The organism is Streptomyces sp. NPDC031554 (assembly GCF_055580685.1).
On sequence record NZ_JBVIKX010000003.1, the window covers coordinates 464,697 to 578,998 of the forward strand.

Genomic DNA, 114,302 nt, shown 5'->3' on the forward strand with positions numbered 1-114,302 from the left:
TCCTCGTCGGCGATGGCGTTCCACGCGTCCAGCGCCGGAAGTCCGGCCAGCAGGCGCATGGTGCGGCGATAGGCGCCGACCGTGTCGTGCGCCGCCTGACGGCACGTGTCCTCGTCGGCGCCGGCCTCCCGGCCCGCGAGGACCAGGGACACGGCCAGCCGCTTGAGGTCCCACTCCCAGGGACCGTCGACCGTCTCGTCGAAGTCGTTCAGGTCGATGACCAGGCCGCCGCGGGCGTCGCCGTACAGCCCGAAGTTGGCCGCGTGCGCGTCGCCGCAGATCTGCGCCGTGACACGGGTCATCGGGGTGCGGGCCAGGTCATGGGCCATGAGGCCCGCCGAACCCCGCAGGAACGCGAACGGTGTGGCGGCCATCCGCCCCACCCGGATCGGGGTGAGTTCGGGGAGGCGGCCCCGGCTGGACTCCTCGACCGCGGTCACCGCGTCGGGGCGGGAGGGGTCCAGGTCGAACCCGGCGTGTGCCGCGCGCGGCACCTGGTGGCGCAGGGCCTTGCCCTCCCGCTTCGGCGAACCCGAGGAAGGCCACTCGGCGAAGCCCCGCGTCCTGGGGAACCGCGGCCCCTCGCCCCGGGCCGCCCGCACGCCCTCGCCCCCGTCCGTGCGCCCGCTCGCACCTGCCCCGGCACCGACCTCTGTCACCACGACCGCCTCCCCCGCACCCGGACGAACATCAACTCGTGCAGACCGTACCGCCGACGGCCGAAACCCGTCAGACCCTGTGGACAACCATCCGACCAGCCCCACCCGCGGAAGACGCCGGCAGCCTCACCCGTGCGAGGCGCCCCGCGACCGCGACCGTCCACCCGGTTCGCGCCCGCCCCCTCGCGCCGCCCGGCCCCTTCCACCCTCGTGAGATACCTCACGCGCCCGAGCCGCGTCCCCGCACCCGGACACCCGCACCACCCACGCGTGCAGGTGTGCAGGCGTCAGGCCCCTTGTCCGTGCGCCCCCGCACCCACGCCCGCCCCCCGCACCTGGCGCACATCCCGCACGCCTCCAGGTCTCCTGGCCGTCGGCATCCGAACACGCGAAAGCCCCGCAGATCCGAAGATCTGCGGGGCTTTCAGCCGTGCGCGAGGGGGGAGTTGAACCCCCACGCCCTTGCGGGCACTGGAACCTGAATCCAGCGCGTCTGCCTATTCCGCCACCCGCGCATTGGGTGTGTCATCTGGTTGTTGACCTTGCGGCCCGGCGCCTTCCGACATGCAGAACATTAGCACGTGCGCCAGGGTGCGTTCACATCCCTTCTCCCGGGGCAGAGGACACCGCGAGAGGCCCGCGGCAACCTCCGTACGTCTCGGCGACGACCGGTTCACGTATCAACCTCGTACCTATGGCGGTCGTCTCCCCGGTAGGCGGGTGAGCTCCACAGTCAGGTGCGGGACACTGGTCCTCGGCCGCCTCTACGATCCTGGGCAGAAGGACGAGTGAGGGACGCCCGAACGACGCCGTCGACACCGGTCGGCGGGGCCGACAGGGGGAACCGGCCGATCCACCCGCGCGTGGATACGATCAGTAAGCAGTACCGGGATCGGCAAGCGGTACCGGGCAGGCAGCGGAACACGGGACGCAGGTCACGACGGAGGAGGTGCCCCATGGGAGTCCTGAAGAAATTCGAGCAGCGTCTCGAGGGTCTGGTCAACGGCACCTTCGCCAAGGTGTTCAAGTCCGAGGTGCAGCCCGTGGAGATCGCGGGAGCGCTCCAGCGGGAGTGCGACAACAACGCGACCATCTGGAACCGCGACCGGACCGTCGTGCCCAACGACTTCATCGTGGAGCTGAGCACGCCGGACCACGAGCGGCTCAGCCCCTACTCCGGCCAGCTCGGCGACGAACTGGCCGGCATGGTCCGTGACTACGCGAAGCAGCAGCGCTACACCTTCATGGGGCCGATCAAGGTCAACCTGGAGAAGGCCGACGATCTCGACACCGGTCTGTACCGCGTGCGGAGCCGCACCCTCGCCTCCTCCACCAGCGGCCCGCAGGCGCCCGAGCGCGCGTCCGGCGGCCGCCCCGGCGGATACGGCCACCCGCCCGCGGCCGGCGGTGCGGCGGCCGCGCCCCCCATGCCCTCCGCGCCCCCGCCCGGTGCGCCCGGCGGCCGCCCCGGCGGATACGGTCATCCGCCCGCGGCCGGCGGTCAGCGCCCGGCGGGCGGCGGACCGGCAGGTGCCCCGGCGCCCGGTTCCCGGACCCGCCACTGGATCGAGATCAACGGCACCCGCCACCAGATCTCCCGCGCGACGCTCGTGCTGGGCCGCAGCACCGAGGCCGACGTGCGGATCGACGACCCCGGCGTCTCCCGCCGGCACTGCGAGATCCGGACCGGAACGCCCTCGACGATCCAGGATCTCGGGTCCACCAACGGCATCGTGGTGGACGGGCAGCACACCACCCGCGCTACGCTCCGCGACGGCTCGCGGATCGTCGTGGGCAGCACCACCATCATTTACCGGCAAGCCGAAGGGTGAAGCGGGGGCAATGTCAGAGCTGACCCTCACGGTCATGCGGCTGGGTTTCCTGGCCGTACTGTGGCTGTTCGTGATCGTGGCCGTGCAGGTCATCCGCAGCGACCTGTTCGGTACGCGTGTCACCCAGCGCGGTGCGCGCCGGGAAGCGGCCCGGCCTCAGCAGGCCCAGCGCCAGGCGCCTCCGCAGCAGCGCCAGCAGCCCGCGACGGGGGGCGGACGCAGGGGGCGCAACGCCCCCACGAAGCTGGTCGTGTCCGAGGGCACCCTCACCGGCACGACGGTCGCGCTCCAGGGCCAGACCATCACCCTGGGCCGCGCGCACGACAGCACCATCGTGCTGGACGACGACTACGCCTCCAGCCGCCATGCCAGGATCTACCCGGACCGCGACGGCCAGTGGATCGTCGAGGACCTGGGCTCCACCAACGGCACGTACCTCGACCGAACGCGGCTGACGACTCCCACACCGATCCAGCTGGGCGCGCCGATCCGTATCGGCAAGACCGTCATCGAGCTGCGGAAGTAGTGCTACATCATGAGTGAGCGCGAGCGGAGCGAGCACGCCAGGTGGGCCGGCATCCAGGGCCCCGGCGCGCTCCCGACCGGAGGGTGGGCAGTGTGGCTCGACACGACCGGCTGTACCCGGGGCCGACGGGCGAGGTGGGCATGAGTCTGTCACTGCGCTTCGCCGCCGGATCGCACAAGGGCATGATCCGGGAGGGCAACGAGGACTCCGGATACGCCGGTCCGCGCCTGCTCGCCATCGCCGACGGCATGGGCGGCGCCGCCGCCGGTGAGGTCGCCTCCTCCGAGGCCATCTCCACCATCGTCGCCCTCGACGACGACGTGCCCGGCTCCGACGTCCTCACCTCGCTCGGCACGGCCGTGCAGCGCGCCAACGACCAGCTGCGCTCACTGGTCGAGGAGGACCCCCAGCTCGAGGGCATGGGGACGACGCTGACCGCGTTGCTGTGGACGGGCCAGCGGCTGGGGCTCGTGCACGTCGGCGACTCGCGCGCCTACCTGCTGCGGGACGGCGTGCTGAGCCAGATCACGCAGGACCACACCTGGGTGCAGCGCCTCGTCGACGAGGGGCGGATCACCGAGGAGGAGGCCACCACCCACCCGCAGCGCTCGCTGCTGATGCGGGCGCTGGGCAGCGGTGAGCACGTGGAGCCCGACCTGTCGATCCGTGAGGTCCGGGCCGGCGACCGCTACCTGATCTGCTCCGACGGCTTGTCCGGCGTCGTCTCGCACCAGACTCTCGAGGACACCCTCGCCAGCTACCAGGGCCCGCAGGAGACCGTGCAGGAGCTGATCCAGCTCGCGCTGCGCGGTGGCGGCCCCGACAACATCACCGTGATCGTCGCCGACGTGCTGGACCTGGACACCGGCGACACCCTCGCCGGGCAGCTGTCCGACACCCCGGTCGTGGTCGGCGCCGTCGCCGAGAACCAGAGCCAGCCGAACGACAACGGCATCATGCAGACCCCGGCCGGCCGCGCCTCCGGCCTCGGGCGGCAGGGCCGCGGCCAGGGCGGCGGCGAGTTCGGTCCGCCCGGCTCCGGCGACGTCACCGGTTTCATCCCCACCGACGGCTTCGGCGACTACACCGACGACGACTTCGTCAAGCCCCGCAAGGGCCGCCGGTGGCTGAAGAGGTCCCTGTACAGCGGTCTCGCCCTCGCCGTCGTCGGCGGCGGGCTGTACGCCGGCTGGCGCTGGACCCAGACCCAGTACTACGTCGGCACCAAGGGCGAGCACGTCGCGCTGTACCAGGGCATCAGCCAGGACCTGGCCTGGGTCTCGCTCTCGAAGGTCGAGAAGGACCACCCCGAGATCGAACTCAAGTACCTGCCGCAGTACCAGCAGAAGCTGGTCGAGGCGACGATCGCCGAGGGCAGCCGGACCACCGCCCAGAAGAAGATCGACGAACTGGCCGTGCAGGCGTCCGCGTGCCGCAAGCAGGCGGAGGCGACGACCGCGGCCACCGGCACGGCCGGATCCACGGCCGGATCCACAGCCGGTGAGGGCGAGACCGGCGGCACCGCGGGAACCACTCCCGTCTCCCTCACGTCCAAGGCGTCGCCGAGCCCGAACCCGTCGGAATCGGTGCCGTCCCCGTCCACGTCTCCGTCCACATCAGCGACCGCCACTCCCGGCCCCGGCCCCACCCTCTCGGAGGATGAGAAGAAGGTCGTCTCGCTGTGCGGTAAGCAGTAGGCAAGCCGTGAGAGGCCCCGTCACACCATGAGCAGTGCAACCAACACGCCGACGCACCACACGTCCACGATCGGCTCGATCGGCACACCGAGCCGGCGCAACACCGAGCTGGCGCTCCTGGTGTTCGCCGTCCTCATCCCGGTCTTCGCCTACGCCAACGTGGGACTGGCGCTCAACGAACAGGTGCCGTCCGGCCTGCTCAGCTACGGCCTGGGCCTCGGCCTGCTGGCCGGCGTCGCCCACGTGGTCGTCCGCAAGTTCGCGCCGTACGCAGACCCGTTGATGCTGCCGCTGGCGACGCTGCTGAACGGCCTCGGGCTCGTGGCGATCTGGCGGCTGGACCAGTCCAAGCTGCTCCAGTCCATCGAGCAGGCCGGCAACGCGGCGCCCCGGCAGCTGCTGTACACGGCGATGGGCATCGCCTTCTTCGTCGTGGTGCTGATCTTCCTCAAGGACCACCGCGTCCTCCAGCGCTACACCTACATCTCCATGATGGGCGCGCTGCTCCTGCTGCTGTTGCCGCTGGTGCCGGGCCTGGGCAAGAACATCTACGGCGCCAAGATCTGGATCCAGGTCGGCAGTTTCAGCATCCAGCCCGGTGAGTTCGCCAAGATCGTCCTGGCCGTGTTCTTCGCCGGCTACCTGATGGTCAAGCGCGACGCCCTCGCACTCGCCAGCCGCCGTTTCATGGGCCTGTACCTGCCGCGTGGCCGCGACCTCGGTCCGATCCTGGTCGTCTGGTTCATCTCGATCCTCATCCTGGTCTTCGAGACGGACCTCGGCACCTCGCTGCTGTTCTTCGGAATGTTCATCATCATGCTGTACGTCGCCACCGAGCGGACCAGCTGGATCGTCTTCGGTCTGCTGATGTCGGCGGGCGGCGCGGTCGGCGTGGCCAGCTTCGAGCCGCACGTCCAGCAGCGCGTCCAGGCCTGGCTCGACCCGATGAAGGAGTACCTGCTCTCGCGGCAGGGCCAGGCGGGCCACTCCGAGCAGGCGATGCAGGCCCTGTGGGCCTTCGGCTCCGGCGGCACCCTCGGCACCGGCTGGGGTCAGGGCCACTCCGAGCTGATCCGGTTCGCCGCCAACTCCGACTTCATCCTCGCCACCTTCGGCGAGGAGCTGGGCCTGGCCGGCCTCATGGCACTCCTGCTGCTGTACGGCCTGATCGTGGAGCGCGGCGTGCGCACCGCCCTCGCCGCCCGCGACCCGTTCGGCAAGCTGCTCGCCATCGGCCTGTCGGGCGCCTTCGCCCTCCAGGTCTTCGTGGTGGCCGGTGGCGTCATGGGCCTCATCCCGCTGACCGGTATGACGATGCCGTTCCTGGCCTACGGCGGTTCCTCCGTCATCGCCAACTGGGCGCTGATCGGCATCCTGATCAGGATCAGCGACACCGCGCGCCGCCCGGCCCCGGCCCCCGCCTCCAACCCCGACGCCGAGATGACCCAGGTGGTCCGCCCGTCATGAACAAGCCCCTGCGCCGGATCGCGATCTTCTGCGGACTCCTGATCCTCACCTTGCTGCTGCGCGACAACTACCTCCAGTACGCCAAGGCCGACAGCCTGGCCTCCGACGACGACAACCGTCGTGTCAACATCGCCCGCTACGCCACCCCGCGCGGCGACATCATCGTGGACGGCAAGGCCATCACCGGCTCCGTCGAGACCACGAGCGGCGACTACAAGTACAAGCGCACCTGGACCAACGGCGCCATGTGGGCGCCGGTCACCGGGTACTCCTCGCAGGCCTTCGGCGCCAACCAGCTGGAGAAGCTCGAGGACGGCATCCTCACCGGCAACGACGACCGGCTCTTCTTCCGCAACACGCTCGACATGCTCACGGGCAAGAAGAAGGAGGGCGGCAGCGTCGTCACCACCCTCAACGCCGCCGCGCAGAAGGCCGCCTACAAGGGGCTGGGCGACAAGAAGGGCGCCGTCGCCGCGATCGACCCGGCGACCGGCAAGATCCTCGCGCTGGTCTCGACGCCGTCGTACGACCCGTCGAAGTTCGCCGGGGCCTCCGACAAGGACGCCGAGGCGTGGAGCGCGGTCCAGAAGAAGAACAACGCCGACGACCCGATGCTGAACCGGGCGCTGCGCGAGACCTACCCGCCGGGCTCCACCTTCAAGGTCGTCACCGCGGCCGCGGCGCTGGAGAACGGCTTGGTCTCCGGCATCGACGACGCCACCAAGACGCCGGACCCGTACCAGCTGCCGGGCACCACCACCGACCTCACCAACGAGCACGGTGAGTGCGAGAACGCCAGCCTGCGGTACGCGCTCATGGTGTCCTGCAACACCGTCTTCGCGAAGCTGTCCGACAGCGTCGGCAACGAGAAGATGATCGAGCAGGCGCAGAAGTTCGGCTACAACAACAAGGAGCTGGACACCCCGGTCCGCGCCTCCGAGAGCGTCTACCCCGAGGACAACGACCCGCAGAACGCCATGGACGGCATCGGTCAGGCCTCCAACCGCGCCACCCCGCTCCAGATGGCCATGGTCGCCTCGGCCGTCGCCAACGACGGCAAGCTGATGAAGCCGTACATGGTCGACCAGCTCAAGGCGGCGAACCTCGACACCATCGAGACGACCGAGCCGGAGGAGCTGTCCCAGGCGGTGTCCTCGGAGACCGCGCAGAAGCTCCAGGAGATGATGGAGACGGTCGTCGACAACCCGCAGGGCACCGGCGGCAAGGCGAAGATCGACGGCGTCACCGTGGGCGGCAAGACCGGTACCGCCCAGCACGGCCTGAACAACAGCGAGAAGCCGTACGCCTGGTTCATCTCCTACGCGAAGCTGTCCGACGGCAGCTCGCCGGTCGCCGTCGCGGTCGTCGTCGAGGACGGCGCCGCCAACCGCGGTGACATCACCGGTGGCGGTCTCGCCGGCCCGATCGCGCGGGACGTGATGAAGGCAGTCATCGACAGCAAGAAGTGACCCCCATCACGTCGCCCACACATCGGTGCACGTTGCGATACCGGTCCGGTATCGGGTGACGGGCTTGGCCAGGTGACACAGCGCCGTCCGGGTACGGTATGCCCGGACGGCAGCCACCGACCGCACACGTGTGCCGGTCGGGACCGACGGAGAGGGCTGGTAGGTAGCTATGGAAGAGCCGCGTCGCCTCGGCGGCCGGTACGAGCTGGGCCACGTGCTCGGCCGTGGTGGCATGGCCGAGGTCTACCTCGCACATGACATCCGCCTCGGCCGCACCGTGGCGGTGAAGACGCTGCGCGTGGACCTCGCGCGCGACCCTTCCTTCCAGGCCCGGTTCCGCCGGGAGGCCCAGTCGGCCGCCTCGCTCAACCACCCTGCGATCGTCGCGGTCTACGACACGGGCGAGGACTACATCGACGGGGTCTCGATCCCGTACATCGTCATGGAGTACGTCGACGGCTCCACGCTCCGCGAACTGCTCCACTCCGGCCGCAAGCTGCTGCCGGAGCGGACGCTGGAGATGACCATCGGCATCCTCCAGGCCCTGGAGTACTCGCACCGCGCCGGCATCGTGCACCGCGACATCAAGCCGGCGAACGTCATGCTGACGCGCAACGGCCAGGTCAAGGTCATGGACTTCGGCATCGCCCGCGCGATGGGCGACTCCGGCATGACGATGACGCAGACCTCGGCCGTGATCGGCACCGCCCAGTACCTCTCCCCGGAGCAGGCCAAGGGCGAGCAGGTCGACGCCCGCTCCGACCTGTACTCCACGGGCTGCCTGCTGTACGAACTGCTCACCGTGCGGCCGCCGTTCGTCGGCGACTCCCCGGTCGCGGTCGCCTACCAGCACGTGCGCGAGGAGCCCCAGGCGCCCAGCGTCTTCGACCCCGAGATCACGCCCGAGATGGACGCGATCGTGCTGAAGGCCCTCGTCAAGGACCCCGACTACCGCTACCAGTCCGCCGACGAGATGCGCGCCGACATCGAGGCCTGCCTCGACGGCCAGCCCGTCGCGGCCACGGCGGCCATGGGCTCGGTCGGCTACGGCGGCTACCCGAACGACCAGCCGACCACCGCGCTGCGCTCCGCGGACGGCGGCGCCACCTCGATGATGCCCCCGGTGAACCCGGACGACGGCGGCTTCGGCTACGACGACCGCCCCGACCGGCGTCGCCAGAAGAAGTCCAACACCTCGACGATCCTGCTGGTCGTCGCCGCCGTCCTGGTCCTGGTCGGCGCGATCCTGATCGGCAAGTGGGCGTTCAGCGGCAACGGCAACGGCAACGACACGGTGACCGTGCCCACCCTCGTCGGGAAGACCCAGGCCGAGGCCACCCAGCAGTTGGCCAACGTCGACCTCAAGGTCGGAACCGTCACGCAGAAGCCCTGCGAGAACCAGGCCAAGGGCAACATCTGCGAACAGGACCCCGCCCCCAAGGCCGAGGTCGACAAGCAGTCCACCGTCAACCTGGTGGTGTCCACGGGCGCACCGAAGGTTGCCGTGCCCAGTGTCCTCGGCAAGAGCCTCGAGGACGCCAAGAAGGTCCTCGAGGGCGACCAGTACGAGCTGGTCGTGGAGACCAAGGACGAGATCTCCTCGGAGGAGCCCGGCACCGTCCTGGGCCAGGACCCGAAGCTGGGTTCCGAGGTGGAGAAGGGCTCCAAGGTCACCCTCACCATCGCCAAGGCGGAGGACAAGGCGACCGTGCCCGACGTCCTCAACCAGAGCTGTGACCAGGCCAAGGCCCAGATGCAGGCCAACAACCTGGTCGGCAACTGCACCGAGGTCGAGACCCAGGACCAGAACCTGGTCGGCAAGGTCATCTCGACCACGCCGCAGGCCAACTCCAAGGCCACCAAGGGCTCCCAGGTCCAGATCCAGATCGGCAAGGCGCCCGAGAACCAGCAGACCCAGGTGCCCGGCAACCTCCAGGGCATGAAGCTGAAGGACGCCAAGAAGGCGCTCCAGGACGCGGGCCTGAACGTCGGCAACGTCACCGTCGACGACGACAACGCCACCGTCATCAACTCCGACCCGGCCCCGGGCAGCACGGTGAACAAGGGCCAGACGGTCAACCTGATCACCATCGGCGGCGGCGGTGGCGGGAACAACGGAGGCAACAACGGAGGCACCGTCTTCTTCGGCGGGACCTCCGGATAACCGCCGCGCCCCTCCACCGCACGAAGGCCTCGGGCCCTGCCGGACGATCACCCGTCCGGCAGGGCCCGAGGCCTTCTCCCCGTCCGGCGGGGCCGGAGCGGAACCCTCAGCGCAGCTCCTTCGGCGGCGTCCGCCGGGCGTCCACCTTCTCCACACGGTCCAGTTCGCCCCACACCACGTACCGGTAGCGGCTCGTGTAGACCGGGGTGCAGGTGGTCAGGGTGATGTACTTGCCGGCCTTCTTCCGGCCGGACTCCTCCGGGACCGCGCCGAGGACCTCGACGTTGTACTTCGAGGTCTCGGGGAGGACGGCGTACACCTTGTAGACGTACCAGTCGTCCTTGGTCTCGAAGACGATCGGATCGCCCTCCTCGAGCCGGTCGATGTTGTGGAACTTGGCGCCGTGGCCGTCACGGTGGGCGGCGAGGGCGAAGTTGCCGTCCTTGCCGCTGGTGGGCAGCGTGGCCTTGACGGGGTCGACGTAGTAGCCGGCCACGCCGTCGTTGAGGATCTCCGACGTGGTGCCCTTCTCGACCAGGACCTCGCCGTCGCCCATGGCGGGCACGTGCAGGAAGCCGATGCCCTCCTTGGTGTCGAGCGCGCCCGGGCCGGCCTCCTGCGCCCAGGTGTCGCGGACCTTGTCGCCCTGCCGGCCGGCCTTGCGGTCGGCGACCACGTTGGTCCACCACAGCGAGTAGACGACGAACAGGCCGAGCACCAGCCCGGCCGTGATGAGGAGTTCACCGAAGACGCCGACCGCCTGCGCGATCCGTCCGCCGCGCCGCCGCGGGGGCGGGGCGGCGGTGTCCCGTGTGCCGCTGTGCTCCTGGTGCCCGGTGTGCTCGGTGTCGCCGGTGGTCGCTGACACGTTCAATCTGCCCCTACTCGACTGCACGCCTACTCGACGAGCGCATCCGGCTTGCCCTTGCTGCGCGGCCGTTCCTCGACCATCTTGCCCCAGACGATCAGCCGGTACTTGCTGGTGAACTCCGGTGTGCACGTCGTCAGCGTGATGTACCGGCCCGGCCCGGTGAACCCGGATCCCGGCGGCACGGGCTGGAGGACGCTCACGTTGCTCGGCGAGGTCACCGGGAGCATCGAGGCCATCTTGTAGACGTAGTACTCGTCCTGCGTCTCGACGACGATCGGGTCGCCGGGCTGGAGCCTGTTGATGTAGCGGAACGGCTCGCCGTGCGTGTTGCGGTGGCCGGCGAGGCCGAAGTTGCCGGCCTTCGCGTCGGGCATGGCCGTCTTCAGCGCGTCCTCGCCGTAGTGCCCGACCATGCCCTTGTCGAGCACCTTCTTGTTGCTGATGCCCTCGGCGATCGGCACCACCACGTCCAGCTTCGGGATGTGCAGGATGGCGAAGCCCTGCCCCGGCGAGAAGGTGCCGGGGTTGCGCCTGCCGCTCGCCCAGTCGTCCTGGAGGCTGCTGGCCTCCTTGTCCGCCTGCGCGTGCGCCCGGACGTTCGTCCACCACAGCTGGTAGGTGACGAAGAGGAGCATCAGCACACCGGTGGTGATGAACACCTCGCCGAGCGCCCGGCTGGCGACGACCGCCGCACCCGGCTTGCGGGCCCGCGCCTGCCGGCGGGCCTCCACCCGTGACAGGGGCCGCGCCGCCGCCCCCGAGGGGCCTCCGGGGCCGCCGGGGCCTCCTCCCTGACCGTCGGGGTCGCCAGAGCCCCCGTGACGCCCGTGACGGCCCTTGGCGGCCTTCCTGCGGGCCGCCCGGCCCCCCGCCGGGGTTCCCGCGGCAGGAGGCGCCGCCGGGGCCCCGTGAGCGAAGGAGGAGCCGCCGCCGAACGCGGACCCGGGCGACTGCGGGATCCGCAGCGCCACGGTCTCCTCGTCGACGGGGGGCTCGTACGGCGTGCCGCCGTACAGGTCCTCGCGCTCGGGGCGCACCGCGGTCACGCCGTGGCCCTGCCCACCACCGGGGCGAGCCCCGCCGACCTCGCCACGGCACCCTGGTCGCCGCACTCCACCAGCCAGTTGGCCAGCATCAGGTGCCCGTGCTCGGTGAGGACCGATTCCGGGTGGAACTGCACTCCCTCGACGGGCAGTTCACGGTGGCGCAGTCCCATGACGATGCCGTCCGGGGTGCGGGCCGTGACCTCCAGCTCGGCCGGCACCGTCGCGGGTTCGGCCGCGAGCGAGTGGTAGCGGGTCGCCGTGAAGGGCGAGGGCAGACCCGCGAAGACGCCCTTGCCGCCGTGCTCCACCGGCGAGGTCTTGCCGTGCAGCAGCTCCGGCGCCCGGTCCACCACACCGCCGTACGCCACCTGCATCGACTGCATGCCCAGACAGACGCCGAAGACGGGCACGCCGGTGCTCGCGCAGTGGCGGACCATGTCCACGCAGACGCCGGCCTCCTCCGGGGTGCCGGGGCCCGGCGACAGCAGGACACCGTCGAAGCCGTCCTGCGCGTGCGCCGTGGACACCTCGTCGTTGCGCAGGACCTCGCACTCGGCACCCAGCTGGTACAGGTACTGGACCAGGTTGAAGACGAAGCTGTCGTAGTTGTCGACGACGAGAATGCGCGCGCTCACTGGTTGTCCACCGTCACATCGTTGAAGGGAAGCAGCGGTTCGGCCCACGGAAAGACGTATTGGAAGAGGACGTACACCGCGGCCAGAACCAGCACGATCGAGATCAGCGCCTTCACCAACGCGTTTCCCGGCAGATGCCGCCAGATCCAGCCGTACATGCCGTCCCTTCCGTCGCACCACGGCACCAGACTCACGCCGTACGTCACCAGACTAGCGGCGCAGGGCTTCCGGTCCGCCTGTCTCCACGGGCTGTGTGGAGTCCAGGTGTGCCCAGACGATCAGCCGGTGACTGTGTCCCCACTCGGGGTCGCACGTCGTCAGCGTCAGATAGCGTCCGGGACGCCCGTACCCCGACTTACGTGGCACGGGGTCGATCACCTCGACGTCCGAGGGCACTGTTTTGTACGGCCCCCGGTCGATCCGGTAGGTGAACCAGGTCGTGCCGTCCGTCAGCACCACCGCGTCCCCGCGCCGCAGCCGCGGGAAGTCCTTGAAGGGGTCGCCGTAGGTGCGCCGGTGACCTGCGACGGAGAAGTTCCCGGTCTGCCCGAGCCGTGCGGTGCCGGCGTAGTGGCCGAGCCCCTTCTTCAGGGTGCCGCTGTCCGTCCCTTCGAGCACCGGCTTGTTCCACGTGAAACCGAGCCGGGGGATGTACATGATCGCGAAAGGTGCCCCGTTCGTGTAAGGCGTCGGCGACGCCACGGTCTCGAAGGGGTGAGGTGCGGAGCCGCGGGGCGCGGAGGTGCGGGGCGCGGCAGTCGCGTCCCGCGCCCACTGCCGCCGGAGGCTGTCGATCTGGTCGTCCATGACGTGGTCGGCCCGCACGCCGGTCCAGAAGAGCACGTGGACGACGAGGAGGACGATCAGGACGCCGACGGTGAGGAACAGTTCGCTGACGGTTCGGACGATCACGCGCACCGGTGGCTCCCGGGAGGCGGTTGGTCCGGCTACTGCACCGGCTTCGCGTAGTGCAGGTCCACTGTGCCCGAGTAGCCGGGCAGCGTCACCGTGCCGTCCTCGGTGACGTTCCAGCCGAGCCCGTAGACGTTGACGTACACCATGTAGTTCTGGATCGCCTGGGAGTTCGCGAGCGCCTGCTGGAGCTTCTCCGGGTCCCCGACCGCCTGGATCTTGTACGGCGGGGAGTAGACGCGGCCCTGGAGGATCAGGGTGTTGCCCACGCAGCGCACCGCGCTGGTGGAGATCAGCCGCTGGTCCATGACCTTGATGCCCTCGGCACCGCCCTGCCACAGGGCGTTCACCACGGCCTGGAGGTCCTGCTGGTGGATGACCAGGTAGTCGGGCTGGGGCTCCGGATAGCCGGGGAGCTTGGCGGTGGCGTTCGGCGGGGCGTCGTCGAGCGTGACCGTGACCGCCCGGCCCTTGACCTTCTGGGTGCCCGCCGCGTCCTCGAGCCGGGCCAGTTTCTCGTCCTCGGCCAGGGTGCTGCCGTCGTCGGCCTCGGCCAGTGATTCGACCTCGTCGCGCAGGGACGCGTTGGACTCGTCCAGCTCGCCGTTCTTGTGACTGCGCTCCTGGATGAGGTCGGACAGCTTCAGCAGCGAGGCGTCCGTACGGATGTCGGTGCCCTTGGCGGTGTCGAAGCTGGTGAAGAAGATGAGACCCGCGAGCGCGAAGACACCGGCGGTGAGCACCCGGACCGGCCGCAGGCGCGGACGGCGGCCGGGAGCGGAACCCGTTGAACCCGTCCCGGGGAAGTCGGCAGAATTGCTCAACGTACCCTTATCTCCTTCGGCGCCGTAGAAGCACTACGCTAACGGACGCCCGGGGGAGCGGTCAGTGTCCCCTTGTACGCCGACCCGAGCCCGACCCAGTACCCTGCGCGGCCACGCAGCGCATCGACAGGAGAGACCCTCGTGCCGAAGTCACGTATCCGCAAGAAGGCCGACTACACGCCGCCGCCCGCGAAGCAGGCGACCGCCCTCAAGCTCAACAGCCGTGCCTGGGTCGCGCCGGTGATGCTGGCCATGTTCCTCATCGGCCTCGCCTGGATCGTCGTGTTCTACGTGACCGACGGATCGTTGCCCATCGACGCCCTGGGCAACTGGAACATCGTGGTCGGCTTCGGCTTCATCGCCGCCGGCTTCGGTGTCTCCACCCAGTGGAAGTAGCCACCGGAGCACCTCTGCCCAGGGGTATCCACGGAGTTATCCACAGCCGTTGTCCACAGTGGGGAAAAAGAACGACCATCTGTGGATAACCCCTCTGGGCGTTGACGCCGGTATGAAGAACGACCGGTAACCGAAAACTTGTTCGCCCCCTGTCCGACCTGCGGAAACGCCGGTCATCGACAGGGGGCGCACTGGTGTCCGCACCGTGTGCACAAGATCGGGCACACACTGTGGACAACGAGGACTCAAGGCCTGCTCAGGTGAGCTGAGCGGTCCTCAGGAGCGTGACGACCACGATCACGGCCAGCACCAGGGCACAGGTTCCGTACTGCACGAGGGAGCGGCGGTCGCGCGGGGCGTGGACCATGGCGAACCCGATGACCACACCCGCCACCAGGCCGCCGATGTGGGCCTGCCAGGCGATGTTGCTCCACCCGAAGGTGAAGATCAGGTTGATCACCAGCAGGGCGATGATCGGTCGCATGTCGTGCCGCATGCGGCGCATCAGCACCGCGGTGGCACCGAAAAGCCCGAAGACCGCACCGGAGGCACCGAGCGAACCGCTGCCCGGTGAGGCCAGCAGATAGGTCAGGGCACTGCCCGCGAGTCCGGAGAGCAGGTAGAGAGCCAGGTAACGGGCACGCCCCAAGGCCTCCTCCAACGGGCCGCCGAGCCACCACAGACTCAGCATGTTGAAGGCGATGTGCCAGATGGCCTCGTGCGTGAACATCGAGGTGAAGAGCCGGTACCACTCCCCCTCGGCGACCCCCTCGGTGGCACCGAACGGCGCCGGGGGCCACTGGCCGACGAGCACCAGGTCGTTCAGCAACGACGACCGCACCTGGACGGCGAGGAAGACCGCCACGTTGATCCCGATCAGGATCTTCGTGAGCAGTCGCGGGTCGGCCGCCACGCTCCCGCCCGCCAGGGTGCGCGGCCGGTTCGCGTCCGGCGCGTGTCCCGTGCCGGAGCCGTTGCGCACGCACTCCGGGCACTGGAAGCCGACGGAGGCGCTCACCATGCACTCGGGGCAGATCGGGCGCTCACAGCGCGTGCAGCGCACGCCGGTCTCACGGTCCGCATGCCGGTAACAGACCGGCAGACCGCTCTGCGCGTCGTCCGGCCTGCTGCCTGACGCCTGGTCCATGGGCTCCCCCGATGTCGTCGCGAACAAGGCTGTGCCCCGACCGTCCCTACGGACGAGCGGGGCGAATGGTTCCCACGGGGCACCGGGCACCGGCCTGCCCGGTGCCCCGCGCTCAAGCCGGGATCAGGACTGTCGCTCCTCGACGACGACCGACTCGATGACGACGTCCTTCAGCGGGCGGTCGGTGCGCGGGTTGGTCTGGGCACCCGCGATCGCGTCGACGACCTTCCGGCTCGCCGGGTCGGTGACCTCGCCGAAGATGCTGTGCTTGCGGGTCAGCCAGGCCGTCGGGGAGACGGTGATGAAGAACTGCGAGCCGTTGGTGCCCGGGCCGGCGTTGGCCATCGCCAGCAGATACGGCCGGTCGAAGCGCAGGTCCGGGTGGAACTCGTCCTCGAACTGGTAGCCGGGCCCACCGGTGCCGTTGCCCAGCGGGTCACCGCCCTGGATCATGAATCCGCTGATCACCCGGTGGAAGACCGTGCCGTCGTAGAGCTTGGCCGAGGACTTCTCGCCGGTGGCGGGGTGGGTCCACTCCCGGCCCCCCGTGGCGAGGTCGACGAAGTTCCTGACCGTCTTGGGCGCATGGTTCGGGAAGAGCCGGACCTCGATGTCGCCGTGGTTGGTCTTCAGGGTGGCGTAGAGCTGCTCGGCCACGGTCTGCCTTCCGTCGTCTTCGTGTGACCCACCGATCCTCGCACGCCTGCGGCGGTCCGGCGCCCGCCCACCGTCCCGTGCACGGGGCACGAGAACCGTCCGCTTCCCACAAGGAAAAACGCCGAACCCGTCCGGGACAGGGGCGAACCATGCCGATCCGTGGCATTGTCGACGAAGAGTTCCCATTACCCCGTATTCATCCGCTCTTGGATCAGATGAAGACAACTCGGACGTCCGGCACCCGTATGCCCGTCCGCGCATGCCTCAGAGGCCGCCGACAGGCATGATCCGTAAAAGGGTGGAAAGTCGAATTACCGTACGCCACCGAGGAGGAGGAACCCGTGACCCGCATCGACAGCGTGCGCGCCGCGACCGGTTCGGCGAAGGACAGCGTGCTGCACGCCGCGGAAGTGGTGGCGCCCTACGCCGACACGGCCAAGGAGAGGGCCGCGCTCTACGCGCACGAGGCCCGCGTACGGCTCGCGCCCAAAGTGTCGCAGGCCGCCGAACAGGCCCGCGTCCAGTACGACGCCCTTGTGGCGCCCCGCTTGGAGCAGGCGTTGGCGCACGTCCCGCCGAAGGTCGACCACGCCGCTCATGAAGCGGCTCTCCGTACGCGCCTGGCCGCCCGGCAGGCCGCCGTCTACTCCCGGCCGAAGATCGAACAGGCGGTGGCCGCGGCCGGGCCCGTGAAGAACGAGGCCGCCGCCCGTAGCGTCGCCGCGCTGGCCGCCCTGCGCGGTCAGGTGACCCCGAGGGACATCGAGAAGCTGGTGCGCAAGCACCGCCGCCGGACCAGGGCGGGCAAGCTCGCCAAGGCACTGGCGGTGGCCGGGGTCGTGGCCGGAGGCGCCTTCGCCGTCTGGAAGTGGTGGGACAAGCAGGCCAACCCCGACTGGCTGGTCGAGCCCCCGGCCGCCACCGAGGTGCCCGCCGCGGGCGGCCTGACCTCGGTGGACGGCAGCGGTGCCTCGGCCCTCGACCCCGAGGTACAGGCGAAGCAGGACGAGGAGACCTCCCGCCGCGAGGACCGCGGCTGAGACCGGACTCCTCAACGCTCGGCTCACCGCTCACGTTTCACGTGAAACACCTCCTCCCGCCCAGCCCGTCGAGACCCGGGCGGGCCGGGTGGACATCGCACGCCGAAGAGCCCCTCCGGCCGGTATTCACCGGCCGGAGGGGCTCTTCGTGACGCCGGCGTCCTTCTGCCGGCGCCGGTCCCGTCGGAGAGCCGTTCCCCGTCGCGCCCTCGGCCCCTATCATCGCGGCGCAGCCCTCGGCGACACGCCGACCCCGAGAGGAGCGGCCATGCCCGTGAGCGAAGCGAACGCGGGGAGACCCGGCGGCGAGGGCGGTGCCACGGCGGCGCCGTGGGCGGAGTTCGGGCAGCGGTTGAAGCACCTCCGCCGGCGGAGGGGGCTGACCCAGCAGCAGCTCGGTCAGCGGGTCGGCTACCACCACAGTCTGATCAGCCGGTGGGAGAGCGGTACCCGCGAGCCCGCGCCCGGCGCGGTGGACAGTCTGGAACGGATCCTCGACGCGGACGGTGTGCTGTCGGCGCTCGTCGCGCCGCCCCCGGCCCCCCTGGAGCAGGTGCGGCAGGAACGTCTGGGCGTCGGTTTCTTCCCGCCCCTGCCGGGCGGCGCGTGGCAGGGGCCGGTCCCGGCGGCCCTGGGAGACGACTGGCCGGGCCGGCTGTCCCCGGGCGCGTGCCCGCTGCACGGGGAGGACAACTGTGAGGCACCGGCCCTCACCGATCTGCCGGCGCTGCTGGACCGTATGCGGACAGCCTGCGGAGTCGCCGTACCGGACGCGGCGGAGCCCGCGGTGGTCCACGCCCTGGTCGCCCTGCTGGGCGCGTGCGAACGGGTCGCCGTGCACACGACCTCGACCGCGTTGCTCGGCACGGTCGAGCACGTCCTGGCCGGTCTCGCCACCTGGGCCGGGGGGCTCGACGCGGCGGGTCGGTCCCCGGCCGTCCAGCTCCGGCTCGCCGCCCGCTTCGCCCAGCTCGCCGGGCGGCTGCGGATGCACCGGGGACAGGGCGCGCTGGCGATGGCATGGGTCGGTCACGGGTTGCGCTGGGCGGGAGCGGGCGGCGACCTCGAAGTGCGGACGACGCTGATGACCGATCTGTGCACGCTGGCCAGGCTCGACGGCGACGGCGCCTCCTCGCTGTCGTACGCGCGGGCCATCGGCGCGCTCGACGGACGGCGCGGCTGGATCACGACGTTGTCGCACATGTACCAGGCCCGCGGCCATGCGGTGCTCGGTGACGGGGCGGAGAGCAGACGGCAGGTGGACCTGAGCCGCAAAGGCCTGGAGCGGCTGGACGGGCGGGATCTCGAAGAGGCGCCCTGGCTGGCGGCCGGGCAGGGACAGTTGCGGATAGAGGCCTCGATCGCCGGCGGGCTGCGGGACCTGGCCGCGGTCACGGGTGACCGGGCGGCCGCCCGCAGCGCGGCCCGCTCCGCCGAACGGGCGCTGGGACAACTGCCGGACGGAATGCTGCCGACACGGCTGCTGCTGACCGTGCGGCTCGCGGACTGCCATGTCTGCGTGGGTGATCTGGACACCGCGCTGGAGCTGGCGGGGACGGTGGCGGAGCAGGCGGCGTCGGCCCGGAGGCGGACGATCTCGCAGGAACTGGAAGGGCTGGGGGCCCGGCTCTCCGCGACCTGGGGCGGGTTGCGCGAGGTGCGTGAGTTCGAGGAACGGCTGAGGGCCGCCGTGAAGGCGCCCCGGGCCTGAGCCCGGCGTGCCGGCGCCGCGCGTCCGAGACGTCGCGCGTCTGAGGCGCCATGGGCTTGAAGTGCCGTACGCCTGAAGTGCCGTACGCCTGAAGCGTCCACGGCCTGAAGCGTTCCGGCTCCGGGACATCATGCGTCCGAGACCGAGGCCGACGTCACACGCCCGAGACCGGCGTCGCGCGGCCGGGGCGTCGCGCGGCCGGGCGTGCCCGTGGTGCGGAGCCGGCCCGGCAGGGGGACCACGACCGCCGCAGAGCCGCGCCGCAGGAGTGCGCGGTCATCGTTCGGCGTTTGCCGCTCTTTGACAAGGGGCCCTCCGGCGGGCGAACTCCGTTGACCGTGCGGCCGGGTGGTGTGAGTGTTCTGCCGCCCAGGCATGGACATGACTACCCACCGCCTCTTCCGAGGGCGCTGCCCACGCCCTCCACCGCTGTGTCCGGTGTCACCAAGTGGTGTTCACGGCCTGGGCGTTCCTCGGCCACCGCCGCCGGAACCAGCACGCCTCCCCACATGACCCCCGCAAGGAGCACCGGTGAACCGAAGACTTGCCGTGGCAGGCCTCTCCCTGGCCATGGCCCTGGGAACGGTGGCCCTGCCCACCGCATCCGCCGCTCACGCGGAACCCCCCTCCCGGGCCGCCGGGAAGCCGGGACCCAAACCCGTCGACCGTGCGATAGCCGCCGCGGACAAGGCCACCACCAGCGGGTTCGACGCCCTGGCCAAGGGGCCCGACGAGCGCTACGACCGCCGCATGGTGACGCCCTGGCTCAAGGGGCTGTACTCAGTGGCGTACGAGCGGACCTACCGCGGTCTGCCCGTCGTCGGCGGCGACGCCGTCGTCCTCGCGGACGGCGAGGGCAAGGTCCGCGCCGCGCACAACGCCTCCGACGTCAGGATCTCGACCGGCACCCGGGCCGAGGTCGGCGCGGCCGCCGCGGCGCGGACCAGCCGGGCGAGGCTGGCGAAGGCCGACCGGACCGAGTCCCAGCGCCTCGTGATCAAGGTCCAGGACGACAGGGCGCGACTCGCCTGGGAGACCGTCGTCACCGGCTCCACGGCCGCCCCCGACGCGCACGAGAGCCGGCTCCACGTCTTCGTCGACGCCCGCACCGGCAAGGTCCTCGACGCGTACGACGACGTGCGCGAGGGCAACGGCACCAGCGAGTGGAACGGCCCCAGCCCGCTGCCGATCACCACCGGCCGGTCGGGGAGCAGCTACCAGCTCAGCGACCCGACCCGGCCCGGACTGAGCTGCGCCGACCACAGCACCGGCACGGTGTTCAGCGGCCCCGACGACAACTGGGGCACCGGCAGCGCGAGCAGCAAGGAGACCGGCTGCGTCGACGCCCTGTACGGCGCGCAGAAGCAGTGGGACATGCTCGGCGCCTGGCTCGGCCGCAACGGCCACGACGGCAACGGCGGCAGCTGGCCGACCAGGGTCGGCCTGAACGACGTCAACGCCACCTGGAACGGCACCAGGGTCACCATCGGCCACAACCAGGCGAACAAGTGGATCGCCTCCATGGACGTCGTCGCCCACGAGTACGGACACGGCATCGACCAGAACACACCGGGCGGCGCCGACAACGAGAACGGCCTCGGCGAGGCCACCGGCGACATCTTCGGCGCGCTGACCGAGGCCTACGCCGACCAGCCCGCGCCCTACGACACCCCGGGCGACTACGAGGTCGGCGAGATGATCGACCTCGTCGGCAGCGGCCCGATCCGCTCCATGTACGACCCGTCCAAGATCGGCGACCCCAACTGCTACTCGTCGTCGATCCCGACCACCGAGGTGCACGCCGCCGCCGGCCCGCTGAACCACTGGTTCTACCTGCTGGCCGAGGGCAGCAACCCCGGAGGCGGCAAGCCGGCCAGCCCCACCTGCAACAACACCACGCTCACCGGCGTCGGCGTCCAGAACGCCGGAAAGATCTTCTACGGCGGCATGCTGCTGAAGACCAGCGGCATGACCCACAAGCGCTACCGCACCGCGACCCTCACCGCGGCCAAGAACCTCGACGCGACCTGCGCTCTGTTCAACAGGACCAAGGCCGCCTGGGACGCGGTCAGCGTGCCCGCGCAGTCGGCCGACCCCACGTGCACCGGCGCGCCGGTCTCCGACTACTCCCTGGCCGTCGGACCCTCCTCGGCCACCGTCCAGCCGGGCGGCTCGGCCACGGCGACCCTCTCCACGACCGTGACCAGCGGCAGCGGCCAGTCCGTCGCCCTGTCGGCGACCGGAGCGCCGGCCGGCGTCTCCGTCTCCTTCAGCCCCTCGTCGGTGACCTCGGGCGACAGCGCCACCATGACGGTGTCCACCACCTCCTCCACGGCACCCGGGACGTACACCCTCACGGTCCGGGGTGACGGCGCCCAGAGCGACCACACCGCGCAGTACACCCTGACCGTCGGCGGGAGCACCCCCGGCACCGGCGCCCCCGACATCGACGTCGCCAAGGTCAAGGCGCACCTGACGGAGTTCCAGGCGATCGCGGACCGCAACGGCGGCACCCGCAGGGCCACCGGCGCCGGTTACACCCAGTCGCTCGCCTACGTGAAGGGCAAGCTCCAGGCGGCCGGCTACACCGTCACCGAGCAGGCCTGCACCTCCGGCTGCACGAGCGGCGCGGGCACGAACCTGATCGCGGAATGGCCCAAGGGCGACGCGACCCGGGTCTACCTGTTCGGCGCCCACCTGGACAGCGTCTCCGCGGGACCCGGCATCAACGACAACGGCTCGGGATCCGCGGCACTGCTGGAGACCGCGCTGACGCTCGCGCAGCAGAACCCCACCATGCTCAACCGGGTCCGGTTCGGCTGGTGGACGGACGAGGAGCAGGGTCTCAACGGCTCCGACTTCTACGCCAGGACCCTGACCGCCACCCAGAGGTCGCAGATCAAGGCGTACTACAACTTCGACATGATCGCCTCGACCAACGGCGGTTACTTCATCAACCACATCACCTCGGCCGCCGCCGCGCCGATGAAGGCGTACTGGGACTCCCTGAACCTGGCCCCCGAGGAGAACACCGAGGGCGCGGGCCGCAGCGACGACTACTCCTTCGAGCAGTACGGCATCGCGACCTCCGGCTACGCGATGGGCGCGAGCGCCACCAAGACCTCGGCGCAGGCCGCCAAGTGGGGCGGCACCGCGGGACGTTCGTACGACCCGTGCTACCACTCGTCCTGCGACACCACCGCCAACGTCAACGACACCGGCCTCGACCGCGCGTCCGACGGCATCGCCCACACCCTGTGGAAGCAGGCGGTCGGCACCGGAACACCGGTCGACGACTTCTCCCTCTCGGCAGCCCCCTCCTCGGGCACGGTGAACCCGGGCGCCTCCGCCACGGCCACCGTCGCCACCGGCACCACCGGCGGCTCGGCGCAGACGGTCCGGCTGTCCGCGACGAACGCCCCCGCGGGCGTCACCGTGAGCTTCGCGCCGTCGTCCGTCACCTCCGGCGGCAGCTCGGTCATGACCGTCGCCACGACGGCGTCCACCGCACCCGGCGTGTACACGCTCACCATCACCGGCACCGGGTCCTCGGCCACCCACACGACGACGTACACGCTGACCGTCAACGGCTCCGGTTCGTGCGACACCGGCCAGAGAATCGTCAACGGCGGGTTCGAGAGCGGCACGTCACCGTGGACGGGCGACACCGGCACCATCGGCGCCCAGAGCGGCCAGTCGGCGCGCACCGGCACCCGGTTCGCGTGGCTCGGCGGCTACGGCAGCAGCAGGACCGAGACGATCAACCAGTCGGTGACCGTCCCGAAGGGCTGCACCAGGGCCACGCTCACCTACCACCTGCACATCGACACCGACGAGGCGGGTTCCACCGCCTACGACGTCCTCCGGGTACAGGTGAACGGCACCACGCTCGCCACCAGGTCCAACGTGAACGCCGCGAGCGGCTACCTCCAGCAGTCCGTCGACCTCAGCTCCTACGCCGGGCAGCAGGTCACGGTGACCTTCACGGCCTCCGAGGACTCGTCCCTGCAGACCAGCTTCGTCATCGACGACGTGACGCTCCAGGGAAGCTGACGGCCCGGCCCGGCCCGGCCCGGGTGCGGAGCCCGGTCCGGCCCGGGCGCGGAGCCCGGTCCGGGCGGCGGGCGCCGCCCTCGATCCGGGCCCGTGCGTGACAGCGGCTCCCAGGACCTGCTCGAGGTCCTGGGAGCCGCCGCCGTACAGAAGAGGGGCGCCGACGCCGGCCCGGCCGCGGGAGCCGGGAGGGGGCCCACCGCCGCTCACGCGGCCCCGCCGCCCGGCCGGCCGCGGTGCGCGCACCGGTACACGGCGTATTCGCGAAAATGCCCTCCGACCTCGTGTTTCCACAGGTCGGAAGGCATGTCACGCGTGGAGCCTAGGGGAGTCGAACCCCTGACATCTGCCATGCAAAGACAGCGCTCTACCAACTGAGCTAAGGCCCCTCATGGGAAAGCATCCGGCCGGAGGAGACGATCCCGGCGGGCGCCGACGACCAGAGTACCGGGTCACCCCCCGTATCCCGCAAAAAGATTGGGGGTCCCCGCGGATGACCACTCTCCGTAAGATGCTCGGCGTGGTTCGCGACAGCGAACCGCGGTTTCTTGGGGAAGCGATGGGGAGACGCACATGGACGCCGCACAGCAGGAAGCCACCGCGAGAGCGCGGGAACTGCAGCGGAACTGGTACGGGGAGCCGCTGGGGGCGCTCTTCCGCAAGCTCATAGACGACCTCGGCCTCAACCAGGCTCGTCTCGCGGGGGTGCTGGGGCTGTCGGCACCGATGCTGTCCCAGCTGATGAGCGGGCAGCGGGCGAAGATCGGCAACCCGGCGGTCGTACAGCGGGTGCAGCTGTTGCAGGAACTGGCCGCCCAGGTCGCGGACGGCAGCGTCAGCGCCGCCGAGGCGACCGAGCGCATGGACGAGATCAAGCGGTCGCAGGGAGGATCGGTGCTCAGCAACACCACGCAGACCACGAGCGGTTCGGGGGCACCCACGGTCAAGCGGGTCGTCCGCGAGATCCAGTCGCTGCTGCGCTCGGTGGCCGCCGCCGGCGACATCATCGACGCGGCCGACACCCTCGCCCCGACCCACCCGGAACTGGCAGAGTTCCTCAAGGTCTACGGCGCCGGCCGCACCTCCGACGCCGTGGCGCACTACCAGTCCCACCAGAGCTGAGCACCGGGCCCGGTGACCGAAGGGGGTTCGGCGACCGGGCCGAGGGCACAGCGCAGGACCGCGAGGAGCGCGCGAGCGGCGCTCTTCGCCGGGGGACGACGCGAGCCGGATCGTGACGGGCCACGGGGGTCGTATCACTCATCACCGGGGTAGCGAGGGGACAGCAGGGGGAATCCCGACGGGGGAGGAGCGACGCACCACCATGGGTGAGGTCTTCGCCGCACGGTACGAACTCGCCGACCCGATCGGCCGCGGAGGGGTCGGCGCCGTCTGGCGCGCCTGGGACCACCGCCGCCGCCGCTACGTCGCCGCGAAGGTGCTCCAGCAGAGCGACGCCCACGCGCTGCTCCGCTTCGTCCGCGAGCAGGCGCTGCGCATCGACCACCCCCACGTCCTCGCCCCCGCCAGCTGGGCCGCGGACGACGACAAGGTCCTGTTCACCATGGACCTGGTCACCGGCGGTTCCCTGGTCCACCTCGTGGGCGACTACGGCCCGCTGCCTCCCCCGTTCGTCTGCACCCTCCTCGACCAGCTGCTGTCCGGACTCTCCGCGGTCCACGCGGAGGGCGTCGTCCACCGTGACATCAAGCCCGCCAACATCCTGCTGGAGGCCACCGGCACGGCCCGCCCACGACTGCGGCTGTCCGACTTCGGCATCGCGATGCGGCTGGGCGAACCACGTCTGACCGACACCGACCTCGTGGTGGGGACGCCCGGCTACCTCGCCCCCGAACAGATGATGGGTGCCGAACCCGACTTCCCCGCCGACCTCTTCGCCGTCGGCCTCGTCGCCCTGTACCTCCTGGAGGGCGCCAGGCCGGACGCCAAGGCCCTCCTGCAGTACTTCGCCGAGCACGGAACCCCGGGCGCCCCCAAGGGGGTCCCCGAACCGCTGTGGCAGGTCGTGGCCACGCTGCTGCAGCCCGACCCCGAGGCCCGTTTCCGCACCGCGACGGGAGCGCGCAAGGCACTGGCCGCGGCCGCCGAACTGCTTCCCGGGCCCGGTCCGGACGACGAAAAGATCGAGATCTTCGACCAACTCGGCCCGCTGCCCCAGGGTTTCGGACCCCTGGGCCCCTTGGGGCCGGCGCCGGGAGCGGCGGGGGCCTCCTCGTCCTTCGGACGGACGCCCGCACGGCCGGGCGCCTCAGGATCCTCTTCCGGGGGACCGGGCCAAGATCCTCTGCCGGCGTGGCCGGGCACGGGTTCCGTGACCTCCGGGCCCCCCGCCCCACCCGCCGGCCCGCTCGCCGCACCGCCCACCACCGGCGCGACCGTCCTCCCGCCCCCCGGCCCACCCTCCGCGCAGCCCCCGATGCCACCGGGACGGCCCCCCGTGCCGCAGGCCGGACCGGGGCCGGCCGCGGGCGTCGTGGCGCACGGGACCGGCGCGGCCGACGCCGTACCGCCCGGCCCGGCCCGGCCGGACGTCGACGGCTTCCGCCCGTCGGCTCCCCCGCACCCGTCCACGGCCTCCGGACCGTCCCTCCCCGGGGGTGCCCACGACGCCCCCACCTTCGTCCTGCCGCCCCGTCCCCCGTCCGCCCTGCGGGTCGACACCTCGACCGCCTCCTACACCGCTCAGGACCCCCGGGTTCCGCCTCCCGCGGCCCCGGCTCCGGAGCCCGGCCGCCGCCACGGTCACCGCCGGGCGAGAGCGGCCCGGCGGCCCGGGCCGCCCGCCAAGGTCGCGCTGCCCCTCCTGCTGCTGGCCCTGGCCTGCTACGCCGTCGGGTTCTGGGCGCTGGCCCGGATCTGAGCGGAGGCGCGGCGCCTGGCCGTCACCGTCCACACGCCGAGCACCAGCAGCAGCGCGCTGCCGGTACCGATGCCGCCCACGGCGACCGCCGCCATCGCGCCGTCGCCCCCGGCACCGCCACCGCCGTCGGCCGTGCCCCCGGCCGGGGTGCCCTGTCCGCTCCGTGCCCCGGTGCCGAAGACACCGTCCGGCACCGAGCGGCCCTCGTACCCCGGCCCGGCCTGTGCGGTCCCGACGACCCGGACGCGCAGCCTCACCCCGTAGGGCCCCTCGCCGAAGCGTTCGGCGACGTGCGCCGAGAGGTGCACGGCGAGGTAGTGGAAGCCCGCGAACCGCAGGCTCTGGGACGGATCCGTGGGGGCGTACCGGTTGACGTGGCGGACCGGCGGCAGCGGGGGCAGGGAGACCGACTTCCCGGTGCCTCCGTAGCCGACGCTCGCACCGGCGATCTCGGCGCGCACCGGGTTGTGGGCCGTCAGGTCGAGGGCGGGGACCACGAATCCGGAGTCCGCGCCCGCGCCGTCCAGGTCGACGGTGGCGTACAGCTGCTGTCCCCAGTCGACGGGCACCTTGTAGTAGAGGGTCTGGCCGGGGACGATCTCGTCCCGCCAGACGCCCTGTTCCACGGCGGTCGCGCCGGAGAAGCCGTCGCCGCCCGGCCGGTCGACGGGTTCCTCGTCGAGGGGTGCGGGCGTGGCGGAGTCCCACACCTCGGGCACGCTCGTCGCACCGCCGTCGTCGGCCGCCGGCGGCTCGGACACGGGCACCAGTTCCAGCTCCCAGGGCCGCTCGCCCCCGGTGCCGGTCCCGGTGGGCTCGACCACGAGGAAGTAGGTGCCGGCCTCCTGGCACAGGCCCTTGCCCACCAGGATCTCGCGCGCTCCCCAGGCGGTGACCGGATGCGGGTCCCCGGAGGCGCCCACGGTCGCGGTGTCGTAGGAGCAGCTGCTGCCGTCGGCGTTCTGCACGGAGACCCTGACGCCGTCGCCGCCGGAGAGCGCGGCGCCCGCGCGCGGGACGGCCGTGACGGAGACGTACGCGTTCGAGGCGTCGTCGAGTTCCAGCCGGTAGTAGGCCTTCTCAGGGCCCTCGAGGGCACTGCGGTAGGTGGTGCCCGGCTCCAGGCGCACGGCGTCGGCGGTGTCCCCGGCGGCGGTGACGGAGCGGGCGCTCCGGTCGAACCCGTAGGCGGGTGCGTCCGCCGCGCCCGCGGCCCGCGCCACGGCCCCCGGCAGCCCGGCCGAAGCCGTGCAGAGCACCGCCGCCACGGCCACGACCCGTCCGACGACCGTGCGCGCCGTGGCCCCGCGCGGTGCGGCACCGCGCGCCGTGGCCTCGCGCGGTGCGGCCCCGCGCGGTGCGGTCGTCCACCCCGTACGCCGGCCCATCACACGCCCCCTCGACCTCGCCGGCAGCGGTCCCGTCCGGACCCGGCCGTGGGCCATCCTGCCCTGCCGGCCCGGACACCGTCCCCGCATCCCGCACGAACGTCCGAAACGGCCGTCCCGCCGCCTCTACCCGGGGCCGGCCTCCCCCGCAACACAAAACCCCGACCGCACGGGGCGGTCGGGGCCTGATCAGTATTCGGTGTCGGTACTCACGAACCCGTGGGCACGGAGTCGGTCGCCTCCGTCCACAGATCCTGCTCGGCGCGATCCGCCTGGATCTGGCGGTACACGAGGAGCCCGCCGATGGCGGCCAGTGCGACCAGGAGAAGCTTCTTCACCGCGCGACCTCGTCTTTCCTTGACGTAGGGGACCTCTGGCGCCCGACTATACACACCGGCCGATACCGATCGGTGACCTGCGTCGGCCCTCCAACTCCCGCCCTCGACGGCCCTGTAGGCAGGGTCACGACAGCGGATCACGCCCTCGGGCCGGAGAGTGATCACGTCCGCACGGAGGGTCACTTCGCCCATCTTCGGCGGGTTATCGACCCCCTTGCGCCCATCCGGGTGGTGTTCATCGGAACAACACCACGCCACGGGCGTCGGTCCACCACTTCGCGCCTCGCATACACATCATGAGGAAAGTACGCAAATCGCCCGACCCGAAAGTGAGGGGCCATGACCGACAACCGGATCACGAAGCTCTGGACCGCCTTCATCACCGCCTTCCTCGCGCTGTGCACCGCGCTCGGACTCGTCACGACCAGCGCCACGGCGGCGGTAGCGCAGAGCGAGCCGATGCGCAACAGCGGCGAAAGCAGCAGCACCGTACCCGCGAACGTGCCGGCGGCGACCCCCAGGACGTCCTGGCTGCCGACCCGGTCCCTGCCTCCCACGATGAAGCAGCGCATCCACGCCGAGGCCCACGGAAAGTCCCCCAACTGCCGCCGGAGCCCGCTTCCCGAGACGGAACCGGACGACCTCACGACCCCGTGCGACACAGTGACCGACCTCACCACCGAGCTCACGGCACCGGCCCTCCGGTCCTGACGCCCCGGCACGACGTGCCACACCCGGCCACGACCACGATCACGACGTAACGGCGAACTTGCGTACAGCCGCACGATGCAGGCCCGGCAGCTCCCCAGGAGCAACCGGGCCTTCGCCATGCCCACACCGAGTGGACCGGGCTCCGGGCTCCGGGCTCCGGGCGAGTCTCACGGCCCGGCAGCCCTCGCCCCGGGCCCGCACAGGCACACAGACATACAGACGCGCAGAAAGCCCTCGACCTGAACGGTGGGGTCTTCGCGCCGATGGGGCCGATCAGGATGTGAACCCGTGGCCTCGCCCTTGCCGGGCCGATCACGGGAACACACCGACACCGCTCGTCCCGCGCCACGCCGGCAAGGGCGGTGCACAGGGATACGGCGTCAACCGGTCCCGCATGCCCTCGTCGGCGTCGGACACCGGTGTCGGCCGGTGATGACGGAAAACCCCCGGACCGATGGTCCGGGGGTTTTCCGAATGGTGGGGCTAACAGGATTTGAACCTGTGGCCTCATCCTTATCAGGTCGATCACGGGGGTCTGTCGACATAAACCAACGGCCCCTAGGCCTCGGTCGAGCGTCCACTGAGGTCCGGCGCCGACCGCTGCTGTTCGTGCTCGTTGGTGTCAGCCGCTGGTGTCAGGCGCCGCACGTGGTCTTGACAAAGGCTGCCCCACCATCAGGAGCTCGGCCCGTCCCACGATGCCCTGCCACATCTTCTTCCGCCCGCCGGCGAGCCTCGGACGGCCCAGGGACGGCCCAACGACTCAGTACCGGAAGCGTGCGGTATCGCCGTCGATCCTCAGCAGGAAGTCTCTGATGACCTCACCCCCGCTTTCGGGCACCAACTCAAGGCCAAGCGCATAGATGGCCTCGTCAGCCGCGATGGCCGCGTCCTCGTCCTTCCGCTTCCATGCGGTCCGGGATGCGTCAATGAACGGCTTGAGGGCTGGCCAGCCAGTTGAGGGCTCGAACCGGCAGTCGGTCCAGAACATGTCGACGGCTTCGAGTGTGAGGACGCCGATGGCCTGATGGCCTCGACGCAACTGCCAGACCTGATCTTCCACCACAACCCCCTTCATGTAGCACCGTATCGCGGCCGGGCCTCGCAGAGCACGGATCCGATACCGCCCTGAACTGCCGTTTCCGACAGGAACCCACGACCTTCCCCAGCTCCCATCCCGTCCGCCGTCGACCCACACACCGTGGAGCGGGCGTGGTTCAGGGGCGTCAAGGTGGAGCGCGCCACTGTACGAACGACCTTGACGCCCCTGGGCCGCGTCTGCTCGGCTCTGCCTGGGTCGGCGGTGGACGGGATGGGAGCTCCCCGCGCACGCCCCAACGTGCCCGCGGTCGGCGACGGCGCCCCCTCCATCCCGGTGCCGGCCGATCCCCCGCCGGAGGCATCGTCTTGACCGTGGACGTTCTGTGCGGTGATCGCCTCATGGCCTTCGGCCCTATCCACACTGGGCGCGCGTCGGCGCAGCGCGGGCGGAGCGGGCCGGAGGCAGGAGCGTCGCCCGCGGCGGAGCCGGGAGCGCGCCCGGCGGAGCGGAGCGCAGCCGGGGCTTGATGAGGTAGAGAAACCTGTAACAGCTCAGGCGACAGGCCGGTCAGAGGCGAGTAGCCGACTGGTGAAGCCCTCGCGGCAAAGGCGCTCGTAGGCCTGGCGCACATCGTCGGGTACAAGCTGGCTGATCATGAAGCCCTGCTCCGGGTAGATGAGCAAGCGCTGGAGGGCGCCCACCAGCATGTCGATAACCAGGCGGGCATCCTGGATCGAGTCGGCGTACTCGGCGAGCGTCATCGGAGTGGAAGCGCTGACGACCTCGACTTCGGGCCACAGCTTGCGTGCTGTCGCGTAGGCCCGGCGTTCTTCGTACGGCTTGCTGATCAGGAGTACGGAGGTCACGTCCACCCCGGCGTCTTCCAGCACGTCTCTGGAGAAGCGGATGTTCTCTCCGGTGTTGCGGGCCCGCGGTTCCACGAGTACGTCCGAGCTGGGGACGCCGAGTTCGAGCGCCCGCTCGCGGTAGTGGACGGCTTCACCTCTCGGCATGCGTTCCCGCGTCGTGGGGCTGGTGGCTCCCGTAAAGAGGAGCAGCGGAGCCATGCCGCGCTTGTACAGGTCCACCGCCGTGTCGGCCACCCCCAGATCGTGGCTGCCCAGGCCGATAGCGACTGAGCACGGCCGCAGGGAGTGACCCATCTGGTGGTAGTCCCACAGCTTCCGCGCGTCGGCCCAGGCCTGTGCCGAGATCATGGCTGCGTCTCCTCCCCCTTCGCCGAGTCCGGGACCTTGAAGTCGTACTCCCAGGCGAACCGCGATGCCGCGTGCACACCGATGGCGAACTCAACTACCGTGCCCGCGGCCGTGTAGGTCGTTCGATGCAACTCGACGACGGGTTCACCCGGCGGCAGCTGGAGGAGACTCGCCTCGTCGGCCGTGGGGACACGGGCGAACAGCACTTCCTTCATGTGGTCGATCTCGTAACCCGCGTCGAACAGCACCCGGAACCCGCCGCCTCGGCCGGCCGGACCCGGAGTCGGGTCCACCAGTCGAGTGCCCTCGACGTGCTCGGGCCGGTAGTAGCTGGTCAGGGTGTGCGTCGGCTGGTTGCCCTCTTTCACGAGTCGCGCTCGCGCGTACACCTCTGCCCCTTCTGAGAGACCATGCGCGGCCGCGACTGCTGGTGGGGCTTCCACGAGACTGATCGTCTGGGTCTGCTCGTTGCGGCGGTAGCTGCGCCCGGAAGCGACGCGGTCCGCGATGAACGCGACTTCGTCGCCGTCGCGCCACTTGACCTTGTCGTACCGCGCGATACCGAGTCGTTTGAGAGGGACTTGCTGCCGCACGACCGTGCCGTGTCCGCGCGACGAGGTGACCAGGCCTTCGGCCTCAAGTGCCTTGTAAGCCTGATGGACGGTGGATTTGGAGCCTTCACCGGCTGCCACAAGCTCCCTGATCTGCGGAAGCTGCTCGCCTGGCTCGTACTCGCCCCGCCTGATCTGCTCAGCCAGCTTGTCTGCCAGCTCCCGCCACTTAGGCGCCATCGCGCGTCACCTTCCTAACGGAGACAAGTCAAGCACAGTCCCAGGACTGTTGACAGTCCCAGGACTGCGATGCACTATTGCGCTTAGCCGCTCGCAGTCCCAGGACAGCGAGCCTCTGAGGGCCTTCTTTGGGCTGCTCTACGTCAACGCAGGGAGTATCAGATGCCGTCGTTCAAGATCGACCTTTCGACCGCTGTGGTGTTCGTGGCGACCGCGCCGGAACCGAAGATGGCGAACAAGAAGACCGGTGAGCGGGCCATCGACCGGGACACCGGTGCCGGCCTGTCGACGGTGGGCCTGCTGGTCTCGGACGAGGGGGAGGGCAACCTCTACCAGGTGACCGTTCCGGAGACGGGCTACCCGGAGGGTCTGATGCCGGGCATGCCGGTGCAGGTGGTCGGCCTGAAGGCCCGGGACTGGGAGAACACGTTCAACGGCGAGAAGCGGCACGGGATCTCGTTCCGCGCGGTCGCGATCACCCCGGCGGCCTGACCATGGCCGACCTGACGATGTGGCTGGAGGCCACAGGAGCGTTAGCGGGGGCCGGTGGTCTCGGCTACGCGAAGGTGCGTGCCCCGCGCGTGTACTGGTCGCTGGTCGGGCTGCCGGTCACCTGGGGGCGGTTCGCCTTCTCGTACCGGTCGACGATGGACGTGTGCGGGCTGACGGTGCAGCCGTCGGGTCTGCGGGCATTCATGACCCGCAACGTCGCCCGCCGTGAGGTGCAGCCGGTCCCGCCGAAGATCCGCCGGGTGCGGCCCACCTCGACCGGGCTGCGGGTGACCCTGCGGCTCCCGGCCGGCCTGGAGCCCGCCGACCTGATGGCCTCCTCGGAGCGGCTGCGTCACGCCTGGGGCGTGCACTCGGTGACCGTGGTGGAGACCCGGCCCGGTTTCGTCGAACTGCGGATGACCGGCTACGACGTGCTGCGCCGGGTCCGCATGCCGCGCACCGCCCGACCCCGGGACATGGTGGTGCCGGTGGCGCTGCGGGAGGATGCGACCGCGTTCGAGCGGGACTACCGCAACGCCCCGATGGCCCTCACGCTCGGCGCGAACCAGTCGGGCAAGTCCATGTATCTGCGCAACCTGATCAAGGGTCTGGCGCAACTGCCGGTCGCGCTGGTGGGCGTCGACTGCAAGCGCGGGGTGGAGCAGTCCGCCTTCGCGCCCCGCTTGTCGGCCCTGGCCACCACCCCGGACGAGGCCGCCTCCCTCTTCGGCGTCCTGGTCGCGGAGATGGAGGACCGCTTCGACCTCCTCGCCCGCCACGGCGCCTCGGATCTGTGGGAGCTGCCCGAGCCGGTGCGGCCGGTGCCGGTGGTGGTCCTGGTCGACGAGATCGCGGAACTCTTCCTGATCTCCTCACGCAAGGACGAGGAGCGCCGCGAGCGGATCGTCACCGCGTTGATCCGCCTGGCGCAGATGGCGCGTGCGGCCGGCATCTACCTGGAGATCTGCGGGCAGCGCTTCGGCTCCGACCTCGGCAAGGGCGCCACCATGCTGCGGGCCCAGCTCACCGGCCGGGTCGTGCACCGAGTCAACGACAAACAGACCGCCGAGATGGGCCTGGGCGACGTGGCCCCGGACGCGGTCCCGGCCGCCAGCCTGATCCCGATGGAACGCCCCGGAACCGCGGTCGCGGCGGACGCCTCCGGCGGCTGGTCGAAGATCCGCACCCCGCAGATCTCGAAAGCGGACGTGGTGGCGGTCTGCCAGGAGTTCGCCCACCTGGTCCCGGCCCTGCCGTTCCTCGATCCGTTCCGGCCCTTCGTCCCGGCGAAGGCGCCGACGGCCGGTCCGTCGCTGGTCAAGCCCCGCCCGGTCACCGAGTAACACCCCCTCACCCACGGTCGGCGCGACCGCCCTTCGCGCCAGGTCCCTACCCCGTCATGCCCCGACTCCTTCGAAGGGAGGTGCCGCACGTGTCCCGCTCGATCCGCCCGGATGCGGTCCTGGTCCAAGCCGTCATCGCTGGTGCGCTGTCCTTCGCCCACCTGCACGACCTGGCCGAAGCCGCCGGACAGTCCGGCTGGAAAGCCTGGGCCTACCCGATCTCCGTGGACCTGCTGTTGGTCGCCGCCTGGCGCCGACTGCGTACCGTCCGCCGGGACCGCTCCGCCTGGACCTGGTTCGTCATCGCCCTGGTCGCCTCGCTCGGCGCGAACGTCGCCACCGCCGGCCTCCTCGACCTCGGCCACGTCCCGGCCTGGCTGCGCATCCTCGTCGCCGGATGGCCCGCCCTGGCCTTCCTCGGCGGAACCCTCCTGGTCCACACCCCCGCGGCCCCTGACGCACACCCCCAGCCCGTGGACGAGACGCCCGCGCCGGAAGTCGAAACGCACCGCACCGACACCCCCGCCCCGGCCCCATCCGTAGACGTGGACGTGCCGGAACTCGACCCCGCCCCCGCACGGCCCGCCCCCGCCGCTCCGACGGTCCCGACCGCGCTGCTGGACCACGCCCGCAAGCTCGCCGACACCCACCGGGCGACGACCGGCGCCCCCATGCCGGCCGAAGTCCTCGCGGCCCGGCTCGGCCTGCCCGACCCGATGACCGACGCCATCGCCGCACAACTCCAGCTCACCTGACCAGGAAGGACAGACAGCCATGACCGCTCGCCGCCGCTTCCGCGACCGCATCCGCATCGGCCCCGTCGAGGTCGCCACCTCCTACGACGGCCGCGGCCGCGACACCCACACCGCCGCCTGCACCTCCCCCCGCTGCGGCTTCAGCGCCGACTACTCCAGCCGCGCCGCCGCCGAACTCGCCGCCCGCACCCACCGCTGCAAGGCCTAGGAGAACCGTCGTGGACGTTCCGCTCTGGCTCGCCCTGCTCGCCGTCGGCGCGCTCGGCATCAAGCTCGCCCGCCCGCCGTGGTGGCTCATCGCCGTGCTCCTCCTGGGCGGCTACCTCGTCGCCGACAGCTTCCTCGCCCCCGCCGTCAGCACCGTCGTCAAGTAGCAGAAGGGACCCACCCCATGCTCACCCCGAAGTACCCGCGCCCCGACACGGCGCCGCCCCCGGCGGCCACCGCCCCGACCGTCCACACCCCGACGCCCATCGAGCCCGTCCCGGCCCCGGTCGTCCCCGCAGCGGCCCCGGCCTCGCACCGGCCGGTCGTCCAGCTCACCCCCGGCAGCGCGCTCGCCCTCGCCGCCGGCGGAGGCGCCGTCGTCCTCGTCGTCGGCGCGGTCCTGGTCTCGCTCCTGCTGGCCGTCGCCATCACCGGCGTCTCCGTCGCCGTGGTCGCCGTCGTGCTGCGCCTGCTCGTCAACGACCTGCACAAGGGCCGGTGAGCCGTGGACACCGTGATCGCCGCCGCGTTACCCGCGCTCGGCTGGGCCGTCCACGGCGGTCTCCTCGCCCGCCGCCTGACCGCCGCCCGCCGCGACCCCCTGACCGGCCTGCACACCCGCGCCGGATGGACCACCCGCGCCGAACACCTCCTCACCCGCCACCCGGCCGCGCTGGTCCTCCTGGTCGACCTGGACGACTTCAAGGCCGTCAACGACACCCACGGCCACGCCGCCGGAGACGCGGTCCTCACCGCGACCGCCCGCCGTCTGCGCGACTGGTGCGCACGCCACGGCATCGCCGCCCGCCTCGGCGGAGACGAGTTCGCCGCCATCGTCACCGACCCAGGCCACACCCCCGGCCTCGCCGCCCTGCGCACCGCACTGGCCCGGCCCGTCCCGCACGACGGCAGCCTCCTGCCGGTCTCCGCCTCGGTCGGCGCCTGCCACCGCACCGACCTGCCAGTGCCCACCCTCACCGACGCCCTGACCGCCGCCGACGCCGCGATGTACGCGGTCAAGGGCCACGGCCGCCGCAACACCCACCACTGACCTCAGGAAGGAAGAAGGATCCATGGGCCTCTTCAGCCGCAAGAACAACGACCCGGAACCCGCCCGCAACGACCGCATGGCCGAACTGGGCCGTGACTACGCCATCGCCCGCCGCCACCGCGACACCCGGGCCATGAACCGCATCATGCGCGAGATCGGCACCGACAAGGACGTCACCGACCTCCGCGACTTCCGCGCCGGCCAGGACTCCTACGACGCCATCCCGCCGATCCCCCGCGGACGCAACCGCCGCCGGTAACCGGCCCCCGGAGCGGCCTCGGTCGCCAAACTTCCGCCGCTCCGGGCGCCTTCCCACCTTCCAGACCCAACGGACCCGAAAGGGAAGCCCCATCATGCCCCAGCACACCTCACGCCGGCTGATCTGCCGCCACTGCGACGGCTTCGCCGCCGTCGCCATCACCACCGACACCCGCCACGCCGACGGCACCCGCGCCACCCTCCGCCTCCCCTGCCCGACCTGCAAGGGCACCGGACACGTCCTCCCCGCCGCCCCCGTCCGCGCCGGGAGGTGACCACATGAAGTCCCTGACCACCTCGGCGCATCTCGAACCCGACACCACCAGCAGCGTGACCGTGTTCGGCTCCACCGACGGCGGCGGCCGCTTCGTCAGCCTCCGTATCGGCGGCGGCGACGTCGACCTCGCGCTCATCGCCCACCCGGGCACCGCCGACGCCCTGCGCGCCCTGGCCCGCGCCGCCGATGAGGCCGCCTCGGCTCTCGACCAGATGACCGAACCCCCGTCGGACGGTGCCGCGTGACCGATGCCGCCACCGCGGCGGGCCTGGACCCGGCCACCCTCGCCGACGTGCTGAGGCTGGCCGGGTCCTACGGCTTCGACCGCCTCCAGGAGCAGCTCCGCCGCACCGGAGGCTGCGCCGCCCCCATCCACCTGCACGGCTCCACCGTCACCCGCGACCGTGCCACCGGCCACGTCCTGCACCACTACTCCACCGACACCGAACCCGGCGGACGGCTCCGGATCGCCTGCGGCAACCGCCGTGCCTCCCGCTGCCCCGCCTGCGCCTGGACCTACGCCGGGGACACCTATCACCTCATCCGCGCCGGCCTCGTCGGCGACCCGGCCAAGGGCACCCCGCCGACCATCCGCGACCACCCCCGCGTCTTCGCCACCCTCACCGCCCCCTCCTTCGGCCCGGTCCACAACCGCCCCGGCACCCGCCCCTGCCGCTGCGGCACCCGCCACGCCGAGGACGCACCCGAACTCGGCACCCCCCTCGACCCCGAGTCGTACGACTACGCGGGCGCGGTGCTGTGGAACAACCATGCCCCCGACCTGTGGCGGTACTTCACGATCTACCTGCGCCGTGAGATCGCCCGCCGCGCCGGGCTCACGCAGAAGGACGCCCACGAACAGTCCCGCGTCTCCTTCGGCAAGGTCGCCGAGTACCAGAAGCGCGGCGCCGTGCACTTCCATGCCGTGATCCGCTTCGACGGACCCGACGGCCCGGACTCCCCGCCCCCGGCCTGGGCCACCCTCGACCTCCTCACCGACGCCATCCACGCCGCCGCCGCCCGCGTCGCCGTCGACGTGCCCCCGGCCGGCAACCAGCCCGCCCGCACCCTGCGCTGGGGCACCCAGCTCGACGTGCGCACCATCCGCGCCTTCGGTGACGGCGAGGAGATCACCGAACAGGCCGTCGCCTCCTACCTCGCCAAGTACGCCACCAAAGCCGCCGAGACCACCGGCACCGTGGACCGCCGCATCGGCAACAAAGAGGCCCTCGCCCTCCTCGACGTCCCCGACCACCCGGCCCGCCTCATCGCGGCCTGCCTCGACCTCCACCCGCTCTACCCCGACCGCAAGCTCCGCGACTGGGCCCACATGCTCGGCTTCCGCGGCCACTTCTCCACCAAGTCCCGCCGCTACTCCACCACCCTCGGCGCGCTGCGCCAGACCCGCGCCGACTACCGCGCCCGCCAGCAACGCGAAGCCCTCGGCCTGCCCGACCCCGACGACCCGGAGGCCACCACCCTGACCCTCGCCCACTGGACCTACGCCGGCCACGGCCACACCCCCGGCGAATCCTGGCTCGCCGCCAACATCCGCCGCGACATCCAACACAACCGCGAAGCAGCACGCGAAGAACTACCCGCCCTGCTCGACCTGGAAGGAGCCACTGCATGACCACCGCCGCACCCGAGCTGCTGACCGTGCCGGAGGTCATGGCACGGCTCAAAGTCGGCCGGACGAAGGTCTACGACCTGATCCGTACTCACCGCCTGGTCTCCATCAAGGTCGACGGGTGCCGGCGCATCCCGAGCGACGCGGTCCGCGACTTCATCACCAGCCGGATCGGGGAGGCTGCCTGATGGCCAAGCGTCGACCCAATGGCGGGGGCACCATCACCAAGCGCAAGGACGGCCGCTATCAGGGGGCCGCGTACGTCACCGACACGGACGGCAATCGCGTCCGGAAGTACGTCTACGGCGCCACCTGGGACGAGGCGAACGAGAAGCTCGGCAAGCTCCAGGACCAGGAGCGCAACGGCATCCCCGTGCCGTCCCGGTCCTGGACGCTCGGCGAGTGGCTGGCCTACTGGCTGGAGCACATCGTCGCCCCGGAACGCGAGCACAACACGTACGTCAAGTACGAGTCCAAGGTGCGGCTCTACCTGTTGCCTCACCTCGGGAAGAAGCCACTGGTCAAGCTCACCCCCGCGCAGATCCGCGCCTTCATGGCCACGCTGACGCGGGAGAAGGTCGGCGCCTCGGCCCGCTTCGAGGTGCTCCGCGTCCTCCGTAACGCGCTCAACCGGGCCATGCGCGAGGAGCTGGTCACGCGCAACGTCGCGCTGCTGGTCGACATGCCCAAGGTGACCAAGGACAAGGGCACGGCGTGGAACGCGCGGGAGGCGATCGCGTTCCTTCGCTCGGTCCGCGCTCACCGCCTCTACGCGGCCTGCGTCCTGGTCCTGGTCCTCGGCCTCCGCCGCAGCGAGGTGCTCGGGCTGCGCTGGCAGGACATCGACTTCGAGGCCGGCCGTTTCGTCCCGGTCAAGCAGGTGCAGCGGGTCAAGGGCGTGGGCCTGGTCCTCAAGGACCTCAAGACGGAGTCCTCACAGGCTGTGCTCCCGCTCCCGGAGTTCTGCGCCCGTGTCCTCGAGGAGCGCCGGGAGCTCCAGGAGCTGGAACGGAAGATCGCCGGTGAGCGCTGGGCACAGGAGCCGGGCCAGGACCTGATCTTCTCCTCCGAGCACGGCGGGATGATCGACCCGGTGGGCTTCTCCCGCACCTTCGACCGGCTCGTCAAGCGCGCCGGCGTCCGCCGGATCACGGTCCGCCTCGCCCGGCACACCTGCGGAACCCTGCTGGCCTTCCTGAAGGTGCACCCGAAGGTCGCCCAGGCGATCCTCCGGCACAGCCAGATCAGCATGACCATGGACGTCTACACGCACGTCGTCGGCGACAGTGAGCGGGAAGCGGTCGGCATGCTCGCCGAGCTTCTGGAAGATCCACTCATCGGCTGATGTCAGCCGTGGATGTCAAAGACCCCCAGCCGGTATCGACTGGGGGTCTTCTCGCTGGTGGGGCTAACAGGATTTGAACCTGTGGCCTCATCCTTATCAGGGATGCGCTCTAACCAACTGAGCTATAGCCCCGCCGCGCTTTGCGGTGTGTGTCCCGCGCGCTGACTCCTGAAGATTAGCGCACGACGCGGGCAGTCCCAAAATCGGTTGTCGCAGGAGGTGCGGCAGAGGTGGGGGACGGCCGGTGCGGTCGCGTCACTCGTCTTCGGCGAGGGTCAGCTCGACGCCGCCCACGAAGCCCGCGGAGAGGTTGTAGATGAACGCGCCGAGTGTCGCGAGAGCCGTCGCGAGAACGACGTCGATGACCGCGATGATCGCCGTGAACAGCAGCACGTTGGGCAGGGAGAGGAAGGACTGGAGGTCGAAGCCGTTCGACTCGTTGGAGCCGGTCGCCTCGGAGATCGTGCCGCCGACCGTCGAGAAGACGCCCATCGCGTCCATGACCATCCACAGCACGGCGGCCGCGATGATCGTGCAGATGCCCAGCGCGATCGAGAGCAGGAAGCTGACCTTCATCACCGACCACGGGTCGGCCTTCGCCACGCGCAGCCGGGCCTTGCGCACCCGGGGCGTGGTCCGGGCACCGGTGCGCGGCCGGCGGACCGCGCCGGCCGGGGCCGGGGTCGAATAGGCCTGCGGCGGGTGGTAGGGCCCGGAGGGCTGCTGCCCCTGGCGTTCGCCGGGCAGCGGGGAGGCCTGCTGGGCCTCACCGGCCTGGCCCGCTCCGGCGTCGTACTGCCGGGTCTGCGAGCCTCGGGTGTCCGTCACAGTTCCCCCCTGGGATCCATGCGTGTCGGGCGAGTGCGAGTCCTTCGCGGGCGACGTGATCGCCTGGAGGTTGGTCGTGTGCGGATCCGTCGCCTGCGCGTCGGCCGCCAGGGCGTCGGTTCCCCGCCCGTCGGCGGACCGCACGCCCTTGCCCACCGCGACGGAGCCACGGCCGCCGTCCGTTTCCGTACCGGCAGGGGTGCCGGCCGAAGGGCCGGCAGAGGTGCCGGCCGATGTTCCGACCGGACCGGCGCCCGTGGCTCCGCTCACGATGACTCACTCCTCGTGCTACTCGGTCGAGGGCGCCTCACCCTCGTCCGTGCCGCTGGTCGCGGCGTCCTCGGCGACGTCGTCCACGGCGATGTCGCCGTCGACCTCCTCCGCCTCGCGCCCCGCCTCGGCGTTACGTGCGATGCCGACCACGGCATCGCGCTTGCCCAGATTGATCAGTTGAACGCCCATGGTGTCACGGCCCGTCTCCCTGACCTCGTTGACTCGCGTACGAATCACACCGCCGGACAGCGAGATGGCGAGGATCTCGTCGGTCTCCTCGACGATCAGCGCGCCCACGAGGGAGCCGCGGTCCTCGACGATCTTGGCGGCCTTGATGCCGAGGCCGCCGCGACCCTGGACGCGGTACTCGTCGACGTTGGTGCGCTTCGCGTACCCGCCGTCTGTGGCAGTGAACACGAACGTACCGGGTCGAACAACATTCATCGAGAGCAGCTCGTCGCTCGCACGGAAACTCATGCCCTTGACGCCCGAGGTGGCGCGGCCCATCGGGCGCAGAGTGTCGTCCGAGGCGGTGAACCTGATCGATTGGGCCTTCTTGCTGATCAACAGCAGATCATCATCGGCCGAGACGAGTTCGGCTCCGATCAGTTCGTCGTCGGATCCGTCCTCCCGCTCCCGCAGGTTGATCGCGATGACACCGCCGGAACGCGGCGAATCGTAATCCTTCAGAGGCGTCTTCTTGACCAGACCGCCCTTGGTGGCCAGGACCAGGTACGGCGCCGCCTCGTAGTCGCGGATCGCGAGGATCTCGGCGATCGCCTCGTCCGGCTGGAAGGCCAGCAGGTTCGCCACGTGCTGTCCACGCGCGTCACGCCCGGCGTCCGGCAGCTCGTACGCCTTCGCCCGGTAGACGCGGCCCTTGTTGGTGAAGAACAGCAGCCAGTGGTGCGTGGTGGAGACGAAGAAGTGGTCGACGATGTCGTCCTCCTTCAGCTTCGCTCCCCGCACGCCCTTGCCGCCGCGCTTCTGCGCCCGGTAGTCGTCGGTCTTGGTCCGCTTGACGTAACCACCGCGCGTGACGGTGACGACGATGTCCTCCTCGGCGATGAGGTCCTCGATGGACATGTCACCGTCGTAGGGGATCAGCTGGGTCTTGCGGTCGTCGCCGTACTTCTCGACGATCGCTGCCAGCTCGGCGCTGACGATGCCGCGCTGGCGGACCGGCGAGGAGAGGATCTCGTTGTACTCCGTGATCCTCGCCTGCAGCTCGTCGTGCTCCTGGACGATCTTCTGGCGCTCCAGGGCGGCCAGCCGGCGCAGCTGCATCTCGAGGATGGCGTTCGCCTGGATGTCGTCGATCTCCAGCAGGTCCCGCAGGCCCGTGCGCGCGATGTCGACGGTGTCGCTGCGCCGGATCAGCGCGATGACCTCGTCGATGGCGTCCAGGGCCTTCAGCAGGCCGCGCAGGATGTGCGCCCGCTCCTCGGCCTTGCGCAGCCGGAACTTCGTCCGGCGGACGACGACCTCGATCTGGTGCGTCACCCAGTGGCGGATGAACGCGTCCAGGGAGAGGGTGCGCGGGACGCCGTCGACCAGGGCCAGCATGTTGGCGCCGAAGTTGGTCTGCAGGTCCGTGTGCTTGTAGAGGTTGTTCAGGACGACCTTGGCGACCGCGTCCCGCTTGAGGACGATCACCAGGCGCTGGCCGGTGCGCGAGGACGTCTCGTCACGGACGTCCGCGATGCCGCCGATCTTGCCGTCCTTCACCAGGTCGGCGATCTTCTGCGCGAGGTTGTCCGGGTTGACCTGGTAGGGCAGCTCCGTGACCACCAGGCACTGGCGGTTCTGGATCTCCTCGACCTCGACGACCGCGCGCATGGTGATGGAGCCACGGCCCGTGCGGTACGCCTCCTCGATGCCCTTGCGGCCCACCACGAGGGCGCCGGTCGGGAAGTCGGGGCCCTTGATGCGCTCGATCAGCGCGTCCAGGAGCTCCTCGTGCGAGGCCTCCGGGTTCTCCAGGTACCACTGGGCGCCGGCCGCGACCTCGCGCAGGTTGTGCGCGGGGATGTTGGTCGCCATGCCGACCGCGATACCGGCCGAACCGTTGATCAGCAGGTTCGGGAAACGGGCCGGCAGGACGGTCGGCTCCTGGGAGCGGCCGTCGTAGTTGTCCGTGAAGTCGACGGTCTCCTCGTCGATGTCGCGGACCATCTCCATCGACAGCGGCGCCATCTTGCACTCGGTGTAGCGCATGGCCGCCGCCGGGTCGTTGCCCGGCGAGCCGAAGTTGCCGTTGGAGTCCACGAGCGGCATGCGCATCGACCACGGCTGCGCGAGACGGACCAGCGCGTCGTAGATCGAGGAGTCGCCGTGCGGGTGGTAGTTGCCCATGACGTCGCCGACGACGCGGGCGCACTTGTAGAAGCCGCGCTCGGGACGGTAACCGCCGTCGTACATGGCGTACAGGACGCGGCGGTGCACGGGCTTGAGGCCGTCCCGCACGTCCGGCAGCGCACGCGAGACGATGACGGACATCGCGTAGTCGAGGTAGGAGCGCTGCATCTCCGTCTCGAGCCCGACGGGCTCGACGCGCATGGCGATGTCGCCGCCCTCTTCAGGGGTGACGGGAGTGTTCTCGTCGGTCATTGCTGGTGGTGATCCTTCCCTGTCCGGTCAGCTGAGACCGACTCAGATGTCGAGGAAGCGGACGTCCTTGGCGTTGCGCTGGATGAAGGCGCGGCGCGCCTCGACGTCCTCGCCCATGAGGACCGAGAACAGGTCGTCGGCCTGGGCGGCGTCGTCGAGGGTGACCTGGCCGAGGACGCGGTGCTCCTGGTCCATCGTGGTGACGCGCAGTTCCTCGGCGTTCATCTCGCCCAGGCCCTTGAACCGCTGGATGGAGTCCTCGCGCACCCGCTTGCCGCGCTGGCGGCCCATCTCGATCAGCGCGTCCCGCTCGCGGTCGGAGTACGCGTACTCCACGTCGTCCCGACCCCACTTGATCTTGTAGAGCGGAGGACGGGAGAGGTACACGTGCCCGGCCTCCACCAGCGGCCGCATGAAGCGGAACAGGAAGGTCAGCAGCAGGGTGCTGATGTGCTGGCCGTCGACGTCGGCGTCCGCCATCAGGATGATCTTGTGATAGCGCAGCTTCTCGATGTCGAAGTCCTCGTGCACACCCGTGCCGAAGGCGGAGATCAGCGCCTGGATCTCCTGGTTCTGCAGGATCTTGTCGATCCTGGCCTTCTCGACGTTGAGGATCTTGCCGCGGATCGGGAGGATCGCCTGGTACTGCGGGTTGCGGCCGGACTTGGCCGAGCCGCCGGCGGAGTCACCCTCGACGATGAAGATCTCGCACTTGGTGGGGTCGTTCGACTGGCAGTCGGAGAGCTTGCCCGGCAGTGACGCCGACTCCAGCAGACCCTTGCGGCGCGTGAGGTCGCGGGCCTTGCGGGCCGCCACGCGCGCGGTGGCCGCCTGGATACCCTTGCGGATGATGTCCGCCGCCTCGACCGGGTTGCGGTCCAGCCAGTCGTTGAGGTGCTCGTAGACCGCCTTCTGGACGAAGGTCTTCGCCTCCGTGTTGCCCAGCTTGGTCTTGGTCTGGCCCTCGAACTGGGGCTCGCTCAGCTTCACCGAGATGATCGCGGTCAGACCCTCGCGGATGTCGTCGCCCGTGAGGTTGTCGTCCTTCTCCCGCAGCAGCTTCTTGTCGCGCGCGTACTTGTTGATCAGCGAGGTCAGCGCCGCACGGAAGCCCTCCTCGTGCGTACCGCCCTCGTGGGTGTGGATGATGTTGGCGAAGGAGTACACGCCCTCGCTGTAGCCGCTGTTCCACTGCAGCGCGACCTCGAGGGACAGGTTCTTGTCCCTGTCCTCGGCCTCGAGGTCGATGATGGTGGGGTGGACCGCCTCCCCCTTGCGGGAGTTGAGGTACTTCACGAAGTCGACGATGCCGCCCTCGTAGTGGTACGTGACGGCCTTGACCTCGTCCTTCACGTCGGCGCCCGCCTCGTCGGCACCGGTCACGGCCTTCGCCGACTCGCGCTCGTCAGTGAGTTTGATCGTCAAACCCTTGTTGAGGAACGCCATCTCCTGGAAGCGCCGCGACAGCGTCTCGAAGGAGTACTCGGTGGTCTCGAAGATGTCGCCGTCGGCCCAGAAGGTGACCGAGGTGCCGGTCTCCTCGGTGGCCTCGTGCCGGGCGAGCGGAGCCGTCGGGACGCCCATCTTGTAGTCCTGCGTCCAGCGGTGTCCGTCGGTCCGCACCTCGACGGAGACCTTGGACGACAGGGCGTTCACGACGGAGACACCGACGCCGTGCAGACCGCCGGAGACCGCGTAGCCGCCGCCGCCGAACTTGCCGCCCGCGTGCAGCACGGTCAGCACGACCTCGACGGCGGGCTTCCCCTCGGAGGGGACGATGCCCACCGGGATGCCGCGGCCGTTGTCGACGACGCGCACGCCGCCGTCGGCCAGGATCGTCACGTCGATGGTGTCCGCGTGCCCGGCCAGCGCCTCGTCGACGGAGTTGTCGACGACCTCCTGCACCAGGTGGTGCAGACCGCGCTCGCCGGTCGAGCCGATGTACATGCCGGGCCGCTTGCGGACCGCGTCCAGGCCCTCGAGGACGGTGATGGCGCTGGCGTCGTAGGAGGCCGTGACCTCGCCGTTCGAGGCGTCGGCCCCGCTCGTGACGCCGGCGTCGATGGACGGGATGTTCTCGTTGGGGTTGCCGGAATCGGCCACGAAGCGCCCTTTCTGGCACAGCACGAGCCGGGCTCGTCGGCGGGTTGCCGGAGCGGCTGCGGCATGTTGCGTTGGTAAGCCTTGATCAGCGTTGCTCAGCGTTTCCCGGGCGGTCCCCACGTTCGGGGCGGGATTGGCTTCCATTCTACCGGTAGCGCCGACAGTGATGGGGGTTTGCCGGTACCTGAGTCCGCATGTGCCGCCCTCAACCGGTCTCCACCGGGTCCCCATATGCGGAGCGGGCCTCCAAGAGGCTCACGGAGGCACTCAGCGCTTCCGGGTGTCAACCCTTGGCTACCGACGAGTCAGGTCCGGTCCCGCCGCCTCGTCCGCACCTCGCACGGCCTCTCAGCAGGCGGGTTGCGGCCCCTCCCGAACCACCCGGGAACGGGCCCGGCCCCCTCACGGCCCGCGCGCAGCGGTGCTGAGCCGCACGGCCCGCACACGAGGACGGCCGGGACGGTACGACAGCACCGCCCCGGCCGCAGTACGTGACAGATGTCACCCGTAGGTGTCGCCGGGCCCCTTGCTGCCCGGGGCCCGCAGGGGGCCGTAACGGCGGGCGGGGCCCGCCGGACCCTGCACCCGGATCTGCCGCACCCTGCCGTGGCCGAGGTCCTCGTTGAGCCGGGCGACCAGCGTCGGGGCGAGCAGCCGCAGGTTCGTCGCCCAGGCCGTGGAGTCGCAGCGCACGAACAGCACCCGCTCGTCCTCGTCGTACCTCTCCGGCTCACAGTGCTTGGCGACGTCCTCGCCGACGATCCGCGGCCAGCGCCCCATCACCCCGCCCACCGCGGCCGGCGCCTCCCAGCCGCGCTCGGTGAGGAGCCGGTTGATCGCCGCACCGAGCGCCATCGGATCGCGGCCGTCCGCCCGCGCGCCGGAACGCAGACCACCGCCGCGCCGCGCCTGCTTCTTCTGCTGCACCGCGTCCCCGCGCGCGCGTGCCTGCGCGCGCGCCGCCCTCAGCGCCACACGCGCGAGATCGACGCCTGAGGGCTCGGGCGCCTTCTCCGGCTCCTGCGGCGTCATACGCGCTCCACCGTCCCCTGCGCCACGGCGTACCGCGCGCCCGCGAGCACCTGCGGCACGTCGTCGTCCACGGCGGCCGTGACCAGCACCTGCTCACCCGGCGCGACCATCTCCGCCAGCCGTTCCCGCCGCCGGGCGTCCAGCTCGGCGAAGACGTCGTCGAGGATCAGCACCGGCTCGTTGCCCTCGGCCCGCAGCAGCTCGTAGGAGGCCAGCCGCAGGGCCAGCGCACAGGACCAGGACTCGCCGTGGGAGGCGTACCCCTTGGCGGGCAGCCGGCCGAGTTTGAGCAGCACGTCGTCGCGGTGCGGACCCGCGAGGGTCACGCCCCGTTCGATCTCCTGCTTGCGGACCTCGGCGAGCGCCCCCGTCAGCTGCTCGTAGAGGTCCTCGCGCGTGTGCGCCTCGCCCGGCGCCGACGCCTTGTACTCCAGCGCGACCGGGCCGCCGCCGGGAGCGAGCTGCTCGTACGCCTTGTCGGCGAGCGGTTCGATCGCGGCCAGCAGGTCGAGACGGGCGGCCAGCAGCTCGGCTCCCACCCGCGCGAGATGCTGGTCCCACACGTCGAGCGTGGACAGGTCCATGGTCCGGCCGCCGTGCCGACGGGCCAGCGCGGCTGACTTCAGCAGGGTGTTGCGCTGCCTGAGCACCCGCTCGTAGTCGGAGCGCACCCCGGCCATCCGCGGGGAACGCGCGGTGACCAGCTCGTCGAGGAACCGGCGCCGCTCCCCGGGATCGCCCTTCACCAGGGCCAGGTCCTCGGGCGCGAACAGCACGGTCCGCACGATCCCCAGTACGTCACGCGGTCTGACCTGCGAGGACCGGTTGATGCGGGCGCGGTTGGCCTTGCCGGGGTTCAGCTCCAGCTCGACGAGCTGCTGCCGCTCGCCCTGCCGGACCTGCGCCCGTACGACGGCGCGGTCGGCGCCCATGCGGACCAGGGGCGCGTCGGAGGCGACCCGGTGGCTGCCCAGGGTGGCGAGATAGCCCACGGCCTCGACGAGGTTCGTCTTGCCCTGCCCGTTGGGTCCGACGAAAGCGGTGACGCCCGGGTCGAGCGGGACTTCGACCCGGGCGTACGAGCGGAAGTCGGCCAGCGACAGATGCGTGACGTGCATGGTCGTTTCGCCGACCTCCCCGGCGTGACGGACCGCCGAGACGATCCTGCGACGGACCGCCGAAACGGCCCTGTGGACTACTTCTTCTCTACCGCGTGGCCGCCGAACTGGTTGCGCAGGGCGGCGATCATCTTCATCTGGGGCGAGTCCTCCTGGCGGGAGGCGAACCGCGCGAACAGCGAGGCCGTGATGGCCGGGAGCGGCACCGCGTTGTCGATGGCGGCCTCCACGGTCCAGCGACCCTCGCCGGAGTCCTGGGCGTAGCCGCGCAGCTTGTCCAGGTGCTCGTCCTCGTCGAGGGCGTTGACCGCCAGGTCGAGCAGCCAGGAGCGGATGACGGTGCCCTCCTGCCAGGAGCGGAAGACCTCGCGGACGTCGGTGACCGAGTCGACCTTCTCCAGCAGCTCCCAGCCCTCGGCGTAGGCCTGCATCATGGCGTACTCGATGCCGTTGTGGACCATCTTCGCGAAGTGCCCGGCGCCGACCTTGCCGGCGTGCACCGCGCCGAAGTCTCCCTCGGGCTTGAGCGCGTCGAAGACCGGCTGCACCTTGGCGACGTTCTCCGGGTCACCGCCGTACATCAGTGCGTAGCCGTTCTCCAGGCCCCACACCCCGCCGGAGACGCCGCAGTCGACGAAACCGATGCCCTTGGCGCCCAGTTCCGCGGCGTGCTTCTCGTCGTCCGTCCAGCGGGAGTTGCCGCCGTCCACGACGACGTCACCCGGCTCCAGCAGTTCGGCCAGCTCGTCGACGGTCGACTGGGTGGCGGCACCGGCCGGGACCATCACCCAGACGACCCGCGGGCCCTTCAGGCCGTCCACAAGCTCGGAGAGGCTGTGGACATCCGCGAGATCCGGGTTGCGGTCGTATCCGACGACGGTGTGGCCTGCGCGGCGGATCCGCTCGCGCATGTTGCCGCCCATCTTGCCGAGGCCGACGAGACCGAGCTCCATCAGTTGTTCCTTAGGTCGCTGTGTGGCGTGTGGGGCACCTTCGCACCCCTGTCCGAGCCTAGTCCCGGACCGTCACGCACACCTGTGGGCCCACGCGCTCAGACGTACTGCCCAGCGACGCGCTCACCTGCGGCTTCGTCCACAGGCCGGGACACGTCCTCCACGGCCTGTGGACAGGTCCGGACGACTCAGCCGCTGAGGCGGACCGGCATGATCAGGTACTTGTAGGCCTCGTCCGCCTCGGCGTCCACCGCCGGCCTGCCGCTGAGCAGCGCGGGCTTGGTGGACGTCGTGAAGGACAGCTGAGCCACCGGGGAGTCGATGGCGCTGAGGCCGTCCAGCAGGAAGGTCGGGTTGAAGGCGATCGAGATGTCGTCGCCGTCGAGCTGGGCGTCGACCCTCTCCACAGCCTGTGCGTCGTCGCTGGAACCGGCCTCGAGGATGAGCACGCCCTGCTCGAAGCTGAGCCGCACCGGCGTGTTGCGCTCGGCGACCAGGGCCACGCGCTTGACGGCCTCCACGAAGGGGGCGGTCTCGATCACCGCGACGGAGTTGAACTCCGTCGGGAACAGGGTGCGGTACTTCGGGAGGTCGCCCTCCAGGAGCCGGGTCGTCGTGCGGCGGCCGGCGCCCTCGAAGCCGATCAGGCCCTCGCCCGCGCCCGAGCCGGACAGCGCGATGGTGACGCTGTCTCCGCTGGTGAGCGCCTTGGCGGTGTCCAGGAGTGTCTTGGCGGGCACCAGGGCGACCGCGGACGCGTCCGGATTTTCCGGCTTCCACAGGAACTCGCGGACCGCGAAGCGGTAGCGGTCGGTGGAGGCCAGCGTCACGGTGTCGCCCTCGATCTCGATGCGCACACCGGTCAGGACGGGCAGGGTGTCGTCACGGCCGGCCGCGATGGCGACCTGGGCGGCGGCGGAGGCGAAGACCTCGCCGGGGACCGTGCCCGTCGCGTTCGGCATCTGGGGCAGCGACGGGTACTCCTCCACAGGCAGTGTGTGGAGCGTGAACCGTGAGGAGCCGCAGACCACCGTGGCCCGTACACCGTCTGTGGAAATCTCCACGGGGCGGTTGGGGAGCGCCCGGCAGATGTCCGCGAGCAGCCGGCCGGAGACGAGGACGGTGCCCTCCTCCTCCACCTCGGTCTCCACCGACACGCGCGCCGAGACCTCGTAGTCGAAGCTGGAGAGGCTGAGGGCTCCGTCCTCGGCCTTCAGCAGGAGGCCGGCGAGGACAGGCGCCGGCGGACGGGCCGGGAGGCTGCGCGCCGCCCAGGCCACTGCCTCCGCGAGTACGTCGCGTTCCACCCGGATCTTCACTCTTGCCGCCTCCTGCTGTTGCCGGCGCTTCTCGCCCTGCCTGGCCTTCGTCGTCTGTCTCGGTGTCGTCGGCCCCGGTGAGGGGAAGGACCACCGGGGACCAGTCTGACGCACCGCACTGACAGTAGGTGCCCGTCGGGGTCAAGTCGTGACGAGGGGCAGCCGGGGCCCGGACGACGAGTTGTGCACAGCACCCCCTTCGAACCGGATTTCTCGCTCTCTCTGGTTGGGAGTAGTAGTAGGGGCTGTGGATACCGTGGATAACCCTGTTTCCGCAGCTCAGAGGCGAGATTTTGTCCACTGACCCTGGGGACGGAGGCGGTGGACAACCGGGGCCTTCTGTGGAGAACAGAAAGTTCTGCACACCCCGTGCACAGGGAGGGGCGACTTCTCCCCAGGACCGTCCCCAGGTTTACCCGGCTTTCCCACAGCCCAATCCGGTGCCCTCATGTGACGCCTTTCACTCCTGCCGGTGAAGAGGTGCGCCGAGTTGCCGAACAGTGGACAGACGTGTGGAGAAACCGGTGATAGCTGGGGACAACCGCCCGGATCCTGTGGGTCGTCCGTGGACAACTCCATGCACAGGCTGTGGGTCGACTCGCTGTCCACAGCCTGTGGAAATCTTTTGTCCACCAATCCACAGGCGGATGACCTGCCTCGATTCTCTTTCACCCAGGCCGCCTGTGGACAAGATCTGGACAACTCGGCAGTCCCCAGGATGTGGACGGCAGAAAGTCACCGAATCTGTGGAGAGTGGCCGTGACCCGGCCAGTAATCGAACAGCGGATGACCAGGCGCCGGCCCGCGGCATGAAGAAGGGCGCCCCGGGAACAGCTCCCAGGACGCCCTCGACAGGCCCGCGCGGCTCCGTCAGCCCGCCTTGATGCGGTTGGTCAGCTCGGTCACCTGGTTGTAGATGGAGCGCCGCTCGGCCATCAGATTGCGGATCTTGCGGTCCGCGTGCATGACCGTCGTGTGGTCGCGGCCGCCGAACAGGGCGCCGATCTTCGGCAGCGAGAGGTCCGTCAGCTCGCGGCACAGGTACATGGCGATCTGCCGGGCCGTCACCAGCGCGCGGCCGCGGGAGGTGCCGCACAGGTCCTCGACCGTGAGGCCGAAGTAGTCCGCGGTCGCGCCCATGATGGCCGTCGAGGTGATCTCGGGCGCCGAGTCGTCGCCGCCGGGCATCAGGTCCTTCAGGACGATCTCCGTCAGGCCCAGGTCCACCGGCTGCCGGTTGAGCGACGCGAACGCCGTCACCCGGATCAGCGCGCCCTCCAGCTCACGGATGTTGCGCGAGATGCGGGACGCGATGAACTCCAGCACCTCCGGCGGGGCGTTGAGCTGCTCCTGCACCGCCTTCTTGCGCAGGATCGCGATCCGCGTCTCCAGCTCGGGCGGCTGGACGTCCGTGATCAGGCCCCACTCGAAGCGGTTCCGCAGCCGGTCCTCCAGCGTCACCAGCTGCTTGGGCGGCCGGTCGGAGGACAGCACGATCTGCTTGTTGGCGTTGTGGAGCGTGTTGAAGGTGTGGAAGAACTCCTCCTGCGTCGACTCCTTGTCCGCCAGGAACTGGATGTCGTCGACGAGCAGGATGTCCATCTCGCGGTACCGCTTGCGGAAGCTGTCGCCCTTGCCGTCGCGGATGGAGTTGATGAACTCGTTGGTGAACTCCTCCGAGCTGACGTACCGCACCCGCGTGCCCGGATAGAGGCTGCGCGCGTAGTGCCCGATGGCGTGCAGCAGGTGCGTCTTGCCGAGGCCCGACTCCCCGTAGATGAACAGCGGGTTGTACGCCTTCGCGGGCGCCTCGGCCACGGCGACCGCGGCCGCGTGCGCGAAACGGTTCGAGGCGCCGATGACGAACGTGTCGAAGAGGTACTTCGGGTTCAGCCGGGCGGTCGGCTCACCGGGCCCGCTCGCCGGCGCCGGCTTCCCGCCCAGCGGCCCGGGCGTGCCCGACTGCCCGTGACCGGCACGCCCGCGATGCGTGTGACCGCCCCCGGAGGGGGACTCCGGCATCTCCCGCCGGGCGGGGTCGCGCTGGTCGTACTCGGGGCGCGACTGCTGGTACTCGGAGCGCTTCTGGTCGTAGGGCGAGCGGTCGTAGGACGGCCGCTCCATGGCCTGCGGCCGGTAGTCCTGCGAGGGGGGCGGGCCGTAGGAGTCCTGGTCCTGCGGCCCGTACGCGTCCTGGGACGACGGCCCGTAGGAGTCCTGAGGAGGCGTGCCGTAGGAGTCCTGGCCGGAGGAGCCGCCGTAGGAGTTCTGGGACGGCGACGCGTAGGGGTCGCGCTCGGGGAACCCGAGGCGCTGCTGCTGCCAGCCGTACTCGTCCTGCCCCGGCCGGGGCCAGGCGCCGGGCTCGGGCCGCTGGTACTCCGAGGGGTAGGCCGGTCGCGCGGTGGGCAGCGGGTCCTGGCGCGCGCCCTGGTCACCCCCGCCCGGGGGCTGCTCGGCACGGTGCCGGCCGTAGCCCTGGTACGGGTTGTCGCGCGGGCCGTCGTACGGGTCCGGCTGCTCCTCGGGTTCGTCGTAGCGCGACGGCGTCGACGGGACGGGGGGTTCCCCCGCGGAGTCGTCGACGGTGATCGCGATCCGGATCGGCCGGCCGCACTCACGGCTCAGCGTCTCGCTGACGACCGGGGCGAGGCGGCCCTCCAGCACGCCCTTCGCGAATTCGTTCGGGACGGCGAGCAGGGCGGTGTCCGCGACCAGGGCGAGCGGCTGGCAGCGCCTGATCCAGTGCTCGTCCTTGACCTCGACACCCTGGCCACGGCCCTCACCGAGGAGCTGCTCCAGTACGCGTGGCCACACTGCGGCAAGATCGGCAGGTACGTCAGCCACAGGGCACGCTCTCTCGTGGGTCCCACGTTCGTGTGATGGTGGGACGGTTGGTGATTCGCATCGGGCGGGAGCAGGGACAAAGGAACGAATCGGAGTTCAGCCACGGTAGTCAGGCCGACGGCTACGGTTCAAGTTGTTGTCCCCAGCCTGTGGACAGTGTCCCCCGACGGGGGTCGGTTTGACCGGATGGCGCAGCCGCGCGTACCGTGACCAGGTCGAGTTGTCGATGGCTGCTGCCGCCTGCCTCCGATGGGCACAGATCGCGTCAGGTGATCGGGAAGCGGTGCACTCGGGCGTTGACCGCGAGCTACCTCGTGGGCGCACGGTGACAGCCAGGACGGCACCCCGCCGCCACCGATTGATTTCTGGAGCCCCCGAGTGAGCAAGCGCACCTTCCAGCCGAACAACCGTCGTCGCGCCAAGACCCACGGCTTCCGCCTGCGGATGCGCACCCGTGCCGGTCGCGCGATTCTCGCGAACCGCCGCAGCAAGGGTCGCGCCAACCTGTCCGCCTGAGCCTGATCAGGTCATGACGTCGTGCTGCCTACCGAGCATCGGCTGAGGCGGCGCGAGGACTTCGCGGCCGCGGTACGACGGGGTCGTCGGGCAGGACGCCCGACCCTCGTCGTCCACCTACGAAGCGGTGCAACGGACCCGCACGCGCCTGGGGAGAGCGCTCCCCCGACGCGTGCGGGTTTCGTCGTGAGCAAGGCCGTGGGCGGAGCGGTCGTGCGCAACGCGGTGAAGCGCAGACTGCGCCATCTGATGCGCGACCGAGTCACCCTTCTTCCCCCCGGTAGCCTGGTAGTCGTACGGGCGCTGCCCGGTGCGGGTGACGCCGGCCACGCACAGCTGGCCCAAGACCTCGATGCCGCCCTTCAACGGCTACTGGGAGGGGGCGCGCGATGAAGTACCCGCTGCTGGCCTTGATCAAGCTCTACCAGTGGACGATCAGTCCGCTGCTCGGGCCGGTGTGCAAGTACTACCCGTCGTGCTCCCACTACGGCTACACGGCCATCGACCGACACGGTGCGATCAAGGGAACGGCCCTCACCGCCTGGCGCATCCTGCGATGCAATCCATGGTCGCTCGGCGGCGTGGACCATGTCCCGCCGCGCAAGCGTCCGCGGTGGCACGAGATGCTGCGCAACACATGGCGCGCACGCAAGGGCGGGCCCTCCGCCGCCGAAACGGCCACCGGAGAGAATCCTTCTTCGAGCCCGGCCGCAGAGACCCCGTCCCATGCCCAAGGAGCATGATTAGTGGACACGATTGCCAGCCTCTTCAGTTTCATCACCACACCCGTCTCCTGGGTCATCGTCCAGTTCCACAAGGTGTACGGCGCCCTCTTCGGCCCTGACACCGGGTGGGCCTGGGGCTTGTCCATCGTGTCCCTGGTGATCCTCATCCGGATCTGTCTGATCCCGCTCTTCGTGAAGCAGATCAAGGCGACGCGGGCGATGCAGACCCTGCAGCCCGAGATGAAGAAGATCCAGGAGCGCTACAAGAACGACAAGCAGCGCCAGTCCGAAGAGATGATGAAGCTGTACAAGGAGACGGGCACCAACCCGCTCTCCTCGTGCCTTCCCATCCTGGCGCAGTCCCCGTTCTTCTTCGCCCTCTACCACGTGCTCAACGGCATCGCCAACGGTGACACCATCGGTGTGATCAACGAGAGCCTGCTGCAGAGCGCGCAGAAGGCGCACATCTTCGGCGCCCCGCTGGCCGCGAAGTTCACCGACAGCGCCGCGGACGTCACCGCGCTCGACGCCTCGCTCGCCAGCGTCCGCATCGTCACCGCGATCATGATCGTCCTGATGTCGGCCTCGCAGTTCTTCACGCAGCGCCAGCTGATGACGAAGAACGTCGACACCACGGTGAAGACGCCGTTCATGCAGCAGCAGAAGATGCTGATGTACGTCTTCCCGGTCATGTTCGCCGTCTTCGGCATCAACTTCCCGGTCGGTGTCCTCGTCTACTGGCTGACCACCAACGTGTGGACCATGGGCCAGCAGATGTTCGTCATCCGCAACAACCCGACCCCCGGCTCCAAGGCTCAGGGCGCCTACCTGGAGCGTCTGCACAAGCAGGTCATGCACCACGGCAAGACGCGCAGCCGCGGCCAGAAGGCCATCGTCAAGGCGATCGTGGCCAAGGGCCGTGACCGCAACGACTACGAGCGCAAGTTCATCAACGGCCTGAACAAGGCGGGCTTCGCGGCCCAGCCCGACGGCACCGTCGCGAAGGGGGAGGCTCAGACCGCCACCCTCACCGAGGACGGCGAGGCCACGACGGCCACGGCCCGGCGTCAGCAGCCCAAGCGTCAGACCAAGGCCCAGCGTCAGTCCGGAGCCACGAAGCCGGCCGGTGAGCCCACCTCGCTGACGAAGTCCGACGAGCCCCAGGACGCCAAGCCCGCCGGCGGCCCGAAGCCGAAGACCGGCTCCAGTGGCCGCAGCAGGGCCCAGTCCGGGCAGCGCAAGGGCGGCCCGCAGCGCCCCAAGTCCCCGTCCAAGAAGTAAGAAGGAGCCCATCCCGTGACGGAAGGCACCATCTCCGCCGCCGCCGAGGGCGCAGACACCCTCACCCGCCTGGAGCAGGAGGGCGAGATCGCGGCGGACTACCTCGAGGGTCTGCTGGACATCGCCGACCTCGACGGCGACATCGACATGGATGTCGAGGCCGACCGCGCTTCGGTGTCGATCATCAGTGACACGAGCGGTCGAGACCTGTACAAGCTCGTCGGCCGGGACGGCGAGGTGCTGGAGGCGCTGCAGGAGCTGACGCGTCTTGCCGTGCACCGGGAGACCGGCGACCGCAGCCGGCTGATGCTGGACATCGCCGGCTACCGGGCCAAGAAGCGCACCGAGCTTTCCGAGCTGGGCGCCAAGGCCGCGGCCGACGCGAGGAACAGCGGTGAGCCGGTCAAGCTGAACCCGATGACGCCCTTCGAGCGCAAGGTCGTCCACGACGCGGTCAAGGCGGCTGGTCTGCGCAGCGAGTCCGAGGGCGAGGAGCCGCAGCGCTTCGTCGTCGTGCTGCCCAACTGATTCAGTACGCACGTATCACCGGCCCCGTCTGTCGCGCAGGCGGGGCCGGTCTTTGTCAGCCTGGTGATTCTGGTGGTCGGCGCGGAACGCGTCGATGCGGTACGGAAGGACGGTCCCCGTGACGGAGGCAGCGGAGCTCCCCCCTGCGCCCGAGCAAGCACGCGAGGTATTCGGTGATCGCTTCGCGGATGCGGTCCGGTACGCCGAGCTCCTGGCAGAGGCAGGTGTGCAGCGCGGGCTCATCGGCCCACGAGAAGTGCCCCGACTGTGGGAGAGGCACATCCTGAACTGCGCGGTCCTCTCCGAGGCCGTGCCCGAGGAGGTGACGATCTGCGACGTCGGATCCGGTGCCGGCCTGCCCGGTATCCCTCTGGCCCTCGTTCGGGAGGACCTGAAGATCACCTTGCTGGAGCCGCTCCTGCGACGCACCAATTTCCTGACCGAGGTCGTCGAGCTTCTCGGCCTGGATCATGTGACCGTCGTACGCGGCCGGGCCGAAGAGGTCATGGGCAAGCTGACGCCGGTCCACGTCGTGACCGCCCGCGCCGTCGCTCCCCTGGACCGTCTGGCCGCTTGGGGCATCCCTTTGCTGCGTCCCTACGGAGAGATGCTCGCGCTGAAGGGTGACACCGCCGAGGAGGAGCTGAAGAGCGCCGCCACCGCGCTGAGCAAACTCGGCGCGGTGGACACGTCCATCCTCCACGTCGGGGAAGGAGTGGTCGATCCCCTCTCCACGGTCGTGCGGGTCGAGGTCGGGGAGAGCCCCGGCGGTGTGAGGTTCGCCGCGAAGCGCGCCAAGGCGGCCCGGACGGGTCGCACACGTCGTCGTCGCTGACCCCGCCCGAAGAACAGTCGTACTCCACACAAGCTGCCTAATCTACGCATGACGGAGTGTCGCGGCATTCCGGTCGCGAGCGCTGTGCATCGTGTTTCACGTGAAACGTCGCTCATTGCTGCACGGCATCATCAGCCGCGAACGCGCTACGGCCGAACCTCGCGACCGGAAGCCTCTCGGCTCACTCGCCAGTGGGGCGGAGTTGTCCACAGAGGTGGATTTCTCCACAGAAGACCAGGCCTCACTGGTTCGCGACCCCGAAGGCATGGGAGGCTCTGTGCATTGCGAGCCTGAAGTCGAGGAGAGTGAATCCTTGCGGTCCGACGCCAACATCGCGGGACCGATGACCGATCCGGTCCCCGGTCCCCGTACCGAGTCGATGGGGGAGGATGTTTCACGTGAAACACCGCCTCCCATGGACGACACTCCGATCGGTCGTGCTGCCCAACTGGCGGTAGAGGCTCTCGGCCGTGCTGGCGAAGGCCTGCCACGGCCCGAGCAGACCCGCATCATCGTTGTGGCGAACCAGAAGGGCGGCGTGGGCAAGACGACGACGACCGTCAATCTTGCCGCTTCGCTTGCCCTGCACGGCGGCCGTGTTCTGGTGATCGACCTCGACCCGCAGGGCAATGCTTCCACTGCTCTCGGGATCGACCATCACGCCGAGGTCCCTTCCATCTACGACGTGCTGGTCGAGAGCCGTCCTCTGTCGGAAGTGGTCCAGCCGGTCCCCGATGTCGAAGGCCTCTTCTGTGCTCCCGCCACGATCGATCTCGCCGGTGCAGAGATCGAACTCGTGTCGCTGGTGGCGCGGGAAAGCCGACTTGAGCGAGCCATCCAGGCGTATGAGCAGCCGCTGGACTATGTCCTCATCGACTGCCCGCCTTCGCTCGGCCTTCTGACGGTCAACGCGCTGGTCGCCGGTCAGGAGGTTCTCATCCCGATCCAGTGCGAGTACTACGCGCTGGAGGGACTGGGCCAGCTGCTGCGCAACGTCGACCTGGTGCGAGGCCATCTCAACCCCACCCTCCATGTGTCGACCATCCTGCTCACCATGTACGACGGCCGGACGCGCCTCGCGTCACAGGTCGCCGAAGAGGTGCGCACCCACTTCGGCGAGGAGGTGCTGCGGACGAGCATTCCCCGCTCGGTCCGTATCTCCGAAGCGCCGAGCTACGGCCAGACGGTACTGACCTACGATCCTGGATCGAGCGGTGCCCTGTCCTACCTTGAAGCAGCCCGAGAGATCGCGTTGAGGGGCGTCGGTGTCAGCTATGACGGCACACACGCCCATATCGGCGCTCAGAACAATCCGACCATGGAGGGGACGCAGTGAGTGATCGACGAAGGGGCCTGGGCCGTGGTCTCGGCGCGCTGATCCCTCCTGCCCCGACGGAGAGGACCCCGGCGCAGACCGCGGTGGGCGGGGGAACTTCCCCGTCCTCCTCCGGTGTCCCGGCCCTGGTGGCCGATCGTGGGGTGGCCGCGGCGAAGGTGGCCACGCTGCCGCCTGTTTCACGTGAAACCGATGAGTCCTCGGGAAACGGCGCGACGGATGTACCGGCGCCGCCCCTGGGTGCCCACTTCGCGGAACTCCCCCTCGACTTCATCACCCCGAACCCGCGCCAGCCGCGTGAGGTTTTCGACGAGGACGCGCTTCACGAGCTGATCACGTCCATCCAGGAGGTCGGTCTCCTCCAACCGGTCGTCGTACGGCAGACCGGCCCCTCGCGCTATGAATTGATCATGGGCGAGCGGCGCTGGCGTGCCTGCCGTGAGGCGGGCCTGGAGGCGATCCCCGCGATCGTCCGAGCCACGGACGACGAGAAGCTCCTTCTGGACGCACTGCTGGAGAACCTCCACCGGGCTCAGCTGAACCCGCTGGAGGAGGCTGCCGCCTACGATCAGCTGCTGAAGGACTTCAACTGCACCCACGATCAGCTGGCGGACCGGATCGGGCGCTCACGTCCCCAGGTCTCCAACACGCTGCGGCTGCTGAAGCTCTCCCCGGCAGTCCAGCGCCGGGTGGCAGCCGGTGTGCTCTCGGCCGGCCATGCGCGGGCACTGCTCTCCGTCGACGACTCCGAGGAGCAGGACCGTCTGGCCCACCGGATCGTGGCGGAGGGGCTGTCCGTGCGGGCGGTCGAGGAGATCGTGACTCTCATGGGATCACGCCCCCAAGCCCCGCAGCGATCCAAGGGGCCCCGCGCCGGAGGCCGGGTGTCGCCGGCGCTCTCCGACCTCGCCACCCGGCTCTCGGATCGCTTCGAGACGCGGGTCAAGGTCGACCTGGGGCAGAAGAAGGGCAAGATCACCGTCGAGTTCGCCTCCATGGAAGACCTCGAGCGGATTCTCGACAGTCTGGCTCCCGGTGAAGGAGCTGCCCTTCAGAAGGGCCTCGTGGAGGGTGAGTCCAAGGAAACGGACGACTGACCCCCTCCCGGGCAGGGTTGTCCCATCCGCCGACCGCCAAGAGCGAGCCGCCTCCATTGCCTGCCGGAGCACGGCTCGCTCTTTGCCTTCACGCGGTACTGAGGGAATCGCCTCGTGGATACGATGCGAGAAGGTGGGGCGTCACCACCGGATGACACCTTCGAGCGACAGGCGGGGCCGTACAAGGGATGGACCGGGCCGGACTGATGGGCGTAGCCGCGGGTATCGGTGCGGACAACGGGTTCGTCGGCAGCCTGCTCGAGGAACGGAGCGCTCTGACAGCCGCTCGCGGTGCCGCGGGCGACGGAAGCGAGGATCAGCCTTCATGGGGCGTCGGCTCGTACCGCTCACACTGGACAACCTTCAGGATCTCCCCCAGCGCTGCCGCTCGTGTGTCTTCTGGGAACTGGACCCCGTCAGTGGCGAGGCAGCGTCAAAGACAGGGACGACTGCGGTGGAGAAAGAGGCCTGGATCTCCGCCGTACTGCTCGACTGGGGCTCCTGCGGCCGGGTCGTGTACGTCGATGACGTCCCCGTGGGCCACGTGCTCTACGCCCCGCCCGCCTACGTGCCCCGCTCGGCGGCGTTCCCCACGAGTCCTGCCTCCCCGGACGCGGTGCAGTTGATGACCGCATTCATCATGCCGGGCTATCAGGGCCAGGGGCTCGGCCGGGTGATGGTCCAGACGGTCGCCAAGGATCTGCTGCGCCGGGGCTTCAAAGCGATCGAGGCGTTCGGTGACGCCCGCTGGAAGGAACCGGCCTGCCTTCTCCCGGCCGATCACCTGCTTGCGGTGGGCTTCAAGACGGTCCGGCCGCATCCTTCCCACCCACGGCTGAGGCTGGAACTGCGTACCACCCTTTCCTGGAAGGAAGACGTGGAGATGGCGCTCGACCGGCTCCTGGGCGCTGTGCAGAAGGAGCCGGTGCTACGACCGTTGTGATCAGCTCTTCGGACGAGCGAAGGGGCCGGCCCTTCCGGGTCGGCCCCTTCATGTTTCACGTGAAACATCCGTCGCCTGCGCGACGGTCAGGACATCACTCGGCGATGAAGTCCTCGAGGTCACGGACGAGCGCGGCCTTGGGCTTGGCACCGACGATGGTCTTGGCGACCTCGCCGTTCTGGTAGACGTTCAGGGTCGGGATGGACATCACGCCGTACTTGGCGGCCGTACCCGGGTTCTCGTCGATGTTGAGCTTGACGACCTCGATCTTGTCGCCGTACTCGGCCGCGATCGCTTCGAGGGACGGAGCAATCTGACGGCACGGGCCGCACCAGGCAGCCCAGAAGTCCACCAGGACGGGCTTGTCGCTCTTCAGGACGTCCTGCTCGAAGGAGTCGTCGGTTACGTGCTTGAGGTCGGCCACGGCGGGCTCCTTTAAATGGTGTGTGCGGTGGGGAGGGAGGAAGTCAGACGGCGGTCTTCTCGGGCTCGGCCTGCTCTTCGTCCGCGAGGGCGGCGAGATAGCGCTCGGCGTCGAGAGCGGCGGAGCAGCCGGTGCCGGCCGCGGTGATCGCCTGACGGTAGGTGTGGTCGACGACGTCGCCGGCGGCGAAGACGCCCGTCACGTTCGTCCGGGTGGACGGGGCGGCGACCTTCAGGTAGCCCTCCTCGTCCAGGTCGAGCTGGCCCTTGAAGAGTTCGGTGCGCGGGTCGTGGCCGATCGCGATGAACAGACCCGTCACCGGAAGGTCGGAGAGTTCACCGGTCTTGAGGTTGCGCAGCTTCAGGCCGGCCAGCTTCGGGTCGCCCTGGATCTCGGCGACCTCGCTGTCCCAGACGAACGTGATCTTCGGGTCGGCGAAGGCACGCTCCTGCATCGCCTTGGAAGCCCGCAGGGTGTCACGGCGGTGGACGATCGTCACGGACTTGGCGAAGCGCGAGAGGAAGGTGGCCTCCTCCATGGCGGTGTCACCGCCGCCGATCACGGCGATGTCCTGGTCCTTGAAGAAGAAGCCGTCGCACGTGGCGCACCACGAGACACCGCGGCCGGAGAGGGCGTCCTCGTTGGGCAGGCCGAGCTTGCGGTGCTGGGATCCGGTGGTGACGATGACGGCCTTGGCCCGGTGGACGGTGCCGGCCGTGTCGGTCACGGTCTTGATCTCACCGGTGAGGTCGACGGAGACGACGTCGTCGGGGATCAGTTCGGCACCGAAACGCTCGGCCTGAGCGCGCATGTTGTCCATGAGCTCGGGGCCCATGATGCCGTCCTGGAAGCCGGGGAAGTTCTCCACCTCGGTGGTGTTCATCAGGGCGCCGCCCGCGGTGACGGCTCCCTCGAACACCAGCGGCTTCAGCGAAGCGCGGGCGGTGTAGAGCGCCGCCGTGTAGCCGGCGGGCCCGGAGCCGATGATGATCACGTTTCGGACGTCGCTCACGGCTTGATTCCTCGTCTCTGGTCTGTGTCGATCGACCGGGGGAGCTTCTGGGAACTCTCACCCCACCCAACGGATCCTAAGGGGCGTGCATTCCCGGTGTGTCCGGGCACACCAAGGGGCCGACACCGTACGGGATACCACGTACGGCGGAGACGATGCCGGAGGCGTCAACGGCGAGTGTAGGAGTCCTTCAGGAGGATCTCCGCCGTGCCGGACGACGGCCTCCTGACGCAGGTCGCATCCATGAGGTAGGCGGTGACCCGCGTGCTGTCGGAACTGTCGGGGAGGACGACCAGGAGAGCTTCTCTCCCCTGATAGGTCCCCTTCTCCACGGCCAGGGCCGTGTCCTTTCGGTGCATGCCCTTCTGGACACAGCCGGGCACCGTGGGCTGTTGGAAGACGCGGGGACTGTTGGTCCCGGACTCTCCCTGCATGCCCAGCGTCTGTGGACTGGAGGTGGGGGAAGCGGCGAGCAGATCGACGACCTGCTGCTCCAGCCCGCTCTCCGAAAACGTGTCCGCCACGGTGGCTCGCCGGTCGGGCGACGAGGTGCCCGGCCCCTCGTCGCCGGTCAGTGACGACACCAGGATGGACCCTAGGCCCAGCGCGGTGACGGTGAAGACGGTTCCCAGAACGGCCATCCTGCGGCGTCCGCCCCGGCGGCGGTTCTTCCGACCGGGGCCGCCGGCAGCAGGACGAGCACGCCCTGCGGGCCGCGACTTCGCCGCCGGTGTTTCACGTGAAACATGTGTACCAGTGCCGCTCACCCCGGGAACGACAGCTCCCGCCGGATCCATGTTTTCCGGAGTTGTGGCGCCGATCAGAGCTTCGGCGGCGAGTGCGGCATCGATGCGCCGGGCGATGTCGTCCGGCATCCGTGTCGGCTCGGGCAGCCTCCCCAGGAGGCCCCTGATCTCCTCCAGTGACGCGTGGACGTCCGCGCAGAGCGCGCAGGTGTCTAGATGTCGGCGTACCTCCGCGCTGCGGGAGGGAGCGAGCACCCCTTCGGTGAGCTCGGAGATCTCCGCTACGTCCGGGTGTCCGGCCGTGTCCGCCGTCGATGTCACGTTCGTCCACCTCCACCCTTCACCACAGCTGAATCGCCGGGTTCGACGCCGTCCGAGTCCTCGTCGGGGGGACCCGCTGCCGGTGGGACGGATGTCCCCTCCGCCCGGTTCCGTCCCCGGCCGCTTTCCTTCGCCTCGCCGGAGCCCGCCGGTCGCAGATGGGTGAGCAGTGGCAGCAGTCTCGCTCTGCCGCGCGCGCAGCGGCTTTTCACCGTGCCCGTCGGGACGTCGAGCATGTGGGCTGCCTCGGCGACGGGGTAACCCTGCATGTCGACCAGGACGAGCGCCGCACGCTGTTCGGGCGGAAGGGTGCCGAGGGCTTCGAGGAGCTGGCGGTGCAGGTCGTTGCGTTCAGCGGGTGCCGAGGCCGACTCGTGCGGCTCCAGCAACTGCTCCAGGCGCTCGGCGTCATCGACCGGCGAGGTCTTGCGGGAGGCTGCCTTACGGACTCGGTCCAGACAGGCGTTCACGGTGATCCGGTGCAGCCAGGTGGTGACGGCGGACTGGCCGCGGAAGGTGTGGGCGGCCCGGTAGGCGGACACGAGAGCGTCCTGAACGGCGTCAGCGGCCTCCTCGCGGTCTCCCAGTGTTCTCAGGGCCACGGCCCACAGTCGATCGCGGTGGCGTAGCACAAGCTCACCGAAGGCGTCGGGATCACCCTTCACGTGGCGGGTGAGGAGGTCCTGATCGCTGATTCCGTCGTAGTCGGCTCCTGCTGCCATCGGACCCCCTCCCCTTCAGGCGAGACCTCAGCCCGTGAACTTCACGTCCGTGATGGCCTGTTTGTAGCCGGAGCCGCTGAAACCATCGGTGGGGGCATACGGTACGGCGGTGATCCAGAGCAATACGTACTGGGTCTTCACCGCCTTCGACGCCTTCACCGTCAGCGAGGCGCCGCTGGCGTCGGCGGTGCCGATCTCCTTCATCCCGCTGATGCCCGTGGACGGAGTGAGCGAGTCCGTGGCGTAGAGCGTCACGGTCGTGTGGTCTCCGGTGTACCGGAGACCTATCGACGCCGCGGAGACCTCCTGGGCCGATCCGAGGTCGTAGACGATGCCCACGCCGGGCTTGTACGGAGCCAGGCTCGGGCCCTCGGTGTAGCGCTTGGTCCGCCAGTAGGTGGAGCCGTCGCCGTCATAGGTGTTGGCCACGTCCTCCGGCGCCTGAGCGGAGCCGCTGACGACGTACTCCTGTGAGTCCTGGATCTTGAGCTGCTGGATCGGCTTGGGCGCGGTGCTGTTGTTGTCGTCGGCGTCCGTGGTCTGCGTCTGGTTCGTGTCGTCGGTGTTGCTCTGGTCCATCAGGGCGTCCGCGAGCTGCCAGCTGCCGAGGCCGAGGGCCGCGATGAGCAGCGCGGAGACCGCCCACTTGAGCGCCTTGCCGGTACGGCTCTGCAACGGGGGCGGCGGGGCCTGTACCGGCTGGGTGGCACCGGGGTGTGCCGAGGGGCGTCCGTAACTGCCCTGCTGGTACGTCGTGCGCTGGTACTCGGGGGGCGCGGTGAAGGCGGGCTCCGGCGGGCGGATGCGGGGCATCTCACCGATGACCTTGACCAGCTCCTCGGGAGTGGTGCAGGCGGACTCGTGCCGGGAGGCGGTCGCCCCGTCGTTGACGAGCGCGCGCATGGTCAGTTCCGACAGACCGCGGTGGACGCCGGCCCGCACCTGGTCGGGAGGGATCAGCCCGATGTCCTTGGGCAGTCCGGACAGCCCGTAGGCGTCGTTCTCGTACGGCCAGCGCTGGGTGAGCGCCGCGTACAGCAGGGCACCGATCGCCTCGGTGTCGGTGCGCTGGGGGGTGTCGGAGCTGATGCCGCGCAGCGCCGCGTTCACGGCGAGGCCGCGGATGCGCCACTGGCCCGTGGAGGTGCGCAACACGGCGTTGGGGTTCAACCGCAGATGTGCGAGTCCTTCGCGGTGGGCGGCCGCCATGGCGGAGGCGATCTGGCTCACCATCTGGTAGGCGTCGTGCGGCTCCAGCGGCCCGGAGGCGAGAAGCGTGGTCAGTTCGGTGGCGTCGGGCAGCCACTCGTGGACGACGTAGACGAGGTCGTTCTCCTCGACGGCGTCCAGCACCTGGACGAAGCGGGGGTCACCGAGCAGGGCGGACGACCGGGCCGCCGCAAGGACGGAACGGGCGCGGGGGTGATCGGAGGGCAATACGTGGACGCCGACGGCACGGCGGAGTTTCTCGTCGACCGCACGCCAACTGCTGAAGCCGTCCAGACGGGTGACGCAGTCCTCGAGCCGGTAGCGTCCGGCGAGCTTGTGGCCGCTGTGCAGTTCCGGCGCCGAGGCCTTTGCGGGACCCCTGGCCCCACCGCTCACCTGTGCCTCGTCGCTGTCCGTGTCCCGCTCCCGGTTCTTGACCACACCGTCGGCCGTGGGCTGGTCCGCCTGAGCGGTCAGCGGCTCGTCACCGCTGTTGTCCGCCACGTCGACGGCAGCCGTACTCGGTTCCGCCACCGTCGTTCCTGCCTCCCCATCCATGCGCGCCGTCCGACCCCGTGCGCGCCGTCCGACGCCGAACCCAATTGTGCCCACAGTCCGGCGCTATGCACGACACGCGGCGGCGGACGATGGTTGTGCGCCTACCCCTGGCTCAGCGCCCCAGGCGCCCGCGCACCATGCCGACGAGCGAGTTGAGCTCCTCGATCCGCATGCGTCGGGCGGCCACGAAGAAGACGCCGAGCAGGACGGCCCCACCCGCCAGCAGCGCGGCGAAGGAGCCGGGCACACCCTGACCGAGGGTCTGGGCGATGCCGTAGCAGGCGGCGCCGCTGAGCAGGGCGGCCGGCACGGCGGCGATGCACAGCCGCGCGTACGTCCGCAGCACACGGGCACCGTCCAGGTCCCCGCCGAGCCGCTTGCGCAGCCGGTTCCAGGCGACACCGACACCGATGGCGTACGCCAGGCCGTAGGAGGCGGCCATGCCGACCACGGCCCAGCGGGCGGGGAGCAGGAAGTAACAGGCGGCGGAGGCGGCTGCGTTGACGGCCGCCACGATCACCGTGTTGTAGAAGGGGGTCCGGGTGTCCTCGTACGCGTAGAAGGCGCGCAGGACGACGTACTGCACGGAGTAGGGGATCAGGCCGAGGGCGAAAGCCATCAGCATGAAGCCCATGTTCGTGGCTTCGGTGACACCCGAGGAGCCGAAGATCAGGGTGCACATCGGGACGCCGAGCGCGATGAACCCGAAGGCGATGGGCACGATCGCGACGGCCGTGGTGCGCAGCCCCTGGGAGATGTCGTCGCGGACGGCACCCGCGTCCTGTTCGGCCGCGGAGCGCGAGATGCGGGGCAGCAGGGCGGCCATCAGCGACACGGTGATGATGGCCTGCGGCAGGCCCCAGATCAGCTGCGCGTTGGCATAGGCGGCGAAACCGGTGCCCTTGACGCCCGAGTCGATGCCGGCGGCGGTGGACAGCTGGGTGACCACCAGTGCGCCCGCCTGGTTGGCGAGGACGAACAGGATCGTCCACTTGGCGAGCATGGCGGCCTTGCCGAGACCGTGGCCCTTCCAGTCGAAGCGCAGCCGCATCCGGAAGCCGGTCTCGCGCAGGTACGGGATCATCGCGAGGGCCTGGACGACCAGGCCGAGCAGGATGCCGATGCCCAGGAGACGCTGGCCCTCCGGCGGGATGTTCGTGACGCCCATGTCGGAGTCCGCCGCGGTGCCGTACACCCACAGGAACATGCCGAGCGTCACGATGATGACGATGTTGTTCAGGACCGGGGTCCACATCATCGCGCCGAACTTCCCCCGGGCGTTGAGGATCTGCCCCATCACCACATGGACGCCCATGAAGAAGATCGAGGGTAGGAAGTAGCGCGTGAAGGTGACGGCGACCTCGTTGGCCGCGGGGTTGTTCGCGACGGGGTTCGCCAGCATGCGGACCAGGAGCGGTGCGGCGAACATCGCGAGAGCGGTGAGCGCCGCCAGGGCCACCATCACGAGGGTCAGGAGCCGGTTGGCGTACGCCTCGCCGCCGTCGTCGTCCTCCTTCATGGCACGGACGAGCTGTGGCACGAAGACGGAGTTGAGGCCACCGCCGACGGTCAGGATGTAGATCATCGTCGGCAGCTGGTAGGCGACCTGGAACGAGTCACCGAGGAAGCCGAGACCCAGGGCGGAGACGATCATCGCCGACCGGATGAACCCGGTCAGGCGCGAGACCATCGTGCCCGCCGCCATGACGGCGCTCGACTTCAGCAGCCCCGTGGCCCGCCCGCCCTTCTTCGCGGCCGGTGCGGGGGCCGCCGGGGTGGCGGTGAGGTTCATGGTCTGGTCGACGCCGGACGCCGGCCCCTCGACCCCCGGAGCCCGGACGGCCGCGGGCGCCCCGTGGTGTGCGGCGGGACCGGGAACGCTTGGAGCGTGCGCGGGCCCCGGTACCGCGGACGAGTCCGTCTGGGAGCGGGTGCCGCCCTGCTGCTGGTCACGGAAGAGGTGGGCGAAGGCGTCGGGTTCGTGGCGCTCCTCACCGGAGTGCGTGACGAGGTCGTCCACACCCACGAACTGGGTCGTGCGCGGGTCGTCGCCGTACGGCAGGTACTGCGTCGGGCCCTCCGGCTCGGGCGCCGGGGTCTGGGCCCAGACCCGGGGGTCGGGCGCGTACGGGGACTGCTGAGGCTGCCCGTAGAGCGGCTGCTGGGGAGAGGGGGCGGCGGGCGGCGGCGGGGGGTGCGCGGCACGATCGTAGAGCGCCTCGGTGACCGGGTCCTGCGCGGTGAGGTCCTGGGACCGGTAGGGGTCCTGGTCGTAGGCGTCCTGGAGGTACATGTCCGCGGGATGCTGCGGCGGCACCTGGCCCTGCTCGGGCGGCGGACCCTCGGGGTGGCCCGAGCTGCCCGCGGCCTGGCCGCGGTCACCGTCGTACGGCGCGTTCATGGTTACCCCACCTCATCGTTCCGGGCCGTCCGGCCACGACATGCTCAACGGTCCACTCTCTCACCCGTCCCGGAAGGGCCGGTGTTTCCCGCTGCGGTGTCCGGTGTCCCGTCACTCGGCTGCACCGGGCCGTCCGTCGCGGACCGGGTGCCCGACTCGTCGGGACGGCCCTCGGAGTCTCGCGCGGTACCGGCGGAGTCGGCCGCCGGCTCCGTTCCGTCGGCGCCGTGGTCCTCGGCCCGCCGGGCCGCGGCGCGCTTGCGCTGCGTGTACATCCGGAAGCCGGCCAGCACCAGCAGCAGGACACCGCCGCCGATGACGAGCATCACGGTGGCCGTGATCTCGGTGACCTTCACGTCGAAGGTGACCGGTGCGCCGTAGGCCCTGCCGTCCTCGGTGTACAGCTGGGCGACGACCGCCGCCTGGCCGTTGGCATTGGCGGAGGTGGTGAACTTCACCGTCGTGCTGTGTCCGCCGGAGACCGCGATGGGCCGCTCGTCGTAGGCCTTGCCGTCGATCTCGAGACGGGTCGGATTGGTCGAGGTGAGCCGCAGCACCAGGTGGTCGACACCCTGGACGAGGTTGTTCTGCACGGTCACCGGGATGGTGGCGCTGCGCCCGGAGAGCTTCAGCTCCGACTTCTCGATCAGTTTGACCTGGCCGGCGAGCGTGGCGAGGTAGGCCTGGACACCTTGGCGGAAGCTGCTCGCCGCGGCGGTCCGGCCCCGCCAGGAGGTGGACATCTCACGGTTGACGGCCCGCCCGAAGGGAGTCACCACCCGGGACTCGTCGGTCAGGATCACCTTGAAGTTGTCGAGCCGGTCCTGCGCGGTCGCGATGTCCACGAAGGCCGACCGCGGCAGCTCCCGTTTGGCGAGCGAGCCGGGGTACGCCGACCGCGACGGCACCTTCGTCGTGGCGTCCGGGTCGGGTTTGGCGGTGGCGGCCGCCGTGAGCTGCTGCGCCTGCGACCACGTTCCGCCCTGCAGGGCGGTGACGGCTTCCGCCATCGCCCGGGCCTGGGCCGCGGTCGGCACGCGCTGAGGGGCCACGACGATGCTGCGCTGCCTGTCCGACTGGAGGTTCAGCGCCAGGCTCTGCGCCAGGAACTCCTGCACGGCGAGCACGGACGCGGAGGCCGTCGTCAGATCGCCCCGGAACGCCTGTGACAGCCGGGCGTCCGCCACCACCGCGGTGGTGCCGCCGCCGATGGGGCGGGCCGCGGAAGGCGTGTAGGACAGGCCGCCGTTCTCCGTCAGGCTGTCGCTGCGCGCGATCACCTTGTCGGCGCCCGCGGAGGTCGCGACCTTGACGATCGACGGGTCCACGGCCCCCTCGACCGGCCAGGCGAAGTCGGTGCTGGGGGTCACGTGGAGGATGGTCTCCACCGTGTCGGCGGCGACGTCGGTGGCTGCCTTGAGCTGGCTCAGGGAGCCGGTCACGCTGGTGCCGCTGTGCGCGAGGGAGGCCAGGTCGGGGTCCGCGTAGGGCAGGGCGACGACCTGCTTGTCCTGTACGGCCTTCTGCAGTTCGGCGAGCCACCGACCGGCGACGGCCTGGTGCTTGCCGGCTGTGGTGGTGTCTCCGGCGAGGATGTCGTACTGCTCGGTCATCGCGTCGACGGAGGCCAGCAGGTCCGGGTCGATCACCCAGGTGACATCGAGGGTCCTGCCCAGGCTCAGGAGCTGGTCGAGACGCCCGCCGGGTGAGATCTCCGCGGCGAGGTCGTCATTGAGGAAGACCGGCGTCTGCTGTTCGTCGGACCTCGTCTCGGCTGTCATGTGGGCGTCGGACACCAACGGCCACAGCATCGTCGTACGGGTCCTGGTGTCGGCCTGGTCGGGCTGCCAGGGCAGGAACGTCCGCTGGATGCCGAGCAGCTGCTCCCACGGCTTCGCGGACGTCTCACCCGAGAGGGAGACGCCCAGGGGGTACACACCGTCCGCCCCGAGATCGAGCTCGTCCACCGGTACGGAGATGCTGAACTGCTGGGCGACCCCGGGAGCGAGTGCGGCGAACTCGGCGGTGTACTTGCCGCCCACCTCGGACCCGGCGGCGCTCGACAGGTCGTCGGGACGCTTGGCGGTGCTGTCGATCGCCGAGCGGGTCGTCAGAGCGGACCCCAGGCGCAGGTCGACGTGTGCCTTCGTGACGGTCTGCTTGCCCTTGTTGGTCACCGTGCCGGAGACGGTCAGCGTGTCGCCCTCGGTGGGAGCGCTGGGCACGAGCGAGTCGACGGCGACGGCGACCGTGCCGGTGTCGGAGGCAGCCTTGACGGAGGTCTGTTCGGCGGCCGGCGCCGCGGACGCGGGCAGCTGGAGCAGGCCGGCCAGCAGAGGCGCCCCCGCGAGCAGTGCTCCGGTGCGCCGCAGCCACCGGCGGGCAGGTGAGGGAGTCATCCCCGGGAAGTCTGCCGCCTCGGCCACGCGCTCGTCCGTCCCTCTTCGTCGTCAGTGGTCGTCGGTATGTGCGTCCACGCATGGTAACGATGCCCGCTGAGGCTGAGTGCCGCGGTCTGCTCCGCAAGATCAGGTGCGGTCGGCAGTCCGTCCCCTATGCGCAGGTGCGGGGTGAGATTCCCTCTTATGTCATCAAGGATGGCGGTTGCGCCGCTATTGAGGGAGGTGGTCGTCCTCTTTATAGGGACGCCCGTGCCGTGCCGGGCCACGTACCCTCTTCTGTTGTGCCGAACGCCAACGAAGACAACCTCAGTGCCCTGAGCCAGGTGCAACACCGCGCGGTGAGCGAACTGCTGCGGGTGGCTCCTGTCGCCGACGACCTCGCCCGCCGTTTCCAGGAGGCAGGGTTCTCACTCGCTCTGGTCGGCGGCTCGGTCCGGGACGCGCTGCTCGGCCGACTCGGCAACGACCTCGACTTCACGACGGATGCCCGACCCGAGGACGTTCTGAAGATCATCCGGCCCTGGGCGGACGCCGTGTGGGAGGTCGGGATCGCGTTCGGCACCGTGGGTGCCCAGAAGGACGCCCGTGTCGGTGACGTCGATCGAAGCTTCCAGATCGAGGTGACCACCTACCGGTCGGAGGCCTACGACCGGACGTCCCGCAAGCCCGAGGTGTCGTACGGCGACTCCATCGAGCAGGATCTGGTGCGGCGGGACTTCACGGTGAACGCGATGGCCGTGGCCCTCCCGGAGAAGGAGTTCATCGACCCGCACGGTGGCCTCCGCGATCTCGCCGCGCAGGTGCTGCGCACGCCGGGAACGCCGGAGGAGTCCTTCTCGGACGACCCGCTGCGGATGATGCGTGCTGCCCGGTTCGCCGCCCAGCTCGACTTCGAGGTCGCCCCGGAGGTCATCACGGCGATGACCGAGATGGCCGGCCGGCTCGAGATCGTCTCGGCCGAGCGAGTGCGGGACGAGCTGAACAAACTGATCCTTTCCGCGCATCCCCGTAAGGGCCTGACCCTGCTGGTCGACACCGGGCTGGCCGAGTACGTGCTGCCGGAGCTGCCCGCCCTGCGGCTGGAGAGCGACGAGCATCACCGGCACAAGGACGTCTACGAGCACACGCTGATCGTCCTGGAGCAGGCGATCGCGTTGGAAGAGAACGGCCCCGACCTCACCCTCCGTCTGGCCGCCCTGCTGCACGACATCGGCAAGCCGCGTACTCGTCGGTTCGAGAAGGACGGCCGGGTCTCCTTCCACCACCACGAGGTGGTCGGCGCGAAGATGACCAAGAAGCGCATGACCACGCTGAAGTACTCCAACGAACTGGTGAAGGACGTCTCACGTCTGGTCGAACTGCACCTGCGCTTCCATGGCTACGGAACCGGTGAATGGACGGACTCCGCCGTCCGCCGATACGTGCGGGACGCCGGACCGCTCCTCGAACGCCTCCACAAGCTGACCCGTTCCGACTGCACCACGCGCAACAAGCGCAGGGCGGCCGCGCTCTCGCGTGCGTACGACGGGTTGGAGGAGCGCATCGACGAGCTGAAGGAACAGGAGGAGCTGGACGCGATCCGTCCGGACCTCGACGGCAACCAGATCATGGAGATCCTGGGTGTCGGACCCGGCCCTGCCGTGGGCAAGGCCTACAAGTACCTGCTTGAGGTCCGCCTGGAAAACGGCCCGATGGAGTACGACGCGGCAGTGGTGGCGCTTCGGGAGTGGTGGGCCACGGAAGCCTGAGAGGTACGCAGCAGAGGGCATGTTTCACGTGAAACATGCCCCGCCCGGATATGCCGAGGGGCGGTGTTTCACGTGAAACACCGCCCCTTTTTCTGCGACTGCCTTACTTTGAGTAGTCCTTCAGGCAGAGCAGGAAGTTACTGCCGTCACCGGTCTCGGTGTACGAGTACTGGAAGTCCTTGGCCTCTTGCGTGCACTTGGTCTCCGCGCTGGTCTGGGAGAAGTCGCCCTTGACCTTGGCCAGCACCACGTACTGGGCCTTCGACGAGCTGCACTCGACGACCTCGAGGTCGGGGTCGTTGTCGTTGGTGCTGCCGCGGTGCATGCAGTCGCCGACCGCCGCGGTGTTGGCGTCGTCCCGGCTCGATATGAAGACACCGATGCCCACACCGATGACGGCCAGGACGACCACGATGTTCTTGATCAGCTTGAAGCTGACCTTGCGGCTGGGCGGCGCCGGGGGGACCGCGCCGTAAGGGGCGGTGGGCTGGCCGGGCTGCGGCGGGTACGGAGCCTGGCCCTGCGGCTGGCCGTAGGGCTGCTGGCCCTGCTGCGCGAACGGATTCTGGCCCTGGGGCGGCGGAGTCGTCACTGGGGGTCCCCCTAGAGAACATAGGTGTGCGACGCGCGTGAAGCGCGAGGTAAGACGCACGTAAATTACCGGCCGCCACTGACAACGCTGTAGTCCAGGGGCAGTCTGTGGCATTGATGTGACACTTACTGGCGCTCAAATTGGGCCATAGTCATAGAAACAGCCCCGTAGATAACGGCGACCGTGACCACCAGGGCCGTGGAGCGCCCGTCCGGCGGCAGTATCACGGCGGCCGCTCCGGCGGCACCGACGAAGGCGACGTTGAACAGCACGTCGTAGAGGGAGAAGACGCGGCCGCGGAAGCCGTCCTCCACGGAGGACTGGACGATGGTGTCGGTGGCGATCTTCACGCCCTGGGTGACGAGCCCCAGGACGAAAGCCGCGACGAAGGCGGTGGCCTTGGCGAACGGAAGCATCAGCGCGAGCTCCAGCACGGCCGCCGCGGCCGAGCAGACGACGATCCAGCGGCCCGGTCCCAGACGCCGGGTGGCGGACGGGGTCACCACGGCTGCCACGAAGAAGCCCACGCCCGCGATACCCACCGCCAGCCCCAGCAGGGCCAGCCCTTCCTCCGGGGCGAAGGACCAGGCGTACCGGCAGAGCATCAGCGTCATGACGGTCAGGGCGCCGTAGCAGAACCGCATCAGCGTGATCGCGCCGAGTGCCCGGACGGCCTGCCGGCGCCCCGGCTCGGCGAGGTGACGCAGACCGGCCACCAGACCGCGGGCCGTTCCGCGGAGGGTGGTCGTCAGACGGGGCGGGATCCGGCCCCTTTCGGGGCCGAGCAGATCCACCGCCAGGCACAGGGACGCCAGGGCGGCGCCCAGGTACAACGCCGAGCCCAGCAGGACGACGGCGGCGTCGGAGTCGGCGGCCAGCAGCCGGACCATGAAGGCGAGCCCTCCCCCGGCGATCGCGGCGAGCGTGCCCGCCGTCGGCGAGAGGGAGTTGGCGATGACCAGGCGCTCGGCGTCGACCACGCGCGGCAGTGCCGCCGACAGGCCGGCGAGGACGAAGCGGTTGACCGCGGTGACACAGAGAGCGGAGACGTAGAACAGCCAGTCGGGAACGTCGCTGACGATCAGTGCGGCCGTGACCGAGGCCAGCAGGGCCCGCAGGAGGTTGCCGTAGAGGAACACCTGGCGGCGGCGCCAGCGGTCCAGCAGGACACCGGCGAAGGGGCCGACCAGGGAGTACGGGAGGAGCAGTACCGCCATCGCGGAGGCGATCGCGGTGGCCGAGGTCTGTTTCTCCGGGGAGAAGACGACGTAGGCCGCGAGCGCGACCTGGTAGACGCCGTCGGCGCACTGGGAGAGGAGCCGTACGGCGAGCAGGCGCCGGAAGGTGCCGAAGCGCAGCAGGACGCGCAGATCGCGGACGACGGCCATGGGGGACAGCCTCACATACGGCGAGACCCCCGGATCACACGACCCGGGGGCCCTCGTCAGCCCTGGCAGGAGCGAATTTCAGCGCTGCCGGACGCAGCGCGGTGTGCCGTGCCGAGCAGGCGCGCGACCCTCGGTCGTGGCTGCGCGCCGTGCTCGGTCGAATCAGCGCTCGACTTCGCCGCGGATGAACTTCTCGACGTTCTCGTAGGCCTCATCGTCGAAGTACTGGACCGGCGGGGACTTCATGAAGTAGCTCGACGCCGACAGGATCGGGCCGCCGATGCCGCGGTCCTTGGCGATCTTCGCGGCGCGCAGGGCGTCGATGATGACACCCGCGGAGTTCGGGGAGTCCCAGACCTCGAGCTTGTACTCCAGGTTCAGCGGGACGTCACCGAAGGCGCGGCCCTCGAGACGCACGTACGCCCACTTGCGGTCGTCGAGCCAGGCCACGTAGTCAGAGGGACCGATGTGGACGTTCTTCTCGCCCATGTCGCGGTCGGGGATCTGCGAGGTGACGGCCTGCGTCTTCGAGATCTTCTTGGACTCGAGGCGGTCGCGCTCCAGCATGTTCTTGAAGTCCATGTTGCCGCCGACGTTGAGCTGCATGGTGCGCTCGAGCCGGACACCGCGGTCCTCGAACAGCTTCGCCATCACACGGTGCGTGATGGTGGCGCCGACCTGGGACTTGATGTCGTCACCGACGATCGGGACGCCGGCCTCGGTGAACTTGTCCGCCCACGACTTGGTGCCGGCGATGAAGACCGGGAGGGCGTTGACGAAGGCGACCTTGGCGTCGATGGCGCACTGGGCGTAGAACTTCGCCGCGTCCTCGGAACCGACGGGCAGGTAGCAGACGAGGACGTCGACCTGCTTGTCCTTGAGGATCTGGACGACGTCCACCGGCTCCTCGGCGGACTCCTCGATGGTCTGGCGGTAGTACTTGCCGAGACCGTCGAGGGTGTGGCCGCGCTGGACCGTGACGCCCTTGTTCGGCACGTCGCAGATCTTGATGGTGTTGTTCTCGCTGGCACCGATGGCGTCCGAGAGGTCGAGGCCGACCTTCTTCGCGTCGACGTCGAAGGCGGCGACGAACTCGACGTCACCGACGTGGTAGTCCCCGAACTGCACGTGCATCAGGCCCGGGACCTTGGACGCCGGGTCGGCGTCCTTGTAGTACTCGACGCCCTGCACCAGCGACGCCGCGCAGTTGCCCACGCCGACGATGGCTACGCGAACCGAACCCATTCCGGTTGCTCCCTGTGTGTACGAGTGAGGCCCTGAGTGGGCGCTCACGTGGCGGTTTCGTCGGGCGTATCCGTCCCGGGGACGTCCCCGGGACGGGGCAGGCCGCCCGTCGATCCAGATGTGGTGTTCTGCTGAGCGGACCCTCCGGGACCGGACCCCTTCAGGTCCCGTCCGGCCCGCTCGCTCTCGATGAGCTCGTTCAGCCAGCGCACTTCGCGCTCCACGGACTCCATTCCGTGGCGCTGGAGCTCAAGCGTGTAGTCGTCGAGGCGCTCCCTGGTGCGAGCCAGTGAGGCGCGCATCTTCTCGAGGCGCTCCTCCAGGCGGCTGCGACGGCCCTCCAGGACGCGCATGCGCACATCGCGGGAGGTCTGGCCGAAGAAGGCGAAGCGAGCGGCGAAGGTCTCGTCCTCGTACGCGTCCGGGCCCGTCTGGGAGAGGAGCTCCTCGAAGTGCTCCTTACCTTCTGCCGTCAACCGGTAGACGATCTTGGCGCGGCGTCCGGTGAGCGGAGCGGCCGGGGCGTCCTCCGGGCTGTTTCCCGCTTCTTCGATCAACCAGCCGTTGGCGACGAGCGTCTTGAGGCAGGGATAGAGGGTTCCGTAGCTGAAGGCACGGAACACGCCCAGTGAGGTGTTGAGTCGTTTGCGCAGCTCGTAGCCGTGCATCGGGGACTCGCGGAGCAGTCCGAGGACGGCGAACTCGAGGATCCCGGAACGCCGGCTCATCGTCGCCTCCTCTCTCCCGCGACCCGTGGTGACGGGCCCGCTGACGGTCTTATGCCGTGCTGATGTATCGACTCGATACATCAGCACGATAGAACGGCCCCGTGGCTGGGACAAGGGGGGCGGTAGTGAACGGGATCACATCACGGATTCATTGCGGGCAAGTTGCCTGGTTTGAGATGAACTTCGGGGCTGGAGGGGTTTTGAGGGTGCGTAGTCTGTGCGCCATGCAAATCACCGGGACTCGCGAGACGCCGGGGGGCGTCGAGTTCACCGGTGCGGTACGGGTGAATGCGCCAGCGACCCCATCCGTACTTCGGGGGGACAGGAAACCAGCCGCCGTTTCCAGGCGCGCACGGATGCGCCTGCCCGAGGAGTAGTCGTTCGATGAGCGAGCACCGTCGCAAACCGCCGCAGTCGCAGGAAGGCGGACGTGCCGCGGCCCGACGCGGCCAGTCCGGCTCGTCCTCCGGCCGCCGTGCGGCACCGCGAGGCGCCACCGGGTCTCCTTCCGACTCGTACGGGTCGGGCTTCCACGGGCCAGGGGGCGAGGATCCGTTGTCCGGTGGCCGCGCCGACGCCCGGCGCGGGGCACAGAGGGGTACAGGTGGCCGGCGCAGAGCCGCCGAGCCGACAGGAGGCGGCCGAGGCGGGTCGTCCGGTCCCCCGGGCCGGGGCAGGGGGCGTCCGGCGCCCGGCAAGAAACGTCTGGTCGACTACCCGCGCGCCGGCAAGGACGGCTGGCGGCGCTGGGTGCCGTCCTGGAAGCTCGTCACCGGCCTGTTCGTCGGCTTCGTGGGCAGCCTGGTCGCGGTGGCGGGCGTCGGGTACGCCATGGTCGGCATCCCGAAGGTCGACGAGACCGCCACCGCGCAGAACAACGTCTACTACTGGAGCGACGGCAGCCAGATGGTCGCCACCGGTGGTGAGACGAACCGCCAGATCATCGATCTCTCGCAGATCCCCGAGGCGATGCGCTGGGCGGTGATCTCGCAGGAGAACAAGACGTTCTACGACGACAGCGGCATCGACCCCAAGGGCATCGCGCGCGCGGTGTTCAACATGGCGCGGGGCGGACAGACCCAGGGTGGCTCGACCATCACCCAGCAGTACGTCAAGAACGCCATGCTCAACGACCAGTCCCAGACGATCTCCCGGAAGTTCAAGGAGATCTTCGTGTCGATAAAGGTCGGCGCGGAGGAGGACAAGGACGACATCATCGAGGGCTATCTGAACTCGGCGTACTACGGGCGCAACGCCTACGGCATCCAGGCCGCCGCCCGCGCGTACTTCGACAAGGACGCCATCAAGCTCAACGAGGGCGAGTGCGCCTTCCTCGCCGCCACGCTGAAGGGCGCCACCTACTACGACCCCGCAGGCGCCACCTCCATCGACGCGGCCGCGACGCCGGAGGCCAACCGCAGGCGGGCCCAGGCCCAGATGCAGGACACCCTCGACAAGATGGTCGAGTACGGGCACCTGGACGCCGCCAAGCGGGCCACGTTCACCACGCTGCCCAAGCTGGAGAACCCGCGGTCCAACACCCAGCTGAGCGGTCAGACCGGCTACCTCGTCGACCTCGCCAACGGCTACGTGATCACCCACAGCAAGGAGACGGGGATCACGCAGGACAAGCTCCAGCAGGGTGGCTACTCGATCTACACGACCTTCGACAGGAACAAGGTCAAGCAGCTGGAGAAGGCCGTCTCCGCGGTCCAGAAGGCCAACATCAAGCCGAAGGAGCGCCCCGAGACGGACACCCACGTCCAGTTCGGCGGAGCCTCCGTCGATCCGGCCACCGGCGCCATCCAGGCGATCTACGGCGGTGAGGACGCGACCAAGCACTTCACCAACAACGCCGACCAGACCGGTGCCCAGGTGGGCTCCACGTTCAAGCCGTTCGTCCTCGCGGCGGCGATGAGCTGGGGCGTCCGCGACAAGGACCTGGGCTCCTCGCAGGCCCAGGACGAGCGCACCATCGTCTCGCCCAAGAGCCTGTTCAGCGGCAAGAACAAGCTGAAGATCAAGAACTATGACGGGACGGTCTGGAAGAACGAGAAGGGCGAGGAGTGGCTGCAGACCAACGACGGCCAGTACTCCCATGGCAGCCCGCCCAATTTCAAGATCGACCTTCGTGAGGCGATGCGCGAGTCGGTGAACTCGGCCTTCGTCCAGCTGGGCATGGACGTCGGTCTGGACAAGGTGAAGCAGGCCGCCGTGAACGCCGGCATCAAGGAGAGCAGCCTCACCGGCGCCGACTTCCCGTCGTTCTCGATCGGCATCTCCGACCCGAGCGCGATCCGGATGGCCGGCTCCTACGCCACCTTCGCCGCCAGCGGCAAGCAGCGCGACCCCTACTCGGTCCAGAAGGTCACCAGCCAGGACGGCGTGATCTACACGCACAAGACCGAGACACAGGAGGGGTTCACCTCCAAGGTCGCGGACAACGTCACGGACATCCTGAAGACCGTGGTCGAGAAGGGAACGGGTACCGCCGCGCAGTTGCCCGGCCGCGACGTGGCCGGCAAGACCGGTACCACCGACGGCAACAAGTCGGCCTGGTTCGTCGGCTACACGCCGCAGCTGTCGACCGCGATCACCATGTTCCGGTACGACGACGACGAGACCAAGAAGAACCGTACGTTCCTGAAGATGTTCGGAACGGGCGGCCAGGAGAAGATCCACGGCGCTTCGTTCCCGGCGGAGATCTGGCACGACTACATGGCTGAGGCCATGAAGAACCTGCCGAAGAAGAGCTTCCCGGAACCCGAGCCGATCGGTGAGGTCCTCAACGAGGACCCGATCCCGTCGCCCAGCCCGTCGGTCACGGAGAGTGAGGAGCCGAGTCCCTCGCCGTCCCCGAGTCTTACCGAGACGGAAGAGCCTGAGCCCTCGCCCTCCCCGAGCGACACCTGCAACAACTTCTTCGGTTGCGACAACAACTCGGGCGGTGCGAACGGCGGGGGCAACACCGACGGCGGCACCGGAACGGCGAGCCCCTCACCCTCGCCGAGCGACACCGGTGACGTCACCAGAGGCAATGGCAACGGCGGTAGTTTCTTCGGAGGATCGAGCGGTTAGTCGGGCAATCGCCGCACATAGCTGTTTCACGTGAAACATGCGGGCGTTTCACGCGAAACGAGGGCCGTCCCACCGAACCAGGTAGGGCGGCCCTCGGCGTTTTCCTAGCTCTGTACGGCAGGATGTGGGCCATGCCCAGTGCAGAATCGACGCCAGCGCGCGTGCACGAGCCTGATCCGGTGCAGCCGACCAGGAACGACGAGGTGGCCGCGGCCGGCAGTGAGCTGATCGGCGGCCCTTTGGGGCGGCGAGCCCTGACCGGGACGTCCTGGCTGTCGCCTGTACGGGTGGTCGCGCTCGTGGCCATCGGGATGTTCGCCCTCGGCCTGGTCCAGAAGGCGCCCTGCTACAACGGCGGCTGGTTCTTCGGCGCTGTCTCCCAGTACACGCACGCGTGCTACTCGGACATCCCGCACCTGTACCAGGGGCGCGGATTCGCCGACGGACTCGTGCCGTACTTCGACAAGCTCCCCGGTGACATGCAGTACCTCGAATACCCGGTCCTCACCGGAGTGTTCATGGAAGTGGCCGCCTGGCTGACACCGGGCAGCGGCAGCACCCAGCACCAGGGCCAGTGGTACTGGATGGTCAACGCGGGGATGCTGATGGCGTGCGCGGCCGTCATCGCCGTCTGTGTGGCCCGCACGCATGCCCGGCGGCCCTGGGACGGCCTGCTGGTGGCCCTGGCGCCCGCGTTCGCGCTGACCGCCACCATCAACTGGGACCTCCTGGCGGTCGCTCTGACGGCCGCGGCCATGCTGATGTGGTCGCGCGGACGGGCGCTGGCGTTCGGCGTCCTGCTGGGGCTCGCCACCGCCGCCAAGCTCTACCCCGTCTTCCTCCTGGGCCCGCTGTTCGTCCTGTGCTGGCGAGCGGGAAAGTGGCGGGACTTCGGCACGGCCCTGGGGGGTGCGGTCGTCGCCTGGCTCGTGGTGAACCTGCCGGTGATGCTCTTCGCCTTCGAAGGCTGGTCGAAGTTCTACACGTTCAGCCAGGAACGGGGAGTCGACTTCGGGTCGTTCTGGCTGATCCTGGCCCAGAACTCCAGCGATCCGCTCACCACCGACAGCGTCAACACCCTGGCCACACTTCTGGTCGTGGCGTGCGGACTGGGGATCGGGGCGCTGACGCTGACCGCTCCGCGGCGCCCCCGCTTCGCCCAGCTGGCCTTCCTGATCGTGGCGGCCTTCATCCTCACCAACAAGGTCTACTCGCCGCAGTACGTCCTGTGGCTCGTGCCGCTGGCCGTTCTGGCCCGGCCCAAGTGGCGGGACTTCCTGATCTGGCAGGCCTGCGAGGTGGCGTACTTCCTCGGCATCTGGTTGTACCTCGCCTACACGACCAGCGGAGACGCTCATAAGGGGCTGCCGACCGACGGCTATCACTGGGCGATCGGCGTCCACCTGCTGGGGACGCTCTACCTGTGCGTGATGGTGGTGCGCGACATCCTGATGCCCGAGCGGGACGTGGTCCGCCAGGCCGGGGACGACGATCCCTCGGGCGGGGTGCTCGACGGCGCGGAGGACGTCTTCGTCCTGGGTGCGGTGGCCCGTCCGGCCCGGCACGCGGTCCACTTCGAGGGACCGCAGGTGGAGTGGGGCAAGCGGGACACCGTCGACGGTTCGCCCTGAGCGAACACCCCGGAGCCCGGCGGGCCACGTGAAAGGCTGTACACGGAGACCCGTGTACGGCCTTACGTCGTCGTGGTGCTCAGCGGTCCACGATGCGGTCGAACTGCGTGGTGGTGTGACGCAGATGGGCCACCAGCTCGTCGCCGACCGTCGGCTCAGGCGCGTCCGAGGGGACGAACAGGATGGACACCTGCATGTGCGGCGGCTCGGCGAACCAGCGCTGCTTGCCACCCCAGACGAACGGCGAGAGGTTCCGGTTCACCGTGGCCAGGCCGGCGCGTGCGACGCCCTTGGCGCGCGGCATGACGCCGTGCAGGGCCTTGGGGGCCTCCAGGCCCACCCCGTGCGACGTACCGCCCGCCACGACCACCAGGAAGCCGTCGGAGGCCGCCCTCTGCTGCCGGTAGCCGAACCGGTCGCCCTTGGCGACCCGCGTGACGTCCAGGACGGCGCCGCGGTACTCGGTGGCCTCGTGGTCCCCCAGCCACAGCCGCGTGCCGATCCGGGCACGGAAGCGGGTCTGCGGGAACTGCTGCTGCAGACGGCTGAGTTCGTCGGCCTTCAGGTGGCTGACGAACATCGTGTGCAGCGGCAGCCGGGCGGCGCGCAGCCGGTCCATCCAGCCGATGACCTCCTCGACGGCGTCCGAGCCGTCGGTGCGGTCCAGCGGCAGGTGGATGGCGAAGCCCTCCAGGCGGACGTTCTCTATGGCGGCGTGCAGCTGCGGCAGGTCCTGCTCGCTGATGCCGTGCCGCTTCATCGAGGACATCACCTCGATGACCACGCGCGCGCCCACGAGGCCGTAGACACCGTCGATCGACGACACCGACCGCACGACCCGGTCGGGCAGCGGGACGGGCTCCTCACCGCGGCGGTACGGCGTCAGCACCAGCAGGTCGCCGCCGAAGTAGTCCTTGACGCGCGCGGCTTCGTAGGTCGTACCGACGGCGAGGATGTCCGAGCCCAGCCGGGTGGCCTCCTCCGCCAGCCGCTCGTGCCCGAAGCCGTAGCCGTTGCCCTTGCAGACCGGGACGAGTCCCGGGAACTGCTCCTGCACGTGCTTGTGGTGCGCCCGCCAGCGCGCGGTGTCGACGTAGAGCGTGAGCGCCATGGCCGGACCTGGAACCTTTCTCGTGGCTGCGGTGTGTCAGAGGTGGGGAGCTGCCGGGACGTACGACGTCATCGAAGCAGCTGACGGGTGATCAGCGACGCGACATGTAGATGTCGAGAGCCTTGTGGAGCAACTTGTTCAGCGGGAAGTCCCACTCGCCCAGGTACTCGGCGGCCTGTCCGCCCGTGCCGACCTTGAACTGGATCAGGCCGAACAGGTGGTCCGACTCGTCCAGCGAGTCGGAGATGCCGCGCAGGTCGTACACGGACGCGCCGAGGGCGTAGGCGTCGCGCAGCATCCGCCACTGCATCGCGTTCGAGGGGCGGAACTCACGGCCGATGTTGTCGGAGGCGCCGTAGGAGTACCAGACGTGCCCGCCGACGATCAGCATGGTCGCCGCGGAGAGGTTCACGCCGTTGTGGCGGGCGAAGTACAGGCGCATGCGGTTGGGGTCCTCGGTGTTGAGGGCCGTCCACATGCGCTGGAAGTACGACAGGGGGCGCGGGCGGAAGTGGTCGCGCACCGCCGTGATCTCGTAGAGCCGCTGCCACTCCTCGAGGTCGTGATAGCCGCCCTGGACGACCTCGACACCGGCCTTCTCGGCCTTCTTGATGTTGCGGCGCCAGAGCTGGTTGAAGTTCCTGTGGACCTCTTCGAGGGAACGGTTCGCCAGCGGCACCTGGTAGACGTAGCGCGGCTGGACGTCGCCGAAACCGGCGCCGCCGTCCTCGCCCTGCTGCCAGCCCATGCGCCGCAGCTTGTCGGCCACTTCGAAGGCCCGCGGCTCGATGAAGTCGGCCTCCACGTCCCGCAGCCGCTTCACGTCCGGGTTCTGGATGCCCGCCTTGATGGAGGAGGCCTCCCAGCGCCGGATGATCACCGGCGGACCCATCTTCACGGAGAAGGCGCCCTGGTGCTTGAGGTGCGCGAGCATCGGCTCCAGCCAGTCGGTCAGATTCGGCGCGTACCAGTTGATGACCGGTCCCTCGGGCAGGTAGGCGAGGTAGCGCTTGATCTTGGGGAGCTGGCGGTAGAGGACGAGGCCGGCACCGACGAGTTCACCGGTCCTGCCGTCGAACCAGCCGAGGCTCTCCGATCGCCACTCGGCCTTGACATCTGCCCAGGCCGGAACCTGCATGTGGCTCGCCGCCGGCAGACTCTGGATGTATGCCAGATGCTGCTCGCGGCTGATCGTCCTCAGGGTCAGGCTCATTCGGGGCGCTCCTCGGGCTGGTGTGTCCCCATGGGTACAGGGGCTCCGGCTCTCGCGCCGAAGCCTACTGCGCCTTGCGAGCGCCCCGACTGGGCGTACGGCACCTTTGCCCCGGCCGGTGGACGGCCGGGGCGTCCCGCCGGTGCGGCGGCCGGAGCCGCACGGCTGCGTCCGCCGCACCGGCGGGAGGTGCCGGGCCGGCGCCGGTCAGGTCACCAGAGGCCGCCGAAGAGGCCGCCGTGGGCCATGCCGAGGAAGAAGCCGACGCCGGAGGCACCGAGCCCCAGGATCAGGCCGAAGCGCTCACGGGTGGTCTCGGAGATCCACTGTCCGTACGCGCCGGTGAGGATCCCCACCAGGCCGGCCCACGAGCTGAGCAGGTGGAGGCTGTGGAACATCGCCGTGACGAAGGCCACCACACCCAGGACCAGGGTGACGGCCATGAGCGTGTCCTGAAGCGGATGGGGCCTGCCGTCGGTGGCGAGGAGAGAACCGGCGGTGTTGGGTCGCAATGCCTGTGCCATGAGGCACCTCCTGCGGAAAGCGGCGCACTGTAGCGCCATACACACCCGATGTGTACAGACTGACGGGCTCCGGGGCCGGATTTCAACCGGAAGCCGGTGTGCAGGTAGTCTGTACCGTCTGCACCGGTGTCTGCCCAGGCACAGCCAGGGACTCCGCCCAGCTCAGAGCGGGAACGTCGCTACGCGACCCCCGATTGTCAGTGGCGGCCGATACCGTTGCGTACGCATCACAACCCTCCTGCCACGGAACGACCGTGGCCGTTGAGTCCAAAGGAGGTGGGTTTTACATGCGTCACTACGAAGTGATGGTCATCCTCGACCCCGATCTCGAGGAGCGCGCTGTCTCCCCGCTGATCGAGAACTTCCTCTCCGTCGTCCGTGAGGGCAACGGAAAGGTGGAGAAGGTCGACACCTGGGGCCGTCGTCGTCTCTCGTACGAGATCAAGAAGAAGCCCGAGGGCATCTACTCGGTCATCGACCTGCAGGCCGAGCCTGCGGTCGTCAAGGAGCTCGACCGCCAGATGAACCTGAACGAGTCGGTCCTCCGGACCAAGGTCCTCCGCCCCGAGACCCACTGAGCTTCCCCGCTCACCTGGTCTCGGGATTCGAGTAGCAGCACCAGCAGCCAGCAGCAGCAAACCCGCCGAGAGGTTCCCCCATGGCAGGCGAGACCGTCATCACGGTCGTCGGCAATCTTGTCGACGACCCCGAGCTGCGCTTCACCCCCTCCGGTGCGGCGGTCGCGAAGTTCCGTGTCGCGTCCACTCCCCGCACCTTCGACCGTCAGACCAATGAGTGGAAGGACGGCGAGAGCCTGTTCCTGACCTGCTCGGTCTGGCGTCAGGCGGCGGAGAACGTCGCCGAGTCGCTCCAGCGAGGCATGCGCGTCCTCGTGCAGGGCCGGCTGAAGCAGCGGTCCTACGAGGACCGCGAGGGCGTCAAGCGCACGGTCTACGAACTGGACGTCGAGGAAGTCGGCCCCAGCCTGCGCAACGCCACGGCCAAGGTCACCAAGACCACCGGCCGCGGTGGCCAGGGTGGTGGCGGCGGCTTCGGCGGTGGTGGCGGCGGCGCCCAGGGCGGCGGCTGGGGCGGCGGCCCCGGCGGCGGTCAGCAGGGCGGCGGCGCTCCCGCCGACGACCCGTGGGCGACCAGCGCTCCCGCCGGTGGCAACCAGGGCGGCGGCGGTGGCGGCGGCTGGGGTGGAAACTCCGGCGGCGGTGCCGGTGGCGGCTACTCGGACGAGCCCCCCTTCTAGGCCTTCGGGCCGGTCCTCCGGGCCGGTTCGGGTCGAGGGCGGGCCGTATCCCAACTTCTTGATCACACAGGAGAATCACCATGGCGAAGCCGCCTGTGCGCAAGCCGAAGAAGAAGGTCTGCGCTTTCTGCAAGGACAAGGTCACGTACGTGGACTACAAGGACACGAACATGCTGCGGAAGTTCATTTCCGACCGCGGCAAGATCCGTGCCCGCCGCGTGACCGGCAACTGCACGCAGCACCAGCGTGACGTCGCCACGGCCGTGAAGAACAGCCGTGAGATGGCGCTGCTGCCCTACACCGCCCAGGCGCGATAAGGGAAGGGTGACCGAAAAATGAAGATCATCCTCACCCACGAGGTCTCCGGCCTCGGTGCCGCGGGCGACGTCGTCGACGTCAAGGACGGCTACGCTCGCAACTACCTGATCCCGCGGAACTTCGCGATCCGCTGGACCAAGGGCGGCGAGAAGGACGTCGAGCAGATCCGTCGTGCTCGCAAGATCCACGAGATCCAGACCATCGAGCAGGCCAACGCCGTGAAGGCCCAGCTCGAGGGCGTCAAGGTCCGCCTGGCCGTCCGCTCCGGCGACGCCGGTCGTCTCTTCGGTTCCGTCACCCCGGCCGACATCGCTTCGGCGATCAAGGCTTCCGGTGGCCCCGAGGTCGACAAGCGTCGTATCGAGCTCGGCTCGCCGATCAAGACTCTGGGCGCCCACGAGACGTCCGTGCGTCTGCACCCCGAGGTTGCCGCCAAGGTCAGCCTCGAGGTCGTCGCGGCCTGATCGCCGCGCTCGGCTCGTAGAGCTGAGAAGGGGCCGCACCCTGAAGGGTGCGGCCCCTTCCGCGTGCCTCGGCTGGTCCGTCGGCGTCGGAACGGGGGTGTTCCACGTGAAACGAAATGCCGATTTCGTGTGACGGCGTCAGCGGGTCGCACCGGTGACCAGCCAGCGCCCTGAGCGGGTCCGCAGCCAGAGGGTCAGCAGCCGGACCGCCATCATCAGGGTCATGGCTCCCCACAGTGCGGTGAGTCCGCCCCCCAGAGCGGGAACCACCAGGGCAACCGGAGCGAAGACCGCCAGGGTGAGAACCATCGCCCAGGCCAGGTAGGGGCCGTCGCCCGCGCCCATCAGCACGCCGTCCAGGACGAAGACGACGGCACAGACCGGCTGGGACAGGGCCACCACCAGCAGGGCGGGCAGCGCGGCGTCCTTGACCCCCGGGTCCCCGGTGAACAGGGGCAGGAACAACGGCCGGGCCAGGATCACGAGCAGGGCCAGGACGACGCCCGCGGCAAGACCCCACTCCACCATGCGGCGGCAGACGACTCGGGCGCCGTGGGGATCGTCGGCGCCGAGATAGCGTCCGATGATCGCCTGTCCGGCGATGGCGATGGCGTCGAGGGCGAAGGCCAGCAGACTCCACAAGGAGAGGACGATCTGATGGGCGGCGATGTCCGCGTCCCCCAGGCGGGCGGCGACGGCCGTCGCGATCATCAGTACGGCTCGCAGGGACAGCGTGCGCACCAGCAGGGGCGCACCCGCCTGGGCCGATGCCCGGATGCCGGCGGTGTCGGGGCGCAGTGAGGCGCCATGCCGACGGGCCCCCCGGACCACTACGACGAGGTAGACCGCCGCCATGCCGCACTGGGCGATGACCGTGCCCCACGCGGAGCCGGCGATGCCGAGATCCGCGCCGTAGACGAGGCCGACGTTCAGAAGGGCGTTGGCCACGAAGCCCGCCACGGCTACGTAGAGGGGCGTCCTCGTGTCCTGGAGTCCGCGCAGAACACCCGTCGCGGCGAGGACGACCAGCATGGCCGGGATACCCAGTGCGGAGATGCGCAAGTAGGTGATCGCGTACGGGGCGGCCGTCTCGGAGGCGCCGAACAGCTCGACGAGGGAGGGGGCGGCGGGGAGGACGAAGGCGATCACGGCCGCGCCGAGCAGCAGTGCCAGCCAGATCCCGTCCATGCCCTGGCGGATGGCTGCCGGGAGATCACCGGCGCCCACCCGGCGGGCGACGGCCGCGGTGGTGGCGTAGGCGAGGAAGACGAAGATGCTGACGGCTGTGGTCAGCAGAGCGGAGGCCACGCCCAGGCCGGCGAGTTGCGCGGTGCCGAGGTGGCCCACGATGGCGCTGTCGGCCAGGACGAAGAGGGGTTCGGCGACGAGCGCGCCGAAGGCCGGGACGGCCAGTGCGACGATCTCCCGATCGTGCTGTCGCCGGGTGGCCTTGGGGATCGGGGGAGCCGGTGTCATGGCCACCAATCTAATCGTCCACAGGTAAGAGATGCAATTGAGTAATGACCCTTACTTGGTGACTCCCTGTGTGTGCTCACCTGCACCCTTCGCGGAGAACTTGATCCGACTGGGGAAGTTTTTCTTCTGCACAGCCGGTGGACGGTAAAAGTCCTGGTCAGCGAGTTCAGGGAGGAGGAGAAGAGGGCTTGTTCACAGGGCTGTCCACCGGGTCGTGCACAGGTTTCGAGCAGTTCTCCACAGCATCGGGGCCGTCGTCCACATGGCCTGTGGATAACCAGATTGGCTGCCGTCGCCGTCGGGCCTACCGTGGTCCGGCGCCCGCTCCGTTCCCGGCTGTGAAAGTCCCGCAAAACTGACGCGTTCGAACCGGAGTTGGGCCCCTTAGTTGTCAGTGCCGTGCCGTAGGAATGAGAGGCGCGGCGAGGTCCGCTCCGCGGACGGGAGGAGGTGGCTCGGTTGAGCATTTCCGAGCCCTTGGACGATCCGTGGGCCGACAGCGGTCCCAGCGATCGTCTGCCTTCCTCCCGTCGGCGTGACGGGGGCCGTGGACGCGACGAACAGCACGACCGGGGCCGGGACAGCGGTGCCTGGGACGGCGGTGGGACGCCTTTCGAGCGGGTGCCGCCGCAGGACCTCGACGCCGAGCAGTCCGTGCTCGGCGGCATGCTCCTGTCGAAGGACGCCATCGCCGACGTCGTCGAGATCCTCAAGGGCCACGACTTCTACAAACCGGCGCACGAGACGATCTACCAGGCCGTCCTCGACGTCTATGCCAAGGGCGAACCGGCCGACCCCATCACGATCGCCGCCGAACTCACCAAGCGCGGCGAGATCAACAAGGTCGGCGGCGCCTCCTACCTGCATACGCTCGTCCAGACCGTGCCGACGGCGGCGAACGCCGAGTACTACGCGGAGATCGTGCACGAGCGGGCGGTCCTGCGCCGCCTGGTCGAGGCCGGCACCCGCATCACCCAGATGGGATACGCGGGCGACGACGACGTCGACGAGATCGTCAACCGTGCCCAGGCCGAGATCTACGCCGTCACCGAGCAGCGCACCAGCGAGGACTACCTGCCGCTCGGCGACATCATGGAGGGCGCCCTCGACGAGATCGAGGCGATCGGCTCGCGCAGCGGCGAGATGACCGGTGTGCCCACGGGCTTCACCGATCTCGACTCGCTCACCAACGGGCTGCATCCCGGCCAGATGATCGTCATCGCCGCCCGGCCCGCCATGGGCAAGTCCACCCTCGCCCTCGACTTCGCCCGCGCGGCCTCGATCAAGCACAACCTGCCCAGCGTCATCTTCTCCCTGGAGATGGGGCGCAACGAGATCGCGATGCGCCTGCTGTCCGCCGAGGCCCGTGTCGCCCTGCACCACATGCGCTCCGGCACGATGACGGACGAGGACTGGACGCGTCTGGCCCGCCGGATGCCCGAGGTGTCGTCCGCGCCGCTCTACATCGACGACTCGCCGAACCTGTCGATGATGGAGATCCGTGCGAAGTGCCGACGGCTCAAGCAACGCAACGACATCAAGCTCGTGATCATCGACTACCTCCAGCTGATGCAGGCCGGCGGCTCCAAACGCTCCGAGAGCCGTCAGCAGGAGGTCTCGGACATGTCCCGTAACCTCAAGCTCCTCGCCAAGGAGCTAGAGGTCCCGGTGATCGCGCTCTCCCAGCTCAACCGTGGTCCCGAACAGCGCACGGACAAGAAGCCGATGGTGTCCGACCTGCGTGAGTCCGGCTCCATCGAGCAGGACGCCGACATGGTGATCCTGCTGCACCGCGAGGACGCGTACGAGAAGGAGTCGCCGCGCGCGGGCGAGGCGGACATCATCGTCGGCAAGCACCGTAACGGTCCGACGGCCACGATCACGGTGGCCTTCCAGGGCCACTACTCGCGCTTCGTGGACATGGCGCAGACCTGAGCGCGTGCCCTCGGCGAAATGGGCTCGACGCGGGCCGCACCGCCGGGTGGACTGAGCCCATGACGACACCTCTGGAAGAGCTGCTTCCCGGTACCCGGCGGGCGCTGCTGCACCGGATCGCCGTGGCCCAGTCCGAGGGACGGGCCCCCTCGCTGGTCGCCGCGGTGGTGCGGGACGGGCAGGCCATGTGGCACGGGGCGCGGAGCTCGGTCGACGGGCACGCCCCGGACGAGACGGTGCAGTACCGGATCGGCTCGATCACCAAGACCTTCACCGCCGTTCTCGTGCTGCGGCTGCGCGACGAGGGGGCGCTCGGCCTCGAGGACCCTCTGGAGAAGCACCTTCCGGGCTCGGGCACCGGGGAGGCGACCGTCGGCCAACTGCTCGCCCACACGGGCGGCTTGGCGGCCGAGACGCCCGGCCCGTGGTGGGAGCGCACTCCTGGCTCGCTGCGTCCCCACCTCTCCGACGTCCTCGGCGACCGGCCCGCTCCGCATCCGCCGGGGCGTCGTTTCCACTACTCCAACCCTGGCTACGGTGTCCTCGGCGCTCTCGTCGAAGAACTCCGCGGTGCTCCCTGGGGCGAAGTGCTACGACGAGAAGTGCTCGAACCCCTGGGCCTGGAACGGACGAGTGTGCGGCCGGTCACCCCGCACGCGGGTGGCTGGGCGGTGCACCCCTGGGCCGACGTGATGCTCCCCGAACCCGCCGAGGACTTCGGCCGGATGGCCGCGGCCGGTCAGCTCTGGTCCACCAGCGGGGATCTGGCGCGGTTCGCCGCCTTCCTGGTCCGGGGGGACGACAGGGTGCTGAGCGCGGAGACGCTCAAGGAGATGCGGACGCCCGCGGCGCCGGCCGAAGTCACCGACCTCGCGGACGGTGGCATGTACGGGCTCGGAATGCGGATCGAGAGCCTGGGCGGGCGGGTGCTCGTGGGGCACTCGGGGTCGGTGCCGGGATTCCTGGCCGCTCTCACGATCAGCGTGGCCGACGACGTCGCCGCCGTGGTCCTGGCCAATTGCACGTCAGGGCCGATGGTGACCCAGGTGGCCGGCGACCTCGTACGCATCGTGGCCGAGACCGAGCCGCGGATCCCCGAGCCCTGGCGGCCGCTGCGGGACGTCGACCGGTCCGTTCTGGAGCTGGCGGGCCAGTGGTACTGGGGGACCGGTCCGTTCGCCCTGCGGGTCGCGGCCGGTGGTCACCTCTCGCTCGGGCCGCTCTCCGGCGGTGGGCGACGCTCACGGTTCCGGGCGAACGGTGACGGAACGTGGTCGGGCCTGGAGGGATACTTCGCCGGCGAGACCCTGCGGGTCGTACGGCGGCCGGACGGCACCGTGGACCATCTCGATCTCGGATCGTTCGTGTTCACCCGCCGGCCGTACGACAGTGAGGCCGATGTGCCCGGCGGTGTGGACGCGGAGGGGTGGCGAGGGATCGGCTAGCGCTCCGCAGAGAGGGGCAAGGTGTCGTGTTCCACGTGAAACACGACATCTCGTTCCAGGGATGCCCAGCTCCTGACCTGGTCGCCCTTCAGAGCTGGAGTTTGAAGCCGACGTGCGAGGCCTCGAACCCCAATCGCTCGTAGAAGCGGTGGGCGTCGGTACGCGTGCCGTCGGAGGTCAGCTGGACCAGTCGGCAGTTCTCCCGCCGGGACTCCTCGATCGCCCACTCGATGAACCGTGTGCCAAGGCCGCTGCCGCGCTCGTCGGCGTGGACGCGTACGCCCTCGATGATCGATCTGGTCGCCCCGCACCGGGAGAGGCCGGGCACGATCGTCAGCTGGAGGGTGCCCACGACCCGTTCCTCACGTACGGCCACGACCAGGCGCTGGTTCGCATCGGCGCTGATCCGCTCCAGCGCGCTCAGATAAGGGGCGAGGTCGTCCGGCGACTCACGCCTGGCGCCGAGAGGGTCGTCCGCGAGCATGCCGACGATCGCGGGAACGTCCTCGGCGACGGCGGCGCGTATTTCAAGATCTCCCATGACCGCACCCTACGCAGTGACGGGTGCCTTCAGGGACTCCACGACCCGGACCAGCGGGGCCAGTTCCGGATTCTTCGCCGTCTCGTCGAGAGCCTTGCGAAGGGCGGCGTCGTTGGTGGGACGGGCCTCGTCCAGCAGCTTCAGACCTGCCTCGGTGACGTTCGTGTAGATGCCGCGGCGGTCGGTGGGGCACAGGTACCGCTCGAGCAGGCCGCGGTCCTCCAGCCGGGTGACCAGTCGGGTGGTGGCGCTCTGGCTGAGGACGACGGCGTCGGCGACCTGCTTCATCTGCAGGTGTCCCCCCTCACCGTCGTGCTGGCGGCTGAGCACGTCGAGGAGGGAGTACTCGCGCACGCTCAGGTCGTGCCGGGCCTGCAGAGCGCGCTCGATATGGGCCTCGATCCTGCCGTGAAGCAGGGAGAGGGCGCACCAGCCCTGAGCGAGAGCGGTGAGTGCGGGGTCCGTCGCAGTCATGGGTGTCCTCCTCCGTCCCGGTGCGGCTGGATCCCAGGATAGGGCACTGCCGCAATAGACTGCGGTTGCATGTAGCCCGCGTCTGCAACTATTGTGAACGCACGCAAAGAGCTCCTGCAATCTTCTGGAAGGTCTCCCCACCATGCCTCTCGCGCTTCTGGCCCTCGCGATCGGGGCCTTCGGCATCGGCACGACCGAGTTCGTGATCATGGGCTTGCTGCCCGAGGTCGCGGGCGACTTCGGTGTCTCCATCCCCACGGCCGGCTTTCTGGTGACCGGTTACGCGCTCGGCGTCGTGCTCGGCGCCCCGCTGATGACCGTCCTCGGCACCAAGGTGTCCCGCAAGCGGATGCTGATGCTGCTGATGGGCTTGTTCGTCGTCGGCAACCTCCTGTCGGCCGTCGCCCCGGTCTTCGCCGTCATGCTGGTCGGCCGGGTCGTCGCCTCGCTCGCCCACGGCGCGTTCTTCGGCATCGGCTCGGTCGTCGCGGCGGACCTGGTCGCCCCGGACAAGAAGGCCGGCGCCATCGCGATGATGTTCACGGGGCTCACCGTCGCCAACGTCGTCGGCGTCCCGCTGGGCACGTTTGTCGGGCAGACCGTCGGCTGGCGCGTGACCTTCGGGATCGTCGCCCTGCTCGGCGTCCTCGGACTGGCGGGCATCGCCCGGCTGGTGCCCGAGCTGCCCCGCGTGGAAGGTGTGAGCCTGCGACACGAACTGGCCGCGTTCAAGAACACCCAGGTCCTGCTCGCCATGGCGATGACCGTCCTGGGCTTCGGCGGTGTCTTCGCGGCCATCACCTACATCGCGCCGATGATGACCCATGTCGCCGGCTTCGCCGAGGGCTCCGTCACCTGGCTGCTGGTCCTCTTCGGGCTCGGCATGGTCGTCGGCAACCTCGTCGGCGGCAGGTACGCCGACCGCGCCTTGATGCCGCTGCTGTACGTCTCCCTCGGCAGCCTGGCGGTCGTCCTGGCCCTCTTCACCCTCACCGCGCACGACAAGGTCCTCGCGGCCGTCACGATCGTCCTGATCGGCGCTCTCGGGTTCGCCACGGTCCCACCGCTCCAGAAGCGCGTCCTCGACCAGGCGCACGGTGCCCCCACGCTCGCCTCGGCGGTGAACATTGGTGCCTTCAACCTCGGCAACGCCCTCTCCGCCTGGCTCGGCGGCCTCGTCATCGCCGCGGGCCTCGGTTACACCGCCCCGAACTGGGTCGGTGCCGCCCTTGCCGTGGCGGCTCTCGTCCTCGCTCTCGTCTCGGCCGCACTGGAGCGCCGTGACAGCACCGCCGGCGCCCTCGCCACCGGGCGGACCCCGGCCGAACGGCCGGCCGCCCTCCACCACTGAGCCGCTCCACGGCGCGGAGCCAGGGTGGTCCCCGCGCCTGCCGGCGCACCGCATGCCCTCAGAAAACCCGCGAGGAACTCCCTACGGGGATCCCCGCAGAAGAAACGTCCCAAGGAGAAATCCCCTCATGACCACCACCGCCTTCGCGCCCCTGACCGTCCAGGATGCCGACGCCCTCCTCACGGCCGCCCGCCGCGCGGCTGAAGCCGCCGGGGTCGCGGTCAGCGTCACCGTCCTGGACGCGGGCGGTCATCTGCTGGCTTTCCGCCGGGACGACCGCGCGGTGCTGATCTCCGGCGAGACGAGCACGCGCAAGGCCTACACGGCGCTCCAGTTGAACACCCCCACCGCCGACCTCGTCGACGCGGTCCAGCCCGGCGGTCTGTTCCACACCCTGCCCACCGCACTGGACAGGCCGCTGTTGTTCATCGCGGGCGGCGTGCCGGTCCACCGTGACGGACGCCTGATCGGGGCCGTGGGTGTGGGCGGCGGTGCGCCGGAGCAGGACCACGGCTTCGCCACCGCGGCCGTGCAGGTGCTGGCCTGACCCCTCCCCCATGACGGCGGGTGGGTCTGCAGCCCTCCGGCAGATGGACGTGCGCCGGTGTCCGAAACATCTCGGACACCGGCCTTTGCGCCTTCGGCCGCCTCAGCCGGCCGCCACCGTGAGGGGAGCGAACCGCCGCCTCCAGTCGCCGGGCAGTTCGTCGAAGCCGTGGGTCATGACGGCGTTGAAGGCGACCGAAGCCAGACCCCGTTCCTTGGCCCAGCTCAGCAGTTCCTCGTGCCGGACGTCGATGTCGGTGCGCAACGGCCGGTCGGAATGCTCTGCCAGGGACGTCAGGAGCGCTTTCGCCGTCTCGGTGTCGTGGGCGATCAGCGGTCCCACGACATGGGTGTCCATGTTGGGCCAGGCGGCGGTGTAGCCGATGATCCGGCCGCCGTCCTCGGCGACCCGCAGCTGGTCGGCGAAGGCCGGCAGCCGCGCGATCACCGGGGTGCGGTCGGCACCGAACACCTCCTCGTCCAGGCGGAGGATCGTGGGGAGGTCCTCCGCCGTGGCCGCCCGCGTCATGACGCGGGGTTTCGGCCCGCCGGGCGTGAAGTGGCCGACCACCATCTCGGCGCGGCCCGTGACCTTGAACCCCAGCTCCTCGTAGAGCGGACGGCCGTTCGGCGTCGCGTGCAGCATCAGCGGTGTCGTGCCCATCGTGGAGGTGATGTGCCGCATGAGCCGACGGCCGACGCCCTGCCGGGCGTGCCGTTCGGCGACCAGCACCATGCCGACGGCACCGAAAGCCGGCCGGCCGTGGGGGCCGTACTCGGTGACCACGCAGGCGCTGACGAGGCCCCCGTCCGGGTCGTCGATGCCGTAGCCCTTTCCAGCGGTGAGGAGGAGGCCCCACTTGTGTTCCTCGCGGGGCCACCCCCTGTCCTCTGACAAGTCGGCACAGGCGATGAGATCACGGCGTGTCAGACGGCGGACGGGGAGAGCGGCGAGGGAAGGAGTCGGCACGCAGGTCAGGCTGTCCGACCGGCACCGGTGACGTCCACCCGTTTCCCCGCGGTCCCCTGTGCTTTTGGCCAACTCCTGGCCCACCGGTTCACCCCAGGTCGGGCGCGTGCATGGCGCGTACACCCTCGATGTTGCCGTCGAGGTAGTGCCGCAGGGACAGCGGAACGAGGTGGACGGAGGCGATACCGACCCGGGTGAACGGCACGTGGACGATCTCGTACTCTCCGACGGGTTCCTCGATCTCGGGACCGTGCCGCAGGGCGGGGTCCATGGACTCCAGCCGGCAGACGAAGAAGTGCTGCACCTTCACGCCGGTCGCGCCACCGTCCTCGCCGATGTGCTCGACGGTGTCGACGAAGCAGGGGACGACTTCGGTGATCTTGGCGCCGAGCTCCTCGTACACCTCGCGGTGCAGGGCGTCGACGACGGTCGTGTCCTCGGGTTCGACCCCGCCACCGGGCGTGACCCAGTACGGATCGAGGCCGGGTTTGCTGCGTTTGATCAGGATCAGGTCGTCGCCGTCCAGCAGAACGGCGCGCGCGGTGCGCTTGACCACAGGTCGGACGGTCATGGGAGGAATGTGGCCCGGCTGGTTCCACGTGAAACATCCCGCATCGTCACCGCACGGGCCCGGTCCGTGATGACCGGACGAGCCGGTTCAGCACCAGTCGGCCGCGGCCCTCAGCAGCCAGTCGTGCGTCCGCGCGATGAGCGGCATCGCCAGCGTGCCGGTGCGCACCACCAGGACGTAGGTCCGCAGCGGCGGCACCGCCGGACGGTGCAGTTCGACGACGTCCCCGCGGTCCAGGGCGGCCGCGCACAGATAGCGGGGCAGCACCGCCAGACCCGCGCCCGCGGTCACACAGGCCAGGACGGCACGCAGGTCGGGGACGATGACGGTACCGGCGGCCGCGGGCCGGGAGTCGAAGACGGACGCCCAGTAGCGGGAGACGAACGGCAGCGACTCATGGACCTCGACCACGGGAAGGCCTTCCAGAGCGGCTGCCCCCGCACGGTACGGCTTCCCCGTGCCGGTCGGCCCGGCCCGGCCCGGCGCGGCCACCAGGACGTGCTCCTCGTCGCACAACGGAGTGGCGGTGAGCAGGGTGCCGCGCGGCCGGACCGTGGTGATGGCGAGGTCGTGATGCCCCGCGGCCAGTCCGTCCAGAACCTCCTCGGCGTTTCCGAAGGAGGCGCGCAGGGTGAGCCCCTCCCTGCCCTCACCGGTCAGCTCGGCGAGGGCGGGAAGGGCACGCTCGGCGGTGAACTCGGGCGGCCCGGCGAGATGCAGGGTCCCCGTGGAGGACTCCTCGTCGAGGCCGGTCTCGGTGATCTCCACGAGGGCGTCGAGGTGCGGGGCGACCTTGTGGGCGAGTTCGTCCCCGATGGTCGTCGGTGTCACGCCGCGGGCCTGACGCAGGAACAGGGGGCGGCCGAGCTGTCGCTCCAGGGTGCGGATCTGGGAGGTGACGGCCGGCTGGGACAGGCCCAGCAGAGCGGCGGCGCGGGTGAAGGAACCGGCCCGGTGCACGGTCACGAAGGTGCGCAGCAAGGCCAGATCCATGGCGGGCGCTTCCCTTCCCTGCCTTTCCACCGGGCTTGAGGCAGGGCCCAACCATAAATAAGTCGATAGGTCTCTGTCGCTACCGTGATTGGACACTGACACGGAGTCAACTAGCCTGGTGCGCACGGTTCTTCGCGCGTGGAACCGCTGACGGTCCGAGCCACGAGGGGGGAGGCTCGGACCGTCCCCGTACGGCGGGACACCCGGCGGGTGTCCGTGAGCCGGTCATCGTGCCGACTCCTCCAGCGCGCGCAGTACGTCCGCCACCAGGTCCTCCGGGTCCTCGGCGCCGACCGACAGCCGGATGAAGCCCTCGGGCACCGCGTCCCCTCCCCAGCGTCCACGACGCTCGGCGGTGGAGCGCACCCCACCGAAGCTCGTCGCGTCGTCCACGAGCCGCAACCCGTCGAGGAAACGTTCGGCACGCGTGCGCGTGGGCAGCGTGAAGGAGACGACGCACCCGTAGCGCCGCATCTGCCGCGAGGCCACCTGGTGCGACGGATCGTCCGGCAGCCCCGGGTACCGCAGGTGGGTCACCTCGGGCCTGTCCCGCAGCGCCCGGGCCACGGCCAGTGCGGTGGAACTCTGCCGGTCCACCCGCATCTGCAGCGTGGCGATCGACCGGTGCGCGAGCCAGGCCTCCATGGGACCCGGGATCGCTCCGACGATCTTGCGCCAGCGCCGCACGGCGGTCATCGGCTCGCCGGAACGCCCGGTGACGTAGCCGAGGAGGACGTCGCCGTGCCCTGTGAGCTGCTTGGTGCCGCTCGCCACCGAGAAGTCGGCGCCCAGTTCCAGCGGGCGCTGTCCGAGCGGTGTCGCCAGCGTGTTGTCGACGGCCACCAGGGCGCCACGTGCGTGTGCCGCCTCGACGAGACGCCGGATGTCGCACACGTCCAGGCCGGGGTTGGACGGAGACTCGATCCACAGCAGCTTCGCGCCGGCGAGGGCGTCGAGCTGGGCGTCGCCGCCGGTCGGCGCGGTGCGCACCTCGATGCTGTACGCCTCCAGCTGGGCTCGGACCAGGGAGAGCGCCTGATAGCCGTCGTCGGGCAGGACGACGGTGTCCCCGGTGCGCAGCGCGGAGAAGAGCACGGACGAGATCGCCGCCATGCCGGAGGCGAACACGAGGCTCTCGACGCCGTCCTGCCCCGGTGCCTCCAGCTCGCCGAGGGCGCGCTCCAGATGTGTCCAGGTCGGGTTCTCGTCACGGCCGTAGGTGTACGGCCCCGTGGGCTCGCCGGGCAGGTGGAAGTGCGCGGCGAACACCGGTCCGGGCAGGGTCGGTTCGTACTTGACCGGTTCCGGAAGACCCGCCCGCACCGCGCGCGTGCCCTCACCGGAGCCCGCGACGGCGTCCCCGCCCGCGATGGACTCACTCATGCCATTCGTCCTTCCCTGTCCGCGCGAATCGCGGCGAGCAGACCCGCGCTCGCCTCCTCCACCATCTGCAGGCACTCCTCGAAGCCGTCCCGGCCTCCGTAGTACGGCTCGGGAACGTCCAGGTCGGCTGCGGCGGGGTCGTACGCGCGCAGCAGCCGGACCTTCTGGGCGTCCTCGTCGGTCGGGGCGAGACGGCGCAGGGCCCTGAGGTGTCCGCCGTCCAGGGCGACCACGAGGTCCAGGCGGCCGAACCAGGACTGTTCGAACACGCGGGCCGTGTGCTCGACGGTGTAGCCGTTCTCCTCCAGGACGGAGACGGCGCGCGGGTCGGCCCCCTCGCCAGCGTGCCAGCCGTCCGTGCCGGCACTGTCGACCTCGACCGCGTCGCCGAGGCCGGCTTCGGCGACGCGCGCGCGGAAGACGGCCTCGGCCATCGGGGAGCGGCAGATGTTGCCGGTGCAGACGAAGCAGACGCGGTACCTCATCGTGTGCTCAGTCCTCGTCGGGCAGGACGACGTTCAGTGCCCAGGAGACGACGGATATGACCAGGCCGCCCAGGACCGCGGTCCAGAAACCCTCGACATGGAAGCTGACGTCGAACCGGTCCGCCAGCCACGAGGTGAGCAGCAGCATCAGAGCGTTCACGACCAGGGTGATCAGGCCGAGCGTGAGGATGAAGAGGGGGAAGGTCAACACCTTCACCACGGGCTTCACCAGGAAGTTGACCAGGCCGAACAACAGCGCCACCACGATCAGGGTGCCGGCCTTCTCGCCCGTTCCGGCACCGGTCAGCGTGATCTTGTCGAGCAGCCAGACGGAGACCGCCAGGGCGCCTGCGTTGGCGATCGTCTTGACTACGAAATTCTTCATGTGTCTGATCGTGGCAGAACTGATCGACCAGGAGGGCGGGCGAGGGCGATGAAGGCATTCCGGTTGGATGAACTGGAGGCGGAACGAGCCGCCAACGACGGCGCCTACCTGCAATTCCTGCGCGAACGGAACATGTCGGTCGGGCTTTACGCGCTCGATGCCGGGGACCACGACCCGCAGAAACCGCACGACCAGGACGAGGTCTACTTCGTCGTGAGCGGCCGCGCCTCCCTCACGGTCGGTCTGGAGACCACCCAGGTCGCGCGTGGGAGCGTCGTGTACGTGCCGGCCGGAGTCGCCCACAAGTTCCATCACATCAGCGAGGACCTGCGGGTCCTGGTGGTGTTCTCGCCGCCGGAGGGCTGAGCCGCTCCGTCCGGAAGCGAAGACGCCGCCTCGGGGTTCCCTCAGGGATCGGTCAGGGGAGGACCGGGGGTGCGCGGCCCCCGCGGGCACCCCTTCGGGACCTAGCATCGACGGTGGGACAGGAAAGATCCGGGCCGTCGGTGGCACCGGACACCGGACAGACGAGGACAGAGGACGATGCGAGAGATCTTCGCGGGACTGCCGTGGTGGGTGAAGTGGGTGGCGGTGCCCGTCATCGCGCTGGTCGTGTTCGGCGGCCTGATAGCGAGCGTCGTCGGCTTCGTGATCGGCCTGCTCTTCAAACTGCTGGTCTTCGTGGCACTGGTCGGCGGACTGATCTACGTGGTCCGGAAGTTCACGGCGGGTTCCTCCTCACGCGGCGACTGGTGAGCGGTGCGGGGAGCAGGCACCGGTGACAGCGGTCGCCGGTTCCCTCGGCCGGGGGAAGTTTTCCGGACAGCGGGACCGTCTGCGGTGACGGGACGTTAAAGTCCGGAACCCTTCGCGGGGTCACACCCCGCGAGCGGCCCCCGCCCTCCCGTGTTCCCCGCACGGGCCGCCCTCTCGAACTTCGGGAGTGACCCTTGGCCACGGCTGACACCGCAGCATTCGCGGCACCTCACCCGCCTCCCGCCCGCACGCGTTCCACCGCCCCTCTGCTCCAGCGGCCCGCGGGCCGAGGCGTCCCGGAACAGCCCCAACCCGCGGCGACACTCATCGGATCCGTGCAGCGCGCCATGCGGCTGCTGGAATCCGTGGCCCGCCACCACGGTGGGGCTCCGGCGAAACAACTCGCCCGCGAGACCGGTCTGGCGCTGCCCACGGCGTACCACCTGCTGCGCACCCTCGTGTACGAGGGCTATCTGCGGCGCGACAAAGGGATGTTCTTCCTCGGTGAGGCGGCCGAGCGCCTGGGTGGCAGCGGAGCCGCGCAGAAACGTCGCAGCACCGTGGTCGCCACCCTCGCGCACTGGCGCGATTCGATCGGCGCCCCGGTGTACTACGCCCGCTACCAGGACGGCGAGATCGAGGTCCTGTGCGTCTCCGACACCCCGGGCAGTCCGGCCGTCGAGGAATGGGCCGACTTCCGGGAGACCGGACACGCGCACGCCATCGGTCAGTGCCTGTTGGCCCAGTTGGACGAGAGATCCCGTCGGGACCACCTGGACCGTTATCCCGTGCAGTCGATCACTCCGTACACCGTCCGGGACGATCACACCCTGTTGCGGCGGCTGGCCCGCATGCGGCGGACGGAGGCCGTCGTGGAACGACAGGAGTACGCGCTGGGCGCGGTGTGCGCCGCGATCCCGATCACCGTGGGCACGACCGCCGCCACGGTGGCCATCTCCCTCCCCGCGCATCAGGCAGGCCGGCTGCCGACGGCGGTGCAGCGGTTGCAGAGCGAGGCGGAACGGATGCTGGGGTCACTTGCCGTCTCTATCAGCATCTGAAAACTCACTCCTTGTGATCTGTTGTGCACTTTGAGCAAGATGCCAGCAGTGTCAGGGGTTCATTCCCAGCCAGTCGACGGCTATGACGGGACAGGGCGATGCGCGAGTCCGTGCAGGCAGTAGAGGCAGAGGTCATGATGAGCTTTCTCGTCTCCGAGGAGCTCTCTTTCCGCATCCCGGTGGAACTGGGCTATGAGACCTGCGATCCGTACGTCGTACGGCTCACTTTTCATCTGCCCGGTGATGCGCCGGTGACCTGGGCGTTCGGTCGTGAACTGCTCATCGACGGGGTGGGCAGGCCGTGCGGCGAGGGAGACGTGCGTGTCTCGCCGGCCGACCGGAATCTTCTGGGTGAAGTGCTGATCCGCCTTCAAGTGGGCGGTGACCAGGCGGTCTTCCGCTCGTCGGCGGCTCCGCTCGTGGCCTTCCTCGACCGGACCGACAAACTGGTCCCGTTGGGGCAGGAAGGCGCTTTCGCCGACTTCGACGCCCATCTCGACGAGGCCTTGGACCGGATCCTGGCGGAGGAACAGAGCGCCGGGTGAGGTCTGGCGGCAGGTGGTGGCACGTCGGTGAAGTAACGCTTCTGCTGGAACGGTGCCAGAGGTTCGCCGATCGGCCCACCGTGATCGGTGCGCCCCGGTCGGCGAAGTGGCGTGCCCGGGGTCGGCGAAGTGGTGTGCCCGGGGAGGAAGTCGTCCCGGGTGAGCGAAGGAGGCGTTGCTTCCGGTGCCTCCTTCGCGCACCCGGGAGACTCGGCGATTCAGCGCTTGCGGCGCCTTCCCCTGCCGCCCCGCGCGCTCTGCGGGGCCGGACCCGGCGTACCGGCCGACGCCGTCCCCGATGCCACCGGCGCCGTCGGTGCCGCCACGGTGGGCGCACCCGCACCCGACCGGTCCGCCGACACCACGAGCGCGGCGAGTGCCGTGGTCACCGGAACCGACGCGACCAGGCCGATCGAACCGACCAGCGTGCGCACGATCTCCTCGGCGACCAGTTCGCTGTTGGCGACCGTGCCGACGCTGCTCTGCGCGATGGAGAACAGCAGCAGCAGCGGCAGGGCGGCGCCGGCGTAGGCCAGGACGAGCGTGTTGACCACGGACGCGATGTGGTCGCGACCGATCCGGATGCCCGCCCGGTACAACCCCCGCCAGCCCATCGTGGGGTTGGCCTCGTGGAGCTCCCAGACCGCCGACGTCTGGGTGACCGTCACGTCGTCCAGGACACCGAGCGATCCGATGATGATCCCGGCGAGCAGCAGACCGCTCATGTCGATCGTCGGGTACAGGCCGTGAATCAGACCGGTGTTGTCGTCCGTGTTGCCGGTGAGCGCGGCCCAGTCGACGAACCAGGAGCCCAGGACTCCGATCAGCAGCAGGGAGATGAGGGTGCCCAGAACCGCCACGGAGGTACGGGCCGACAGACCGTGACACAGGTAGAGAGCGATCAGCATGATGGCGCTCGACCCCACGACCGCCACCGCGAGCGGGTTCGAGCCCTGCAGGATCGCGGGCAGGACGAAGAAATTCAGCACCATGAAGCTGATGGCCAGCGAGACCAGCGCCATGACACCTCGCAGCCGCCCGACGACCACGACGGCGACGGCGAAGATGAGGGCGAGCAGGGTCAGCGGGACGCGGCGGTCCACGTCGGTGACCGAGTACTGGAGGTCTTCGGGCGCGGAGGGTTCGTAGGCGACCACGACCTTCTGCCCCTCGTGCAGCTGCCGTGACTGGTCGGGCTGGACGATCTCCGTGAAAGTGCGCCCCTTGTCCGCGCCGGTGTCCACGCGGATCGTCGCCTTCTTGCAGGTGCCGCTCTCCTGCTGGACCGCGGAGGAGCCTTCAGCGGTGGAGGTGTCACCGGTGGGGGTGCCGCCCGAGGCGTTCGCCGACGAGCAGCTGATGCTCTCGACGTCGGAGACCGTCGCCCGCTGCGTCTGCCGGTCGAAGCCGACGCCGGTGCGCTCGTGCGCCGGAGCACCGCCGGGCCACAGCACGACCAGACCGGCGAGCACGGCCACGGCGAAGGGGATGAGAACAGCCGCGATGACCTTGCGCAGATGCCGGGAGACGGGGGCGGCAGGGCCGTGACTGTGACTGTGCCCATGACCGCCGCCCGGGCCGGGGACATGGCCGCCGTGTCCATGGCCGCCGTGCCCGTCGCCGGGGCCGTGCCCATGGCCGCCGCTTCCGCCGTTGCCTCCGTTGCCGGCACCGGCGCCGTGACCGTGATCCGCACGGGGAGCCCCGCCCTGGCCGACGCCGGGTGTGTGCGCACCGTGTCCGGACAGGTGTCCGGGGCCCCCGCCGAAGTCCTGCCCCGCGCCGAGGCCTTGCCCCCTGCCGGAGGCTTGTCCGCCCTCGGAGTCGAAGCCGTACCCGCCGTCGGGGCCCGCCTCCAGGCCCGGATTCGCACTCAGACCTGGACCGGCGCCCGGTCCCGGCCCGGTACCCGGCCGAGGGCCCGGTCCGTGAGCGGAACCACCACCGGGACCGTGCCCTTGTCCTCGTCCGGGGCGTCCGGCGGGAGGAACGCCCGGCCCGCGGGGCTGTTCGGGTGGTGGGAACGGAGGGTGGGGTGTCGTGGTCACCGCCCGATCATCGCAAGAACGGTCGAGGCCCACTGTTCACCGCGCCACAAAGGACGCTAGCGTGGAGGCACTTTTGCACACGCGGGAGCTCGGAGCACCGGGCTGAGAGGGCGCTGACCTCCGTCTTCGCGATGTTTCACGTGGAACGTCACCAGCACCGAGTGATGTTTCACATGAATCGTCGGCAGACGGAAGCCGCTGCGTCGACCGCTGAACCTGTTACCGGGTAATGCCGGCGTAGGGAGTAGGTCTCATGACCAACAAGGACGCACGCACGCCTGCCTCCGCGCAGATCTCCGACGAGGTCTCCGGCGACAAGGAGGCCGGGAAGTCCATCGGATGGCACAAGGCGTACGTCGAGGGCCCGCGCTCCGACCTGCGCGTGCCGGTCCGTCAGGTGCACCTCACCAACGGGCAGTCGGTCACGCTGTACGACACCTCCGGCCCGTACACCGATCCGCTCGTCGAGACGGACGTCCGCAGGGGACTGCCACCACTGCGGGAGAACTGGGTCATCGCCCGCGGCGACACGGAGGAGTACGCGGGCCGCCCCGTCCGTCCGGAGGACGACGGGATCAAGCACACCTCGCCGCGCGGCGGACTGCGCAACCTCGACGCCGTCTTCCCGGGACGGCCGCGCCTGCCTCGCCGAGGCCGGGACGGGCAGGCGGTCACCCAACTCGCCTATGCGCGCCGGGGAGAGGTCACACCGGAGATGGAGTACGTGGCCGTCCGGGAGAACGTGGAGCCCGAGGTCGTCCGTGAGGAGATCGCGGCCGGCCGCGCGGTGCTGCCCGCCAACGTCAACCACCCGGAGATCGAGCCGATGATCATCGGCAAACGGTTCCTGGTGAAGGTCAACGCCAACATCGGCAACTCGGCGGTGACCTCCTCCATCGAGGAGGAGGTCGAGAAGATGACCTGGGCCACCCGGTGGGGCGCCGACACGGTCATGGACCTGTCCACCGGCCGCAACATCCACACCACCCGTGAGTGGGTGCTGCGCAACTCACCGGTCCCCATCGGCACGGTGCCGCTCTACCAGGCACTGGAGAAGGTCGACGGCCGAGCCGAGGAACTGACCTGGGAGATCTACAAGGACACGGTGATCGAGCAGGCCGAGCAGGGCGTGGACTACATGACCGTCCACGCGGGCGTGCGCCTGCCGTACGTCCCGCTGACGGCGAACCGCAAGACCGGCATCGTCTCCCGTGGTGGTTCGATCATGGCCGCGTGGTGCCTGGCCCACCACAAGGAATCGTTCCTCTACGAGAACTTCGAGGAACTCTGCGAGATCCTCGCGGCCTATGACGTCACCTACTCGCTGGGCGACGGACTGCGTCCCGGTTCGATCGCGGACGCCAACGACGAGGCACAGTTCGCGGAGTTGCGCACCCTCGGGGAACTCAACCGCATCGCGAAGCGTTTCCATGTTCAGACCATGATCGAAGGCCCGGGGCATGTCCCGATGCACAAGATCAAGGAGAACATCGACCTTCAGCAGGAGATCTGCGATGAAGCTCCGTTCTATACGCTCGGACCGCTGACGACGGACATCGCCCCGGCGTACGACCACATCACCTCCGGCATCGGTGCCGCGATGATCGCCTGGTGGGGCACGGCGATGCTCTGCTACGTCACGCCCAAGGAACACCTGGGCCTGCCCAACCGCGACGACGTCAAGACCGGCGTCATCACCTACAAGATCGCCGCCCACGCGGCCGACCTGGCCAAGGGCCACGCCGGTGCGCAGGAGTGGGACGACGCGCTGTCCGACGCCCGGTTCGAGTTCCGGTGGGAGGACCAGTTCAACCTGGCTCTCGACCCGGACACCGCCCGGGAGTTCCACGACGAGACCCTGCCGGCCGAACCGGCGAAAACGGCCCACTTCTGCTCGATGTGCGGGCCGAAGTTCTGCTCGATGAAGATCTCCCAGGACATCCGCCGTGAGCACGGAGGCAGTCGGGAGGAAGCCGAGGAGGGAATGGCGCAGAAGTCCAAGGAGTTCGCGGCCGCGGGCAATCGGGTCTATCTGCCGATCGCGGACTGACATGCGGTGACGACGCCGCTGCCGTGCCGGTCCAGGGCACGGCAGCCGGGTCGCGGTGCTCAGGTCGGGGGCGGCGGCCGGACCGAGGGCGGGATGCGGGCGGCCGGCCATGGGTTTTCGTTCGGAAGAGGTGCTTCTGCGGTGCGGCTCGGCAGACTGGTGTCATGACAGCGCAACCCATGAGCAAGGGCGCCAACCTGCCGGTCGACGTGCCGTCCGTACACATCGAGATCAGTTGGTCCGAACAGGGCGGCGGGCCGGACGTGGACGCCTCGGCCCTGTTGCTGACGGCCGCCGGCAAGGTGCGCGACGACGCGGACTTCGTCTTCTACAACCAGCCGCGGCACGCCTCCGGAGCCGTGCGCCACCTGGGCAAGCGCAGTGCCGACGGTGTCACCACCGACACGGTCGAGGTGGACCTGCGTGCGCTGGAGAGTGCCGTCGCCCGTGTGGAACTGTGCGCGTCCGCCGACGGCGGCACTTTCGGACAGGTGGCCGGTCTGACGCTCAGGCTGCTCGACGCCGGGAGCCCGGCGGAGCTGGCACGGTTCGAGATGAGGGGGGAGACCGAGACCGCTTTCATCGGCGGTGAGCTGTACCTGAGAGAGGGACGCTGGAAGTTCCGGGCGGTCGGACAGGGGTACGCCTCCGGGCTCGCGGGCCTGGCCACCGACTTCGGGATCAGCGTCGACGAGGAGCCGGCCGCTGCGGCAGCCGGCCCCGGGACACCGTCCGTACGCACGTCCCCGCCGCCCCCACCCGTCGCGCCCACGTCGCCCCCGCCGTCCCCGTCTCCGTCGGCCGCGCCCTGGCCTGCTCCGGCCGTGCCCTCGTCGACTCCGCCTCCGCCCGTCACACCCTCGGCGTCCCCGCCTCCTCCGTACGCGCCCACGTCGCCGCCTTCCGCTCCGGCCCCCGCCACCGCCGTACCCGCGCCGCCCTCCGGGGGCGCACGGCTGACCAAGGGGGAGGAACAGCTCCCCGTCGACATGCGCAAGCGGCTGTCCCTGCGCAAGCAGCAGGTGGCCGTCAGTCTGAGCAAGCGTGGTGCGGCCGGGATCAGCGCGCGGGTCGTTCTGGTCCTCGACGCATCGGGGTCCATGTCGTTCCTGTACTCCGGCGGTGTGGTGGCGGACGTGGTCGAGCGCATGGCCGCGGTGGCGGCACAGCTCGACGACGACGGCGAGATGCAGGCCTGGACGTTCGCCTCGAACCCGGCCCGGCTGCCGGATCTGCGTCTGGGGAAGCTTCCCGAGTGGCTGCGACTGCATGTGCGCGTGGGGGAGATCAGCTTGTTCCGGCGGAGCAAGAAGCCGCAGAAAGGGCTGCAACCGGGCCAGGTCGACATGCGCTCGGTCGGCATCCAGAACGAGGAGCAGAAGGTCATCGCCCAGGTCAGGGACTTCGTCCGGGCGAACCCGGCGGCCGTCCCGACGCTGGTGCTGTTCTTCTCCGACGGAGGCGTCTACCGCGACGCCGCGATCGAGAAGGAACTGCGCGCCGCGGTGGAGGAGCCGATCTTCTGGCAGTTCGTCGGACTCGGCCGCTCCCATTACGGCGTCCTCGAGCGGTTCGACACGCTGCCCGGCCGACGCGTGGACAACGTGGGCTTCTTCGCCGTCGACGACATCAGCACGGTCCCGGACCCCGAGCTCTACGACCGGCTCCTGTCCGAGTTCCCGCAGTGGCTCACGGCCGCCGGGCAAGCGGGCATCCTCTGACCGGCGACCGGCGACCGGCGACCGGCGACCGGCGACCGGCGACCGGCGACCGGCGACCGGCGACCGGCGACCGGCGACCGGCGACCGGCAGATCGGCCCTGGCCCTGCTCCGTACGGCTTGCGCTCCCCGGGGCGGGGGCGCAAGCCGAGGGTCTACTCCGGCCGGTGCTCGGGGCCTCCGAAGTCCGGGCTGGTGTAGTCCGGACTGCTGAAGCTCGGGCGGGAGCCGTCTGACGTCCCTTCGCCGGGGCTGCTGAAGCCCGGACGACCGTAGCCGATCTTCGGCAGGCGGCCGGTGGGCGACGGCGGGGCCGGTGCGAGGTCGGGTGCGGTGTCCGTGTCAGGGCCGGCGAGGGCCTCGCGCAGGAAGGGGCGGATGCCCCGCTCCAGCAGGGCTTCCCGCCAGAGCTCCTTGGCGCGGTCCACCTCCGCGCTCAGTTCGCCGTACGGGCCGGCCTCCAGGGAGGGGCGGTTGCGCAGGGCGGTGAGCAGGAGGCCGACGGCGGCGATGAGGATCGCGGCCGCGGCCACCGCACCGAACGTCCAGCCGGTGGTGAGCATCGTTCTGGCGAACGCCGGCTCGGGATCGAGCATCCGCAGGATGTAACCGACGAGCAGGAAGATCACCGCGGCGGTGCCGGCGAGGACGGGGGTGAGGACGGCGGCGACGGCGACGGCGCCCGCTCCGGCGGCCTCGGCGACCTGGGCCGCCTCCCCGATGGTGGTGGCGAATCCCATTCCGGCGACGCCGGGCTCACCGGAGCCGGCCCCGTGGCCGGCCGGGGAGGAGTCGGACGGTGCCGGATGACGCAGCTCCTCGCGGACCTTCACGTAGTGCTGGTACTCGGTCGCCGCGGCCGCCGTGATGAGCGCGGAGGCGTTGAGTGCCATGGTGCGCAGTTGTTCGGGGTTGAGCCGCTGTCCCGCAGCGGCCGTTTCCGGGTGGTGTGGTGCGGAGCGCAGCGCCTCGTCGAGGATCCGCTCGTACTCCTGGCGGTCCTCGCTGTGCAGGTGCTGCGGAACGCTGTTCATGTGCATCCCCCGATGCTCCGTAGGGCTTGGGGCTCGCATGCCAACGAGCCGTCGGGCAGAAACGGAGGGGAGCCTGCTACGGATGAACCGATGGTAGAGCGGTGACGGCCCGGGGTGACAGGGGGTTAGCCGAAATTGCCCCCTGGCCCGCGGCGCCGCGGGGCGGGCCCGAAGCGGACGGCGACGGGCCCGGGAACGGTCAGACGGACAGAGGCAGTTGCTGGACCAGCAGTTTTCCGGCCATCGTCACGCCACCGTCCATCGCGATGGCCAGCCCGTCGGCGTAGACGTGCGGTCCTTCGACCACGGGACGGGTCGGTTCCTCGTCCTCCTCGGAGCCGACTTCGCCCAGCAGATACGGAATCGGGCTGTGGCCGTGAACGATGCGGGTGCCGCCGTACGTATCGAGCAGGGAGCGGACGGCGTCGGAGCCTCCCTCGTCGCGGAAGGAGAAGCGCTTGGTGAACTTGCGGAACAGGTCCCACACCTCGTCCGCGTCGTTGCGCGTGATCGTCTCGCGGACGGTGTCGTTGACCGCCTCGATCGAGTCGCCGTAGTCGAGGTAGGCGGTGGTGTCGGAGTGCACGAGCAGATGACCGTCGACCTCCTCCATGGCGTCGAGGCGGGCCATCCACTGGAGATGATGGTCCTGGAGGCGGTCCATGTCGGACTTCTGGCCACCGTTGAGCAACCAGGCCGCCTGGAAGGTGGCGGTGCCCGCCCCGGAGTTGACGGGGGTGTCGCCGAACCGCTTGGCCCCGAGCAGGAGCAGTTCGTGGTTGCCCATGAGGGCCTTGCAGTAGCCGCCGGCCGCGGCGGCCTCGGCGGACAGCCGCATCACGAGATCGATCACCCCGATACCGTCGGGACCGCGGTCGGTGAAGTCGCCGAGGAACCACAGCCGGGCGGTGCCCGCGCACCAGTTGCCCGCCGCGTCGACCAGGCCCTTCTCCCCGAGGGCGGCGACCAGCTCTTCGAGATAGCCATGCACGTCGCCCACGACGAACAGCGGACCGGGGCCGGTCGCGGCCTGCGAAGGCTGGGCGGCGGCCGGATCGACGGTCACCTGAAGGGTGTCGCCCCGGTTGATCACGGGCAGGTCGCGCTGGGTGGGGGTGTAGCCCTCGGGGGGGTCGAGAGGGTCCTCGAGGGGTGGTACCGCGTTCCCGGGATGCGCACTGTGGGCGTACGGACCGGTCTCGTGGACGTACGCGGGCACCCGGAAGTCGCGCACCGTCGCCGTACGCTCCACCTCGGGTCCCTGACCGGCCCCCTGAGTCATCAGACCCCTCCACCATCGCGCCGCATCTGCACCGCTTCGGACTGCGTGGTCGCAACGGCCCGCGGTGCCGTGCGCCCATCATAGGAATGCGGATCGTGCCGTGTGATGACCCAGGGGTGGTGAATCGGAGCAAGGCTCCTGTTCACCGCGGCTTTCGCCCCGATTGGGCCGGGCTTCGGCAGTGCTCGCTCACCCAGTGCACACCGTGCTTACACCCTCGGCGTACGTGACGTCGGTGTCGCCGCGCCATCCGGAGGGGTGTGTTGTGGAGCGGGGCGAAGTGAGGACGTGGGCCCGTGCGACCCCCGTCCGGCCCGCGGAGCCCTCGGAGTCGTCCCCCGCGGAGCAGACGCAGACCCGCCGCCCGCCTGCCCTGCCCGGAAATGGAATCTAATCGTCCGTTCCGTCCCGGCTCCCCGTCCCGGCTCCCCGCTCCCGCGCGTCCCGCCGACCGATCGCATGTTCCTACTTCTCGTCCGGCACCCGGGGCGGGCTGACCGTCGTCCGCGGCGAACGCCGCTGGGACGAGGTGCGCACGATCAGTTCCGTCGGTATCACCTGTTCGACCGGCCGGTCGGACTCGACGCCCTCGATCGCGTCGATGAGGAGTTGCACCACCGCGGTGCCGATGCGCCGGGGCTTCAGCGACAGCGTGGTGATGGGCGGCTCGGTGTTGGCGTAGACGGTGGACTCGCTGCAGCAGACCAGCAGCAGGTCCTCGGGTACGCGCAGGCCGTAGCGGCGGGCGGCGGCGAGGAGATCGGTGCCGTTGGGGTCGAACAGGCCGTAGACGGCGTCGGGGCGGTCGGGCCGGGCCAGCAGCCGGTCGGCGGCGACGGCGCCCGCGCACGGATCGTGGGCGGGGTAGGACTCGTAGACCGGGTCCTGGCCGACGCGCTCGCACCAGTGCAGATACGCGCTGGTCGACAGGTGGGTGTAGGTGTCGGTGGTGGTACCGGTGAGGAGGCCGATACGGCGGGCGCCGGCGGCGGCCAGGTGGTCGAGGATGTCGAGGACGGCCGCCTCGTGGTCGTTGTCCACCCACGCGGTGACCGGGAGCGGGCCGGCCGGACGGCCGTCGGAGACGACCGGTAATCCCTGCCGGACGAGTTCGCCGACCACCGGATCCTGGTCGGACGGGTCGATGACGACCGTGCCGTCCAGGGCGACGTTCGACCAGACGTCGTGGCGCGAGGTCGCGGGGAGGATGACGAGGGCGTAGCCGCGGGCGAGGGCGGCGGAGGTGGCGGCCCGCGCCATCTCGGCGAAGTAGGCGAACTCGGTGAAGGTGAAAGGTTCATCCCCGTAGGTGGTCACGGTCAGGCCGATGAGGCCCGACTTGCCGGTACGGAGGGTTCGGGCCGCGGCCGAGGGGCGGTAGCCCAGTCGTTCGGCGACTTCGCGGACGTGGCGTCGGGTGGCGTCCGGGAGCCTGCCCTTGCCGTTGAGGGCATCGGAGACGGTCGTGATGGAGACTCCGGCGGCGGCGGCCACGTCCCTGATGCCCGCTCGGCCCGGCCGGTTGCCTCGGCGTGAGGTTTCCGCGCGGCTCACCTGGTGCTTCCCTGCTGGTGTCATGGCGAGCCGATATTAGGGCTCATCCGGTGGGGTAGGGCGGACGCATATGCACGCGTTGACAGGCACGTTTCTGCATGGCCATAAGGAGGTAATTACCTTGGAAAGCAAGGCGCTTGAGGCTTCTTGTGTCAGGACTCGGCGTGTGGGCAGGAATGAGCCTGCCAAGGCATCGATGTTTCGAAGAGGTCTCAACTCACCTGCACGAGGGATGCGCGCCACGGCGCGAGCCACCGGCGCGTAGATATATGCGCAGCACGCCCTCTGGCGTGCACGCCTTCGTCCATCTTCGTACGGGGATGCCGGTGATGCGGGTGCCACGTGAGGGTCCCGCACGGGTTCCGTCGCGGGAGGCCCCGTCGAGGGAGGTCCGTCTCCAGCTGTACGCACGCGGGCCGAATCCTCATAAGGTGAGCAGTATTAAGCCGGTGGTGGTCATGAGGAGGACTGCGGTGAGCGAGACAAGCCCCAAGCTGCGCGCCGAGCTGGAGGGGATCCCCACCTACAAGCCGGGCAAGCCGGCCGCGGCGGGCGGTCCCGTGGCCTACAAGCTGTCCTCCAACGAGAACCCCTATCCGCCGCTTCCGGGTGTGCTGGAGCGCGTCACGGCCCTCGCGGGGTCGTTCAACCGCTACCCGGACATGGCGTGCTCGGGTCTGGTGGAGGAGCTGGCCGAGCGTTTCGGCGTGCCGGCCTCGCACATCGCCACGGGCACCGGCTCGGTCGGCGTCGCTCAGCAGCTCGTCCAGTCGACGGCGGGGCCCGGCGACGAGGTCATCTACGCGTGGCGCTCCTTCGAGGCGTACCCGATCATCACGCAGATCAGCGGTGCGACCTCGGTACGGGTGCCGCTGACGGCCGGCGATGTGCATGACCTGGACGCCATGGCCGACGCCATCACCGAGCGAACCCGGCTGATCTTCGTCTGCAACCCCAACAACCCCACAGGCACCACGGTTCGGCAGGCCGAGCTGGAGCGGTTCCTGGACCGGGTACCGGGTGACGTCCTGGTCGTGCTCGACGAGGCCTACCGCGAGTTCGTCCGCGACCCGGAGGTGCCGGACGGTGTCGTGCTGTACCGGCAGCGGCCGAACGTCTGTGTCCTGCGGACGTTCTCGAAGGCTTACGGGCTCGCCGGGCTGCGGGTCGGTTTCGCGATCGCCCATGAGCCGGTGGCGGCGGCACTGCGCAAGACGGCGGTGCCGTTCGGGGTGAGCCAGATCGCGCAGGAGGCAGCGGTCGCCTCGTTGCAGGCGGAGGACGAGCTGCTCGGCCGGGTGGGTTCCCTGGTCTGCGAGCGCAACCGGGTGGTCGAGGGACTGCGCGCCCAGGGGTGGACGGTTCCGGAGACGCAGGCCAACTTCGTGTGGCTGAGGCTGGGCGAGCACACGGACGCCTTCGCGGCGGCGTGCGAGCAGGCAGGTGTCGTGATCCGGCCGTTCGTGGGCGAGGGTGTCCGGGTCACGATCGGGGAGACCGAAGCCAACGACATCTTCCTCAAGGCGGCCGAGGCGTTCCGCGAGGATCACTTTTAGGCCCGAGCGCTGAGGCGCACGGAGAAGCGCGAAGGATCACCTCGGAGCGCAGAGAGGTGCTCCGGCCCAGGTCACGACGTTCGGCGTCCCGGTTTCACGTGAAACCGGGACGCTTCTTTTGCGCCAGGGGCCAAGTGGCCCACCCCTGGCGGGTCCGTCAGTCCGCGCAGGGGACCCCCCGCCCATCCAAGATCGAACGGGCATGCGGCATAATTGCTTGTGAATGTGAACGCGTTCACAAGCGTGTCCGGTTGCTCTGATGATGTATGTGACACAAGGGGCAAATCGCCGCTCGCGCGGCTACGTAAGGAGACTGACGACGTGGACCTGGCTCTGGCGCCGGAGACGCTGGCGCGCTGGCAGTTCGGCATCACCACCGTCTACCACTTCCTTTTTGTCCCCCTGACGATCTCGCTCGCGGCCCTCACCGCCGGATTGCAGACCGCCTGGGTGCGTACCGACAAGGAGAAGTACCTCAGGGCGACGAAGTTCTGGGGCAAGCTCTTTCTGATCAACATCGCGATGGGTGTCGTCACCGGCATCGTGCAGGAGTTCCAGTTCGGCATGAACTGGTCGGACTACTCCCGCTTCGTCGGTGACGTCTTCGGCGCTCCCCTGGCGTTCGAGGCCCTCATCGCCTTCTTCTTCGAGTCCACCTTCATCGGCCTGTGGATCTTCGGTTGGGACAGGCTGCCCAAGAAGATCCACTTGGCCTGCATATGGATGGTCTCGATCGGCACGCTGCTGTCGGCGTATTTCATCCTCGCGGCCAACTCCTGGATGCAGCACCCCGTCGGTTACCGCATCAACGAGGCGAAGGGCCGCGCGGAGCTCACCGACTTCTGGCGCGTCCTCACGCAGAACACCGCGCTCAACCAGGTCTTCCACAGCTTCTCGGCGGCCTTCCTGACCGGTGGCGCCTTCATGGTGGGCATCGCCGCCTTCCATCTGATGCGCAAGAAGCACATCCCCGAGATGCGGACCTCCCTGCGGCTCGGCCTGGTCACCCTGGCGGTCGGCGGACTGCTCACCGCGGTCAGCGGCGACACCCTCGGCAAGGTCATGTACGAACAGCAGCCGATGAAGATGGCCGCGGCCGAGGCGCTGTGGGACGGCGAGGAGCCCGCCCCCTTCTCCGTGTTCGCGTACGGGGACGTCGACGAGGGCCACAACAAGGTCGCCCTGGAGATCCCCGGCCTGCTGTCCTTCCTGGCCCACAGCGACTTCGAGTCGTACGTGCCGGGCATCAACGACACCAACGAAGCGCTCCGGCAGCAGTTCGGACCCGGCGACTACAAGCCCATCGTCCCGGTGGCCTACTGGGGCTTCCGCTGGATGATCGGCTTCGGTATGGCGTCGTTCTCCCTCGGCCTGGCCGGGCTGTGGCTCACGCGCAAGCGGTTCCTGCTGCCGGCCGCCCTGCGGACCGGGGAGGACGAGGTGCCGCATCTGGTCCTGCTGAAGAAGCCCCTCGGACCGAAGCTCGCCCGGCTCTACTGGCTCCTGGCGCTGTGGACCATGGCGTTCCCGCTGATCGCAAACTCCTGGGGCTGGATCTTCACCGAGATGGGCCGTCAGCCCTGGGTCGTGTACGGCGTGATGCAGACGCGGGACGCCGTCTCCCCCGGTGTCTCCCAGGCCGAGGTCCTCACGTCGATGATCACCTTCACCGTGCTCTACGCCGTCCTCGCCGTCGTCGAGGTCAAGCTGCTCGTGAAGTACGTGAAGGCCGGTCCGCCCGAGCTGACCGATGCCGACCTCAACCCGCCCACGAAGATCGGCGGCGACTCCCGTGACGCCGACAAGCCGATGGCCTTTTCTTACTAGGCCGAGGGAGCTGCACAGTCATGGAACTGCACGACGTCTGGTTCGTCCTCATCGCCGTCCTGTGGATCGGCTACTTCTTCCTGGAGGGATTCGACTTCGGGGTCGGCATCCTCACCAAACTGCTCGCCCGCGACCGCCCCGAGCGGCGGGTGCTCATCAACACCATCGGACCCGTCTGGGACGGCAACGAGGTGTGGCTCCTCACCGCGGGCGGCGCGACCTTCGCCGCCTTCCCCGAGTGGTACGCCACGCTCTTCTCCGGCTTCTACCTGCCGCTTCTGCTCATCCTGGTCTGCCTCATCGTGCGAGGCGTCGCCTTCGAGTACCGGGCCAAGCGGCCCGAGGAGAACTGGCAGCGCAACTGGGAGCATGCCATTTTCTGGACCTCGCTCCTCCCCGCGTTCCTGTGGGGGGTGGCCTTCGGCAACATCGTGCACGGCGTGAAGATCGACCAGGACTTCGAGTACGTCGGTGGCGTCGGAGACCTCCTCAACCCGTACGCGCTGCTCGGCGGTCTGGTGACCCTGACGCTGTTCACCTTCCACGGTGCGGTGTTCACGGCCCTCAAGACCGTCGGCGACATCAGGGAACGGGCGCGGCAGCTCGCGACCAAGGTCGGACTGGCGACCGCGGTGTCCGCGCTGGTCTTCCTGCTGTGGACGCAGATCGAGAACGGTGACGGTAAGAGCCTCGTGGCCCTGGTGGTGGCCGTCGCCGCCCTGGTCGCGGCGCTCGTGGCGAACCAGGCCGGTCGTGAGGGCTGGTCGTTCGCCCTCTCCGGACTCACCATCGTGGCCGCCGTCGCGATGCTCTTCCTCACGCTCTTCCCGAACGTCATGCCGTCCTCGCTCGACGCGAACTGGAGCCTCACGGTGACCAACGCCTCGTCGAGCCCGTACACCCTGAAGATCATGACCTGGTGCGCGGGGCTCGCCACGCCGGTCGTCCTGGTGTACCAGGGGTGGACCTACTGGGTGTTCCGCAAGCGGATCGGTACGCAGCACATCGCTGAGGCCGTCCACTGAGACCGAGTTGAGGCACGTTTCACGTGAAACGCATGTTTCACGTGAAACGCACTTCTTGACGAAAAGGCTGTGTTCCACGTGAAACCGATCGACCCGCGTCTCCTCCGGTACGCCCACGCCACCCGCTTCTTCCTGATGGCGGTCGTCGGGCTGGGCGCCGTCGGAGCGGCGCTGGTGATCGCCCAGGCGATGCTCATCGCCGAGGTGGTGGTCGGCGCGTTCGAGCAGGGCCGACCGGTCGGGGACCTTCGTACGCCACTGATGTGGCTGGTGGCGGTGGCGGTGGGCCGGGCGCTGGTCTCCTGGCTCACCGAACTCTGCGCACACCGTGCGAGCGCCGCGGTGAAGTCGGAGCTGCGGGGCCGGCTGCTGGAGCGGGCGGCCCGGCTGGGGCCGGGATGGCTGAGCGGACAGCGGACCGGTTCGCTGGTGGCGCTCGCCACCCGGGGTGTGGACGCCCTCGACGACTACTTCTCGCGGTATCTGCCGCAGTTGGGTCTCGCGGTGGTCGTGCCGGTGGCGGTGCTGGCGCGGATCGTCACCGAGGACTGGGTGTCGGCCGCGATCATCGCCGGCACTCTGCCGCTCATCCCCGTCTTCATGGTGCTGATCGGCTGGGCCACACAGTCACGGATGGACCGCCAGTGGCGACTGCTGTCCCGGCTGTCCGGACACTTCCTGGACGTCGTCGCGGGACTGCCCACGCTCAAGGTGTTCGGGCGGGCCAAGGCGCAGGCCGAGTCGATCCGGCGCATCACCGGTGAGTACCGGCAGGCGACCATGCGGACGCTGCGGATCGCCTTCCTCTCGTCGTTCGCGCTGGAGTTGCTGGCCACGCTCTCGGTGGCCCTCGTCGCCGTGACGATCGGCATGCGGCTCGTGCACGGCGAGATGGACCTGTACACCGGCTTGGTCATTCTGGTGCTCGCGCCCGAGGCGTACCTCCCGCTGCGGCAGGTCGGGGCCCAGTTCCACGCGGCCGCCGAAGGGCTCGCCGCGGCGGAGGAGATCTTCGAGGTCC

Annotated in this window: 105 protein-coding genes and 3 tRNA genes (2 of these 108 cut by a window edge); 56 read left to right on the forward strand and 52 right to left on the reverse strand. The window is 69.6% G+C overall.

What is annotated here, in order from left to right; translation table 11 throughout:
- Window positions 1-659, reverse strand: the start of a protein-coding gene (locus tag ACZ5FU_RS10730; RefSeq protein ID WP_451778516.1) for a DUF2252 domain-containing protein. The gene continues 805 nt to the left of window position 1, outside the view; the window shows 659 of its 1,464 coding nt (coding positions 1-659); the start codon lies at window positions 657-659; its stop codon lies beyond the left edge, outside the window.
- Between the two features lie 431 nt (window positions 660-1,090).
- Window positions 1,091-1,174: transfer RNA gene (locus ACZ5FU_RS10735), tRNA-Leu, on the reverse strand.
- Between the two features lie 441 nt (window positions 1,175-1,615).
- Here ACZ5FU_RS10735 and ACZ5FU_RS10740 point away from each other — a divergent pair.
- The 6 genes from ACZ5FU_RS10740 to pknB all read left to right on the forward strand — a co-directional run bounded on the left by ACZ5FU_RS10740 (window position 1,616) and on the right by pknB (window position 9,814).
- Complete coding sequence (locus ACZ5FU_RS10740; protein WP_451529572.1) at window positions 1,616-2,491, forward strand: FhaA domain-containing protein; 876 nt, start codon at window positions 1,616-1,618, stop codon at window positions 2,489-2,491.
- A gap of 10 nt (window positions 2,492-2,501) precedes the next feature.
- Window positions 2,502-3,017, forward strand: coding sequence for an FHA domain-containing protein FhaB/FipA (locus ACZ5FU_RS10745; RefSeq protein WP_451529571.1), 516 nt, complete (start codon window positions 2,502-2,504; stop codon window positions 3,015-3,017).
- Window positions 3,018-3,157: 140 nt separating this feature from the next.
- Complete coding sequence (locus ACZ5FU_RS10750) at window positions 3,158-4,714, forward strand: Stp1/IreP family PP2C-type Ser/Thr phosphatase (protein WP_451529570.1); 1,557 nt, start codon at window positions 3,158-3,160, stop codon at window positions 4,712-4,714.
- A gap of 27 nt (window positions 4,715-4,741) precedes the next feature.
- Window positions 4,742-6,181: an FtsW/RodA/SpoVE family cell cycle protein gene (locus ACZ5FU_RS10755; RefSeq protein WP_451529569.1), complete on the forward strand. Its 1,440-nt coding sequence runs from the start codon at window positions 4,742-4,744 to the stop codon at window positions 6,179-6,181.
- On the forward strand, window positions 6,178-7,650 hold the full coding sequence (locus ACZ5FU_RS10760; protein ID WP_469045219.1) for a peptidoglycan D,D-transpeptidase FtsI family protein: 1,473 nt from the start codon (window positions 6,178-6,180) through the stop codon (window positions 7,648-7,650). Before ACZ5FU_RS10755 ends, ACZ5FU_RS10760 begins: the two co-directional genes overlap by 4 nt.
- Before the next feature lie 169 nt (window positions 7,651-7,819).
- Entirely contained in the window at window positions 7,820-9,814 is a 1,995-nt protein-coding gene (gene pknB / locus ACZ5FU_RS10765) for a Stk1 family PASTA domain-containing Ser/Thr kinase (protein WP_469045220.1), read from the forward strand.
- A gap of 106 nt (window positions 9,815-9,920) precedes the next feature.
- On the opposite strand, the gene ACZ5FU_RS10770 is transcribed toward pknB, so the two are convergent.
- The 6 genes from ACZ5FU_RS10770 to ACZ5FU_RS10795 are packed head-to-tail and all read right to left on the reverse strand — an operon-like array spanning window position 9,921 to window position 14,102.
- Window positions 9,921-10,682 (reverse strand): class E sortase, encoded by a 762-nt coding sequence (locus ACZ5FU_RS10770; RefSeq protein ID WP_451529566.1) that lies wholly within the window; start codon window positions 10,680-10,682, stop codon window positions 9,921-9,923.
- 29 nt (window positions 10,683-10,711) lie between these two features.
- Window positions 10,712-11,809, reverse strand: a complete 1,098-nt coding sequence (locus ACZ5FU_RS10775; RefSeq protein WP_468834270.1) for a class E sortase — start codon at window positions 11,807-11,809, stop codon at window positions 10,712-10,714.
- The gene (locus tag ACZ5FU_RS10780; protein WP_451529565.1) at window positions 11,728-12,366 is read right to left on the reverse strand and encodes an aminodeoxychorismate/anthranilate synthase component II; all 639 of its coding nucleotides are present in this window, start codon (window positions 12,364-12,366) and stop codon (window positions 11,728-11,730) included. The genes ACZ5FU_RS10775 and ACZ5FU_RS10780 overlap by 82 nt, the downstream gene beginning before the upstream one ends.
- The gene (locus ACZ5FU_RS10785) at window positions 12,363-12,524 is read right to left on the reverse strand and encodes a hypothetical protein (RefSeq protein ID WP_451778458.1); all 162 of its coding nucleotides are present in this window, start codon (window positions 12,522-12,524) and stop codon (window positions 12,363-12,365) included. Before ACZ5FU_RS10785 ends, ACZ5FU_RS10780 begins: the two co-directional genes overlap by 4 nt.
- Before the next feature lie 52 nt (window positions 12,525-12,576).
- Complete coding sequence (locus ACZ5FU_RS10790; protein ID WP_451529564.1) at window positions 12,577-13,284, reverse strand: class E sortase; 708 nt, start codon at window positions 13,282-13,284, stop codon at window positions 12,577-12,579.
- 29 nt (window positions 13,285-13,313) lie between these two features.
- A complete protein-coding gene (locus ACZ5FU_RS10795; RefSeq protein ID WP_451529563.1) occupies window positions 13,314-14,102 on the reverse strand; it encodes a DUF881 domain-containing protein in 789 nt (262 codons plus the stop codon).
- A 141-nt stretch (window positions 14,103-14,243) separates the two neighbouring features.
- On the opposite strand from ACZ5FU_RS10795, the gene crgA reads away from it, so the two are divergent.
- Entirely contained in the window at window positions 14,244-14,498 is a 255-nt protein-coding gene (gene crgA, locus ACZ5FU_RS10800; protein WP_451529562.1) for a cell division protein CrgA, read from the forward strand.
- 256 nt (window positions 14,499-14,754) lie between these two features.
- On the opposite strand, the gene ACZ5FU_RS10805 is transcribed toward crgA, so the two are convergent.
- Together ACZ5FU_RS10805 and ACZ5FU_RS10810 are read right to left on the reverse strand one after the other, a co-directional pair.
- Window positions 14,755-15,645 (reverse strand): rhomboid family intramembrane serine protease, encoded by an 891-nt coding sequence (locus ACZ5FU_RS10805; protein ID WP_451529561.1) that lies wholly within the window; start codon window positions 15,643-15,645, stop codon window positions 14,755-14,757.
- Between the two features lie 123 nt (window positions 15,646-15,768).
- The gene (locus ACZ5FU_RS10810; protein ID WP_451778461.1) at window positions 15,769-16,302 is read right to left on the reverse strand and encodes a peptidylprolyl isomerase; all 534 of its coding nucleotides are present in this window, start codon (window positions 16,300-16,302) and stop codon (window positions 15,769-15,771) included.
- A gap of 341 nt (window positions 16,303-16,643) precedes the next feature.
- Here ACZ5FU_RS10810 and ACZ5FU_RS10815 point away from each other — a divergent pair, with 341 nt between their 5' ends.
- The 3 genes from ACZ5FU_RS10815 to ACZ5FU_RS10825 all read left to right on the forward strand — a co-directional run bounded on the left by ACZ5FU_RS10815 (window position 16,644) and on the right by ACZ5FU_RS10825 (window position 23,106).
- The gene (locus tag ACZ5FU_RS10815; protein WP_451529559.1) at window positions 16,644-17,342 is read left to right on the forward strand and encodes a DUF5324 family protein; all 699 of its coding nucleotides are present in this window, start codon (window positions 16,644-16,646) and stop codon (window positions 17,340-17,342) included.
- Between the two features lie 274 nt (window positions 17,343-17,616).
- Complete coding sequence (locus ACZ5FU_RS10820) at window positions 17,617-19,053, forward strand: helix-turn-helix domain-containing protein (protein WP_469045221.1); 1,437 nt, start codon at window positions 17,617-17,619, stop codon at window positions 19,051-19,053.
- A gap of 531 nt (window positions 19,054-19,584) precedes the next feature.
- Window positions 19,585-23,106 carry a M28 family peptidase gene (locus ACZ5FU_RS10825; protein WP_469045222.1) on the forward strand — a complete coding sequence of 1,174 codons (3,522 nt, stop codon included), beginning with the start codon at window positions 19,585-19,587 and terminating at the stop codon, window positions 23,104-23,106.
- Window positions 23,107-23,422: 316 nt separating this feature from the next.
- Here ACZ5FU_RS10825 and ACZ5FU_RS10830 read toward each other — a convergent pair.
- Window positions 23,423-23,495: transfer RNA gene (locus tag ACZ5FU_RS10830), tRNA-Ala, on the reverse strand.
- Between the two features lie 184 nt (window positions 23,496-23,679).
- On the opposite strand from ACZ5FU_RS10830, the gene ACZ5FU_RS10835 reads away from it, so the two are divergent.
- Both ACZ5FU_RS10835 and ACZ5FU_RS10840 read left to right on the forward strand, forming a co-directional pair.
- Window positions 23,680-24,228, forward strand: a complete 549-nt coding sequence (locus ACZ5FU_RS10835; protein WP_401467535.1) for a helix-turn-helix domain-containing protein — start codon at window positions 23,680-23,682, stop codon at window positions 24,226-24,228.
- Window positions 24,229-24,430: 202 nt separating this feature from the next.
- Window positions 24,431-25,987 (forward strand): serine/threonine-protein kinase, encoded by a 1,557-nt coding sequence (locus tag ACZ5FU_RS10840; RefSeq protein ID WP_469045223.1) that lies wholly within the window; start codon window positions 24,431-24,433, stop codon window positions 25,985-25,987.
- Here the strand turns inward: ACZ5FU_RS10840 and ACZ5FU_RS10845 are convergent.
- Both ACZ5FU_RS10845 and ACZ5FU_RS10850 read right to left on the reverse strand, forming a co-directional pair.
- Window positions 25,951-27,375 carry a hypothetical protein gene (locus tag ACZ5FU_RS10845; RefSeq protein ID WP_469045224.1) on the reverse strand — a complete coding sequence of 475 codons (1,425 nt, stop codon included), beginning with the start codon at window positions 27,373-27,375 and terminating at the stop codon, window positions 25,951-25,953. The two genes, ACZ5FU_RS10840 and ACZ5FU_RS10845, sit on opposite strands and share 37 nt — an antisense overlap.
- A gap of 209 nt (window positions 27,376-27,584) precedes the next feature.
- On the reverse strand, window positions 27,585-27,713 hold the full coding sequence (locus ACZ5FU_RS10850; RefSeq protein ID WP_003999697.1) for a DLW-39 family protein: 129 nt from the start codon (window positions 27,711-27,713) through the stop codon (window positions 27,585-27,587).
- Between the two features lie 339 nt (window positions 27,714-28,052).
- Between ACZ5FU_RS10850 and ACZ5FU_RS10855 the strand changes: the two genes are divergently transcribed.
- Window positions 28,053-28,424, forward strand: coding sequence for a DUF6344 domain-containing protein (locus tag ACZ5FU_RS10855; protein ID WP_468834042.1), 372 nt, complete (start codon window positions 28,053-28,055; stop codon window positions 28,422-28,424).
- A 763-nt stretch (window positions 28,425-29,187) separates the two neighbouring features.
- Here the strand turns inward: ACZ5FU_RS10855 and ACZ5FU_RS10860 are convergent.
- The 3 genes from ACZ5FU_RS10860 to ACZ5FU_RS10870 all read right to left on the reverse strand — a co-directional run bounded on the left by ACZ5FU_RS10860 (window position 29,188) and on the right by ACZ5FU_RS10870 (window position 31,474).
- On the reverse strand, window positions 29,188-29,487 hold the full coding sequence (locus tag ACZ5FU_RS10860; RefSeq protein ID WP_469045225.1) for a hypothetical protein: 300 nt from the start codon (window positions 29,485-29,487) through the stop codon (window positions 29,188-29,190).
- A gap of 530 nt (window positions 29,488-30,017) precedes the next feature.
- Window positions 30,018-30,683 (reverse strand): YdcF family protein, encoded by a 666-nt coding sequence (locus tag ACZ5FU_RS10865; protein ID WP_469045226.1) that lies wholly within the window; start codon window positions 30,681-30,683, stop codon window positions 30,018-30,020.
- Window positions 30,680-31,474: a GntR family transcriptional regulator gene (locus ACZ5FU_RS10870; protein WP_469045227.1), complete on the reverse strand. Its 795-nt coding sequence runs from the start codon at window positions 31,472-31,474 to the stop codon at window positions 30,680-30,682. The genes ACZ5FU_RS10865 and ACZ5FU_RS10870 overlap by 4 nt, the downstream gene beginning before the upstream one ends.
- A 162-nt stretch (window positions 31,475-31,636) precedes the next feature.
- On the opposite strand from ACZ5FU_RS10870, the gene ACZ5FU_RS10875 reads away from it, so the two are divergent.
- The 13 genes from ACZ5FU_RS10875 (at window position 31,637) to ACZ5FU_RS10935 (ending at window position 38,832) form a co-directional block, all read left to right on the forward strand.
- The gene (locus ACZ5FU_RS10875; protein WP_469045228.1) at window positions 31,637-31,966 is read left to right on the forward strand and encodes an SCO3933 family regulatory protein; all 330 of its coding nucleotides are present in this window, start codon (window positions 31,637-31,639) and stop codon (window positions 31,964-31,966) included.
- 2 nt (window positions 31,967-31,968) lie between these two features.
- Window positions 31,969-33,309 (forward strand): FtsK/SpoIIIE domain-containing protein, encoded by a 1,341-nt coding sequence (locus ACZ5FU_RS10880; RefSeq protein ID WP_469045229.1) that lies wholly within the window; start codon window positions 31,969-31,971, stop codon window positions 33,307-33,309.
- An 89-nt stretch (window positions 33,310-33,398) separates the two neighbouring features.
- On the forward strand, window positions 33,399-34,064 hold the full coding sequence (locus ACZ5FU_RS10885) for a DUF2637 domain-containing protein (protein ID WP_469045230.1): 666 nt from the start codon (window positions 33,399-33,401) through the stop codon (window positions 34,062-34,064).
- A gap of 19 nt (window positions 34,065-34,083) precedes the next feature.
- Window positions 34,084-34,272 (forward strand): mobile element transfer protein, encoded by a 189-nt coding sequence (locus tag ACZ5FU_RS10890; RefSeq protein ID WP_469045231.1) that lies wholly within the window; start codon window positions 34,084-34,086, stop codon window positions 34,270-34,272.
- 10 nt (window positions 34,273-34,282) lie between these two features.
- Window positions 34,283-34,438, forward strand: coding sequence for a hypothetical protein (locus ACZ5FU_RS10895; RefSeq protein ID WP_366058296.1), 156 nt, complete (start codon window positions 34,283-34,285; stop codon window positions 34,436-34,438).
- A 17-nt stretch (window positions 34,439-34,455) separates the two neighbouring features.
- The gene (locus ACZ5FU_RS10900; RefSeq protein WP_469045232.1) at window positions 34,456-34,773 is read left to right on the forward strand and encodes a SpdD protein; all 318 of its coding nucleotides are present in this window, start codon (window positions 34,456-34,458) and stop codon (window positions 34,771-34,773) included.
- 3 nt (window positions 34,774-34,776) lie between these two features.
- Entirely contained in the window at window positions 34,777-35,322 is a 546-nt protein-coding gene (locus tag ACZ5FU_RS10905; protein ID WP_469045233.1) for a GGDEF domain-containing protein, read from the forward strand.
- Window positions 35,323-35,344: 22 nt separating this feature from the next.
- Window positions 35,345-35,581: a hypothetical protein gene (locus ACZ5FU_RS10910; RefSeq protein WP_401431276.1), complete on the forward strand. Its 237-nt coding sequence runs from the start codon at window positions 35,345-35,347 to the stop codon at window positions 35,579-35,581.
- A 94-nt stretch (window positions 35,582-35,675) separates the two neighbouring features.
- A complete protein-coding gene (locus tag ACZ5FU_RS10915) occupies window positions 35,676-35,855 on the forward strand; it encodes a hypothetical protein (protein WP_469045234.1) in 180 nt (59 codons plus the stop codon).
- A gap of 4 nt (window positions 35,856-35,859) precedes the next feature.
- Window positions 35,860-36,102 (forward strand): hypothetical protein, encoded by a 243-nt coding sequence (locus ACZ5FU_RS10920; protein ID WP_469045235.1) that lies wholly within the window; start codon window positions 35,860-35,862, stop codon window positions 36,100-36,102.
- Window positions 36,099-37,490: a replication initiator protein RepSA gene (gene repSA, locus ACZ5FU_RS10925; RefSeq protein ID WP_469045236.1), complete on the forward strand. Its 1,392-nt coding sequence runs from the start codon at window positions 36,099-36,101 to the stop codon at window positions 37,488-37,490. Before ACZ5FU_RS10920 ends, repSA begins: the two co-directional genes overlap by 4 nt.
- Window positions 37,487-37,675 carry a helix-turn-helix domain-containing protein gene (locus tag ACZ5FU_RS10930; protein WP_451778502.1) on the forward strand — a complete coding sequence of 63 codons (189 nt, stop codon included), beginning with the start codon at window positions 37,487-37,489 and terminating at the stop codon, window positions 37,673-37,675. Before repSA ends, ACZ5FU_RS10930 begins: the two co-directional genes overlap by 4 nt.
- Window positions 37,675-38,832: a tyrosine-type recombinase/integrase gene (locus ACZ5FU_RS10935; protein WP_451778505.1), complete on the forward strand. Its 1,158-nt coding sequence runs from the start codon at window positions 37,675-37,677 to the stop codon at window positions 38,830-38,832. Before ACZ5FU_RS10930 ends, ACZ5FU_RS10935 begins: the two co-directional genes overlap by 1 nt.
- Window positions 38,833-38,887: 55 nt before the next feature.
- On the opposite strand, the gene ACZ5FU_RS10940 is transcribed toward ACZ5FU_RS10935, so the two are convergent.
- The 9 genes from ACZ5FU_RS10940 to dnaA form a co-directional block, all read right to left on the reverse strand.
- A tRNA-Ile gene (locus tag ACZ5FU_RS10940) sits at window positions 38,888-38,964 on the reverse strand.
- 123 nt (window positions 38,965-39,087) lie between these two features.
- A complete protein-coding gene (locus tag ACZ5FU_RS10945; protein ID WP_468644839.1) occupies window positions 39,088-39,930 on the reverse strand; it encodes a DUF3566 domain-containing protein in 843 nt (280 codons plus the stop codon).
- An 18-nt stretch (window positions 39,931-39,948) separates the two neighbouring features.
- Entirely contained in the window at window positions 39,949-42,543 is a 2,595-nt protein-coding gene (gyrA, locus tag ACZ5FU_RS10950; protein ID WP_451529552.1) for a DNA gyrase subunit A, read from the reverse strand.
- Between the two features lie 42 nt (window positions 42,544-42,585).
- Window positions 42,586-44,646, reverse strand: coding sequence for a DNA topoisomerase (ATP-hydrolyzing) subunit B (gyrB, locus tag ACZ5FU_RS10955; protein ID WP_451529551.1), 2,061 nt, complete (start codon window positions 44,644-44,646; stop codon window positions 42,586-42,588).
- A 501-nt stretch (window positions 44,647-45,147) separates the two neighbouring features.
- Window positions 45,148-45,678 (reverse strand): DciA family protein, encoded by a 531-nt coding sequence (locus ACZ5FU_RS10960; protein ID WP_451529550.1) that lies wholly within the window; start codon window positions 45,676-45,678, stop codon window positions 45,148-45,150.
- Window positions 45,675-46,796 carry a DNA replication/repair protein RecF gene (gene recF / locus ACZ5FU_RS10965; protein ID WP_451529549.1) on the reverse strand — a complete coding sequence of 374 codons (1,122 nt, stop codon included), beginning with the start codon at window positions 46,794-46,796 and terminating at the stop codon, window positions 45,675-45,677. Before recF ends, ACZ5FU_RS10960 begins: the two co-directional genes overlap by 4 nt.
- Before the next feature lie 77 nt (window positions 46,797-46,873).
- Window positions 46,874-47,749: a phosphogluconate dehydrogenase (NAD(+)-dependent, decarboxylating) gene (gene gnd / locus ACZ5FU_RS10970; protein ID WP_468644835.1), complete on the reverse strand. Its 876-nt coding sequence runs from the start codon at window positions 47,747-47,749 to the stop codon at window positions 46,874-46,876.
- Window positions 47,750-47,937: 188 nt separating this feature from the next.
- Window positions 47,938-49,068 (reverse strand): DNA polymerase III subunit beta, encoded by a 1,131-nt coding sequence (gene dnaN, locus ACZ5FU_RS10975; protein WP_363092295.1) that lies wholly within the window; start codon window positions 49,066-49,068, stop codon window positions 47,938-47,940.
- Window positions 49,069-49,938: 870 nt separating this feature from the next.
- On the reverse strand, window positions 49,939-51,915 hold the full coding sequence (dnaA, locus tag ACZ5FU_RS10980) for a chromosomal replication initiator protein DnaA (protein WP_451528751.1): 1,977 nt from the start codon (window positions 51,913-51,915) through the stop codon (window positions 49,939-49,941).
- Between the two features lie 378 nt (window positions 51,916-52,293).
- Here dnaA and rpmH point away from each other — a divergent pair, with 378 nt between their 5' ends.
- The 9 genes from rpmH (at window position 52,294) to ACZ5FU_RS11025 (ending at window position 59,176) form a co-directional block, all read left to right on the forward strand.
- Window positions 52,294-52,431 (forward strand): 50S ribosomal protein L34, encoded by a 138-nt coding sequence (gene rpmH, locus ACZ5FU_RS10985; RefSeq protein WP_018846094.1) that lies wholly within the window; start codon window positions 52,294-52,296, stop codon window positions 52,429-52,431.
- A gap of 21 nt (window positions 52,432-52,452) precedes the next feature.
- On the forward strand, window positions 52,453-52,824 hold the full coding sequence (gene rnpA, locus ACZ5FU_RS10990; protein ID WP_451528752.1) for a ribonuclease P protein component: 372 nt from the start codon (window positions 52,453-52,455) through the stop codon (window positions 52,822-52,824).
- Window positions 52,821-53,174, forward strand: coding sequence for a membrane protein insertion efficiency factor YidD (gene yidD / locus ACZ5FU_RS10995; RefSeq protein WP_366058282.1), 354 nt, complete (start codon window positions 52,821-52,823; stop codon window positions 53,172-53,174). The genes rnpA and yidD overlap by 4 nt, the downstream gene beginning before the upstream one ends.
- A 3-nt stretch (window positions 53,175-53,177) precedes the next feature.
- Complete coding sequence (gene yidC, locus ACZ5FU_RS11000) at window positions 53,178-54,437, forward strand: membrane protein insertase YidC (RefSeq protein WP_451528753.1); 1,260 nt, start codon at window positions 53,178-53,180, stop codon at window positions 54,435-54,437.
- A 15-nt stretch (window positions 54,438-54,452) separates the two neighbouring features.
- A complete protein-coding gene (locus ACZ5FU_RS11005; RefSeq protein ID WP_468644832.1) occupies window positions 54,453-54,965 on the forward strand; it encodes a Jag family protein in 513 nt (170 codons plus the stop codon).
- Between the two features lie 118 nt (window positions 54,966-55,083).
- Window positions 55,084-55,800 carry a 16S rRNA (guanine(527)-N(7))-methyltransferase RsmG gene (gene rsmG, locus ACZ5FU_RS11010; protein ID WP_451528755.1) on the forward strand — a complete coding sequence of 239 codons (717 nt, stop codon included), beginning with the start codon at window positions 55,084-55,086 and terminating at the stop codon, window positions 55,798-55,800.
- A gap of 265 nt (window positions 55,801-56,065) precedes the next feature.
- A complete protein-coding gene (locus tag ACZ5FU_RS11015; RefSeq protein WP_451528821.1) occupies window positions 56,066-57,136 on the forward strand; it encodes a ParA family protein in 1,071 nt (356 codons plus the stop codon).
- Complete coding sequence (locus ACZ5FU_RS11020) at window positions 57,133-58,233, forward strand: ParB/RepB/Spo0J family partition protein (protein WP_451528756.1); 1,101 nt, start codon at window positions 57,133-57,135, stop codon at window positions 58,231-58,233. Before ACZ5FU_RS11015 ends, ACZ5FU_RS11020 begins: the two co-directional genes overlap by 4 nt.
- A gap of 325 nt (window positions 58,234-58,558) precedes the next feature.
- Window positions 58,559-59,176 carry a GNAT family N-acetyltransferase gene (locus ACZ5FU_RS11025; protein ID WP_469045237.1) on the forward strand — a complete coding sequence of 206 codons (618 nt, stop codon included), beginning with the start codon at window positions 58,559-58,561 and terminating at the stop codon, window positions 59,174-59,176.
- Window positions 59,177-59,270: 94 nt separating this feature from the next.
- On the opposite strand, the gene trxA is transcribed toward ACZ5FU_RS11025, so the two are convergent.
- The 7 genes from trxA to ACZ5FU_RS11060 all read right to left on the reverse strand — a co-directional run bounded on the left by trxA (window position 59,271) and on the right by ACZ5FU_RS11060 (window position 68,995).
- Window positions 59,271-59,600, reverse strand: coding sequence for a thioredoxin (gene trxA, locus ACZ5FU_RS11030; protein ID WP_363092304.1), 330 nt, complete (start codon window positions 59,598-59,600; stop codon window positions 59,271-59,273).
- Window positions 59,601-59,643: 43 nt separating this feature from the next.
- Entirely contained in the window at window positions 59,644-60,612 is a 969-nt protein-coding gene (gene trxB / locus ACZ5FU_RS11035) for a thioredoxin-disulfide reductase (protein WP_451528758.1), read from the reverse strand.
- A gap of 167 nt (window positions 60,613-60,779) precedes the next feature.
- On the reverse strand, window positions 60,780-61,253 hold the full coding sequence (locus tag ACZ5FU_RS11040; protein ID WP_451528759.1) for a hypothetical protein: 474 nt from the start codon (window positions 61,251-61,253) through the stop codon (window positions 60,780-60,782).
- A gap of 422 nt (window positions 61,254-61,675) precedes the next feature.
- On the reverse strand, window positions 61,676-62,401 hold the full coding sequence (gene sigM / locus ACZ5FU_RS11045) for an RNA polymerase sigma factor SigM (protein WP_451528760.1): 726 nt from the start codon (window positions 62,399-62,401) through the stop codon (window positions 61,676-61,678).
- A 27-nt stretch (window positions 62,402-62,428) separates the two neighbouring features.
- The gene (locus ACZ5FU_RS11050) at window positions 62,429-64,144 is read right to left on the reverse strand and encodes a protein kinase family protein (protein WP_469045238.1); all 1,716 of its coding nucleotides are present in this window, start codon (window positions 64,142-64,144) and stop codon (window positions 62,429-62,431) included.
- A gap of 136 nt (window positions 64,145-64,280) precedes the next feature.
- Window positions 64,281-66,569 (reverse strand): murein biosynthesis integral membrane protein MurJ, encoded by a 2,289-nt coding sequence (gene murJ / locus ACZ5FU_RS11055; protein WP_469045239.1) that lies wholly within the window; start codon window positions 66,567-66,569, stop codon window positions 64,281-64,283.
- A 44-nt stretch (window positions 66,570-66,613) separates the two neighbouring features.
- Window positions 66,614-68,995, reverse strand: a complete 2,382-nt coding sequence (locus ACZ5FU_RS11060; RefSeq protein ID WP_469045240.1) for a DUF6049 family protein — start codon at window positions 68,993-68,995, stop codon at window positions 66,614-66,616.
- Between the two features lie 257 nt (window positions 68,996-69,252).
- Here ACZ5FU_RS11060 and ACZ5FU_RS11065 point away from each other — a divergent pair, with 257 nt between their 5' ends.
- The gene (locus ACZ5FU_RS11065; protein ID WP_469045241.1) at window positions 69,253-70,719 is read left to right on the forward strand and encodes a CCA tRNA nucleotidyltransferase; all 1,467 of its coding nucleotides are present in this window, start codon (window positions 69,253-69,255) and stop codon (window positions 70,717-70,719) included.
- Between the two features lie 103 nt (window positions 70,720-70,822).
- Here the strand turns inward: ACZ5FU_RS11065 and ACZ5FU_RS11070 are convergent, their stop codons facing one another.
- The 4 genes from ACZ5FU_RS11070 to ACZ5FU_RS11085 form a co-directional block, all read right to left on the reverse strand.
- On the reverse strand, window positions 70,823-71,311 hold the full coding sequence (locus ACZ5FU_RS11070) for an LppU/SCO3897 family protein (protein WP_451528765.1): 489 nt from the start codon (window positions 71,309-71,311) through the stop codon (window positions 70,823-70,825).
- Window positions 71,312-71,436: 125 nt separating this feature from the next.
- Window positions 71,437-72,699 carry an MFS transporter gene (locus ACZ5FU_RS11075; RefSeq protein WP_469045242.1) on the reverse strand — a complete coding sequence of 421 codons (1,263 nt, stop codon included), beginning with the start codon at window positions 72,697-72,699 and terminating at the stop codon, window positions 71,437-71,439.
- A 162-nt stretch (window positions 72,700-72,861) separates the two neighbouring features.
- Window positions 72,862-73,944, reverse strand: a complete 1,083-nt coding sequence (locus tag ACZ5FU_RS11080; RefSeq protein WP_451528767.1) for an inositol-3-phosphate synthase — start codon at window positions 73,942-73,944, stop codon at window positions 72,862-72,864.
- A 44-nt stretch (window positions 73,945-73,988) separates the two neighbouring features.
- Complete coding sequence (locus ACZ5FU_RS11085; RefSeq protein ID WP_469045243.1) at window positions 73,989-74,672, reverse strand: PadR family transcriptional regulator; 684 nt, start codon at window positions 74,670-74,672, stop codon at window positions 73,989-73,991.
- A gap of 384 nt (window positions 74,673-75,056) precedes the next feature.
- Here ACZ5FU_RS11085 and ACZ5FU_RS11090 point away from each other — a divergent pair, with 384 nt between their 5' ends.
- Window positions 75,057-77,750 carry a transglycosylase domain-containing protein gene (locus ACZ5FU_RS11090; protein WP_469045244.1) on the forward strand — a complete coding sequence of 898 codons (2,694 nt, stop codon included), beginning with the start codon at window positions 75,057-75,059 and terminating at the stop codon, window positions 77,748-77,750.
- Between the two features lie 131 nt (window positions 77,751-77,881).
- Window positions 77,882-79,381, forward strand: coding sequence for a glycosyltransferase family 87 protein (locus ACZ5FU_RS11095; RefSeq protein ID WP_451780713.1), 1,500 nt, complete (start codon window positions 77,882-77,884; stop codon window positions 79,379-79,381).
- A 79-nt stretch (window positions 79,382-79,460) separates the two neighbouring features.
- Here ACZ5FU_RS11095 and ACZ5FU_RS11100 read toward each other — a convergent pair whose 3' ends face one another.
- From ACZ5FU_RS11100 to ACZ5FU_RS11110, 3 genes are all read right to left on the reverse strand, one after another.
- Complete coding sequence (locus ACZ5FU_RS11100) at window positions 79,461-80,492, reverse strand: alanine racemase (protein ID WP_451528771.1); 1,032 nt, start codon at window positions 80,490-80,492, stop codon at window positions 79,461-79,463.
- 91 nt (window positions 80,493-80,583) lie between these two features.
- Entirely contained in the window at window positions 80,584-81,705 is a 1,122-nt protein-coding gene (femX, locus tag ACZ5FU_RS11105; RefSeq protein ID WP_451528772.1) for a peptidoglycan bridge formation glycyltransferase FemX, read from the reverse strand.
- Window positions 81,706-81,917: 212 nt separating this feature from the next.
- The gene (locus ACZ5FU_RS11110; RefSeq protein WP_451528773.1) at window positions 81,918-82,229 is read right to left on the reverse strand and encodes a hypothetical protein; all 312 of its coding nucleotides are present in this window, start codon (window positions 82,227-82,229) and stop codon (window positions 81,918-81,920) included.
- 287 nt (window positions 82,230-82,516) lie between these two features.
- Here ACZ5FU_RS11110 and rpsF point away from each other — a divergent pair, with 287 nt between their 5' ends.
- The 4 genes from rpsF to rplI all read left to right on the forward strand — a co-directional run bounded on the left by rpsF (window position 82,517) and on the right by rplI (window position 84,269).
- On the forward strand, window positions 82,517-82,807 hold the full coding sequence (gene rpsF, locus ACZ5FU_RS11115) for a 30S ribosomal protein S6 (RefSeq protein WP_006604399.1): 291 nt from the start codon (window positions 82,517-82,519) through the stop codon (window positions 82,805-82,807).
- A gap of 80 nt (window positions 82,808-82,887) precedes the next feature.
- Entirely contained in the window at window positions 82,888-83,487 is a 600-nt protein-coding gene (locus tag ACZ5FU_RS11120; RefSeq protein ID WP_451528774.1) for a single-stranded DNA-binding protein, read from the forward strand.
- Between the two features lie 80 nt (window positions 83,488-83,567).
- Window positions 83,568-83,804, forward strand: coding sequence for a 30S ribosomal protein S18 (rpsR, locus tag ACZ5FU_RS11125; RefSeq protein WP_020130672.1), 237 nt, complete (start codon window positions 83,568-83,570; stop codon window positions 83,802-83,804).
- 18 nt (window positions 83,805-83,822) lie between these two features.
- Window positions 83,823-84,269, forward strand: coding sequence for a 50S ribosomal protein L9 (gene rplI, locus ACZ5FU_RS11130; protein WP_363092325.1), 447 nt, complete (start codon window positions 83,823-83,825; stop codon window positions 84,267-84,269).
- Window positions 84,270-84,407: 138 nt separating this feature from the next.
- Here the strand turns inward: rplI and ACZ5FU_RS11135 are convergent, their stop codons facing one another.
- Complete coding sequence (locus tag ACZ5FU_RS11135; RefSeq protein WP_469045245.1) at window positions 84,408-85,745, reverse strand: MATE family efflux transporter; 1,338 nt, start codon at window positions 85,743-85,745, stop codon at window positions 84,408-84,410.
- Between the two features lie 459 nt (window positions 85,746-86,204).
- Between ACZ5FU_RS11135 and dnaB the strand changes: the two genes are divergently transcribed.
- Together dnaB and ACZ5FU_RS11145 are read left to right on the forward strand one after the other, a co-directional pair.
- Window positions 86,205-87,680, forward strand: a complete 1,476-nt coding sequence (gene dnaB, locus ACZ5FU_RS11140) for a replicative DNA helicase (RefSeq protein WP_451780709.1) — start codon at window positions 86,205-86,207, stop codon at window positions 87,678-87,680.
- A 59-nt stretch (window positions 87,681-87,739) separates the two neighbouring features.
- Window positions 87,740-89,125, forward strand: a complete 1,386-nt coding sequence (locus ACZ5FU_RS11145) for a serine hydrolase domain-containing protein (RefSeq protein ID WP_469045246.1) — start codon at window positions 87,740-87,742, stop codon at window positions 89,123-89,125.
- An 88-nt stretch (window positions 89,126-89,213) separates the two neighbouring features.
- Here the strand turns inward: ACZ5FU_RS11145 and ACZ5FU_RS11150 are convergent, their stop codons facing one another.
- On the reverse strand, window positions 89,214-89,666 hold the full coding sequence (locus tag ACZ5FU_RS11150) for a GNAT family N-acetyltransferase (protein ID WP_451528778.1): 453 nt from the start codon (window positions 89,664-89,666) through the stop codon (window positions 89,214-89,216).
- Window positions 89,667-89,675: 9 nt separating this feature from the next.
- Window positions 89,676-90,140: a MarR family winged helix-turn-helix transcriptional regulator gene (locus ACZ5FU_RS11155; protein WP_469045247.1), complete on the reverse strand. Its 465-nt coding sequence runs from the start codon at window positions 90,138-90,140 to the stop codon at window positions 89,676-89,678.
- A 142-nt stretch (window positions 90,141-90,282) separates the two neighbouring features.
- Here ACZ5FU_RS11155 and ACZ5FU_RS11160 point away from each other — a divergent pair, with 142 nt between their 5' ends.
- Both ACZ5FU_RS11160 and ACZ5FU_RS11165 read left to right on the forward strand, forming a co-directional pair.
- Window positions 90,283-91,491, forward strand: a complete 1,209-nt coding sequence (locus ACZ5FU_RS11160) for an MFS transporter (RefSeq protein ID WP_468644806.1) — start codon at window positions 90,283-90,285, stop codon at window positions 91,489-91,491.
- Between the two features lie 127 nt (window positions 91,492-91,618).
- Window positions 91,619-92,038 (forward strand): GlcG/HbpS family heme-binding protein, encoded by a 420-nt coding sequence (locus ACZ5FU_RS11165; protein ID WP_451528781.1) that lies wholly within the window; start codon window positions 91,619-91,621, stop codon window positions 92,036-92,038.
- A 102-nt stretch (window positions 92,039-92,140) separates the two neighbouring features.
- Here the strand turns inward: ACZ5FU_RS11165 and ACZ5FU_RS11170 are convergent, their stop codons facing one another.
- The 6 genes from ACZ5FU_RS11170 to ACZ5FU_RS11195 form a co-directional block, all read right to left on the reverse strand.
- Window positions 92,141-93,007 carry a GNAT family N-acetyltransferase gene (locus ACZ5FU_RS11170; protein WP_469045248.1) on the reverse strand — a complete coding sequence of 289 codons (867 nt, stop codon included), beginning with the start codon at window positions 93,005-93,007 and terminating at the stop codon, window positions 92,141-92,143.
- Between the two features lie 88 nt (window positions 93,008-93,095).
- Window positions 93,096-93,578 (reverse strand): NUDIX domain-containing protein, encoded by a 483-nt coding sequence (locus ACZ5FU_RS11175; protein ID WP_451528783.1) that lies wholly within the window; start codon window positions 93,576-93,578, stop codon window positions 93,096-93,098.
- 87 nt (window positions 93,579-93,665) lie between these two features.
- Window positions 93,666-94,571, reverse strand: a complete 906-nt coding sequence (locus ACZ5FU_RS11180) for a LysR family transcriptional regulator (RefSeq protein ID WP_469045249.1) — start codon at window positions 94,569-94,571, stop codon at window positions 93,666-93,668.
- 225 nt (window positions 94,572-94,796) lie between these two features.
- Complete coding sequence (locus ACZ5FU_RS11185) at window positions 94,797-95,954, reverse strand: cystathionine gamma-lyase (protein WP_469045250.1); 1,158 nt, start codon at window positions 95,952-95,954, stop codon at window positions 94,797-94,799.
- Window positions 95,951-96,439, reverse strand: a complete 489-nt coding sequence (locus ACZ5FU_RS11190; protein ID WP_469045251.1) for a low molecular weight protein-tyrosine-phosphatase — start codon at window positions 96,437-96,439, stop codon at window positions 95,951-95,953. The genes ACZ5FU_RS11185 and ACZ5FU_RS11190 overlap by 4 nt, the downstream gene beginning before the upstream one ends.
- Window positions 96,440-96,446: 7 nt before the next feature.
- On the reverse strand, window positions 96,447-96,824 hold the full coding sequence (locus ACZ5FU_RS11195) for a phage holin family protein (protein WP_468834016.1): 378 nt from the start codon (window positions 96,822-96,824) through the stop codon (window positions 96,447-96,449).
- 48 nt (window positions 96,825-96,872) lie between these two features.
- Here ACZ5FU_RS11195 and ACZ5FU_RS11200 point away from each other — a divergent pair, with 48 nt between their 5' ends.
- From ACZ5FU_RS11200 to ACZ5FU_RS11215, 4 genes are all read left to right on the forward strand, one after another.
- On the forward strand, window positions 96,873-97,190 hold the full coding sequence (locus tag ACZ5FU_RS11200) for a cupin domain-containing protein (RefSeq protein WP_451528788.1): 318 nt from the start codon (window positions 96,873-96,875) through the stop codon (window positions 97,188-97,190).
- A 177-nt stretch (window positions 97,191-97,367) separates the two neighbouring features.
- Window positions 97,368-97,580, forward strand: coding sequence for a DUF5326 family protein (locus tag ACZ5FU_RS11205; protein WP_366058244.1), 213 nt, complete (start codon window positions 97,368-97,370; stop codon window positions 97,578-97,580).
- 335 nt (window positions 97,581-97,915) lie between these two features.
- The gene (locus tag ACZ5FU_RS11210) at window positions 97,916-98,641 is read left to right on the forward strand and encodes an IclR family transcriptional regulator (protein WP_451780694.1); all 726 of its coding nucleotides are present in this window, start codon (window positions 97,916-97,918) and stop codon (window positions 98,639-98,641) included.
- A gap of 98 nt (window positions 98,642-98,739) precedes the next feature.
- A complete protein-coding gene (locus ACZ5FU_RS11215) occupies window positions 98,740-99,186 on the forward strand; it encodes an SsgA family sporulation/cell division regulator (RefSeq protein ID WP_468834013.1) in 447 nt (148 codons plus the stop codon).
- 218 nt (window positions 99,187-99,404) lie between these two features.
- On the opposite strand, the gene ACZ5FU_RS11220 is transcribed toward ACZ5FU_RS11215, so the two are convergent.
- The gene (locus ACZ5FU_RS11220; protein ID WP_468834266.1) at window positions 99,405-100,934 is read right to left on the reverse strand and encodes a YibE/F family protein; all 1,530 of its coding nucleotides are present in this window, start codon (window positions 100,932-100,934) and stop codon (window positions 99,405-99,407) included.
- A 553-nt stretch (window positions 100,935-101,487) separates the two neighbouring features.
- Between ACZ5FU_RS11220 and thiC the strand changes: the two genes are divergently transcribed.
- Together thiC and ACZ5FU_RS11230 are read left to right on the forward strand one after the other, a co-directional pair.
- The gene (thiC, locus tag ACZ5FU_RS11225; RefSeq protein WP_468834010.1) at window positions 101,488-103,284 is read left to right on the forward strand and encodes a phosphomethylpyrimidine synthase ThiC; all 1,797 of its coding nucleotides are present in this window, start codon (window positions 101,488-101,490) and stop codon (window positions 103,282-103,284) included.
- Window positions 103,285-103,448: 164 nt separating this feature from the next.
- Window positions 103,449-105,005, forward strand: a complete 1,557-nt coding sequence (locus ACZ5FU_RS11230) for a VWA domain-containing protein (RefSeq protein WP_468834008.1) — start codon at window positions 103,449-103,451, stop codon at window positions 105,003-105,005.
- Window positions 105,006-105,158: 153 nt separating this feature from the next.
- Here the strand turns inward: ACZ5FU_RS11230 and ACZ5FU_RS11235 are convergent, their stop codons facing one another.
- The 3 genes from ACZ5FU_RS11235 to ACZ5FU_RS11245 all read right to left on the reverse strand — a co-directional run bounded on the left by ACZ5FU_RS11235 (window position 105,159) and on the right by ACZ5FU_RS11245 (window position 108,897).
- Complete coding sequence (locus ACZ5FU_RS11235) at window positions 105,159-106,043, reverse strand: hypothetical protein (protein WP_451528793.1); 885 nt, start codon at window positions 106,041-106,043, stop codon at window positions 105,159-105,161.
- Window positions 106,044-106,236: 193 nt separating this feature from the next.
- Window positions 106,237-107,319, reverse strand: coding sequence for a metallophosphoesterase (locus ACZ5FU_RS11240; protein WP_451528794.1), 1,083 nt, complete (start codon window positions 107,317-107,319; stop codon window positions 106,237-106,239).
- A gap of 465 nt (window positions 107,320-107,784) precedes the next feature.
- Window positions 107,785-108,897, reverse strand: a complete 1,113-nt coding sequence (locus ACZ5FU_RS11245) for a LacI family DNA-binding transcriptional regulator (protein WP_451528795.1) — start codon at window positions 108,895-108,897, stop codon at window positions 107,785-107,787.
- A 449-nt stretch (window positions 108,898-109,346) separates the two neighbouring features.
- On the opposite strand from ACZ5FU_RS11245, the gene hisC reads away from it, so the two are divergent.
- The 4 genes from hisC to cydD all read left to right on the forward strand — a co-directional run.
- The gene (gene hisC / locus ACZ5FU_RS11250; protein ID WP_451780688.1) at window positions 109,347-110,429 is read left to right on the forward strand and encodes a histidinol-phosphate transaminase; all 1,083 of its coding nucleotides are present in this window, start codon (window positions 109,347-109,349) and stop codon (window positions 110,427-110,429) included.
- A gap of 321 nt (window positions 110,430-110,750) precedes the next feature.
- Entirely contained in the window at window positions 110,751-112,256 is a 1,506-nt protein-coding gene (locus ACZ5FU_RS11255; RefSeq protein ID WP_451528797.1) for a cytochrome ubiquinol oxidase subunit I, read from the forward strand.
- A 20-nt stretch (window positions 112,257-112,276) separates the two neighbouring features.
- Window positions 112,277-113,281: a cytochrome d ubiquinol oxidase subunit II gene (cydB, locus tag ACZ5FU_RS11260; protein WP_451780686.1), complete on the forward strand. Its 1,005-nt coding sequence runs from the start codon at window positions 112,277-112,279 to the stop codon at window positions 113,279-113,281.
- A gap of 78 nt (window positions 113,282-113,359) precedes the next feature.
- A protein-coding gene (cydD, locus tag ACZ5FU_RS11265; protein ID WP_469045271.1) for a thiol reductant ABC exporter subunit CydD crosses the window boundary here: on the forward strand, window positions 113,360-114,302 show its start. Its footprint extends 2,549 nt past the window's final position; only the first 943 of its 3,492 coding nucleotides appear in the window; its start codon is at window positions 113,360-113,362; the stop codon falls past the right edge of the window.

Coding starts and splice junctions, on each gene's coding strand:
- ACZ5FU_RS10740 (WP_451529572.1), top strand. CDS start 1,616: ATGGGAGTCCTGAAGAAATTCGAGCAGCGTCTCGAGGGTCTGGTCAAC.
- ACZ5FU_RS10745 (WP_451529571.1), top strand. CDS start 2,502: ATGTCAGAGCTGACCCTCACGGTCATGCGGCTGGGTTTCCTGGCCGTA.
- ACZ5FU_RS10750 (WP_451529570.1), top strand. CDS start 3,158: ATGAGTCTGTCACTGCGCTTCGCCGCCGGATCGCACAAGGGCATGATC.
- ACZ5FU_RS10755 (WP_451529569.1), top strand. CDS start 4,742: ATGAGCAGTGCAACCAACACGCCGACGCACCACACGTCCACGATCGGC.
- ACZ5FU_RS10760 (WP_469045219.1), top strand. CDS start 6,178: ATGAACAAGCCCCTGCGCCGGATCGCGATCTTCTGCGGACTCCTGATC.
- pknB (WP_469045220.1), top strand. CDS start 7,820: ATGGAAGAGCCGCGTCGCCTCGGCGGCCGGTACGAGCTGGGCCACGTG.
- ACZ5FU_RS10785 (WP_451778458.1), bottom strand. CDS start 12,524: ATGTACGGCTGGATCTGGCGGCATCTGCCGGGAAACGCGTTGGTGAAG.
- ACZ5FU_RS10805 (WP_451529561.1), bottom strand. CDS start 15,645: ATGGACCAGGCGTCAGGCAGCAGGCCGGACGACGCGCAGAGCGGTCTG.
- ACZ5FU_RS10835 (WP_401467535.1), top strand. CDS start 23,680: ATGGACGCCGCACAGCAGGAAGCCACCGCGAGAGCGCGGGAACTGCAG.
- ACZ5FU_RS10840 (WP_469045223.1), top strand. CDS start 24,431: ATGGGTGAGGTCTTCGCCGCACGGTACGAACTCGCCGACCCGATCGGC.
- ACZ5FU_RS10845 (WP_469045224.1), bottom strand. CDS start 27,375: ATGGGCCGGCGTACGGGGTGGACGACCGCACCGCGCGGGGCCGCACCG.
- ACZ5FU_RS10855 (WP_468834042.1), top strand. CDS start 28,053: ATGACCGACAACCGGATCACGAAGCTCTGGACCGCCTTCATCACCGCC.
- ACZ5FU_RS10865 (WP_469045226.1), bottom strand. CDS start 30,683: ATGATCTCGGCACAGGCCTGGGCCGACGCGCGGAAGCTGTGGGACTAC.
- ACZ5FU_RS10870 (WP_469045227.1), bottom strand. CDS start 31,474: ATGGCGCCTAAGTGGCGGGAGCTGGCAGACAAGCTGGCTGAGCAGATC.
- ACZ5FU_RS10875 (WP_469045228.1), top strand. CDS start 31,637: ATGCCGTCGTTCAAGATCGACCTTTCGACCGCTGTGGTGTTCGTGGCG.
- ACZ5FU_RS10880 (WP_469045229.1), top strand. CDS start 31,969: ATGGCCGACCTGACGATGTGGCTGGAGGCCACAGGAGCGTTAGCGGGG.
- ACZ5FU_RS10890 (WP_469045231.1), top strand. CDS start 34,084: ATGACCGCTCGCCGCCGCTTCCGCGACCGCATCCGCATCGGCCCCGTC.
- ACZ5FU_RS10900 (WP_469045232.1), top strand. CDS start 34,456: ATGCTCACCCCGAAGTACCCGCGCCCCGACACGGCGCCGCCCCCGGCG.
- ACZ5FU_RS10910 (WP_401431276.1), top strand. CDS start 35,345: ATGGGCCTCTTCAGCCGCAAGAACAACGACCCGGAACCCGCCCGCAAC.
- ACZ5FU_RS10915 (WP_469045234.1), top strand. CDS start 35,676: ATGCCCCAGCACACCTCACGCCGGCTGATCTGCCGCCACTGCGACGGC.
- ACZ5FU_RS10920 (WP_469045235.1), top strand. CDS start 35,860: ATGAAGTCCCTGACCACCTCGGCGCATCTCGAACCCGACACCACCAGC.
- ACZ5FU_RS10930 (WP_451778502.1), top strand. CDS start 37,487: ATGACCACCGCCGCACCCGAGCTGCTGACCGTGCCGGAGGTCATGGCA.
- ACZ5FU_RS10935 (WP_451778505.1), top strand. CDS start 37,675: ATGGCCAAGCGTCGACCCAATGGCGGGGGCACCATCACCAAGCGCAAG.
- gyrA (WP_451529552.1), bottom strand. CDS start 42,543: ATGACCGACGAGAACACTCCCGTCACCCCTGAAGAGGGCGGCGACATC.
- ACZ5FU_RS10960 (WP_451529550.1), bottom strand. CDS start 45,678: ATGACGCCGCAGGAGCCGGAGAAGGCGCCCGAGCCCTCAGGCGTCGAT.
- recF (WP_451529549.1), bottom strand. CDS start 46,796: ATGCACGTCACGCATCTGTCGCTGGCCGACTTCCGCTCGTACGCCCGG.
- gnd (WP_468644835.1), bottom strand. CDS start 47,749: ATGGAGCTCGGTCTCGTCGGCCTCGGCAAGATGGGCGGCAACATGCGC.
- yidD (WP_366058282.1), top strand. CDS start 52,821: ATGAAGTACCCGCTGCTGGCCTTGATCAAGCTCTACCAGTGGACGATC.
- ACZ5FU_RS11015 (WP_451528821.1), top strand. CDS start 56,066: ATGGGAGGCTCTGTGCATTGCGAGCCTGAAGTCGAGGAGAGTGAATCC.
- ACZ5FU_RS11025 (WP_469045237.1), top strand. CDS start 58,559: ATGGGGCGTCGGCTCGTACCGCTCACACTGGACAACCTTCAGGATCTC.
- ACZ5FU_RS11040 (WP_451528759.1), bottom strand. CDS start 61,253: ATGGCCGTTCTGGGAACCGTCTTCACCGTCACCGCGCTGGGCCTAGGG.
- sigM (WP_451528760.1), bottom strand. CDS start 62,401: ATGGCAGCAGGAGCCGACTACGACGGAATCAGCGATCAGGACCTCCTC.
- murJ (WP_469045239.1), bottom strand. CDS start 66,569: ATGAACGCGCCGTACGACGGTGACCGCGGCCAGGCCGCGGGCAGCTCG.
- ACZ5FU_RS11075 (WP_469045242.1), bottom strand. CDS start 72,699: ATGGCCGTCGTCCGCGATCTGCGCGTCCTGCTGCGCTTCGGCACCTTC.
- ACZ5FU_RS11080 (WP_451528767.1), bottom strand. CDS start 73,944: ATGGGTTCGGTTCGCGTAGCCATCGTCGGCGTGGGCAACTGCGCGGCG.
- ACZ5FU_RS11085 (WP_469045243.1), bottom strand. CDS start 74,672: ATGAGCCGGCGTTCCGGGATCCTCGAGTTCGCCGTCCTCGGACTGCTC.
- ACZ5FU_RS11090 (WP_469045244.1), top strand. CDS start 75,057: ATGAGCGAGCACCGTCGCAAACCGCCGCAGTCGCAGGAAGGCGGACGT.
- ACZ5FU_RS11095 (WP_451780713.1), top strand. CDS start 77,882: ATGCCCAGTGCAGAATCGACGCCAGCGCGCGTGCACGAGCCTGATCCG.
- ACZ5FU_RS11100 (WP_451528771.1), bottom strand. CDS start 80,492: ATGGCGCTCACGCTCTACGTCGACACCGCGCGCTGGCGGGCGCACCAC.
- femX (WP_451528772.1), bottom strand. CDS start 81,705: ATGAGCCTGACCCTGAGGACGATCAGCCGCGAGCAGCATCTGGCATAC.
- ACZ5FU_RS11110 (WP_451528773.1), bottom strand. CDS start 82,229: ATGGCACAGGCATTGCGACCCAACACCGCCGGTTCTCTCCTCGCCACC.
- rpsF (WP_006604399.1), top strand. CDS start 82,517: ATGCGTCACTACGAAGTGATGGTCATCCTCGACCCCGATCTCGAGGAG.
- ACZ5FU_RS11120 (WP_451528774.1), top strand. CDS start 82,888: ATGGCAGGCGAGACCGTCATCACGGTCGTCGGCAATCTTGTCGACGAC.
- rpsR (WP_020130672.1), top strand. CDS start 83,568: ATGGCGAAGCCGCCTGTGCGCAAGCCGAAGAAGAAGGTCTGCGCTTTC.
- rplI (WP_363092325.1), top strand. CDS start 83,823: ATGAAGATCATCCTCACCCACGAGGTCTCCGGCCTCGGTGCCGCGGGC.
- ACZ5FU_RS11135 (WP_469045245.1), bottom strand. CDS start 85,745: ATGACACCGGCTCCCCCGATCCCCAAGGCCACCCGGCGACAGCACGAT.
- ACZ5FU_RS11145 (WP_469045246.1), top strand. CDS start 87,740: ATGACGACACCTCTGGAAGAGCTGCTTCCCGGTACCCGGCGGGCGCTG.
- ACZ5FU_RS11150 (WP_451528778.1), bottom strand. CDS start 89,666: ATGGGAGATCTTGAAATACGCGCCGCCGTCGCCGAGGACGTTCCCGCG.
- ACZ5FU_RS11155 (WP_469045247.1), bottom strand. CDS start 90,140: ATGACTGCGACGGACCCCGCACTCACCGCTCTCGCTCAGGGCTGGTGC.
- ACZ5FU_RS11160 (WP_468644806.1), top strand. CDS start 90,283: ATGCCTCTCGCGCTTCTGGCCCTCGCGATCGGGGCCTTCGGCATCGGC.
- ACZ5FU_RS11165 (WP_451528781.1), top strand. CDS start 91,619: ATGACCACCACCGCCTTCGCGCCCCTGACCGTCCAGGATGCCGACGCC.
- ACZ5FU_RS11175 (WP_451528783.1), bottom strand. CDS start 93,578: ATGACCGTCCGACCTGTGGTCAAGCGCACCGCGCGCGCCGTTCTGCTG.
- ACZ5FU_RS11180 (WP_469045249.1), bottom strand. CDS start 94,571: ATGGATCTGGCCTTGCTGCGCACCTTCGTGACCGTGCACCGGGCCGGT.
- ACZ5FU_RS11185 (WP_469045250.1), bottom strand. CDS start 95,954: ATGAGTGAGTCCATCGCGGGCGGGGACGCCGTCGCGGGCTCCGGTGAG.
- ACZ5FU_RS11190 (WP_469045251.1), bottom strand. CDS start 96,439: ATGAGGTACCGCGTCTGCTTCGTCTGCACCGGCAACATCTGCCGCTCC.
- ACZ5FU_RS11195 (WP_468834016.1), bottom strand. CDS start 96,824: ATGAAGAATTTCGTAGTCAAGACGATCGCCAACGCAGGCGCCCTGGCG.
- ACZ5FU_RS11200 (WP_451528788.1), top strand. CDS start 96,873: ATGAAGGCATTCCGGTTGGATGAACTGGAGGCGGAACGAGCCGCCAAC.
- ACZ5FU_RS11205 (WP_366058244.1), top strand. CDS start 97,368: ATGCGAGAGATCTTCGCGGGACTGCCGTGGTGGGTGAAGTGGGTGGCG.
- ACZ5FU_RS11215 (WP_468834013.1), top strand. CDS start 98,740: ATGCGCGAGTCCGTGCAGGCAGTAGAGGCAGAGGTCATGATGAGCTTT.
- thiC (WP_468834010.1), top strand. CDS start 101,488: ATGACCAACAAGGACGCACGCACGCCTGCCTCCGCGCAGATCTCCGAC.
- ACZ5FU_RS11230 (WP_468834008.1), top strand. CDS start 103,449: ATGACAGCGCAACCCATGAGCAAGGGCGCCAACCTGCCGGTCGACGTG.
- ACZ5FU_RS11235 (WP_451528793.1), bottom strand. CDS start 106,043: ATGCACATGAACAGCGTTCCGCAGCACCTGCACAGCGAGGACCGCCAG.
- ACZ5FU_RS11240 (WP_451528794.1), bottom strand. CDS start 107,319: ATGACTCAGGGGGCCGGTCAGGGACCCGAGGTGGAGCGTACGGCGACG.
- ACZ5FU_RS11245 (WP_451528795.1), bottom strand. CDS start 108,897: ATGACACCAGCAGGGAAGCACCAGGTGAGCCGCGCGGAAACCTCACGC.
- cydB (WP_451780686.1), top strand. CDS start 112,277: ATGGAACTGCACGACGTCTGGTTCGTCCTCATCGCCGTCCTGTGGATC.